The sequence below is a fragment of the Halolactibacillus miurensis genome (assembly GCF_900116255.1).
GTDB lineage: Bacteria > Bacillota > Bacilli > Bacillales > Amphibacillaceae > Halolactibacillus > Halolactibacillus miurensis.
On the sequence record NZ_FPAI01000003.1, the window covers coordinates 1 to 115343 of the forward strand.

The 115343-nt window shown below is 39.0% G+C and carries 91 protein-coding genes (1 of these 91 running past the window's edge); 14 read left to right on the top strand and 77 right to left on the bottom strand.

Annotation, left to right across the window (positions count from 1 at the left end; translation table 11 throughout):
- Positions 1-409 precede the first annotated feature (409 nt).
- The 11 genes from BM390_RS02860 to BM390_RS02910 form a co-directional block, all read right to left on the bottom strand.
- The gene (locus BM390_RS02860; protein WP_089852858.1) at positions 410-1435 is read right to left on the bottom strand and encodes an L-threonylcarbamoyladenylate synthase; all 1026 of its coding nucleotides are present in this window, start codon (positions 1433-1435) and stop codon (positions 410-412) included.
- A gap of 206 nt (positions 1436-1641) precedes the next feature.
- Positions 1642-2373 (bottom strand): stage II sporulation protein R, encoded by a 732-nt coding sequence (spoIIR, locus tag BM390_RS02865; RefSeq protein ID WP_089852859.1) that lies wholly within the window; start codon positions 2371-2373, stop codon positions 1642-1644.
- A gap of 68 nt (positions 2374-2441) precedes the next feature.
- Positions 2442-3299 carry a peptide chain release factor N(5)-glutamine methyltransferase gene (prmC, locus tag BM390_RS02870; protein ID WP_089852860.1) on the bottom strand — a complete coding sequence of 286 codons (858 nt, stop codon included), beginning with the start codon at positions 3297-3299 and terminating at the stop codon, positions 2442-2444.
- 1 nt (position 3300) lies between these two features.
- Entirely contained in the window at positions 3301-4371 is a 1071-nt protein-coding gene (gene prfA / locus BM390_RS02875) for a peptide chain release factor 1 (RefSeq protein WP_062320345.1), read from the bottom strand.
- A 227-nt stretch (positions 4372-4598) separates the two neighbouring features.
- Positions 4599-6017, bottom strand: a complete 1419-nt coding sequence (dcuC, locus tag BM390_RS02880; protein ID WP_089852861.1) for a C4-dicarboxylate transporter DcuC — start codon at positions 6015-6017, stop codon at positions 4599-4601.
- 27 nt (positions 6018-6044) lie between these two features.
- Positions 6045-6965 carry a ribonucleoside hydrolase RihC gene (gene rihC, locus BM390_RS02885; protein WP_089852862.1) on the bottom strand — a complete coding sequence of 307 codons (921 nt, stop codon included), beginning with the start codon at positions 6963-6965 and terminating at the stop codon, positions 6045-6047.
- Positions 6966-7006: 41 nt separating this feature from the next.
- Entirely contained in the window at positions 7007-7432 is a 426-nt protein-coding gene (locus BM390_RS02890; protein WP_089852863.1) for a GNAT family N-acetyltransferase, read from the bottom strand.
- The gene (gene rbsK / locus BM390_RS02895) at positions 7422-8300 is read right to left on the bottom strand and encodes a ribokinase (protein ID WP_082394410.1); all 879 of its coding nucleotides are present in this window, start codon (positions 8298-8300) and stop codon (positions 7422-7424) included. Before rbsK ends, BM390_RS02890 begins: the two co-directional genes overlap by 11 nt.
- Before the next feature lie 17 nt (positions 8301-8317).
- Positions 8318-9286, bottom strand: a complete 969-nt coding sequence (locus tag BM390_RS02900; protein WP_177220607.1) for a LacI family DNA-binding transcriptional regulator — start codon at positions 9284-9286, stop codon at positions 8318-8320.
- 389 nt (positions 9287-9675) lie between these two features.
- Complete coding sequence (locus BM390_RS02905) at positions 9676-10056, bottom strand: RidA family protein (RefSeq protein WP_089852865.1); 381 nt, start codon at positions 10054-10056, stop codon at positions 9676-9678.
- A 103-nt stretch (positions 10057-10159) separates the two neighbouring features.
- Entirely contained in the window at positions 10160-10756 is a 597-nt protein-coding gene (locus tag BM390_RS02910) for an ankyrin repeat domain-containing protein (protein ID WP_246806778.1), read from the bottom strand.
- A gap of 445 nt (positions 10757-11201) precedes the next feature.
- On the opposite strand from BM390_RS02910, the gene BM390_RS02915 reads away from it, so the two are divergent.
- A complete protein-coding gene (locus tag BM390_RS02915; RefSeq protein WP_089852867.1) occupies positions 11202-12305 on the top strand; it encodes a Fic family protein in 1104 nt (367 codons plus the stop codon).
- A 134-nt stretch (positions 12306-12439) separates the two neighbouring features.
- On the opposite strand, the gene BM390_RS02920 is transcribed toward BM390_RS02915, so the two are convergent.
- The 19 genes from BM390_RS02920 to BM390_RS03010 all read right to left on the bottom strand — a co-directional run bounded on the left by BM390_RS02920 (position 12440) and on the right by BM390_RS03010 (position 33383).
- Positions 12440-13060, bottom strand: coding sequence for a thymidine kinase (locus BM390_RS02920; RefSeq protein ID WP_062320328.1), 621 nt, complete (start codon positions 13058-13060; stop codon positions 12440-12442).
- Between the two features lie 221 nt (positions 13061-13281).
- Positions 13282-13527, bottom strand: a complete 246-nt coding sequence (locus tag BM390_RS02925) for a type B 50S ribosomal protein L31 (protein WP_062320327.1) — start codon at positions 13525-13527, stop codon at positions 13282-13284.
- A gap of 149 nt (positions 13528-13676) precedes the next feature.
- A complete protein-coding gene (rho, locus tag BM390_RS02930; RefSeq protein WP_089852868.1) occupies positions 13677-14954 on the bottom strand; it encodes a transcription termination factor Rho in 1278 nt (425 codons plus the stop codon).
- A gap of 374 nt (positions 14955-15328) precedes the next feature.
- Positions 15329-16615, bottom strand: a complete 1287-nt coding sequence (gene murA, locus BM390_RS02935; protein ID WP_062320325.1) for a UDP-N-acetylglucosamine 1-carboxyvinyltransferase — start codon at positions 16613-16615, stop codon at positions 15329-15331.
- Positions 16616-16940: 325 nt separating this feature from the next.
- Positions 16941-17930, bottom strand: coding sequence for a choloylglycine hydrolase (gene bsh / locus BM390_RS02940; RefSeq protein ID WP_062320323.1), 990 nt, complete (start codon positions 17928-17930; stop codon positions 16941-16943).
- 50 nt (positions 17931-17980) lie between these two features.
- Positions 17981-18349, bottom strand: a complete 369-nt coding sequence (locus BM390_RS02945) for a hypothetical protein (RefSeq protein WP_062320321.1) — start codon at positions 18347-18349, stop codon at positions 17981-17983.
- 212 nt (positions 18350-18561) lie between these two features.
- Positions 18562-19416 carry a class II fructose-bisphosphate aldolase gene (locus BM390_RS02950; protein WP_062320319.1) on the bottom strand — a complete coding sequence of 285 codons (855 nt, stop codon included), beginning with the start codon at positions 19414-19416 and terminating at the stop codon, positions 18562-18564.
- Positions 19417-19659: 243 nt separating this feature from the next.
- On the bottom strand, positions 19660-20025 hold the full coding sequence (locus tag BM390_RS02955) for a response regulator (RefSeq protein WP_062320316.1): 366 nt from the start codon (positions 20023-20025) through the stop codon (positions 19660-19662).
- Positions 20026-20264: 239 nt separating this feature from the next.
- Positions 20265-21875: a CTP synthase gene (pyrG, locus tag BM390_RS02960; RefSeq protein ID WP_089852869.1), complete on the bottom strand. Its 1611-nt coding sequence runs from the start codon at positions 21873-21875 to the stop codon at positions 20265-20267.
- Between the two features lie 242 nt (positions 21876-22117).
- Positions 22118-22879, bottom strand: coding sequence for a sulfite exporter TauE/SafE family protein (locus BM390_RS02965; protein WP_089852870.1), 762 nt, complete (start codon positions 22877-22879; stop codon positions 22118-22120).
- Positions 22880-22900: 21 nt separating this feature from the next.
- Positions 22901-24037 carry an anaerobic sulfatase maturase gene (locus BM390_RS02970; RefSeq protein ID WP_089852871.1) on the bottom strand — a complete coding sequence of 379 codons (1137 nt, stop codon included), beginning with the start codon at positions 24035-24037 and terminating at the stop codon, positions 22901-22903.
- Between the two features lie 45 nt (positions 24038-24082).
- Entirely contained in the window at positions 24083-25858 is a 1776-nt protein-coding gene (locus tag BM390_RS02975; RefSeq protein WP_089852872.1) for a sulfatase, read from the bottom strand.
- 438 nt (positions 25859-26296) lie between these two features.
- A complete protein-coding gene (locus BM390_RS02980) occupies positions 26297-27646 on the bottom strand; it encodes a PTS transporter subunit EIIC (RefSeq protein WP_089852873.1) in 1350 nt (449 codons plus the stop codon).
- Between the two features lie 225 nt (positions 27647-27871).
- Complete coding sequence (locus BM390_RS02985; RefSeq protein ID WP_177220608.1) at positions 27872-28642, bottom strand: MurR/RpiR family transcriptional regulator; 771 nt, start codon at positions 28640-28642, stop codon at positions 27872-27874.
- Between the two features lie 17 nt (positions 28643-28659).
- The gene (locus tag BM390_RS02990; protein ID WP_089852875.1) at positions 28660-29577 is read right to left on the bottom strand and encodes a formylglycine-generating enzyme family protein; all 918 of its coding nucleotides are present in this window, start codon (positions 29575-29577) and stop codon (positions 28660-28662) included.
- Positions 29578-29753: 176 nt separating this feature from the next.
- Positions 29754-30317: a DNA-directed RNA polymerase subunit delta gene (gene rpoE / locus BM390_RS02995; protein WP_246806776.1), complete on the bottom strand. Its 564-nt coding sequence runs from the start codon at positions 30315-30317 to the stop codon at positions 29754-29756.
- 148 nt (positions 30318-30465) lie between these two features.
- On the bottom strand, positions 30466-31053 hold the full coding sequence (locus tag BM390_RS03000; RefSeq protein ID WP_089852876.1) for a P-loop nucleotide/nucleoside kinase family protein: 588 nt from the start codon (positions 31051-31053) through the stop codon (positions 30466-30468).
- 222 nt (positions 31054-31275) lie between these two features.
- Positions 31276-32946 (bottom strand): arginine--tRNA ligase, encoded by a 1671-nt coding sequence (argS, locus tag BM390_RS03005; protein WP_089852877.1) that lies wholly within the window; start codon positions 32944-32946, stop codon positions 31276-31278.
- The gene (locus BM390_RS03010) at positions 32943-33383 is read right to left on the bottom strand and encodes a YwiB family protein (RefSeq protein ID WP_177220609.1); all 441 of its coding nucleotides are present in this window, start codon (positions 33381-33383) and stop codon (positions 32943-32945) included. The genes argS and BM390_RS03010 overlap by 4 nt, the downstream gene beginning before the upstream one ends.
- A gap of 354 nt (positions 33384-33737) precedes the next feature.
- Here BM390_RS03010 and BM390_RS15355 point away from each other — a divergent pair, with 354 nt between their 5' ends.
- Positions 33738-35444: an IS200/IS605 family accessory protein TnpB-related protein gene (locus tag BM390_RS15355; protein ID WP_177220610.1), complete on the top strand. Its 1707-nt coding sequence runs from the start codon at positions 33738-33740 to the stop codon at positions 35442-35444.
- Between the two features lie 387 nt (positions 35445-35831).
- Here the strand turns inward: BM390_RS15355 and BM390_RS03020 are convergent, their stop codons facing one another.
- The 6 genes from BM390_RS03020 to BM390_RS15360 form a co-directional block, all read right to left on the bottom strand.
- Positions 35832-36143, bottom strand: a complete 312-nt coding sequence (locus BM390_RS03020; RefSeq protein ID WP_089852879.1) for a type II toxin-antitoxin system RelB/DinJ family antitoxin — start codon at positions 36141-36143, stop codon at positions 35832-35834.
- A 192-nt stretch (positions 36144-36335) separates the two neighbouring features.
- Positions 36336-37490 carry a BglG family transcription antiterminator gene (locus BM390_RS03025; protein WP_177220611.1) on the bottom strand — a complete coding sequence of 385 codons (1155 nt, stop codon included), beginning with the start codon at positions 37488-37490 and terminating at the stop codon, positions 36336-36338.
- Positions 37491-37878: 388 nt separating this feature from the next.
- On the bottom strand, positions 37879-38751 hold the full coding sequence (speB, locus tag BM390_RS03030; RefSeq protein ID WP_062322904.1) for an agmatinase: 873 nt from the start codon (positions 38749-38751) through the stop codon (positions 37879-37881).
- Positions 38752-38765: 14 nt separating this feature from the next.
- Positions 38766-39587: a spermidine synthase gene (gene speE / locus BM390_RS03035; protein ID WP_062322906.1), complete on the bottom strand. Its 822-nt coding sequence runs from the start codon at positions 39585-39587 to the stop codon at positions 38766-38768.
- A gap of 171 nt (positions 39588-39758) precedes the next feature.
- The gene (locus BM390_RS03040) at positions 39759-41696 is read right to left on the bottom strand and encodes a DUF7305 domain-containing protein (RefSeq protein WP_369676212.1); all 1938 of its coding nucleotides are present in this window, start codon (positions 41694-41696) and stop codon (positions 39759-39761) included.
- Positions 41697-41942: 246 nt separating this feature from the next.
- The gene (locus BM390_RS15360; protein ID WP_177220612.1) at positions 41943-42098 is read right to left on the bottom strand and encodes a hypothetical protein; all 156 of its coding nucleotides are present in this window, start codon (positions 42096-42098) and stop codon (positions 41943-41945) included.
- Positions 42099-42303: 205 nt separating this feature from the next.
- On the opposite strand from BM390_RS15360, the gene thmT reads away from it, so the two are divergent.
- Positions 42304-42492, top strand: coding sequence for a 2-hydroxymuconate tautomerase (gene thmT, locus BM390_RS03045; protein WP_089852882.1), 189 nt, complete (start codon positions 42304-42306; stop codon positions 42490-42492).
- 73 nt (positions 42493-42565) lie between these two features.
- Here the strand turns inward: thmT and BM390_RS03050 are convergent, their stop codons facing one another.
- From BM390_RS03050 to BM390_RS03070, 5 genes are all read right to left on the bottom strand, one after another.
- Positions 42566-43999 (bottom strand): PTS mannitol transporter subunit IIBC, encoded by a 1434-nt coding sequence (locus BM390_RS03050; protein WP_218161145.1) that lies wholly within the window; start codon positions 43997-43999, stop codon positions 42566-42568.
- Positions 44000-44075: 76 nt separating this feature from the next.
- The gene (locus BM390_RS03055) at positions 44076-44519 is read right to left on the bottom strand and encodes a PTS sugar transporter subunit IIA (protein ID WP_177220613.1); all 444 of its coding nucleotides are present in this window, start codon (positions 44517-44519) and stop codon (positions 44076-44078) included.
- 40 nt (positions 44520-44559) lie between these two features.
- Positions 44560-45717, bottom strand: a complete 1158-nt coding sequence (locus tag BM390_RS03060) for a mannitol-1-phosphate 5-dehydrogenase (RefSeq protein WP_089852884.1) — start codon at positions 45715-45717, stop codon at positions 44560-44562.
- 42 nt (positions 45718-45759) lie between these two features.
- The gene (gene hxlB / locus BM390_RS03065) at positions 45760-46317 is read right to left on the bottom strand and encodes a 6-phospho-3-hexuloisomerase (RefSeq protein ID WP_089852885.1); all 558 of its coding nucleotides are present in this window, start codon (positions 46315-46317) and stop codon (positions 45760-45762) included.
- Complete coding sequence (locus BM390_RS03070) at positions 46318-47025, bottom strand: ribulose-phosphate 3-epimerase (protein WP_089852886.1); 708 nt, start codon at positions 47023-47025, stop codon at positions 46318-46320.
- 165 nt (positions 47026-47190) lie between these two features.
- Between BM390_RS03070 and BM390_RS03075 the strand changes: the two genes are divergently transcribed.
- Positions 47191-47940, top strand: coding sequence for a DeoR/GlpR family DNA-binding transcription regulator (locus tag BM390_RS03075; protein WP_089852887.1), 750 nt, complete (start codon positions 47191-47193; stop codon positions 47938-47940).
- A gap of 176 nt (positions 47941-48116) precedes the next feature.
- Here BM390_RS03075 and BM390_RS03080 read toward each other — a convergent pair whose 3' ends face one another.
- From BM390_RS03080 to BM390_RS03130, 11 genes are all read right to left on the bottom strand, one after another.
- The gene (locus tag BM390_RS03080) at positions 48117-50048 is read right to left on the bottom strand and encodes a fructose-1,6-bisphosphatase (protein ID WP_089852888.1); all 1932 of its coding nucleotides are present in this window, start codon (positions 50046-50048) and stop codon (positions 48117-48119) included.
- Positions 50049-50339: 291 nt separating this feature from the next.
- Entirely contained in the window at positions 50340-52616 is a 2277-nt protein-coding gene (locus BM390_RS03085; protein WP_089852889.1) for a glycoside hydrolase family 2 protein, read from the bottom strand.
- A 49-nt stretch (positions 52617-52665) separates the two neighbouring features.
- The gene (locus tag BM390_RS03090; RefSeq protein WP_089852890.1) at positions 52666-54036 is read right to left on the bottom strand and encodes a methyl-accepting chemotaxis protein; all 1371 of its coding nucleotides are present in this window, start codon (positions 54034-54036) and stop codon (positions 52666-52668) included.
- 24 nt (positions 54037-54060) lie between these two features.
- Positions 54061-54909, bottom strand: a complete 849-nt coding sequence (locus BM390_RS03095; protein WP_062322913.1) for an HAD family hydrolase — start codon at positions 54907-54909, stop codon at positions 54061-54063.
- A gap of 83 nt (positions 54910-54992) precedes the next feature.
- Positions 54993-55844, bottom strand: a complete 852-nt coding sequence (locus BM390_RS03100) for an SDR family oxidoreductase (RefSeq protein ID WP_369813869.1) — start codon at positions 55842-55844, stop codon at positions 54993-54995.
- Between the two features lie 282 nt (positions 55845-56126).
- Entirely contained in the window at positions 56127-57176 is a 1050-nt protein-coding gene (gene uxuA, locus BM390_RS03105) for a mannonate dehydratase (protein WP_089852891.1), read from the bottom strand.
- Between the two features lie 47 nt (positions 57177-57223).
- Positions 57224-58624: a glucuronate isomerase gene (uxaC, locus tag BM390_RS03110; RefSeq protein WP_062322916.1), complete on the bottom strand. Its 1401-nt coding sequence runs from the start codon at positions 58622-58624 to the stop codon at positions 57224-57226.
- Positions 58625-58685: 61 nt separating this feature from the next.
- Positions 58686-59327, bottom strand: coding sequence for a bifunctional 2-keto-4-hydroxyglutarate aldolase/2-keto-3-deoxy-6-phosphogluconate aldolase (locus BM390_RS03115; RefSeq protein WP_062322918.1), 642 nt, complete (start codon positions 59325-59327; stop codon positions 58686-58688).
- Positions 59328-59514: 187 nt separating this feature from the next.
- Complete coding sequence (locus tag BM390_RS03120; protein ID WP_089852892.1) at positions 59515-61236, bottom strand: glycoside hydrolase family 3 protein; 1722 nt, start codon at positions 61234-61236, stop codon at positions 59515-59517.
- An 82-nt stretch (positions 61237-61318) separates the two neighbouring features.
- On the bottom strand, positions 61319-62845 hold the full coding sequence (locus tag BM390_RS03125) for an MFS transporter (protein WP_089852893.1): 1527 nt from the start codon (positions 62843-62845) through the stop codon (positions 61319-61321).
- A gap of 347 nt (positions 62846-63192) precedes the next feature.
- Positions 63193-64704, bottom strand: a complete 1512-nt coding sequence (locus tag BM390_RS03130; protein WP_197274810.1) for an MFS transporter — start codon at positions 64702-64704, stop codon at positions 63193-63195.
- A 312-nt stretch (positions 64705-65016) separates the two neighbouring features.
- On the opposite strand from BM390_RS03130, the gene BM390_RS03135 reads away from it, so the two are divergent.
- Positions 65017-65733: a GntR family transcriptional regulator gene (locus tag BM390_RS03135; protein ID WP_089852894.1), complete on the top strand. Its 717-nt coding sequence runs from the start codon at positions 65017-65019 to the stop codon at positions 65731-65733.
- 89 nt (positions 65734-65822) lie between these two features.
- Here the strand turns inward: BM390_RS03135 and BM390_RS03140 are convergent, their stop codons facing one another.
- A complete protein-coding gene (locus tag BM390_RS03140; RefSeq protein WP_062322925.1) occupies positions 65823-67142 on the bottom strand; it encodes an HD domain-containing protein in 1320 nt (439 codons plus the stop codon).
- A gap of 232 nt (positions 67143-67374) precedes the next feature.
- On the opposite strand from BM390_RS03140, the gene BM390_RS03145 reads away from it, so the two are divergent.
- A complete protein-coding gene (locus BM390_RS03145) occupies positions 67375-68202 on the top strand; it encodes a lipoate--protein ligase family protein (RefSeq protein WP_062322928.1) in 828 nt (275 codons plus the stop codon).
- 92 nt (positions 68203-68294) lie between these two features.
- Here BM390_RS03145 and pta read toward each other — a convergent pair whose 3' ends face one another.
- On the bottom strand, positions 68295-69266 hold the full coding sequence (pta, locus tag BM390_RS03150; protein ID WP_089852895.1) for a phosphate acetyltransferase: 972 nt from the start codon (positions 69264-69266) through the stop codon (positions 68295-68297).
- 257 nt (positions 69267-69523) lie between these two features.
- Between pta and BM390_RS03155 the strand changes: the two genes are divergently transcribed.
- On the top strand, positions 69524-69943 hold the full coding sequence (locus BM390_RS03155; protein WP_062322930.1) for a cell wall hydrolase: 420 nt from the start codon (positions 69524-69526) through the stop codon (positions 69941-69943).
- A gap of 25 nt (positions 69944-69968) precedes the next feature.
- A complete protein-coding gene (gene gerQ / locus BM390_RS03160) occupies positions 69969-70466 on the top strand; it encodes a spore coat protein GerQ (RefSeq protein WP_177220614.1) in 498 nt (165 codons plus the stop codon).
- Positions 70467-70597: 131 nt separating this feature from the next.
- Here gerQ and BM390_RS03165 read toward each other — a convergent pair whose 3' ends face one another.
- On the bottom strand, positions 70598-70927 hold the full coding sequence (locus tag BM390_RS03165; RefSeq protein ID WP_062322932.1) for a DUF5327 family protein: 330 nt from the start codon (positions 70925-70927) through the stop codon (positions 70598-70600).
- Between the two features lie 265 nt (positions 70928-71192).
- Between BM390_RS03165 and BM390_RS03170 the strand changes: the two genes are divergently transcribed.
- The 3 genes from BM390_RS03170 (at position 71193) to tnpC (ending at position 73388) form a co-directional block, all read left to right on the top strand.
- Positions 71193-71381: a hypothetical protein gene (locus BM390_RS03170; protein ID WP_089852896.1), complete on the top strand. Its 189-nt coding sequence runs from the start codon at positions 71193-71195 to the stop codon at positions 71379-71381.
- Positions 71378-71734, top strand: a complete 357-nt coding sequence (gene tnpB, locus BM390_RS03175; RefSeq protein WP_089852897.1) for an IS66 family insertion sequence element accessory protein TnpB — start codon at positions 71378-71380, stop codon at positions 71732-71734. Before BM390_RS03170 ends, tnpB begins: the two co-directional genes overlap by 4 nt.
- A gap of 109 nt (positions 71735-71843) precedes the next feature.
- Positions 71844-73388: an IS66 family transposase gene (gene tnpC, locus BM390_RS03180; protein WP_062320692.1), complete on the top strand. Its 1545-nt coding sequence runs from the start codon at positions 71844-71846 to the stop codon at positions 73386-73388.
- 97 nt (positions 73389-73485) lie between these two features.
- Here tnpC and BM390_RS03185 read toward each other — a convergent pair whose 3' ends face one another.
- The 17 genes from BM390_RS03185 to BM390_RS03265 form a co-directional block, all read right to left on the bottom strand.
- Positions 73486-74499 carry an acyltransferase family protein gene (locus BM390_RS03185; protein ID WP_177220615.1) on the bottom strand — a complete coding sequence of 338 codons (1014 nt, stop codon included), beginning with the start codon at positions 74497-74499 and terminating at the stop codon, positions 73486-73488.
- 186 nt (positions 74500-74685) lie between these two features.
- Positions 74686-76026: a glucoamylase family protein gene (locus BM390_RS03190; protein ID WP_089852898.1), complete on the bottom strand. Its 1341-nt coding sequence runs from the start codon at positions 76024-76026 to the stop codon at positions 74686-74688.
- A gap of 17 nt (positions 76027-76043) precedes the next feature.
- Entirely contained in the window at positions 76044-76805 is a 762-nt protein-coding gene (locus BM390_RS03195) for an endonuclease/exonuclease/phosphatase family protein (protein ID WP_089852899.1), read from the bottom strand.
- 74 nt (positions 76806-76879) lie between these two features.
- Positions 76880-80206, bottom strand: coding sequence for a GH36-type glycosyl hydrolase domain-containing protein (locus BM390_RS03200; protein ID WP_062320682.1), 3327 nt, complete (start codon positions 80204-80206; stop codon positions 76880-76882).
- A gap of 1 nt (position 80207) precedes the next feature.
- The gene (locus BM390_RS03205; RefSeq protein WP_089852900.1) at positions 80208-82379 is read right to left on the bottom strand and encodes a glycoside hydrolase family 3 N-terminal domain-containing protein; all 2172 of its coding nucleotides are present in this window, start codon (positions 82377-82379) and stop codon (positions 80208-80210) included.
- Positions 82380-82457: 78 nt separating this feature from the next.
- Positions 82458-84863: a beta-galactosidase gene (locus tag BM390_RS03210; protein WP_089852901.1), complete on the bottom strand. Its 2406-nt coding sequence runs from the start codon at positions 84861-84863 to the stop codon at positions 82458-82460.
- The gene (locus tag BM390_RS03215) at positions 84860-86086 is read right to left on the bottom strand and encodes a glucoamylase family protein (protein WP_089852902.1); all 1227 of its coding nucleotides are present in this window, start codon (positions 86084-86086) and stop codon (positions 84860-84862) included. Before BM390_RS03215 ends, BM390_RS03210 begins: the two co-directional genes overlap by 4 nt.
- 18 nt (positions 86087-86104) lie before the next feature.
- Entirely contained in the window at positions 86105-87070 is a 966-nt protein-coding gene (locus BM390_RS03220) for a carbohydrate ABC transporter permease (protein WP_246806736.1), read from the bottom strand.
- Positions 87071-87082: 12 nt separating this feature from the next.
- On the bottom strand, positions 87083-87946 hold the full coding sequence (locus BM390_RS03225) for a carbohydrate ABC transporter permease (RefSeq protein ID WP_089852903.1): 864 nt from the start codon (positions 87944-87946) through the stop codon (positions 87083-87085).
- Positions 87947-90208, bottom strand: a complete 2262-nt coding sequence (locus tag BM390_RS03230) for a DUF5696 domain-containing protein (RefSeq protein ID WP_089852904.1) — start codon at positions 90206-90208, stop codon at positions 87947-87949.
- On the bottom strand, positions 90201-92222 hold the full coding sequence (locus BM390_RS03235) for a YIP1 family protein (protein WP_089852905.1): 2022 nt from the start codon (positions 92220-92222) through the stop codon (positions 90201-90203). The genes BM390_RS03230 and BM390_RS03235 overlap by 8 nt, the downstream gene beginning before the upstream one ends.
- Before the next feature lie 12 nt (positions 92223-92234).
- Entirely contained in the window at positions 92235-93113 is an 879-nt protein-coding gene (locus tag BM390_RS03240) for a carbohydrate ABC transporter permease (protein WP_062320668.1), read from the bottom strand.
- Between the two features lie 22 nt (positions 93114-93135).
- The gene (locus tag BM390_RS03245) at positions 93136-94026 is read right to left on the bottom strand and encodes a carbohydrate ABC transporter permease (protein WP_062320665.1); all 891 of its coding nucleotides are present in this window, start codon (positions 94024-94026) and stop codon (positions 93136-93138) included.
- On the bottom strand, positions 94023-96911 hold the full coding sequence (locus BM390_RS03250; protein ID WP_246806735.1) for an extracellular solute-binding protein: 2889 nt from the start codon (positions 96909-96911) through the stop codon (positions 94023-94025). The genes BM390_RS03245 and BM390_RS03250 overlap by 4 nt, the downstream gene beginning before the upstream one ends.
- Before the next feature lie 66 nt (positions 96912-96977).
- Positions 96978-98378, bottom strand: coding sequence for an ABC transporter substrate-binding protein (locus tag BM390_RS03255; RefSeq protein WP_089852907.1), 1401 nt, complete (start codon positions 98376-98378; stop codon positions 96978-96980).
- 31 nt (positions 98379-98409) lie between these two features.
- Entirely contained in the window at positions 98410-100758 is a 2349-nt protein-coding gene (locus BM390_RS03260; protein WP_089852908.1) for a beta-galactosidase, read from the bottom strand.
- Between the two features lie 11 nt (positions 100759-100769).
- Positions 100770-101738 carry a LacI family DNA-binding transcriptional regulator gene (locus BM390_RS03265; protein ID WP_177220617.1) on the bottom strand — a complete coding sequence of 323 codons (969 nt, stop codon included), beginning with the start codon at positions 101736-101738 and terminating at the stop codon, positions 100770-100772.
- Between the two features lie 299 nt (positions 101739-102037).
- Here BM390_RS03265 and BM390_RS03270 point away from each other — a divergent pair, with 299 nt between their 5' ends.
- From BM390_RS03270 to recQ, 3 genes are all read left to right on the top strand, one after another.
- Positions 102038-105067 carry an efflux RND transporter permease subunit gene (locus tag BM390_RS03270; RefSeq protein ID WP_089852910.1) on the top strand — a complete coding sequence of 1010 codons (3030 nt, stop codon included), beginning with the start codon at positions 102038-102040 and terminating at the stop codon, positions 105065-105067.
- 226 nt (positions 105068-105293) lie between these two features.
- A complete protein-coding gene (locus BM390_RS03275; RefSeq protein ID WP_062320640.1) occupies positions 105294-106376 on the top strand; it encodes an AI-2E family transporter in 1083 nt (360 codons plus the stop codon).
- Between the two features lie 591 nt (positions 106377-106967).
- Positions 106968-109046: a DNA helicase RecQ gene (gene recQ, locus BM390_RS03280; protein WP_089852911.1), complete on the top strand. Its 2079-nt coding sequence runs from the start codon at positions 106968-106970 to the stop codon at positions 109044-109046.
- Positions 109047-109108: 62 nt separating this feature from the next.
- Here recQ and BM390_RS03285 read toward each other — a convergent pair whose 3' ends face one another.
- The 5 genes in view from BM390_RS03285 to BM390_RS03305 are tightly spaced (at most 20 nt apart) and all read right to left on the bottom strand, a layout consistent with a single transcriptional unit that may run on beyond the window.
- Positions 109109-110512 (bottom strand): glycosyltransferase family 2 protein, encoded by a 1404-nt coding sequence (locus tag BM390_RS03285; protein ID WP_089852912.1) that lies wholly within the window; start codon positions 110510-110512, stop codon positions 109109-109111.
- 3 nt (positions 110513-110515) lie between these two features.
- Positions 110516-111577: a HEAT repeat domain-containing protein gene (locus tag BM390_RS03290; RefSeq protein ID WP_062320633.1), complete on the bottom strand. Its 1062-nt coding sequence runs from the start codon at positions 111575-111577 to the stop codon at positions 110516-110518.
- Complete coding sequence (locus BM390_RS03295; RefSeq protein WP_062320631.1) at positions 111574-113628, bottom strand: hypothetical protein; 2055 nt, start codon at positions 113626-113628, stop codon at positions 111574-111576. Before BM390_RS03295 ends, BM390_RS03290 begins: the two co-directional genes overlap by 4 nt.
- A gap of 20 nt (positions 113629-113648) precedes the next feature.
- A complete protein-coding gene (locus BM390_RS03300; protein ID WP_062320629.1) occupies positions 113649-115088 on the bottom strand; it encodes a CotH kinase family protein in 1440 nt (479 codons plus the stop codon).
- 3 nt (positions 115089-115091) lie between these two features.
- A protein-coding gene (locus tag BM390_RS03305) for a DUF4956 domain-containing protein (protein ID WP_062320627.1) crosses the window boundary here: on the bottom strand, positions 115092-115343 show its end. It continues 426 nt past the right edge of the window; only the last 252 of its 678 coding nucleotides appear in the window; its start codon lies off the right edge, out of view; it ends in the stop codon at positions 115092-115094.

Sequence of the window (115343 nt, forward strand, 5' to 3'; positions counted from 1 at the left end):
TAACAATTTTATGATAAACTTGTCTTGCACTTATACCCCTCATTTCTCTATTTTTTTCGTCGATTATAGTTTAACAAATGAGGGTGTATAAGTGTATTTTTTTGATATAAGCTAAGGGCATGTCAGATCAAGGGGTACCACCACATTTAGTATAGAGCCCTAATTCCCAGCATCTACTTTAGCTTGAGGGATGACTTAGGTGATAGCTTGAGGGCAGCTTGGTTAACATCATGGTTGGTGTCTTGATTGGTATATGCTCATCCTTTATATAGTTTTGTATTAACGTTTCTTAGAGGGCATTCTCAAAGAACAGAAAGAAAAAACACTTCTTAAAGGAACGGCATTTACCGCTTCCTATTAAGAAGTGTTTCTTTCACGCTAGTGATTACGAACGGTTTATATTCATTTTCTATTTCGACTTGTCTTCAATATCAATATACGTGGCTGCTTTTCTCATTCGATTCATCACCGCTTGACCGACGCCATCTTCATTAAATGTTTCCGCTAAGATGACATCAACATCAGTCTTTTTAAAAGAACGGAGCGCATGGTAGAGTTGATTGGCGACGGTCGCAATATCTTCTCTCGTACCGACCGTCATCACCGTATCGGCTTGAGATTGCCTTGCGAGTTCTTCACTGACCAATAAACCAACCTTTTTTCCTTCTGATTGATACTGGTTGATTTGCGTTCTAAAATAATCATCATCCCCGTCAATCAGAATCATCGGCACTTCCGGTTCATAGTGCGTATATTTCATCCCAGGTGACTTTGGCTTGTCTTTTGTTTCAAGTACGGTCGCATCTTCGACTGGTGCCTGTAGTACGTGTTCAATGTCTTGTTTCGTGATTCCACCGGGCCTTAGGATCACCGCATGCTGACCGGTACAATCAACAACGGTTGATTCGACACCAACACCCGTTGGCCCACCGTCTAGAATGGCCGTAATTTTGTCTTTTAGATCTTGATACACATGCACGGCACTCGTTGGTGATGGTTTACCTGAAAGATTAGCACTTGGTGCGGCGATCGGTAAATCACACGCTTTAATAAGCTCACGCGCCGCTAAGTGATCCGGTATTCTTAAGCCCACCGTATCTAGACCAGCCGTGACATTTTTCGCGATTTTTCCATTGCTTTTTAAAATAACCGTGAGTGGTCCAGGCATAAACGCCTCAATTAATTGTTTCGCTATCGGCGTAATCTCCGTCACATAACGTGACATCTGTTCAACATCACTTAAATGGACAATCAACGGATTATCACTTGGTCGGCCTTTTGCCTTGAATATTTTTCCGATTGCTACTTCATTGGTTGCATCAGCCCCTAGACCATAAACGGTTTCGGTTGGAAAAGCAACAACCTCTCCTTGCTTTAGCCACTCACTCACTTTTTGTATATTCTCATCATTCCATAGTAAAAATGATGTTGTCATATTGACACCTCACTTTAAAAAATTCACAACTTCCCCACAGGTTATCCACAGAATGTGGACAACGGTTATATTTATGTTTCACAAGCTATTTGAAATCTTATCCACTTATCCACAAGTGGGTGTTTTCATTTCTTCTTTTGATTATACACAGACTTATCCACGAATTCTAGTGTAAATGTGGGTAAACTAGCCGGTTATCCACATCGTTATCCACTGAACGTGTGGATAAGCTTACTGATTTGTTCCACTAACCAAAACTTTGCTTCAGGCTTTGTTTCACTTTCATCTTCCTCAGATGAAGCTTCATTTATCTCGTCTTCTGTTTCTCTGTTGTCAGAAGGTCTTTCTATTTGATCATCTTTAGGTTCGGTATGACTCTGGTCTAGTGTCACATCGCCATTAAAATCCACAAAACAAAGAGAAGGGAATAAGACACACCACCAGTTTTTACCTTCACCGTCACCAATGGTCACGAGCACGGCTTCATATTCCCCTTGTGGATAAACACGGGTATCATACACCTTTGTTGGAAAAACAATGTTCTTCCCATAAGTCACCGTTGCCGCATGGGGATAAGCCGCTTCATTTAAAGAGGCGCCAACGACTTGTTCAATCTCTGGTAAGGCTTTTGTGACGGCGTCTCTTGCTTCCTCAATTGACGTGATGTCTGTCATCATACCAGCGACGTAACGGGAGACGTCATCTCTCACTTGGCGCTTCATGTCTTGGTCGACAGTGTCATCACTATGGGCTAAAATTCTTAGTCGAATCGCTTCTTCTGGAATATCGACATCATAACCTAAGGCCTGTTGTTTTTCAGGCATCATCAGCTGTATGAGGATAAGCCCCAAAGCTACCGACATGATAACAAGATCGACAACTCTTTTTCGTTTGAAGTAGCGACGATATTTAACATGACTGACGTGTTTTCGTTTCATCACAAATCGTTCCTTTCATACTGACGGACAGTTTCTATTAGTCGCAGTATGACCAAGGAAAGATGGATTTAAACATCTTGATACATAAAGACCATCCGGTCTCTACCAAACATATCTTGTTTTGTTTCCACTGTTGCGTCTGGAAAAGCACGCTTGATAAGCGCAGTGACCGCTTCTTTTTGATTGTGGCCAATCTCAAACGCCATCAGACCGTGAGGTCTTAATACGTGTGTGGCCCCGGCGATAATTGTGCGGTAACTGTATAACCCATCTTCTTCACTAAAAAGCGCCAAATGTGGATCAAAATTTTTCACCGTATCACTGAGTGAATCCAAATCACTGTAGGGAATATACGGGGGATTAGAGACAATCACATCGACATGTTGATCTGTTTCAATAAAGTGAGACAAAAAGTCACTGGACTGCATCGTCACTAGAGCGCCTAATGTGTTCGCATTGTCTTTTGCGACACGAAGTGCTGCGTCAGATATATCCACTGCATACACGTTGAGGTGTGGTTGTTCTAACTTTAACGTAATCGCTAAGACACCCGTACCCGTCCCGACATCAACAACATCCGTTAAATGCGGGCGTTTATTTAAATCTTTTAGTAAATAATACATCAACTCTTCTGTCTCTTGACGCGGAATGAGCGTATCCTTTGTCACTTTAAATGTCCGGTCGTAAAACTGTTCTTCCCCAGTTAAATGTTGTAGGGGGATGCCTGTTGTTGCGTGACGGGTCACCATCTGTTTAAACGTGTCATACACATCCGGTCGTATCTGTTCTTGTAGCTGCATTAAAAAGTCTAATCGCGACAGTCCGAGCACATGAATCAGTAATAACTCCGCCACTTTTTCTTCTCGGTTATGCTGTTTCAAAAAAAGAGAAGCCCAGTTGAGGGCTTCTTGAATAGTCGGTCTCATCTTACTCACCTAGCTGGTCCATCTTACTTGTCTGTTCTTCCATAATGAGCGCATCCACAAACTCATCCAGCTTACCTTGAAGAATTTGATCAAGTTTTTGGATCGTCAGACCAATGCGGTGATCGGTCACACGGTTTTGTGGGAAGTTATACGTTCTAATCCGTTCGGAACGGTCCCCTGTTCCTACCGCTGATTTACGATTCGAGTCAAACTCCGCCTGTGCTTCTTGTTGGAACTTATCATACACACGGGCACGTAAAATCTTCATCGCTTTTTCTTTATTCTTAATTTGTGATTTTTCATCTTGCATCGACACAACAATCCCGGTTGGTTCGTGCGTTAAACGAACCGCTGACATCGTTGTATTAACACTTTGTCCCCCTGGTCCACTTGAGGTGAACGTGTCCACACGAATATCCTTATCGTGAATATCGACTTCGACTTCTTCTGCTTCTGGGAGTGCGACAACAGTGGCGGTTGACGTATGAATCCGGCCACCAGATTCGGTCTCAGGTACACGTTGTACCCGGTGAGCCCCGTTTTCAAACTTTAGTTTTGAATACGCCCCGCGACCGTTAATCATCATAATGACTTCTTTATAGCCACCGACACCAGTGACGCTACTTTCCATCACATCGACTTTCCAGCCTTGTGCTTCGGCAAAGCGGGTATACATTCTAAATAGGTCACCCGCAAATAAGGCCGCTTCATCACCACCCGCTGCCCCGCGGATTTCCATAATAACGTTTTTATCATCGTTCGGATCTTTTGGCAACATCAAAACTTTTAACTTTTCTTCATACTCAGGAATTTGTGGTGATAGTTCGTCAATTTCCATCTGCACCATCTCACGCATATCCGGGTCTTTTTCCCCGTCTAACATCTCTTTTGCACCCGCTAATTGTTCACTTACATCACGGTATTCACGGTAAGTGGCGACAATATCAGAAAGATCGGATTGTTCCTTTGAATACTCACGTAGTTTGTTTGTGTCTGAGATCACATCCGGATCACTTAATAATTCATTTAACTTTTCATAACGTGCTTCTAATGCTTGTAATTTATCTAACACGGTGATTCACCTCATTTATATTTATGTCCGTTATTTAGCCTACCCTTTATTATATAACAGGATCTTCTCTCAGTCAAAAGGTGTTGTGCTTTCGTTTCCGTCTGTTGAAGATATTGCATCACTTTTTTGAACACTCCTTTTTGTGATTGCCTCCGTCTATCCTTCACAAACAGAAAATGACTTTAAGTGACAATCAATCACTTAAAGTCATTTTAACTAGCCTCTTTTTATAAGAAGAAGAGCATGGATAGGATAAACATGAACACGACACCACTTAACATTGGCACAGCTGTTCTTTTAACAATCGCCAGTGGCGTGACTTTTAATGAGCCTGAAATAATCATAATGACCGCCGCAACAGGAGAAACCGCACGTAATAAGTTTCCGGCTAGTCCCATAGGAACAGTAATCGCAATCGGATTAATACCCGCCGCGTCAGCCAGTGGCACCATCAGTGGGACCATCGCATAAAACAGCGCCACACCACTGCCACTAATAATAACAATAAGGGCCGTTAAAGCGACAAGTATCAGTGGTAAGATAAAGCCTTGACTTGAGGCATCTGCACCAAGCATCGCCGTTTGTAGGGCATCAATCAGACCAATGGATTGTAACCCGCGAACAAAGACAGAAGCCGCGACAAGTAAAGCCACAATCGGCATCGCCCCACCCATACCTTTAAAGAATGTTTCCGTACTGTCTAGGACGGGCTTCATTTTACGTACGCGTACCATTTCGCAAAGAATCGCCACAATTAATGACAGAATCGTCGCAATCTCAACACTCAGCGCGACTTGAATTCCCGCTAACACATCGAGCATAAAGACCGTGATCAGTAAAATAATCGGTAAGACTGGAAGCAAGCCGTAAACGGTTTTATACAGTTTGCCACCTTCAATCGCTTCAACTTCTTTAATCTCGACATCCTCTGTCTGGTTTAATTGACGACCGTCTTTCTTATCAGAATGTTTTTGCCAGAAGTAATGCACAACCGCAATCAGAATCAACGTTGGAATAGAGACAATCGCATGATATTTTAATACATATTCTGTAACTGTTAAGCCACTAAAGTTTGCGTACGTCGCGAGTTCATTCGCAACCGCCACATTATCGCCACCTAACGGTGTCGGAATAATCGTCGCCGCTGTCGCGATTAATGCCCCAATCGTTAAGATTGGCATTTTCGCTGCACGTAAAATCGGGTACAATGTCGCAAGTAAAATAATGGCTAAGTTAGACGCACTCGGAATAACGAGTGATAATAAGTTACCAATCAGGAACACAATCGGGACTAAAATGTAAACGTTATTAATTTTCTTTAACGGCTTCGTTAGGACACTGACTGTCACGTCATTGGCTTTAATGTGTGACATGTAAGCCGCATAACCACCTAACATTAAAATAATAAAGCCTGCACGTGTAAGCGTTGATTTAAATGAATCAACGACAGCTAAAATGGGATCAATCCATTTAAAGCCTGTGCCTTCTTCAATACCTACAATATCGTTACCTAAAAGCATCGCAATCATCATCAGTAAAATCCCCATAAAGAACAAGGTAATCTTAATATCCATCTTCTTCGCTAGCATATAAATAACTAAAGCAACGGAAAGAATTGCCGAAAGGTACATAATGATATCTGTCATAATAAACACTCCATTCTATTTGTTAGATTATATACACGTTTTAATTGAATCAACAAACCATTGTCTAAAAGCTTCACCATCAATATCGGTACAAACAGTCGCATTCGGTTCTTTTCCGAGGTAACCTTTCAAATCAACGACCGTACATCCTTCAGTTAACGCGCCTTTTGTTTCCACATCTACAAAAGTATCGACGGTGGTAAATAACTCAGGCTTTAATAGGTAAGCAATCGCACAGCTATCGTACATTTTTAATCCCGTCTGCATACTCCCCCCGCGGTAATATTTAAACAGGTGATAAATCATTGTGCCGGTTTTATTTAAATCTTTAATCTTTTCACTATCTTCAGGTAAAACAAGCGCTTTCATTCCAACATCAAGACCCGCCATGACAATCGGTAATCCACTCATAAAGACGATCTTCGCCGCATCTGGGTCGAAATAAATATTAAATTCTGCCATCACACCTTTGTTTCCTCGTGTGACTGACCCACCCATTAAGACGATGTCTTTAATATTCTGTTTGACTTCTGGATAGACTTTTAACAGTAAAGCAATATTTGTGAGTGGTCCAATTGGTACAAGAGTGACTGGTTCGTCGCTTGCGAGAATCACGCGTCTCATTGCGGTAATCGCATGCTCATCAAGGAGTGAACGTTTTGATGGGGGATCAAATTCAAATCCTTCCATACCGCTTAGTCCGTGGACCGAGCTTGCGTCACTCATTTCTTTTAATAACGGCTCCTCTGCTCCCATTGCGACAGGGATATCTTTCTCAACGTAATCAAGAATCTTTAATAAATTATCTGTCACATTATCTAATCCGACATTCCCAGCAACCGTTGTCAAAAGCTTCACATCTAATTTTTCACTAAATAAAGCAATCGCAAGGGCAACCGCATCATCAATCCCTGGGTCTGTGTCAATAATAATTGGTCGTTTTGTCATTATAATTCCTCCTAGTTTTTTTGTTATTTATGTTAAACACATCATTTGTGTAAAAACTTCACCATACCGGCACCTAAGCCGTCATTCGGTCTTTGGATAAAGCCTAAGTGTTCATAAAATCCCTCTGTACCTGGTGTCGCCATCAAGGCGATATATGCCCCGTCACAACCGACCATGTCAATATAGCCGTCAATCTCGTTCATAATCATCTTACCGAGTGATTGACGTTGATAGTCTGGGTCGATCACGACATCTTTAATAAAGAAAACAATCCGGCCATCTCCTACGACGCGGCCAATCGCCACGGGCTTATCTCCATCAAAAATGACGATGGAAAATAACGTATGCCGCAAGGCTATGACCACATCTTCATAAGCATACGGCTTGAAAGCGACTTTATTTCTTAGCTCAATATATATGTCAGGTGTCAGTGTATGCGTTGTCACACGAAAGCAGTCAGTTAACATAGCTTTCGTCTACCATTGCTTGTAATTCTGTTAAATGAGGCATCGCGCTTTGAGCCCCTAACTTCGTTGTCGCCATACTAGCCGCATACACCGCCATTTTTAAGGCTTCTTTCAGTGGAACATCTTGAGCTAAGAAGTGTGCCAACGCACCATTGAACGTATCACCCGCACCGGTCGTATCAACGACGTGTATTTTTGGCGGCAAAATCGCGACTTCCTCACCTTCATCGTAAAAAGTAACCCCTTTATCACCACGGGTGGTAATAATTTTTTGGCGTTTCTCATCATCTAACGTTGTTTCTTTCAACATGAGTGCCAGTTCATGTTCATTTGGTGTGAAGTACGTCACCATCGGCCACCAATGATTCGGAATCGTTCGGTACGGTGCTGGATTTAAAATGACCGGAACACCTGCTTCATAGGCAATTTCGAGTGCCCGTTCGACTGTATCGTTTTTCACTTCTAACTGGATCAGTACGAGCGTACTCTGTTTAATAATGTCTTGGTGACGGTCAATATCAGCGGGTGTTAAACTATAGTTTGCCCCAGGTGTGACGATAATCGCATTATCCTCTTCTGCGATAGTGATTGAGGCGGTTCCTGTGTGATGTGTAACCCGTTCCACATTGTTCGTAGAGACGGCTTGTTTCTCTAAGTAAGCTAAGTACTCATCACCAAACGTATCTTGTCCTACCGCGCCAATCAAGTTGACTTTGCTGCTTAATTTAGCCGCTGCCACCGCTTGATTAGCACCTTTACCTCCATAGGCTTGACTAAAGCTTTCTCCAATAATCGTTTCGCCTAACTTAGGATAGCGATCCGCCATCGTAATAAAATCAATATTTAAACTTCCTACTACTGTAATCACGTGTAAATCCCTTCCCTTCACTTGGTTGATTGTCTATTTTTATATGTGGCTTGAAATTGATAGTGTTTTTGCTGTTCTTTTTTCTGAATCAAATCTAACACGAGTTGGGTTGCAGCTTGTGCGAGTGATTGAATCGGTTGAGCCATTGTCGACAGTTCCGGTGTAATCACTGTGCCCCAGTCAATACCATCAAACCCGATGACAGCGATATCATCTGGTACGCTTAGACCGAGTGACTGAATGACTTTAATCGCCCCAATCCCCATCACATCATTCCCAGCGAAAATGCCATCAATGTCTGGATACTGTTCTAATAAAAGCGCTGTTTGTTCCATCGCGGTTGTTAAATCATACTCCCCTTCAACAATACGCGGGGTTTTATTTTGTTCTTTCATCACATCAAGATAACCTCTTAATCGGTGCTTGGATGTATAACTGTCATGCGGACCAACGATATGGCCAATGGACTGACACCCTGAATCAATTAAATGCTGCACCGCTTCTTTGGCTCCTTGATAATTATTAACGGTCACCGATGGAATGTCTTCATCAAGAAATTGATCGAGTGCGACAATCGGAAGCGTTACTTTTTTTACGTCTTCTTTCGTTAAATGATTCGATACAAGCAATAAGCCATCAATGTACTTCGCTTCTAGCAAGTAAATTAATCGTAATTCTTTATCGACATCATTGTTGCTGTTAAATAGTAATAAATCATAACCCGCTTCTGTTAATTCTTTTTCAATCCATTTCACTAATTGCGGAAAGTATGGATTCGCAATGTCAGGTATAATGAGGGCGATCGTATTAGAAGCTTTTTTAAACAAGCTACGCGCTACCGCATTAGGTGTATAATTCAATTGCTTTATCGCCTTTTCAACTTTTTCACGTGTATCTAGATGGACATACCCTTGATTATTCAGTACACGAGAGACAGTGGCGACTGACACTCCTGCAAGTTTTGCGACTTCTTTGATTGTGGCCAACAACAACGCCTCCCTCATGTGTAATCGGTTACTCATTGATCAAAAAAATAGGTGTAATCGGTTACAGGTATTATATTAAACGATGTGTTTTTGATTGTCAACAACTTTTAAAAATTTTTATCTTTTCCCTTCTTCCCACTCTATCATGTATCATCTGTCAATGACCCTACGCGCTTTAAACGTAATGAACAACAAAGACGAAGATCATTTATTATTCCATCATTTAGCATGATCACTTTTGCCTTTGTCGTGACAATTCTGATTGAATGCATCCAAAAGCGAATCGGTATGTAGGCTATTCGCGACGCTATTGTTAGTTGATACAGTAAAAAGTTAGCCTCTCCCCTTAGACATGCGTCTGTCCCAAGAGAGGGGCTAGCCTTCACTATTTACGGTCGTTTAACGACACATTCGATCTCAACGTCAGCGCCTAGTGGTAATTCATACACCGCCACACACGTCCTTGCTGGGAAAGGTGTATGAAAATACGTTTGATAAACATTATTCATATCATTGAAGTGTGTCATCCCCGTTAGATAGACATTAACTTTAATGACATCATCAAAACTAACACCCGCTTCTTCCATAACGTCTTCTAAGTGCGCAAAACATCTCTTCGTTTGAGTGGTGATATCACATGTTTCCCCGTTATAATCTTTTGCATTGTAGGCTGTTTGACCAGAGAAAAACACGTAGTCCCCCGCATCCACTGCATGTGAATAAGGTCCTGATGACGTGATTGTTTTTCCCGTATACGTTTTTCTTGTCACTGAAAACACCTCCTTAGATTTCATTATTAACCTTTTCAATTTAGCCTTTAGCTAAGCGACAGGCACTTATCCTCTTAATTCCTCATGGTAATCTCTCATAATATTATTCTTTTAGCATGGCTAGTAATTCTTGATAACCCAGTTCTTTCGCATAGTCCGCGGCTGTTTTATCTTCATGATCTCTTAAGGTGCGATCGGCGTTATAGCTTAATAGTACTTTAACGATGTCCTGATACAGCTTAGAGCCGTCTCTTAAAGCGACCGCTTCAATTAGAGCCGTGTAACCGAAATTATTTTGATGATCAATATCAACTGCGCCATCCGCTAAGAGTAAACGCACGTTAGCTAAATGTCCTTTTTCAGCTGCTGGGATAAGCGTATTCCCACCATAGCGATTGTAAACGTGTTGATCAGGTTGGCTATTTTCGATGATGAATGCTAAAATCTCAGTCTTGCCTTGTGCTGCGGCGTATAAATAAGCACTGTCTTTGATGTGGTCTTGTTGATTAACATCGGCACCCGCTAAGATTAATTGTTTTGCGATGTCTATTTGGTTGTGATGTGTGGCAATCAGTAACGCGCTCTCTCCGCGCTCATTTTGTGCATGGATGTCATAGTCCTTACTTGCAAGTATCTCTTTCACCTTGTCTAAATCATTTTCTTGAACGGCTTGAATTAACTGTTGTGGTTGTTTGGTCATGTTATGTCGATGTCCTTTCTTCTTTAACATTTTTTCTATCACCGTCTGTACTGTCTACTGTCAGTGTCCTGTTTCAACCATACATGCCGGATGATTTATTCATCTGATTATTCTAGTGTAAAACACATGGATAATATTTGCTAGAAAAAAGCTTTAGCGGAAGAACGTCTTTTTCGATCATCGTGATTGCGTTTATGGTTGTGGTCGTTAAAGTCATTATTTCATACGCAAAAACAGCATCCTTTCGCCACTTTTAAATCACTTCTAAAAAACTTCAGCGCCCACACACTATTTGTTCAGGTATATTGTCTGTTGAAGGTTTCAGACATTAGAGTCAGCATATAATTATTAACGATATTTTATAAGGTATATATATCGTTAATGTTTACTTTTTCTTTATTTAGGTTATAATATTAATACATTATAACCTAAACGAGGTGTTAAAATGAAAAAGCCATATGCGTTACCCCTTCTTCCCATCACATTTGATGCAGAATCTGAACTTAGTTTTTATAAGAAAGTCGTTGAAGCTTCATCGATGTTAGAAAAGCTAAAACAAAAAATGCGCGATTCATTAGTCAGTGAATCATTTCTGCAACTGATCACACTAAAGGAGTCTGTTCAATCTACAAGAATCGAAGGAACACAAGTCACTTTCAGTGAGATGCTTGAAGATGAGATCGATCAAAAAGAAGATTGGGAAAAGATAGAAGTAAGAAATTATCAAAAAGCATTAACCATCGGAATAGAAACGATTCAGGCAGGCTACCCCTTATCAGAGCGTTTAATTCGTGACATGCATAACACCTTAATGAATGACGGTCGTGGTTCTACAAGTGCTAGAGGGGAATATCGGACGGTCCAGAACTTTATCGGACCTACAAATGAAATAAAAGACGCCTCATACGTTCCGCCTGAACCACAATTAATGAGTGAATATATGGCTAATTTAGAACGATACATTAATGGTCATCCATACATGGATGAAGACAAAGACAATCTTCATCCTTTAATTAAAGCAGCTATCATTCATGCGCAATTTGAATCTATTCATCCCTTTTTAGACGGGAATGGCCGATTAGGTAGAATCCTCATCGTTCTTTATATGCTTCATTCAAACATCATTGATTCGCCATCTTTTTTCCTAAGTGAAGAACTTGAAAAAGAAAAATTCAAATATTATAGTATGCTAAACAGGATTCGCGCTATAAATAAACATGAGCCGGATTGGCATAATTGGATCACTTTTTTTCTTGAAGCTACTATTCGAATGGCTAACCGACAAATTAACAAACTTGAACAAGCAGAACGATTATTTGAAGAAGGATTAAACAAGATACAGCAACCCTCTACAGAAAAAGTCTGGGATGCTCTATTTAAATATCCGATCGCAACTGTTCATCAAATAGAAAATGAGACACAATTAGCACCAGTAACCATCCGAAAAAGTCTCAATCAACTCATTGAATTATCCTTCATTTATGGAGATGACAAAAAAAGAAATAGACGATTCTTTCATTATGACCTTATTCGCATTATCAACGACTAAAAAATACCACCATCACGTCACGATATAAAAAACACCGCTACATGAAGGGTTCGACCTTCTTGATTTAGCGGTGTTTTTATAATGTTTTTTTAAATGACTAAGTTCAGTTAGACAGCACGCGTTGAGAACACATCTTACTTTGTTTTTGTTTCTTCCCGAATGATTTTATGTTCAACGGGTTTGTTTGGCACGACGTGACAATGGCGACAACGTGGTTCATATGATTCACTCGCACCGACTAAAATAATCGGGTCATCATATGACGCAGGCGCATCGTTAATTAGGCGTTGGGTTCGTGAGGCAGGTGACCCACACTGCGGACAGATCGCATTTAGTTTCGTCACCATTTCACTCATCGCCATGAGTTCTGGCATGACGCCAAACGGCTCCCCACGGAAATCCGTATCAAGACCTGCGACAATGACGCGGTGACCCAGATTGGCCAGTTGGTCGACAATCGATACAATCGCCTCATCAAAGAATTGAATTTCATCAATCCCAATCACATCAATATCATCCGTAATATGATCTAAAATATCAGTTGCTTTCTCAACAGGACGGGCAAGAATAGAGTTACCATTATGGGAAACGACAGACTCCTCATGGTAGCGATTATCAATCGCGGGTTTAAACACACGCACCGTTAAATTACCATACGTTGCCCGTTTAATCCGGCGGATGAGTTCCTCTGATTTCCCTGAGAACATGCTGCCACAAATAAGTTCTACCCAACCACTTTGTTTCATAATATACATACCGGTTGCCTCCTAAAGTCGTGTTGATTATCTTTGTATCTCTTGATCTTCATTAATTATGTTAGTCTTTATTATTGGTTGTATGGTCTCATTCTAATGAAAATGAGACTTAACAACAAAATAAAAACAGGCAAAAGTGATCTGCCTGTTTATACGTTACCTTTAAGTTAAGAGAAGCCATCCAAAAAGGATGGCTCTTCTTTAGCGTACACGACGCTTGATTAGTTAAGGTTATATTTTTTCTTGAAGCGATCCACACGGCCACCAGCTTTGTCAGCTTTTTGCTTGCCTGTGTAGAATGGGTGAGAATCTGAACTAATCTCAACACGGATTAATGGGTAAGTGTTACCATCTTCCCACTCAATAGTCTCTTCTGAGTACTTTGTTGATCCTGTTAAGAACTTGTAGTCAGAGCTTGTATCAAGAAATACAACTTTACGGTATTCTGGGTGAATGCCTTTTCTCATGTCTCTTACACTCCTTCTGCCCTGAATCCTTAGAAACAGAGTTAAATTTTCGCTCGCTTACAACACCAACGTGCTCCAAACGGCATTTTTTCATACGTTAAGATTATAACAGCCTCATCGAGGCAATGCAATATAAACAACAAAAAAGTTTAGTTTTTGTTTTTACGTTTTAGTTCTTCAAAGATGCTTTGATACAGTTCTTCATTATTTTTCGTCTGTTTAAAGCGACGAATAAACCGTTCAACGAAATCAGGTGAATCTTGAATCGCTTTTCTGATCATCCACATCGCTTCTAACTGGTCTTCTTTCAGCAATAATTCTTCTTTACGTGTGCTTGAGCGCGCCAAGTCAATCGCAGGGAAAATTCGGCGCTGCGCCAAGTTACGATCAAGATGAAGTTCCATATTGCCCGTTCCTTTAAATTCTTCATAGATCACATCATCCATACGTGAACCTGTCTCAACAAGCGCTGTCGCAAGAATCGTTAAGCTACCGCCGTCTTCAATATTTCGCGCCGCCCCAAAGAATCGCTTCGGACGGTGAAAAGCAGCTGGGTCAATCCCACCTGAGAGCGTTCGTCCACTAGGAGGAATCACTAAGTTATACGCCCGGGCAAGACGGGTAATACTATCCATTAAGATGACCACATCTTTTTTATGTTCCACGAGACGCATCGCACGTTCTAAGACAAGTTCTGATACTTTAATATGATTTTCTGGTACTTCATCAAACGTCGACGCCACAACATCCACACCAGCGGCAACGGAACGTTCAATATCTGTTACTTCTTCTGGGCGTTCATCAATCAGTAAGACGATCAGTTTCACGTCAGGGTGATTGGACGAGATACTATTGGCAATCTCTTTTAGTAAGACGGTTTTACCTGCTTTAGGTGGGGCCACGATGAGACCACGTTGGCCGAAACCAACCGGTGTCGCCACGTCCATAATTCGGGTAGATAATTGTTCCGGTTCAAGTTCTAAATGCATGAGGCGATCTGGATAGAGTGGCGTTAAAGCTGGGAAGTGTACCCGTTCTTTCGCCATCTCCGGGTCCTCACCGTTGACGGCATCGACATGAAGGAGACCATAGTATCGTTCATTTTCTTTTGGTGGACGGACTTTACCAGAGACTTTATCGCCATTACGTAAATCAAAGCGACGGATTTGGGAGGCGGAAATATAAATATCTTCTGCGCTTGGGGAATAGTTAATTGGACGTAAGAAGCCAAACCCTTCCGATGGAATAATTTCTAACACACCGTCCATAAATAAAAAGCCGCTTTTTTCTGCTTGGGCTTTTAAAATCGCAAAGATTAATTCGCGTTTCGTTAATTTTGCATAGTAAGACACTTTAAACTCGCGCGCATGCGCATACAAATCTTTCAGTGTCATGGTTTCTAATGCTGAAATCGTTACTTCAGACACATTGATCATCACCTATTCTACTTATTTTTTACATGTATGGAATCACACATGAACTTTGATTGGTCATCTTACCTCTCATATACGTTCATTATCGCTAACGTCACACTGACAAAACGTCCTACTATGCCACTTCCGTTCAATAACAAGACTGTATGTATGCGTCACCTATTGATGACACTATATGGGATATTCATCTTAACGACGGTTGAATGAATGTCAAAACTGGAAGAGTAATGATTTAAGAGGTTGTTTTTCTGTTGATACATAGCGAAGCTATCTCTTTTTGTCTATATTGTAGAGAATCATCAGACGTTTGTAAAGAGTCAATAAGTAAAACGCCCTAAGGACGGACGTCTTACTTATGAAACTTTTTATTAATTTTCTTGATAGGTGTACATTTCTTCTTTAGACATTTTCTCGCGCCAGATTTTTGCGCCTAACGATTCGAGCTTTTCAATCAGGTTCTCATAGCCACGATCAATATGTTCTAAGCCAGTAATCTCTGTCACGCCGTCGGCAATTAACCCAGCCACGACAAGTGCGGCACCTGCGCGTAAATCTGTCGCCCGTACCTTCGCGCCCTGTAAGACAACGGGACCTTGAACAATCGCTGACGCGCCTTCTACTTTGATTTTAGCATTCATTCGGCGCAATTCATCAATATGCTTAAATCGGGCAGAATAGATGGTATCCGTGACAATTGCCGTTCCTTCTGCTTTAGTGAGTAAGGCTGTAAAAGGTTGTTGCAAGTCTGTCGGGAAGCCTGGGTGAACGAGTGTTTTAATATCGACCGCCGACAGTTTTTGTTTCGGTCTGATAATAAGTGATTCTTCATCTTCGGTAATATCAATACCCATTTCACGTAATTTCGCAATAAGAGGCTCTAAGTGCTGTGGAATAACGTTATCGATATACACTTCTTCTCCTTGAGCAGCAGCCATAATCGTATACGTGCCTGCTTCAATGCGGTCCGGGATAATGGTATGGACACAACCAGAGAGTTGGTCAACACCTTCAATCCGAATCACATCGGTACCGGCCCCTTTAATTTTAGCCCCCATACTCGTTAATAATGTCGCAACATCAATAATTTCCGGTTCTTTTGCGGCATTTTCAATCACGGTTTTACCTTTTGCGCGCACAGCCGCAAGCATAATATTGATCGTTGCTCCTACACTAACAACGTCTAAATAAATTCGCGCACCTTTCAGCTCATCGGCACGTAAATAAATCGCTCCTTGTTCATTCGTCACTTCAGCACCAAGGGCTTCAAAGCCTTTAATATGTTGGTCAATCGGACGCGGACCTAAATGACAGCCACCAGGTAGACCAACAACGGCTTTTTTGAACCGACCGAGCATCGCACCCATAAAATAGTAAGACGCACGCAATGTTTTTACTTTTCCATTCGGTAACGGCATAGAAATCATGTTACTTGGATCAATCGTGACGGCATGGTCTTTCTTTGTTACCACACCGCCAATATCTTCAAGTAAGGCGCTTAATGTATCGACATCTGAAATATTCGGTAATCCTTCGATTGTGACTTCAGAATCCGCAAGAATCGTTGCTGGAAGGAGTGCAACTGCACTATTTTTTGCCCCACCGATATGCACGCGACCTTTTAGTTTCTTCCCACCTTCAACAAATAATTTTTCCATCTGTATATTCCCCTTTAAGTTCAATTATCTAGTTGTTTATTGTCTCATTATTTATTAGTTTTTACGGTTATGTTTTTTTCATACGACACAGAAAAATCCATGACATTTCCATTATACAAATAAACAGGGGAAGTTGCTAGTAAATATGGCTTTTCTCATGACTTTTTAATATTTTGTTTAAGCAAGGTACTTATTTTTTTTAAAAAAACTATGACTGATCTTCCTCATTGAACACTCTCTTAATCTAGCTACTTTTTGTCAAACCAATATAAACAGCACCCATTTAAAAAAGTGTGGGTGCTGTTTAGGCTGAATGAAAGGGTCATCAATCAGATTGTTCGCGCTTGTTCACATAGTGAATGTGTTGTTGCTGGATCAAGTCATAATGAATGAGCTGATCTTGGTCTAGGTCTTCTTGATCGAGGCTGACGGCCGAAATTTGGCTATTATTATACGTTTTGTAATAATACATGCCTGTATCAAGTGCCATAACGGTACTATATGTCGTTAAATCTAATCGGTCATTCGGAAGAATGACTGTCCCTTTGACCATTTTAATACGGTCTAACATATGAAACAGCTGGGTGACGGCTTTTGATTCCTCTTGTTCTTGTTTCGCATGCGCTTTTAAAAAAGCGGCTTGAACAAAACGCGAGGTCGGTGAGGAGTCACCAGGTAAGCCGATTGATCCCGCACCTTGACCAAACGGTGTAAGTGCGAGCGCATCATCAAAAGTGTTCACTGGTTGTTTTGGACTAAGATGGAGATAGTGGTTCAGGTTTGTCATATGAAAATCAAATGTCGGTTGATTCGTTAAGACACCTAAGGTGTCTTCATATATCTCTAACCCACGCGTGGTGGATTCAATCACCACAGATTCATGTTCATCACTTAAGATGAAATGCAACGGTTGAACAGGCAATCCTTCTTTAAAGGGCGTCGAAATGAACTGAATCGACTGAAGATAAGTCTTTGCTTCACGTACAGATGTTGATCTCCCTAAAATATACGGAATGATTTCATATGGTGTGATATTAATGTGATTGTCATCTACTTCGCCAAATACTTGCGACGGAAAGTTAAGTCCCGCCATCGCCAGACCATATTCATTCATCGCCTCACTAAACAGCGGCGTTCCATCGACAATACTCGCCATACCAATCAAAGCATGGTGTGTTGTTACACGTGGTTCATAATGAAAATCAAGTGGAAACTGTCTTGGTACAACGACAATGGTTTCCCCGAAATGATAATCCAAATCCATATTACGGCCAAAGTAGGTGCCGTGACTTTTCCATGTGATAACTGTACACATAAGCTCGCCTCATTTCTATTGATTAAGTATTGCATGCACACCTTAACGACTTAGAAGGCGTCGTAGAGTTTATCAAACAGACCTTTTAAAAAATCACCTAACTCATCATCATCTAAGACATGGGTCGTCTGATAAACACCCTCTGTGTTGACTTGGCAATGAATCGCATCGTCTTTGAATACGAGGAGATAATACTCCGTCATTGTGGCTGTTGGATCTTCCTCTATTGTTTCTTTAAAGATGTATCTTAATACAATCGATGACATCGCCATCTGTTTCGTCCGTTCTATGACGGCTTCTGTTAACTTTTGCGCATCGACCGGATCGTCTAAGCGCACGAGGATGTCCCGTTTGATTTGTTCGAAAAACGGTTGGTGTTGATTTATACCAGTGATTTCTACCTCAAAACAATCTAACATGTCCATGCTCCTCCCCTACCAATGACGTTTACTTCGGTAACCGTCTGGTCATTATTTAAGTTAAGTCTACTATATCATCAGCTTCATGACTAGCCAGACACTATGAGAGGTCTCTTTAATTTTTGATAACGATACGTGGGTGATGCTGACTCATTTTTAGATGCAAAAAAGCACTCACCCTAAAAGGATAAGTGCTTTTGATATACAAACTATTATGCTTTGTTTGAAGAACCGAATTCACGCATTTTACCAATAACAGTTTCTTTGATTGCATCGCGAGATGGTCCTAAGTATTTACGAGGGTCGATCATATCAGGGTTAGCCGCTAATACTTCACGTACCTTTTTCGTTTGTTGGATTTGGTTTTCAGTGTTGACGTTAATCTTAGAAGTTCCGTAAGAAATCGCTTTTTGGATATCTTTAGTTGGGATACCAGTACCACCATGAAGAACTAAAGGAACACCCGCAAGTGCGTTAATTTCTTCCATTTCTTTGAACCCTAAGTTAGGCTCACCTTTGTAAGGACCGTGTACTGAACCAAGTGCTGGAGCTAAAGTATCGATACCTGTACGCTCAACCATTTCTTTACACTCTTTAGGATCAGCATAGATGATATCACCTACAACGTCATCTTCTTGTCCACCAACAGTTCCAAGCTCAGCTTCAACTGATACGCCGTGGAAGTGTGCTAATTCAACAACTTTTGATGTTGTCGCGATGTTTTCATCAAATGGATCGTGAGAAGCATCAATCATAACTGATGTGAAACCAGCATGGATCGCTTTCGCACATTGTTCAAAGCTTGAACCGTGGTCTAAGTGAATCGCAACTGGTACTGTTGTACCTTGTGCTTCCATTACTGCTTTAACCATAGCGACTACGACACCGTAACCACCCATGTATTTCCCTGCGCCTTCAGATACACCTAAGATGACTGGAGATTTTTCATCTTCAGCTGCTTGAAGGATCGCTTGGATATACTCAAGATTGTTGATGTTGAATTGTCCTACTGCGTACCCGTCTCGGTTTGCGTCTTGCAACATTTTTGTCATTGATACTAATGGCATGAATTGTTCCTCCTTAAAATAGTTAAGAAATAAATGTAGTATAAAGCATATCTAACACAAATTAAACATGCTTGTATAGCCAGTCAATTACAACGTTTGATTGGTTACACTATAAGCATACCAATTTAAGCCCAAAGGTGCAAGACAAAGCTTGCCGTTGTAAGCGTTTACTCTTTAAAATTTCATCAAATTGACGATAAATTCATACCATTTCCCGAACATTTTTTTGTTTCTTACGTTATTTTATCCACTGAACACCACGTCGCCTGTGAGCGCTTCTTTAACGACCGCTTCCATGTCTTTAATACTAAACGGTTTTTCAATGAAATAAACCTGTTCACTCTCACTTAACTTACTTTTCACTTCATCAATCAACCCGCTCATCACGACAATCGGTCGTTGACTTTTTTCTCTTATCGCCTTAACAATATCCACACCTGTCATATCAGACAGTAAATAATCGGTAATGATGACATCCACCTCTTCATACACACAAAGCGCTTCCTTTCCCGTCTCTTTAAGGATGACGTCATACCCTAAATGTTGAAATAACATCTTCAACATCCCTCTAATTCCAGCCTGATCATCGACGACTAACAACCTCTTCATACATCATTCTCACCTTTCCGTTTAGCTAATTTTTAAACAAGCAAGTACTTTCTATACATGTATGTCTTCTCTTTCTTTAATATTCGTTTCCAATTTCAATTTCCCTGCTTATTTTCTCATTTTTTTCAAAAAACATTAAAATTATTCACATTTTCTCTCGGAAAATACAAAAAAGCTGATGATCGTCTGTATCATCAGCTTTTCGTGTCATGATTCACACTGTCACGTGTGAAGGTGTCTTACTCGTGTGTTTGTTTAAAACGAATCGCATGATCAATAAAACCTTTAAATAAGGGATGAGCATGCGTCGGCCGTGATTTAAATTCCGGATGAAACTGTGAGGCGACAAACCATGGATGATCTTTTAGTTCAATTGTTTCGACTAGACGTCCATCTGGACTTGTACCAGAAAAGATGAAGCCTGCGTTTTCCATCTCACTTCTATACGTATTATTGAACTCATAACGGTGACGGTGACGCTCATAAATTAAATCTTCCCCGTAAGCTTGTCTGACTTTTGTCGCTGACTGTAACTGACAAGGGTAAAGTCCTAACCTAAGTGTTCCACCGAGGTCTTCCACATCTTTTTGTTCTGGTAAAAGATCAATCATTGGATGGGTCGTTGTTGGGTTAATCTCTGCCGAGTGAGCATCTGAATAACCTAACACATGACGAGCATATTCAACCGTCGCCAGCTGCATGCCGAGACAAATCCCGAGAAACGGAATTTGTTGCTGGCGCGCGTAGCGAATGGCTTCAATTTTCCCTTCAATTCCCCGGTCACCAAAACCACCTGGGACAAGAATGCCATCCGCTGTTTTTAGCATCTGGGCGACCGTGTCTGTCGTGACCGTATCGGCATTAATCCAGTCAATCTCGATATCGACATCATTCGGATAACCGGCATGTTTTAATGCTTCCACAACCGATAAGTACGCATCTGGTAACTCTACATATTTACCGACTAAAGCAATACGTACCGTTCCGGTTAAATTAGCCACACGCTCCGCTAATTCAATCCATTCGGTCATATTCGGTTCTTCTGTCGATAGTTTAAAGTGCTCACACGTGATTTTATCTAATCCTTGGTCTTTTAACATGAGTGGGATATGGTACAACGTTTTAGCATCCCGTGACTCTATCACATTCTTGACGTTAATATCACAAAAGAGCGCAATTTTTTCTTTCATATCTTCGGTTACTTCTCGTTCTGAGCGAAGGACAATCACATCTGGTTGAATCCCTAATGACCGCAGTTCTTTTACTGAGTGTTGTGTCGGCTTTGTTTTTAATTCCCCAGCTGCTTTAATATACGGTACAAGCGTCGTGTGAATATATAACACATCGTCTTTTCCGACATCCGACTTTATTTGACGAATCGCTTCTAGAAATGGCAGTGATTCAATATCACCGACAGTCCCGCCGATTTCCGTAATAACAATATCGGCCCCCGTTTGTTTACCTGTTCTAAATACTTGGTCTTTTATTTCATTCGTAATATGAGGGATGACTTGGACTGTCCCACCTAAATAATCACCCCGACGTTCTTTTCTAATCACACTAGAGTAAACCCTTCCGGTAGTAATATTCGATAGCTTAGATAAATTAATATCAATAAAACGTTCATAGTGACCTAAGTCTAAATCTGTTTCTGCCCCGTCATCAGTGACAAATACTTCACCGTGTTGATAAGGACTCATCGTACCCGGGTCAACGTTTATGTATGGATCAAACTTTTGAATCGTTACGCTAAGCCCCCGATTTTTAAGCAAGCGGCCAAGTGATGCTGCGACGATCCCTTTCCCAATTGATGATACAACGCCACCTGTTACAAAAATATACTTTGTCATTGTTTTTCCCTCCATCTATTTACTATGTCTATTTAAAGAGGCAATGAAACAAAAAAATCGCCTCCCAAACAGCGGGAGACGAAAAAAATAGATCTTGATTGAGCCCAAGTAAAATTCTACGGTGAAACACGCATGAAATCAAGGTTTCTGTTATACTTATTTTGGCTTAAAACAATCGCAAAATGCGCTTAAGATATTTTTCTTCGAAATGAGCTTTAATTGAGCTATGAAATACACCTTCCTCATAAAATATTATTAATATTTATGAGAGCAATCAAAATAATGGTAACATTAAACATATAACGTATCCGTTGATTGGACACAAGAGGCGATAATTTTGCTCCTATCCAACCTCCTAAAATGCCACCAAAAACCATAATAATCAGAATGTCATACGTTTCAATAATAAATTGACCACTTGCAAGAAGAGAAATCACGGAAGCCATCTGTGCAAATAATATGATTAATACAGAGTGTGCACTCGCTTCCCTAGGAGACATAAAAAACAATAAATGAAGGATCACCACATTTAACGGTCCACCACCGATACCTAAAAAAGCAGACAATGCCCCTAGTAATAACCCTATTGTAAAGATCAATAACTTGCTTATTGGCCCCTGTCTATTAATCGACGGCGAAAAATTATACATAAAGAAGATGATACCCATCACGACCACTAACATAAGTGATTGCATCTCTCCTAAATTCGGGAATAAATGTATCAGATACCTAAAAGATAGTTGTCCCATCACTCCCCCTATTATAGAACCTGAAGCAATCAATACTGTTAATTGACGATTAAACCTATAACCCGCTGTTTTTAACTTAAACATAGAAACAACGGCCATTGATAAAACGGTGACCGATGATAAGATACTAATGGTTGCTAGATCAAAATCACCTAGTAAATCTAAAATAGGCTTTATAATCACCCCGCCACCAAGACCTGCAAGTGACCCTAGAAGTGTCGCGACTAATGCGACTAAAAAATATATAACAGCCATAATAAACCCCTTAACTTTTTTTCAAATGCTTGGTTGGTAATCCCCTTTACGTAACTGTTCTGCTAAAAATTCTAGTCTTTCATGACTATGTCGGAAAATTTGCTTATACCCTTCACAGAAATAATCTGTTGTTTGTAAATGTTGACTTCCTCTATTTCGAGGACAACCACCATGGCAGTATGTTAGAAAGTCGCAGCTCTGACACTGATCTGGTAAATTCTTTTTCATTGTCGAAAATTGTGCCCACGTCGGATGATTTATTATATCTTCTAAGCGATCTTCAGATATATGACCTAATTTATAATCCGGATGAATGTAAAAATCACATGGATACGCCTCGCCATTTTGCTCAAGTACTAGCATTTTAGGACAATGTTGATTCAGTTGACAAAACTCTTGCTTTTGATTCATATGGGCAGCAAGTGTATTTTCAAAAAAGCGAATCGAGACCTCAGGTTGACCAGCATTATACCATTCATCAAAGATATCACTCATAAACTTACCATACTCCATATCACTTATATGGTAGCGTGGTAAGTTATCAGGGTGTTGTGACATGAAGTCCATACAGGGAAGAAATTGAACATGCGTGAAATTTTGTTCCTTAATAAAGGCGTACATGTCCTTTGGTGAAGTGATATTCGTTTCATGTAAAACAGTTAAAATATTAAAAGGCACCTCACTTGCCTTTAATTCTTCAATACCACGCATGACGGCATCGAAACTACCTTGACCATTAGCAGTGACACGACGTTTATCATGCAAATGCTTAGGGCCATCTAAACTTACCCCAACTAGAAAATTATGCTGTTTAAAAAACTCAGCCCACCGTTTCGTTATGAGTGTGCCATTTGTTTGAATCATATTTTGAACCACTTGACGTTCTCTTTTATATTTTTGTTGAAGTTTTACAACCGTCTCAAAAAAATCTAGTCCAGCTAATAGAGGTTCACCTCCTTGCCAGACAAATGGCGCGTACATTTGATTGACATCAAAATATTCTTGAATGAATCTTTCAAGCATGGTTAAATCCATTGTTCTTATGTTTCCTGGTTTCCCCTGACAGCGACTATAGTAACAATAATCACATGATAGATTACAAGCTTCTGATACTGTTTTTATCATCACCCCAGCCAGTTTATTCTTTAGTAGTGGCATAGGCTCCCCTCCTTCTTATTTAGCTATCAACGATCATTCGCTCATTTAATCAACACGCATAACGACTTCTAGTTGATATAATAGAAAAGCTTGTTTTTTCACTTCAATATGCTGTTTAATCCAAGAGGATATATCCTCTTTAGTTACTGGCTCATTCGCTTTTTGTGACAAGTCTTCTCTAAACTGTTCGCGAGTTTTTTGATTTTCTAGACTACGATAAACGGATAAATAAGCCTCTTTTAGTTGCTGGTTTAATAGTGTTATCCCATCTAATTCAATATGTTCAACCTTTATATTACGTTGTTGCTCTTGTCTAACATCCTCAACAGAATGAAGTTGATCTAACCCATAGTAGCGATACAATGATTCGGGTGCTTCATTGTCCATCATTAATTGCTTCATTTTTTGAATCATTGACCATTCTATCATCGCATTTAAGATAGGTTGTTCTTGTTTAGGGTCGGATTGATAATGAAATAGTTTATGACCAAAACGCTGAAACTCTTTCCCAATAGGTGATTTCATGGGTACTTTTAGCACATTGACACCTTTAGTGAATGTAAAGGCATCTGTTAGACTCATGTCATCTAATTCACTAGCCATAAAGCGCCGGTTAATTCGCGTTGGCATAAGCGTATATTCATTTAGTTGATGCTCTTGACCTGGTACAGGTGCCCGCATATAGACGTATTCAGCATCCGTTATATTCAATATGCCACCAAAGACACCAAATAGACCCGCCTCATGAATGTCTTCACCATCTTCTATTATTTTTCTTAAAGGTTTTCCTTTCATATTTTCTGGTAGCTCGATGTCAAAGAAATCAAGAATGGTAGCCGGAATATCAATCGTTTGAGCAAGCTGATTAACTTCTTCACCACTTTTTTCTAACTGCGGGTACCAAATAAAGAATGGCAGATGCGCCACTTCATTATAAATCGGCATAATATTTTTTCCCCACCACTCATGTTCACCTAACAAAAGACCATGATCGGTATTCACAATTAACATGGTGTCTTCCCACATATGATGTTCATCCATAAAATCAATAACTTTACCGAGATACGCATCACACATTATCATCAGTGCTTGATAAAACTTCTTAACAAGCGCACTTTTTTCGGCTGAAAAATCATCATGACTATAAATGAGCCAACCATCAAAATCGTCTTGGGTTAAGCCGTACATGTTCAAGTATTTTTCCGGTACAAAAAAAGGTTCATGTGGATCAAATGATTCAATTTGAAGAAACCATTGATCTTCTGTCACATTGTTTTCTAAAAAATCAAAGCCAGCTTCAAATGTTCTCGCCATCGTATGCTCTTTTTCAGTTGGCATATAAGATCGATTAACAAAGTCTTGGTTGACGCTTGTGACTTTGCGTTGTTTTCCCTCCTCATCCATCTTATGATAGGCATCGATATGATAATTTTTTGTTACTCTTGCTTTCCAACTATCGCCTTCTTGTCCTCTAATCAATTCATACGTTGAATATCTTGGGTGATATGTTGCCCCTCCATCACGCCAATAATGCTTATGATCCGTAACTAGGTGTGTATAAATACCATTTTGACGCAGAATCTCCGGAGTAGAATCATCAAAGGGTTCAATAGGGCCCCATCCTCTGTGCAGGAAATTATATCGCCCTGTATGAAGATCTCGGCGCGCCGGCATGCAAGGCAAACTTCCCGCGAAAAAGTTATTAAATTGAACGGTCTTTTCTGCTAGTCGATCAAAGTTCGGTGTGTGAACGTCACTTTTTTCATAAGCATTTAAATAATTTCGCTTCAAAGTATCAAACATTATATTTATTACGCGCATATTCATTATCCTTTCTTAAATTAATAAAGCCTCTTGTCTCACTTTTTTTATAGATAAAGTGTGTCTTTGATATGAACCGATCAAGTCGTTCCTATAACATGGTCAACAACCCCTGTCGGTAAGGCATATGACCATATTGTCCAAAAGAAGATCACTTTTTGCAGTCATCTTCTTTTGGTTATATCAAGTCCTTATAAACCATTTATCTTGTGTGATCAAACAAGAATAATCACCTTCCCAATCCATCCGTTTTAGTTATTACTCTTTAATCCGCCGGTTTAAAAGATTTCTTTACATTAATGTATCTTCTTTCCTCTGCATCAATACTTCTACAAACGCATACTTGGTTATCTGGCTATTCTAGCCGTTTAATTAACGATAACTATGTCCAAATCCTTATCTATCTTAAGGAAAAATCAAATGATTTTTTATTGTATCCTAGTGATATTTTTTTGCTTTACCTACACCATAAGTTAAAATAAACGCGGCGATTAAACCGACGGCATAGCTTAACAAATAATTTATATAAGCGCCATTAGCAATTAACGGTAAAGCTGACATACCCGCAGCACCAATGGCTGATGCTTGAACATCAAGTAAACGAATCATCATACCACCAAAACCAGCACCAATAGATGCCGTAATAAATCCAAAGCCAGAGGGGATAACAACACCATACATCGTCGGCTCACCAACAGCTAAGAAGGTTGTTGGTATCGCACCTTTTGCAATCTCTTTAACCTTAGGATCTTTTGATAAGAGTAAAATAGCTAACCCCGCACCAACTAATCCAGCATTACTCATTACTTGAACTGTGAATATTGGTGTTGTCCCTGTTGTGTTAAGTAATTCCATATGAATCGGCGCTAATCCATGGTGAAGACCTGTAGCGATTAAACTTGGAAATACAGCGGATAAGACAAAGCCACCTAAAATACCACTAACGTCTAAGATCCACATAATTCCATCAATTAACAAATCGGATAGAAAACCTGCTATAGGCATAATCGCTATTAAATAAAGGCCACCTGTAATTAAAATAGTGAATGTCGGGGTGAGTACCACATCTAAAATATCAGGAATAACTTTTCTTAGAAGCTTTTGAATTTTTGCTAATAAAAAGACCCCGAATATAACACCAAATAGACCACCCTGTCCACTTTGAAGGCCTAAAACACTTAATTCTCCCGCAATCGTTATCGCACCAAGAATTCCACCTAGAATCATATCCGTTTTAAATACTCTTGCTGCCGTAATACCAATATAAATAGCTAAGAATGCAAATGTAGCGTTTCCTACAATACTTAAAAACGTACTAAGTTCTAGAATGTTCCATCCATCAAGTGCCACTTGCTGTGCCGATAACACTCCTGTTGCTTGAATACCATCATTGATAACTTTCGCATCAGCCATTCCTTTAATAATGTTATTCACACCCATTGATACACCTGAAGCAATAATGGCAGGTAAGGCTGGTACGAAAATATTAGACAGCGTTTTCAAAAAAACTTGTTTTTCGGTTGGATTATCTGTATCCACACTAATATTTAATATATTTTCAAGTTCTGCCCGAATCTTTTCACTTTTACCTGGTCCAACAATAATCTGTGTCGATTCAGCTTGGTTGATTCCTTGAACGCCTGTCAAATTCTTGATTTCTTCTAAATTGACTTTAGATAAATCTTTATAATTAATCCGAACACGCGTCATACAATTAGTGACATGATTAAAGTTATCTGATCCACCCGAAAGGTTTATGATCTCTTTTGCAATTAATTTATAATCCATCTTTCTTTCTCCTTTTAAAATCGATTAAGTCGCGCAACTTATTCTGAGTATATATTGAATAGCGGACATTTCCTAGCTCATACTTCAGTTTCGGGAAGCGGTTTCATCCGTTGGGAACAATCTATATAAATGCAATGAATGCAAAAAAAAGCCAATCTTCGTTCTATACTTTAACTTTAAAGCGAAGATGGCTATTATTACTGTGAAACTAATTATGATCCTATTTTATTTTTCATTTACCTTATAATCCGAATAATAAAAAATCAAAAGTTCAATGATACAATAGAATGAGCTAGATGAGAAAATATTAGTTACACCTGTTCGGCGATCATCTTCTGAATAAACATGAATATTATAGTGCGCATGTGTTGCTAACCAATTTGACTTACTAGCAGTAATACCTAGAATCTTTACTTCTTTAATTAGGGGGATAGATAGGGAATCTTTAATTACGGGATTATTTCCTGAACTAGAAAAAATGATAAACATATCCTCATCTGTCATTTGTTCTACAACTAATTGATGGAGACTTGAATTGATATCAAGAGGAATAACTTGCAAATTCTTTCCAACCCCTAAAAATACACGCTGTAGTTCCGCTGCCATATTTTGATGTAACACCCCTGTACCAGCGATATACACGTTCCGGCTTTGATCAATCCTTCTAACAACTTCTTTAAGGTATTCGATTTCAATGCCATCAATTGTTTTTTCTATTTGACTCTTTATGATATCTCCATAATCCTGTTCATTTTCCCGGTTTATTTGATTTAAAATTTCCCATCGAATATAATTCTTAAATTCTGTATAACCAGAAAAACCTATTTTTTGTGAAAACCTTAAAATAGACGACTTGGAACTTAAACATCTTTCTGCCAAATCTGTGATGCTTAGCTGAGGAATACTATCTTTATGATTTAAAATGTATCTTGCTAATAATTCATCTCCTTCACTAAACAATCGATAGTTTTCATTAATCATCTGCTCTAACTTCATCGTTAATCCACCCTCACTTAACTTAAGTCTGCTACGCATCTAAAACCAATATTACTTGCTGAACTATCCGGCGTATTAGCGGTTCTAGCTGCTACTCGATACCGGTTACAATAAGAATGATGACAAAGAAATGATCCACCTCGTGTGACGTATCCTCTCTCTATTTTGTTTGATAAGGCGTCAAAACGATCACGACACCACTCCCATACATTCCCTGACATATTATACAAACCATAGCCGTTTGGAGGGAATGATTTAGCAGGGGCAGTTCCTAGATAGCCATCAGCTAAACTATTTTTTTTCGGGAATTCCCCTTGCCAAATATTACAATAATGTTCCCCGTTAGGTGTCAATTCATTTCCCCAAGGATATTTATTCTGTTCTAATCCACCTCGAGCTGCGTATTCCCATTCTTTTTCTGTGGGAAGTCTTTTCCCCGCCCATGCAGCGTAAGCCACGGCATCATTCCAAGACACATGGACAACCGGATGATCTAATCGATTAGTGATCGTACTATCAGGGCCTTCAGGTTGGAACCATGTCGCTTTTTTAACAGCTAGCCACCAAGGCAGACCCGGTACTTCGGTCATTGTACAACTATCAAATTTAGTAATTAGCTGATTAAAAACAAAGGACCAACCAAATTGCTCAGATTCTGTAACATAACCTGTATCGTCTACAAATTCTTTAAAATCCTGATTTGTGACGACTGTTTTATCAATTAAAAAAGACTCTACTTTGACAAGTCGCTTAGGACCTTCATTATCCTCTTTAAAACCATCAGCATCGTCAGTCCCCATGATAAATTCTCCACCTTTAATTTCTATCATTTTATCAAGATTTTTCGGACTCTTTGTTTGTAAGGGAGTTGATTGATGTGATTTGAGATTATTCAAACGATGGTTTTGTTTTTTAGGATGGCAACAATTGGACATAACTCTTCCCCCTGATTCTTATAAACAATTTCTATAATAATATCACGAAAAGCGATACTTTTATAATATTCTGTGATTTTTTAGTGATTGAATGGCTACTAAATAGCTAAATGGCCACATGAAAAAAAGGATAGCAATACGTTTTTAAAACGCATCACTATCCAACTTAACAATACTTACTTCTCTTCTTCCTCATCGTCGTCATCTTCTGTCTCATCATCATCGTCTTCGTCTTCGTCTTCATCATAATCTTCTTCATCGTCATCGTCGTCAAAGAGATCATCATCGTCGAGTTCATCAAGTTCAAGGTCGTCGTCATCCTCATCTTCATCATCACTTTTGGCGATAAAGTCGATCGGGATTTCGGTTAAATCTTCTTCCTCTTCTTCTACTGGATGATCAATCGATGGTTCAACTTCTTTTTTCTTCGCTTTTTTCTTTTTCTTTTTCTTTTTCGGTTCTTCCGTAATTTCTTCATCGATTTGATCAACTGGGTACCATACTTTTAATCCCCAGATGCCTTGACCTAAATAAAGAAAACGACCATCTAAGTTTAAATCTGTGTAGAACTGGGCAAAAGCTTCATCACGTTCTGCACTGTCTAATTGTTTTAATTCAGTAATTTCTTCAAAGATATCACGATAGTTCATCGCTTTTTTCTCTTGTTTTAACAAAGCAACAGCCATTTCAATCATTGAATATTTCTCTAGTTGTTCACGGTTGATATTTAGTTCACTCACCGTCGTACACTCCCTTTATATCAATTATTAATCAATCTTTGCGTTAGCCTAAAATATGTGTGTTGTTTTACCACCAGTACATTATAGGGGTAGTATTAGTAAAAAGCAACCGTTCTAGTTCATTGATTAATGAAAAAAGGGCATTTTTTTATTGGCGAATAAAATCAACGACAGCTTTCACCTTTTTATCAGTTAAATCACCAGAATTATCGAAGATGAGGATATCGTCATCACTAATATTCCAGTTGATTTCCGGAACAAAATTTACACGATTCTCATAGCTCGTCCAGTTGTCTAACTTCCACGAGTCTCTTTCTGTCCCGCGTCCTTGGATCCGAGATTTTTGCTGGTCGATATCGTCAAGCGTCACAACAACGACTTTCACATCGACGTCAGCTTTCGTTTTTCCTGCCTGACTCAATAAGTCTTCCATCCACTGATTACTCTTAAGCTCTGAAGTAAATGGTGAGATCATAAAGACGTTTTGGCCAACACGGATATTTTCAATACAAATATCTTTTGTCGCATCGTATTCTAAATCTCGCAAGTTTTCTTTATAGTACCCTGAGTCTCTATCATCTGGGTCTAATCCTTCCTTTTCTAAAAACGCTTCGACGAAGCGTCCGCCTACCGTATCACGATCGAGAAAGGCCGCAGGAATATGCTTGACCGCTTTTTCCGCGACCGTTGTTTTACCTGTTCCTGCCACTCCAACAAAAAACACTACTTTCTGCATCCTTCTTACCTCACTTCTTCATTTATTGTCTTCTATGTTAACGCATACAGTCTGAAAATGCATCATTTTTATTTCAGAAAACAGGAAAAATTAACACCTGTTGCCGTTTTCTCTAAAGATAGTTACCCTGTCATAACTGATAGCCAAACAAAAAAGCATGTGTTTGATATGAGAATTTTCATACGCACACATGCTTCTTTTATTTAACTATACACGACCGTTTTACATTTGTTCTGGAGCGTTAACGCCGATGATCGCTAAAGCGTTCTTAATGGTGATGCGAACTGCATCCATTAAAGCAAGACGTGCTTCAGTTTTTTGTTTGTTTGAATCATCTAAGACTTTTTCTTGATTGTAGTAACTGTGTAACAGCTGTGCTAAATCAAATACATAACTTGTCATGCGGTGTGGTGTACGGTTAGCCGCTGCTTCAGCGATGACTTCTTCGAAGTCACCTAAGTGTTTCAGTAAGTCGATGCCTTTTTCAGATTGAATTTCTGCTTCAACGTTTGAGGCGTCAATACTGAATCCTTTTTCTGTCGCTTGTTTAAGTAACGTACAAATACGCGCATGTGCATATTGAACATAATAAACAGGGTTTTCATTGGATTCCGATTTCGCAAGATCCATATCAAAATCTAAGTGGGCATCACTTGAACGCATAACGAAGAAATAACGTACCGCATCAATACCGACCTCTTCCATCAATTCGCGTAACGTTACCGCTTTACCCGTTCGCTTACTCATCTTAACTTTTTCACCGTTTTCAAATAAGTTGACCATTTGAATGATCTCGACTTCGAGCGTATCTGGTGTATAACCAAGCGCTTGAATCGCCGCTTTCATTCTTGGAATATAACCGTGGTGGTCGGCACCCCAAATGTTAATTAATTTATTAAAACCACGATCAAGTTTGTTTTTATGATAACTAATATCCGGTGTTAAATACGTATAGCTACCGTCGTTTTTAATTAAGACCCGGTCTTTATCGTCGCCAAAGTCGGTTGTTCTAAACCACGTGGCTCCATCTTCTTCGTACGTATGACCTTTTTCTTTTAATAACGCGAGTGCTGGTTTAATCTTCTCGTCTGTATATAGCGATGTTTCACTAAACCAGTGATCAAAGTGAACGCGAAAGTCCGCTAAATCTTGTTCTAGCTTTTTCAGTTCAAACTTCAAACCATAGTCTCTAAAGAAAGCGAGACGTTCCTCACGGTCCATATTCACAAACTTATCACCGTAAGCGTCTTTCAGCTCATCACCAATCGTTAAAATATCTTTGCCGTGATAGCCGTCTTCTGGCATAGGGAAGTCTTCACCTAATGCTTGCATGTAACGCGCTTCAACTGAAAGCGCTAAGTTATTGATTTGGTTACCGGCATCGTTAATGTAGTATTCACGCTCAACATCATAACCAGCCCAGTCAAGTAAGTGACAAAGCGAGTCGCCGACACTTGCCCCACGCGCATGACCTAAGTGTAGGTCACCGGTTGGGTTCGCTGAGACAAACTCCACTTGAATTTTCTCACCTTGTCCACTGTTAGAGCGGCCGTAGTTTTCTTTTTGGTCTAACACTTCTGTGATGACTTGTGTTAAATAACGGTTATCCATAAAGAAGTTAATAAAACCAGGACCAGCAATGTCAATCTTCGTGACATACGCTTTTTCTTTATTTAAATGTTCCACAATCGCTTCTGCGATTTGACGTGGCGCTTTTTTAGCGACCCGCGCTAACTGCATCGCGACGTTTGTCGCATAATCCCCATGATCTTTTTCTTTCGGTTTCTCTAGTACCACATCAGGAATCTGATCCTCTGTCGCAAGACCTGATTGGATGACGGCTTGTTTAATTTCTTCTTTTAACGTCTGTTTGACCTGTTGGCTAATACTCATGCGTCTGATTCTCCTTTTATTTGTAAGTTTAATGTATGTGTCCGTTCGCCTTCTCCGTCGATGACGGTGCGATAACGCATCGTTAATGATAGAGCGGCGTCACTTTCTTTATAGCTGTATTCAATCGTGTCGGTATACGTCTCTATCCGAAACCGCATCAATGGATGTTGATAATGGCTTTCTGTTTTTTTACTTTCAATAAATTGTTGCGACATCTGAATCGCACCGGTGCGTTTTAATGTCACTTTATCATCACTGAGCATCATCACCGTATCGATTGATTCATCTTGATCGTTTATTTCTGTGAACGTAATCATCCGCTTCATTCCAAGACCCATCACTTCACCCATTACCCGTACTGATTCCTTTTGGGTATGACCGTCTTCAGTAATCGTTGTATCAAGTGTCACATGAACCTGTTGTTTTGCCGTTGTCATAAAAGTCATCCTTCATAAATAATCAATAACCCTAAGTATAAAAAGAGTTGGCGATAAACTCAAGTAAAAATTGAAACTTTCCGGTTTTTCATCCATTTAGTCGTGTTTATTTGTAATGAAAATAAAAAAAGCTCAGTGTATTGAAATTGAAATTTAAAATCAACACGTGAGCTCTTTTAGAACAATCATATTTATCGCTTTAGGGCGAGAAGACACCTTCCTCAAGTGCGTTAGCGCTAGGTGGGTGATGAATCGCTTCTTTTTGAATATTTTTGAAGTGACAAACACATATTCTGCATGGTATAATTAAAGCATTAACAATGATCATCACAAAACAAAGAGAGGGTGGGCATCATGGGTATGAAGGCCATTTTTTCAAATCGCTTATATAAGCATACGATCGACCCTGATTTTGTTATGTCCATGGATCACACCCTCCGGGTGTTTAATCAAGCCAAACATTTTCGGTATCAAGCAGAGGTCCGTGAGCTTAGGGGCTCGAAAGCGAAAAGTTCCGTCTCCATCCATCAACGGTTAAAGCAACGTTACGGATTAAATGATTATTATGCGAACAGCGCTGTTCAAGAAGGACGGGCGCTTCTATCCGCGCAAAGAGAATTGAAGAACATGTACATGCGTAATAAAAAAGAACAAATCAATGCCGTTAAAAGAAAAATAAAAGCGACGAAGGCGCGCTTGACGACCCTTCAAAAGATAAAAGGCTCTTTTGTCAAAGGAACACCGATGTTCAATAAAACGTCACGTGAACAACAAAAAGGGGCCTTTTTTGTTGTGACATATAAGCATTCCACACGCTTATTTTACTGCGCTTATGATTTTGAACATCAATACCTTGATGTTCAAATCAAACACCTAAAGTCTCGCTTGGGCCAGTTGAACTTTAAGAAAGATCGATATGAAAAACAATTGATTCAATTGACAAACAAAGTGACGGGTGTGTGTTTCGGGAGTAAGAGACTCGCACGCGGCCGGTTAACACAAAAGTCTTATCACGCTCATCCTGAGCGTTGGCAGAAAGATTGGGCAGCGGCGCGTTACGGTAAGATGACCATTTCTGGGCGCAAAGATGCCAAATCAGGTAACTTTGTCTTTCATTATCACCCAGAGATGCATGCCCTTACCTTCAAGACAATTGATCAATGTGTGATTAATCTCTCTAACGTTGTTTTTCCTTATGGCCAAGATCATGTCAATCGTGCCATTCAGACACAAATGAACCTGAAAGATAAGAAGAAGTACGGGAAGCCGATTGGATGGTCGCTTGAGGACCATGGTGCCTACTATATCGTTAAATGCTTAATCGATGTGCCGGCTACACCCTATCTGAACACCTCAACGTCAACCGGCATGATTGGTATTGATTTGAATCTGAATCATATCGCTGTCGCCAATGTCAACGCCATAGGTCAATGTGTGGATGCCTTTACTCTCCCGTTTAACTTAGAGGGTAAAACGAGTGGACAGACAACGAAAATAATAGAAGCAGAGGTCATGGCCCTCGTTGACTATGCCGTTAAACATCATAAACCACTCGCCATCGAAAGATTGGATACAACGCGGTCCAAAGTGTCGCGTCCTTATGAACATAGGAACGCCAATCGGAAAATGAGTCAGTTTGCTTATCAAAAGATGATCCTAGCGATCAAGTCAAGAGCCGAAAAAATGGGGGTGGCTGTCTACGTTGTTAATCCCGCTTATACCAGTCAAATTGGCAAGATAAAATATATGAAGCGACTCGGTGTGTCCATTCACATGGTAGCCGCTTATGTCATTGCCCGACGGGCAATGGGCTTTAAAGAAAAACTCCCACCGATGTTGTATTCACTTGTTCCAGAGCAGAAACAAGATCTACACCATTGGGCGCAATGGGCGTATATGACGCGTACCCTGTCTTTTGTTAGAACCCATGCGTTCTATCAGACAGAACGATTCGACCAAAGCAAGTTGTGTTCCTGGAACACACTATTTCCCCAACATGCTTTAACAGATGTTGAGAAAATAGGTTTGCGGCGGTTGGAGAGTAGAAAAACCTATGCTTAGTTGAATGAGCATGGGTCGCCTTTAGGGTGTCCTTATGGAATCTCCTTCCTCAAACATTCGTGAGAATGTTAGGTGGGGGTAGTTCAATATAGTTGAGCACCAATATCTCTCTCACCATACATGATTCTAATAATCGTAACTTCAGAATCTTTTTGACATATAACAAAAAACACAAGATAGCGATCAATCGGTAATACATGAACATCTTGACCTTTCCGATTTTTCCCATTTCATAGTTTACACCTATATGGAAAATGACTTAAGGTATTAATGACCTTGACAATATTATTCCCTTGATTGATCGAAATTGGTTTAGAAAAAATATTATTTGCTAAATAACGATACAGATCAACTAAATCTTGTTCAGCCGTCTCTGTATAAACAATCCTATATATCACGTCCATATTCCTTCGCCATTCTTTCAGCCACTTTGCTCGCTGAATTTACTCGGCCTTCTTTTAAGTCTAACAACCCTTTTTCTAACTCTCTTTGGAGGTCATCTGTTGATAATGTTCCATACTCTAATAGTTTATTTTCTGGGAGTTTAACATCGAATGGCAGACCCTTGTGTAACACAACTTGTCGCAAAAACATATGAATAGCCTGAGACATTGGTATGCCAAGTTCATTTAAGATACCTTCTGCTTCTGCTTTAATTTCCGGTTCAATCCTTGTATAAACACTCGTTGATTTACTCATTTCCCCACCCTCTTTTTCAAGATTCTGTATTTTATAACTTACTTTTAGTATATCACAACATTTTCATACAGAAAGACAAAAGCCATACAAAAGCTATCAAATATTAAGTATTTTAAATGACTTTAAAAAGCCAATTCAAGTATTAGACACTTGAATTGGCTTATCCTATCGTTCATTTAACTGAGACTCTAACTACCCACCAAAATGAATCACAATGTAAGCAATCTCATCATCCGAAATCGGATGATTCACACACTCCCTAAAGGGGTCAAGCGCACGGTTGACGATTCGAAAGAGTTCTTCGTTTTCCGCTTTAATGACCTCTGTTAAATCATTCCGGAATGGCCAGTCAAAGGTGACCCGGTAATACGCTGGTACTAAATGTGTATAAAGGGAGGTCACTAACGTGTCTTTTTCTTGAAAGGATACGAGTGATAAAGCCTCCATCGTATCAACAACACGCTTGGTTACCTCATACAACTCACCGTGTTGACGTGTCACATCCTCACCTTCAATAATGCTTAACAGCAAACTACTGAGCACGTAAACTTCAGAATTATTAATGTCTAACAGCCACTTATGAAGGACGTCGTAAGAGTACTGGTAGACGAGCATCTCTTTTGATATAAGTGCCTTATATGGTTTTAAGTTAACTTTAATTGGTTTATGTCTGATACGGATCAATTCAATTAAATAGGCAATTTCATTTATCCGACTTTCCACAATCGAGATATGCTTTTGTTTCGCTTCTGTTTTCATTAATTGAACGACAGCTTTCATATCGAGCGTTTCATCCCAATAGCTAGCGACATACTCCAGTATCCATGTACCATTTGTTTGACCAAGCATCTTTGAGATAAGATCAAAGGCCATCTTTCGCGTGTTTAACTCTGTTCCTTCGATGTGATAGCCATCTTTACGGGTATAAGAAAAACTTAAATCAAACACGTGACAGTATTCCCGTACTTTCTTAATGTCCGTTAACACGGTATTTTTACTCACTTGCAATAATTCTTGATAATGAAAATTAGATAATTCCGTCTTTCTCATAAAAGCAATTAAGTAAATCACTTGTTGGCGTTCTTCTTCAGTAAAAACAATTTGTAAGTTCTTATATAGTTGGCTCACAAATTTTGTTTCTTCTTGTAGACGAGTCGGTACAATGTACGTATCTCCCACAAGTTCAATCAGCGGGAAGTTATGATGGCGCAAATAGTTATTCAGTTGATGTATTTGTCTTTCAACTTCACTCCTTTCGATTTCAATGACATGAGATAGGCCGGTTAATGTGAACTTTGGCATCTCAATTAACTTTCCAAATAGAATGAGTAAATGGTTATCAATCATATCCTTCCTCCTTGATTTCATCATATCATGTAAGCGCTTCAACTTCGATGGTTATTGAGCCCAATCACCTTGACACTTTAAGCATTCTATTGGGCTGAAGTTGCTTCTTTTTGCTTTTCCATGCCTTGTCATGCATGAAAAAGCCCTTAAAAAAAGACCCATGAACAAAGGAAAACTAAAACATCTAACCGATACCTTTTTCATTAGCCTAACGACCGTTATATTATTTTTAAATTGACTTCCTACTGTACTCATACCCGATTGATTTAAAAGTAAGCAAAAAAAAAGTATCACCGCCATTATTTTTTTCAAATAATAATGGTAGTGATACTTTTTATAATGTGTTTTTCGCGCAAAACTCTCACGTTTTGTTCATATTTGCATACACTCACTTTGTAAACCCAAGTAACATTTCTCTCACAAACTTACTCGCCGCAATCGCGGTTTGGTCGCTATTGTCATAAGGAGGTGAGACTTCAACTAAATCACAACCAACGATATTGACCTCGCTCCCCGCAATCGCATGAATCGCTGCGAGTAATTCGTTAGACGTAATCCCACCGACTTCTTGTGTTCCTGTACCTGGGGCACTGGCTGGGTCAAGTACGTCAATATCAATCGTCACGTAAACATTTTTCCCTTGTAATGTTGGTAAGACGTTTTTTAATGGTTCTAATACGTGATACTTATAGAGATGCATCCCACTCGTTTCAGCATAAAGAAATTCTTCTTTCATGCCTGAACGGATACCAAAGGAATAGACGTTTTCTGGACCGATGAGTTCACATATCTTTTTCACTGGCGTGGAGTGCGAATACGCTTCACCTTCATAGTGATCGCGTAGATCCGTATGCGCATCAATATGAATCAAGGTTAAATCTTTGGTCTTTTCATAAATAGCTTCAACGACTGGCAGGGTCACTAAATGTTCACCACCAAGACCAAACGGCATTTTGCCGGCATCCATTAAGGTGGACACATACTCCTTAATCATCTTCACGCTTTTTTCAGGGTTACCGAATGGTAACGGGATGTCCCCGGCATCAAAGACATTGATCTCTGTTAGTTCTCGGTCTAAGTAAGGACTGTACTCTTCTAAGCCAATCGAGACTTCACGAATACGGTTTGGACCAAAACGCGACCCTGGTCTAAAACTCACCGTCCAATCCATTGGCATGCCGTATAAGACAACATCCGCATTATCATAATCGTTTTGACTGGCAATAAACACTTTACCAGAATACGCTTCATCAAATCGCATCGGGTTCACCTCTATTATTTCGTTAAATCTTCAACGAACTTTGGTAGAACAAAGCTTGCCCCGTGAAGATCTTTCGTATAATACTTTGTGTCAATCTCAGCTGTACGCTGGCTTTCTAATGGATTATATTTTTTACTACCTAAAGTGAACGCCCATAGTCCACTTGGATACGTTGGGATATTAGCGGTATAGAGTTTCGTGATAGGGAAGATTTCTTTTACGTCACGATGAACAGATTGAATCAGATCCGCTTTAAACCATGGGTTATCCGACTGCGCGACAAAAATACCGTCTTCTTTTAATGCTTTACTAATACCGGCATAAAAGCCTTTCGTAAATAAATTAACTGCTGGACCGACAGGTTCGGTTGAATCAACTAAGATGACGTCATACATATTCTCACTCTCTGCGATATGCATAAAGCCGTCGCCTACTTTAACTTCCACGCGCGGATCGTCTAACATACCCGCAATTGACGGAAGAAATTTCTTTGAGGATTCAATCACATCGCCATCAATTTCAGCAAGTACTGCTTTTTCTACTGATGGGTGTTTCAATACTTCACGAATAACACCACCGTCACCGCCACCAACAACTAAGACATGTTTTGGATTTGGGTGAGTGAAAAGCGGCACATGGCTGATCATTTCATGATAGACAAACTCATCACGTTCTGAGGTCATGACCATCCCGTCAAGCAGCAACATGTTGCCCCACTCTTCTGTTTCGACCATATCTAACTTTTGAAAATCGGTTTGTTTTGTTTCTAATGTTTGTTTTACTTTCATTGTAATACCAAATGCATCGGTTTGTTTTTCTGTAAACCATAAACTCATGTGTATCGACTCCTTTTGTCATTAAAAGCATCTTTGCTTTTCTATTATTTATTGTTTCTTGTTGTATTCTTACTTCTATTTAGTCGTTCACTTTTAGGGTATCATAAATACAGGGAAACAAGATAATTTTAGAGTTTTTTTCGGAAAAAGCAAGTGTTTTTTCAGAGAATTTTATTGTTCACTTACCGGAACCGTATTAATCATCTCTACCGGTAGCATTTCACCGCTTGCATCACTACCACCAGTGACATAATCTGTACCTGCCGACCGCTTTGGTGGGGCATAATACAGTTGTGGACCATAATCTCTAATATTTATTTTTCCCTCTTTCACCGCAAAAGTCCCTACTAATGTTGAAGAATTTCCAACAGTAAAATCATTATTCACAATAATCGAGCCTATGAAATTCGAACTTTCCGGAAGAGTAAAGTTGCCATGTGTTTCAAAATAAATGTCGCCTGCATAACTTTTCACTTCGTCTAAATGATGACTAATAAAGTTTCTGTCAATCATGACATCTCGATTGCCTTTCTTCACATGAAACTCTAGATCGGTTTTTATATCAACATTCTCGGCAACATACACATTGATTGGTCCATTTGTTATATCAAATTTCACACCAGTATGTGGAACAGATGATAAACTTTCAAAATAGTAATCACCACTTTTAAGTATCACTTCTCCACTCCCATTGATTTTTACCTCTCCATAAGCCCCTGGTTCTAAAGTGACGGTTTGATTGATATTCTCTTTTTTTGATCCATATTCAAATTCAGATAAAGCTATCTTATTCTCCATTGGCGTATAACCTTTATAATCAGGTAGCGTTGGGAATATTGGTTCTTCGACTTCACTTTCAACATAACGACTCCCCAAAATAATACCATCACCAATAATTTGTTGCCCAGCGTAGGCATTTCCTTCAATTTTATTATCTGTACCCAATCTTATATCGTTACCAGCATGTACATCTTGTCTAAAAATATATCGATTATACGCAACTGTATATACATTTTGACCTGAAAACACATGACCATTTACAGTAATATCACTCGGCTCACTATCACTTTCCCCTACGTTCTCTTGGGCATGGATTTCACCAAGAATGCTATTATTACCACTCCAAATTAACGATCCTCCTGAGAAAACATGCTGAGTATTCGTACCATAACCGAGTTTAACATTCCCTATTGAATGAATATCTCCTTTTACTTCGTTACCTCCCGATAAATCGACTAATCCTTTTGAAAATATATTACTAGCCTCTGTGCCAGAGCTGAGCTGAACATCCCCACTTGCATGAATATCTCCATCCACTGCATTGTTACTAGCAGATAAATTCACATTGCCTCCTAAAGCAATTAAATCTCCTGCAATTTTAGAACTACTACTGATTGCTATTCCTTTTTCAGAAATAATCGATCCTCGAAAATCTGTATTAGAGGCTCGAATATTGACATCCTTGGCATATAAATCCCCTTCGTAGTAACCTCCACCTGTTAAATCAACAGTATGATTTGATTCACTATAAAGTAAATAGTCCATCACTCCGCGGTTACCACTTGTTGCTACTTTTATACGATGAGCCAAATCAAAGCTAGAAGATACCGTTCGATCAGCAGACCCTTGCTGCCCGGTAGATTCTAATGTATAGCGGACCGAACGCTGACTGTAGTTTCCTACTGTTTGATTTACTGCCGTTTCTTTGGTTACATCAATGACCGCAATAGGTTCCTCACCAGCATTTTCTTCAAATATGTCCAGTTCTCCTTGTATATTCTCATCTATAAATGCTTCTAGTTGATTAAAAAAGTCATCGTGCGATAAATTCATTGCACCTAGCTCTTTTGCCTGTTTCTCTAAGATGGCAATCGATTGATTGATACCACCTTCAGCAATGTAAAACGTACTTTCATGCTGCGCTGTCGCTTTGGTTAATTTCACATTGGCTACGCCTATGGTCATGAGGGCGGTTCCTAACATAGCTAACACTAAAAACGTCAGCAAAGTGAAAACTAAGGCAATACCTTCTTCATTGTTCTTGAAGTATTTCATCACATTTACAGCCTCCTCAAATAATAAATCTAACCTTCCATTATCTGTATCCATATTACCACAATTTATGATATGAGGATGACTATATTTTAAATAAATGAGCAAGGTTGATACTATCAATATTACAATACCCAAAAACCCTCAGTTAAGTGACTGAGGGAGAGATAATCATACTATATCTCGATACGCTTATTTTAAATTTTATTGAGGTGATCCAGCACTTTTAATTACTATTAAAACAATTCAGAATAAAAAATACTATCTCTAAGCTGTTATTCGAACTTTTCTGTTCTAATAACTTCACACATCACTATAATCTCTACTCAACAATTCCTTTCTCAGAGCATCAATAGTATCCTCAATTGGACCAACCTTGTTATCCGAAACATCCGCTTCTGCTTCTGCAAGTTTTTTTAATAGCTCTAACTCTGCATAATGGTTTATACTTGACACCACTCTATCACCTCTTCTAAAAAAATAGCCATGTATATGTTATATCAAGATTCGCCTATATCGTCACGTATTATCCCTATATTTAGACTGAGTTTTTCCCATTTACCACGATGTTTTGTGGAGATACTTTTTGTATAATCACACGACGTACGGTAAAATGAATCATAACGCTAGAAAATGATAAACGATGACGAAATGAGGTGAAACCATGCCCTATGTAACTGTTAAAATGTTAGAAGGACGGACTGATGAACAAAAGAAAGCGCTCGTTGAAAAAGTAACCGATGCGGTTGTTGAAACAACTGGCGCAAGTCGTGAGAAAGTCGTTGTCTTTTTAGAAGACATGAAAAAGTCAGAGTATGCCGTTGGTGGAACAAGACTGAGTGACCAAGACTAAGAAAAAGACCTTAAGCCATATCAAAGGCATTAAGGTCTTTTTACTTGTGAGTGAAAGAGATAACTGTGCTCGGTTAACCTTTAAGTCGGTTGAGTAAATCTTCTAACTTTGGATCACCAATATAATTCTCAATAGTGATAATGTCATGGTCTTTAAATGACAGTCTCGCACGATCTAATAAGTTTTGGTGAACAACAATGATATCTGAATCTTTTGGTGCATCTTCGATGCGGTAATGTTTCACTTCGATTCCCTCAAGGCCGGCACCCTTTAATTTCTTTCTGAACGTTGTCGCACCTAGTGCACTACTTCCGGCACCAGCATCACAGACAAAGGAAATCTTAGACACACCTTGAGTGTTTACTGTCTGAGCATCTGTTGATGCTTGATAAAGGTTTTTACCTTCAGACTTCATTGTTTGTGACTTTTCCATTGATGTCGTTAGCGCGTCACTGTCGTCATCTTTGTTTTTATCAAGTTTTAAGATGATGGACGTGACGATAAAGGATACAACAGTTGCGACAAGAACACCTAGGATAATACCGATAAAGTTGCCACGTGGTGTTAAGGCAAGATAAGCAAAGATGGAACCTGGACTTGGACCAGCCACTAGACCCGCATCAAAGAGTTGGAATGTCGCAATCCCTGACATAGCACCGGCGATCATACCAATAATCGTAAGCGGTTTCATCAACACGTAAGGGAAGTATAGTTCGTGAATCCCACCGAAGAAGTGAATAATAATCGCCCCTGGTGCGGTCCGTCTTGCGGTTTTATTACCAAAGAACGTGTAAGCAAGGAGTAAGCCTAAACCTGGTCCAGGGTTAGATGCGACTGTGAAGTAGATGGATTTTCCTACTTCTAAGGTTTCTTGTAAACCAAGTGGGTAATAAATTCCTTGGTCAATCACGTTATTTAAGAAAAGTACCTTAGCTGGTTCATTAATCAAAGATAAGAGCGGTAAGAATCCTGTTGCGACAAGTGCCTCAATCGCCACAGTCACAGCTTCGTTGGCTGCTGAAATCACTGGGCCGATAAAGAGATAAGATAGTAAGAGTAAGAAGAAACCTAAAATACCAATTGAGAAGTTATTAACAACCATCTCAAATCCTGCACGGATCTTATCTTCAATTAATTTATCGAAGCTTTTGATAATCCAACCACCAAGTGGTCCGATAATCATTGCCCCTAAAAACATCGGGATATCTGAACCGATAATTAAACCAATCGCCCCGATTGATCCCATCACAGCCCCACGCTGTCCACCGACCATGCGTCCACCTGTATAAGCAAGTAACAATGGTAGTAAGTACGTAATCGTTGGACCAACCATTTCCGCTAAGTGCGCATTTGGCCACCAACCAGTTTCAATCACGAGAGCGGTTAAAATCCCCCAGGCGATAAACGCCCCAATGTTCGGTAGTACCATGTTCGTTAAAAAGCCACCCATCGCTTGAATTTTTGCTCTTATTGATGGCTTTTGAGTTGACATTGATTGATTTGACATAATAATTCCACCCTTTCAAAAATGAAGTTAAAACGACGTTTAATGTAAGTCTTACGTTGTGCTTTACTTAACCGACTTACTCTTCTTCAACATTTGCGATAATTGCTTCGATTTCTTCTACACTACCTGCTTCTTCTAGTGCAGTGCGCAAATCATCATCACCTAGAACACCGGCTAAATCTGAGATTAAATCTAAATGTCCTGAGCTACTTGTTGCTCCTAAGACTAAGACAAGACTGACTGGTTTATCTTCTGGATACATGACGGGCTGATCGAGTTTGAGTAAACTCATACCGTCTTGTTTCACGCCACCTTTATTTTGTGCATGTGGCATCGCAAAGTTTGGCACGATCACAATATACGAACCAAATTCATGGACGTTACTGATCATATCACTGACATAGCTGTCGTCAATTGAGCCATCATCTAATAGTGGCTTAGCAGCTAACTTGATCGATGCTTCCCACGCTTCAACCTCCGGTTTGTGTTGGATACGTCCTTGTAAATAATCTTTCAACATTGATAAATCCCTCCTGAAAAATAGTCTCTCTGTTTTAACATCATTTCTGTATGGGCTTCCATTCATTATAAGCGAGGAGAATTCGTGAGACAATATCTTCATTGTGAATCATTGAATACTGTTCAATCGCTTTTTTTACACCGTGTTCACCCATGTATTTTTGAAGTGCCTTAGCTTCATCATCACCTGAATAATCAAATAGATAGGCTGCTGCGACGACTTTAATGAAATGATTAACCGGTTTGTCCAAGTCTGAAAGAGCGGTCAATGGTTTCACTAGGCGCTCGTCTGGTCCGACTTTTCGAATCGGACTGCGACCAACCCGCGTTACCTCATCAGAAATGTTGTTGTTCATAAATCGCGCCAATACTTTATCAATGTAAGTCATTTGCGTTTCTTTTTCGACACCGTGCACTTCGACAAAATATGCAGCCGCTTCGCGCATCAACCCTCTAATAAAAGATAAAATATCAGGAATCTGTAAAGCTTGTTGAATCGTTGATGCACCATTAAGGTAACCAACATAAGCGGTTGCGGCATGTGCCATATTGACTAAGTATAACTTTCTTTCAATATACGGTGTTAAGTCATCGACATAAGTCGCCCCTGTGAGTGCGGGTAACGTATGATTAATCATCTCACCTCGATGAATCACCCACTCATAAAAAGGTTCAACTAACGCGATCATTCCCTCGTCTGCTTCTTTTGATAAAGCTAAGCGATCAATCGCAGTATTCACAAAACTAACTTGTCCCTGTAACTCCTCCATCGCTTGATCGCCGACATGACGAGACAGAAGCGTCTTTAACGTTGACGAGGCATTAACCGCATTTTCATTTGCTAATACATCAAGCGGTTGATCATTTTCTTTCACACGTTCTATGAGACCTTCACTTAAAATAGGGACAATGTATTTAAGATTATCCACGCCGACAGACGTCGTAATGATATTCGCTTCTTTTATTGCCCTTATTACCTCCTCTTTATCTTGACCGCTATTCAGCGCTGTAACACCGGACACGGTCAAAGTTGTCTGATGATCATCCAGTAGCTCAATTTTATACGTGCCTGTTTGATTTAATTGATCAATCATGGCTTGGTTGACATCAACGAAACAAACATCATAACCTGATTGATTCAGTAAATAACCAATAAACCCTCTCCCAATATTACCAGCCCCAAAATGTAGCGCTTTCATTTTTATCCCCCTTTATATCTCGTCCCCTTTTGAACTTAGCTGTTACTCTAAGTTCGCATGATATTGCCATAGATTGTGTAAATCCATACCGTCTTGTTGTACTATCATGAGCGCAATCGTATCACCTAAGAGTAGTAAACTTTGTTCAAATAAACTCGTCATCGGTTGAACCGACGTAATTTCATTTGGTAAGGCGAATTTTGTACTAACTGGAATGCGAACAAAGACGTCTGAATACGCTTTCATTGAACAGTCTGGATTCGCACCGATATGCGCCACTCTTGCGTTAAATGATTTGGCCTTTTTCGCAATGATCAGCGGAAAAGCTGATTCCCCGCTACCAGAACCAACAATCAGTAAATCTTTATCCGTAATCGCAGGTTCAGTAATTTGTCCAACCACAAAGGTGTTGATCCCTAAATGGGCCAAACGCTTCGCAATCCCTTCTAAAGCAAGTAGTACCCGTCCAACACCAACAAAAAACACTTTGTCCGCTTGTTTAATTTCTTTAATGAGTTGGTCCACATTATCTGCTTCAATACCTGATAAAGCTTCAGCCAATTCTTTCGTAATGACCGCTTGCGCTTCTTGATACTTCATTTACGATTCCTCCCGTTGTTTTAATCCTGCCGCTATTTTTTCTTCCATTGTTGCTTTATTTTCAGCTAACGTATAGCCCTTCACAAATAAGCTTGTGCTACCAGCTACGAGAAAATCTGCGCCTGCGGCGACTAAATCAGTAATCGTCTCAAGTGACACGCGCCCATCCACTTCGATCCGTGTATCTAAACCTAACCGATCAATCATCTCGCGTAAGTCTGTTACTTTTTTATTCGCATAACGGACTTGTTTTTCATTTTTATCTGTCGCAAATCCTGGGTTAATCAACATGAGTAGTACGGTGTCCACTTGTGGCAACACATACTCGAGTACCGATAGCGGCGTCGCTGGGTTTAAAGCCACCCCGACTTTTACATTATTTTTTTTCATTAAGTTAATGTAACGATCAATATGAATACTTGTTTCTAAATGGAACGTTATCTGTTCAACACCAATGTTAATCATTTCTTGAATAAAGAATTCATTATCATTAGCCATAATGTGCACATCAAAGGCTAAATCAGTTAATTCACGTAAGCGCTTAATCGTATCGATACCCAGTGGCATACTCGGACTAAAACTTCCATCAATCACATCAATGTGTAATGTATCGAGTCCTGCTGCTTCAATCTCACGAATACCTGCTTCTAAGTTCGCTAAATCCGCACACATAATGGATGGCGCGATTGTAATTGCATGTTTTTGCATTTAATTGCCTCCCTTTGCTGTATTTACTTAGATTATAGCGCATGTTTTTGCGTGTGTAAAGTATTAAACAGAAAAAACATGCAAATATTTGCGTTTTTTTAATTGTTTATCTTGTTTCCTGTATATGTTAGAATGGTCTTAACAACTATATAGAAGGTGAAAATCATGTTAAAACAAGAACGTCAGGACTTCATTTTAGAAATACTCGATAACGAAGAACGCGTCATTGCTAGCGACTTAAGCCAAAGGCTCGACGTCTCAGAAGATACGATCCGCAGAGACTTAAAAGAACTCGATAGTCTCGGACTTATTAAACGGGTGCATAGTGGCGCATTGCGGCTTGGTCCACCAGTACAAGACTTCACCAAACGTCAAGACGTCAATAAAGATATAAAAATTGAACTTGCTAAAAAAGCGGTAGAATTCATTAAAGATGATATGGTGTTAGTCATCGATAGCGGAACAAGTAATTTAGCGTTTGTTAATCAACTGCCACTCAATTTAAAAGCGACTGTCATCACCAATAGCCCACCCATCGCCATGGCCTTAGGCAGTCATGATGATGTTGAAGTCATTATGTTAGGCGGTACGATGTTTAAAGAATCCATGGTTAACCTAGGCGTAGAAACAATTGAAGCTTTAAACACCATCCGCGCGGATATGTATATTATGGGGGTACACAAAATCGATTGTAGCATTGGCATTAGCGTTCCAAGTATCGGAGAGGCTTCGGTTAAACGAAAAATGATTGAAGTGTCAAATGATGTCTTAAGTATGGTGACATCGGATAAACTCAATACGTTTGCGAGTCATATAATCGCCCCGGCGAATGTGTTAACGTATATGATTACCAATAGCAAGAAAAACGACGTCCTTGCGATGTATGAAAGTCAACAAGTCACTGTTATCAATTAAATCGGCAGACATCGGCAAGTTCAAGTGACAATTTTCAAACAGGCATAAACAGGCATAGGTGTCACGGCATAGAAAAAGACACACCACATAAACTTATGGTGTGCCTTTTTCTGTTTTTATCATCTTTTTCATCTATTCGGATTCTATTAACTCTTAGCCATTATGCGGAACACAAATCACCTGACATATTTACCATCTAAAAGCTTCTTTAAGTACTCAATCTCTTGGATCAATTTCTCTCCAATGTTGGTCTCGCGCACCTTTTTCCGGCGCAATTCTTTGTCGACAAGACGCTTTTTTGATAACACATCGGTGCCATTTTTAATGACGTCTTGTTTTGAATGGAAGTAATGATGGGCAACGAGTTCAATGCCGTATGAATTATAGACAAGGGTATAACCGGCAATCCCCGTCGTCTTTTGGTAAGCCTTAGAAAAGCCACCGTCAATCACAATCATTTTCCCATTCGCTTTAATCGGGTTCTCTCCTTCAATTTCTTTCACCGGGGTATGGCCATTAATGATGTGCCCCGTCTCTGGGTCAAGCCCAAAGGCTTCTAAGATATTCCTCACCACTTGTTCATCTTCTCTTAAGTAGTAATAGGCATTTTTGCGCTCTTTATGGGTGGCTTTATCTTCGATAAAGTAACGCTCAAACGTCGTCATTTCCTTTTTACCAAAGAGCGATGAATGTTCACCCGTCCACATATACCAAACCATATCAGTGGCAAGGTCATCGGTGATGCGCTTATTCTGATAACTGACACGCAGGAACGATTCAAATTGGTCAAGCAATGCTTTGCCACTATACGTCTTTCCTTCAATCTCAAATGAAGCAAACGTGCCATCATCATTAAGCGGAATACAACCGTGAATCAATAAGTTTCCATTATAACGTAAATAGAAGTTGCCTTTTTTCATTAAGAAGTCCATATGACGGGTAAGCTTTTCTGAATGTTGCACATTAAAAAGGAGTTGATTAATGACCCGCTCTTCTTCCTCTAATAACGCACTCGGGTCTTCCGGGTCCACTGTCTGGAAGCATGGATTTTTAAGTGAGTAAATCTGCCCGTCTAACTCGATGGTTTCCCTCTCATAATCAATAAACTCTAGCACCTGGCGGTGTTCAAGATGAAAGGATGGCCGGCGTTTAATGATGGGCAACTCTAACTTGAACTGAATCATCGTAATTGCTTGGTGCATCTTCGTAATGTCTAAAATCTCATCCTCTGTCAGTTCTTCCCCCGGCTGCAGTTTCGGCCGAAAGGCTGGATGATCGTCATAATAATGATTCGCCAACATCTGTAAGGGACGTAAGTTAATCCCGTACCGGTCTTCAATAATATCTAAATTATTATATCTCGCACAAATACGAATAATGTTGGCGAGATTCACCTTAGACCCACTATAGGCACCTAGCCATAACACATCATGGTTGCCCCACTGAACATCAACCGAATGGTGCTCAATTAAGGTTTCCATAATCTTATCAGGTTTTGGTCCTCGGTCATAAATGTCCCCAACAACGTGGAGATGATCAACGACAAGCTGTTGAATGGTGTAACATAAACCAACAATCAATTTATCGGCTTGATTAAGTGAAATAATCTGTTGGATAATCTTCCGGTAATACTCCTTTTTATTCTCTAGTAAATCAACCTTATACAACAGTTCTTCGATAATATAGATAAAGGCTTTCGGTAAAGCTTTTCTCAGTTTCGACCGTGTATATTTACTTGATGTATAAGAGGTAAGACTAATTAACTTCTTAATCACATCTTCATACCATTGATACAATTCGTGTTGGTCATCAAATTGTTGTTTCATCATCTTTAGCTTTTGTTCCGGATAGTAGACAAATGCCGCTAAATCATTCATCGCTTCTTTCGGTAACTGGTCTTTAAATAACTCCTCAATCTTATCCTTCACCTTACCTGACCCGTTTCTTAATACGTGACTAAACGCTTGAAATTCCCCGTGTAAATCACTGACAAAGTGCTCGGTCCCTTTAGGTAAGTTTAAAATCGCTTCTAAATTGATAATTTCAGTCGCGACTTTTTCTTCGGTGTCATACTTTTCTGCGAGTAATTCTAAATACTTCCGTTCCATTGTTTTCCCCCTTTATACAACCGTCTGTAAGTCTTGCCTCCTCTTTTATTTGACATGTTTCGCTAAATATTACTTTCTATTTTACCGGCTACTCACGCTTATGGCTAGTTGATTTATGTGTTTTTTCTGAAAACTCGAGGTAAACGTTGAAATACTCCTTAACCAGAGATTACTTTTACTGCGAGCTGATTAAAAAAAGACCACCTTACATAGGTAAGATGGTAAATAGGCGGGAAAACGTCAGCCATAACATATCCCTAAGTGCTTGAAGCTTATTAAAGTGTTACTTACTTATTTCTTAACTTTCGTTAAGGCTTGATTCAACTTATTTAATACACGCGGACTAAGCGTGTCTGAATCCATACTCGCGAGTGTGTCGACTTTCATCGTCGACATCATTTCATACATCGGCGCTTTCGTCACGTCTCCTAATTGCTTAAAGAGAATCTCACGTGTCCGTTCGTTTTCCACCAACGCTTCAAATGTGTCACGCGTGGAGAAAACGTCATCTGTAATCATGACGTCTTCTAGTGGTCTCTCATCTATTTGATCATCTGGCATATCAAACCAGTTAGCGACAAGGCCACCCTCATCTTTGACCGGTGCCTTATAGCGCGGGTCAAACGTGGCTACTTTATCAAAATAGCCGGTATCGGTTTTGCCTCTATTCGAAACGACCATCACTTTATTTTCCCCATCACGTAAGGCGACATCAGAAAAGACGACCGTTTTATCTTCTTGCTGTTGGGTCGCATGTTTTTCGCCATTGACATAAAGGGTGATGCTGTCTTCATTTGTGTACACTTTAAACTGTGTCACTTCCCCTTCACGGTTCACGTAGCGTTTACCCGTTAAATGCACGACAGCGTCTTCTCGCCAGTAAGCTTGATAGAGATAAAAGGCATCTTTTTTGATTTTACGATCATACGTGATCAGCCCTTTGTTGTTGCGTCCCTTTACGCCACCTTCATCACGAATGTTGGCGCCAAAGTCAAACATATTCCAGACAAAGGTTGACCAAAGAAACGGTCGTTCATGGAAGATTTTATACACCTTCTCATGATAAAGCGCATGGTAATCTTCAGTGTAATCTTTTACTTTTGGATCAAGGTTATGGCAACGAATAATACCCTCAGCCCCGTATTCACTGATACCAATTGGCACATCAGGGTTCTCTTCGTGGAATTGATCTAAGAACGGTGCGAATTCTTCTGCCTCACCGACATACCAGCCGTAATACTTATTGTAGCCAATCAGGTCGGTTTCCTGGTTGTACGCATCATCATTTTCGACAAACATAACATTCGCCATTGTGGTCAAACGGGTTGGGTCTTCTTGTTTCGTTAAAACGTTTAGATCATGAACCAAATCTCTGACCGCTTGTTTATCACCACCAATTTGAATTTCATTTTGAATTCCCCAGAAACAGATCGACGGATGATGTAGATTTTGACGAATCAGTTCAACCATTTGTGATTTCGCATTTTTTCCGGTCACATCTGTTTTTGACATCCGTGATATGAACGGTGTTTCGGCCCAAGTAATAATCCCGTATTGATCACATAAATCATAGAAATATTGATCATGCTGATAGTGTGCTAAGCGAATCGTATTCGCCCCGACTTCACGAATGAGGGCCATATCTTCGTCGTGTTCTGCCTCAGTAATCGCCCAGCCCATATCCTTTCGGTCTTGGTGACGCGATACGCCGCGCAGTGGATAAGGTTCGCCGTTTAAGAAGAAGCCCTTCTCTGGGTCAACGTGATAATATCTTAAGCCAAGTGGTAACACGACTTCATCAACCGTGTCATTAAACGTCTCAACTCTCACACTGATTGAATAAAGATGAGGGTCTTTCACTCCATGCCAAAGCATGGGATCGTCGATGGTGAGCTTGATCGTCTCAGTGGTGACGCCTGAAGTTAACGTCACTTCTTTACCGCGACGGTACACAGACTGCCCAGCTTGATCAGTCACGTCGATCCATAACCTCGCTTCACTTGTCTCCTCTGATTCATTCACTAGGCGCATATCAATTCGAACAGTCGCCGATTCATCTGTGACATCTTCCTGAAATAGATAGACACCACTTGATCCATGATCGAGTAAATCAAAGTGTAACGCATCCGCTACCACCAGGTTGACATCACGGTAAACCCCTCCATAAAATGTGAAATCAGCCATGAGTGGGTAAATCTCTTCCCGGTGACGGTTATCGACTTCAAAAATAAGTGTATTCTCTTCAGTAAAGCTCACAACATCGGTCACATCAAAGCGGAATGTTGAATATCCCCCTTCATGTTTGCCAACATTCATCCCATTAACAAACACTTCGGTAACACTATTTGCCCCTTCGCATTCAATATAAATGCGGCGACCTTGATCTTGTTCAGCTAACATGAATGTCTTTTGATAGCGACTTTTTGCCCGGTAAAAATCAAACCCATTTGCCCCATCGATCGCATTCCACGTATGCGGTAAGCCAACTGTTATCGGATGAAACGTTTGTTTGTCATTGATCCCTTTTTCAAAGGTCCACGCTTCATTAAGGTTGATTCGTTTAGCCATAGCAACCATCCTTTCTTTTTTTAAAATTCTTAACAATACCGCTCTTTCATTATCTCAAAATGTCATTCATTTTTTCATTAAATCGTTCAACAACGGCTTCTAATTCAGCCAGTAACGGCGTCACTTGCTCATAACTTTTCGTTTGATTCCATTTTAGAATAATGTCTTCCGCCAGTTCATGAAGTTGGTCATGATCGCCTTTAATTAATGTTACTTCTTGATGATTTGGATCTGTTTGGGCTAATTTTTCAAGGTGTCGCCCTAAATTACATACTTTACCCGTCGATACATCTTCAACCGAGAGTTCCACAAACCCATGAATCGCATTTCTCACTTGCCAATACAGACGTAAATGATCGGTACGGGCCACTTCTCTTAAGCTATCTCGGTCAAGCGCTTTGTAGTAAGGTAAAGCTCTTTGTTTAATCGCATAATTTTTCTCACTAATATGATAGATACCTTGTCCTGTTTCTCTTGAGAGTGTATAGAGTTGATTTGATTCATGCGCCACATGGTCGATTTTCGCTGAAATCTCTTGTGTCGTCGCCGCTTGTTGTTCGATACTGGCCGACATGTTTTCAACGTAATCATTAAGACCATCCATATCATTCACAATCAAATCAATCGTCATATTTGATTCGGTTAACCTTACTTTATTCGTTTCAAACGTACTAACCGCTTCGGTCATCGCTTCGCTAGATGCTGTAATTTCACTTGAAAGTTCTTGAATGATGTCATCAATTTGGTCAAGTGAAGCTTTCGTGTGTGCGGCTAACTTTGTAATCTCACTCGCAACGACACTAAAACCTTTCCCGTGTTCACCGGCACGCGCTGCTTCAATCGAAGCGTTGAGCGCTAAGAGATTCGTTTGATCCGCAACACCATCAATAATGGCCGTCACTTTCTCAATCGCTTCGGCCTTTTGCTTCACATCCGACAGCCGTGATTCAACTTGTCTCACCGATTGATAGGCCCCGTCAATGCCCTGGGCAGCTTGTTCGAGTTCACCTTTAGCATTTGCCGCTTTCTCAGTCGTTGACTGAGCTTTTTCAGCTGATTGCTGACTTAAGTTAGCGACATCTTCAATCGCATCGCGCATTTCACTTGTCGACGCTTGAATGTCAGCACTGCTTCTTTTCTGCGTATCAATGAGCTCCAGCAAATGGTGCACCGAATCAAGTGACGTGATTTGATTCATTAACGCTAAATTTTCAGTGAACATCGTCCGTAATTGACTGTTTTTCAGTTCCAACAAGTTATTAATCTCTGACGTGATTGGATGATCAAAAGATAGGTAGGCATCCTGATCACGATGATTAACCCCATCATACTGGGCATTAACTTGATAAACACGCGAGAGTTCTTCTTCTAGACCTTGTAAAGGATTGTCTAGTTGTTTCGATTGTTTTCTTTTAAACATGTTTGTCACCTTTATCGTTTTGACTTAGTCGTTTGATTCAAGGGCTGCGTGGAACTCAGCAATGAGCATCTCTTGATAACTCGCGTCAAAAGCACCGGCGAGTAAACGTGGGAACGCTTCTTGTTTAAGACGGTTCCAACTCATTTCTTCTTGACCGACGATAATCGGATAGAAATGGACCCCATTTTTCTTAGCTGCATCTAAATCTCCCGGTGCATCTCCAACCATCACGACTTGGTTTTCACGGTAGTTAAATCCCAGTAAATCATGAATACACTTTGCTTTTGAGCCTGCTTCTTGACCGAGGAGGACATCGACATACTCACCTAAACCGTGACGGGTCCACTCTTCTAGGACGGCCGTTGTGTTAGCACTTGAGACAATCGCCACATCGGCCTCTTGACTGATCGCTTTTAATCCTTCTTTTACACCATCAAACGGTTTGTCAACATCAGACAAGTTACCGATCGCTTCATTGACTTTTTCGCTCCACAGTAAACCTAACTTCAATTCTTCTTCGCCAGATGCTTCATAGGCTTGTTTCAAGGCACGGTTTGATAATTCTGGTGTTTCTTCGGTCCATTTCTTTAACGCTTTAAACGGCGCGACGTCCATACCGCGTTCATAGGCGACATCAAAAGATAACACTAAGCCTTTAAAGCGGTTGATGCCGCGTGTCATTGAATACAGATTTAATTCATTCCACAAACGGAGGAATGCATCTTCAATTTTCTCTAAGCCAAACACCTCAATAATTTTCGGTCCGAAACATTCGATGTGTTTGACATCCATCGTATCCATGGCACAGCCGTCAGAATCAACGCAGACGAGTACGTTGTGCTTTTTGTGAAAATCAACTAAATTTGTGTTCATGTTGGTTACCCCTTTGTTTTAAAACAGGGTTATCACCAGTGATAACCCTGTCGTTATTTATTTTTACTTACTGTTTTTTTCTCTTACACACCTGAGTATGCGTGGAAGCCACCATCAATTGGTAACACAACGCCTGAGACGAAACTTGAATATTTGGCATCTGCTAAGAAAAGAACAGCACCTACTAATTCTTCAGGATCACCGAAACGTTCCATTGGTGTCGCGTTAATGATTTTTTGTGAACGCGCGGTATATGAACCGTCTTCGTTTAAAAGTAATTTCTCGTTTTGTTTTGTAACTAAGAAGCCTGGTGCGATTGCGTTGACACGGACACCAGCTTTAGACATATAAGTCGCTAACCATTCAGTAAAGTTACTGACTGCCGCTTTACCACCTGAGTAGGCTGGAATTTTTGTCAGTGGTGTGAACGCGTTCATCGATGATACGTTAATAATCGTCGCACCTTTACGCTCCGCCATGTCTTTTCCGAACACTTGTGATGGTAATAATGTTCCTAAGTAGTTTAGGTCCATAACAAAACCAATGCCTTTTGGATCTAAATCAAAGAATGTTTTAAGGTCTGGATTGGCTTTCGTTTTTTCAACATCATAGAACTCATCATCTGATGTCCCTTTAGGGTTGTTCCCACCGGCACCGTTTAGAAGAATATCAACGCCGCCGTAAACCTCATCAACTTTTGCTTTAGCCGCTTTAAGTGACTCAACGTCAAGGACGTTTGCTGCTACACCAATCGCTTTACCACCGTCTGAAACGATTTCTTCAGCAATCTTGTTCGCTGCTTCTTCTTGTAAATCCATAACGACAACATTTGCGCCTGCTTCAGCTAAGGCTTTACAGAAATAGCTACCGAGGACACCGCCACCGCCTGTCACTGCTGCGACTTTACCGGATAAATCAAATTTGTGTTCTTTCATCTTCATTTCCTCCCTTAGTGATCTTTGTTTTATCTGTTTCGTTCATGTTCATTGTTGCTAATCATTTATCTTACTTGTGAGTAAGAATGAATCAATTTATAGACAGCATGGCCGTAAGCAATGCTTTCCTAAGACCTAAATAATTGCCTTTTACATTTATACTAATTTTTTCAAGGAAAGTGGTATGCGTAAAACAGCCAAAATAGGTATGTTTTAGTTTTTAGGTTGTTCACTCGGGTGTCTTAGTTTTGCATCCCTTACGTTCATGCGTGTACACATGATTTAGTACTGTCGACGCTTGTTTTCAGCTTCCCATAAACCATTTAGATAAGTCGCACCAAGCGCGCGGTCATATAAGCCGTAACCTGGTTTACCTGTTTCACCCCAAATCATCCGACCGTGGTCCGGACGAATTGGGCCGGTGTAATCAAAGTCTTTCATGGCACGAATCACTTCGTACATATCAATTGAACCTGTTTCAGAGAGGTGTGGCGATTCTTGGAATGAACGTGTGCCTGATAATTTTACATTACGCGCATGGACAAAGTTCACGCGGTTCTTTTTACCGAAGTAACGTAACATCTCTGGGAAGTCATTTTCAGGTACCGCACCGAGTGATCCACTACACATCGTCAAACCATTGTTTGGTGAATCATACAGGTTAATGAAACGCTCTAAGTTCTCTTTATTTGTGATGATTCGTGGTAACCCAAAGATATCAAATGGTGGGTCATCTGGATGAATCGCCATCTTTATGCCACTGGCTTCTGCGACGGGCATGATTTCTTTAATGAAGTAACCAAGGTTTTCCCAAAGTTTTTCATGATCGACTTGTTTATAGTGATCAAACAATGTTTGTAGTTCTTCTTTTTCGTAGCTTGAATCCCAACCTGGCAGTGATAACTCACCCGTTAGTGGATCCATCTTTTCAACAACCTCTTCTTCGAAAATGAGCGCGGTTGAACCATCCTCTAATTCATAATCAAGTGATGAACGGGTCCAGTCAAAGACTGGCATGAAGTTGTAACAAACAACGGGAATGCCTGCTTCACCTAAGTTCTTCAGTGTTGTTTTATAGTTTTCAATATACTGATCACGTGTCGGTAAACCGATTTTAATATCTTCATGTACCGGTACACTTTCAATCACGGATAATTCTAAGCCATGCTTTTCGATTTCTGATTTTAACGCTTTGATTTTATCAAGCGGCCATACTTCACCAACTGGAATGTCGTAGATTGCTGTCACAATCCCTTTCATCCCTGGAATTTGGCGAATCTTTTCTAAAGTAACTGGATCTTCTTTACCGTACCAACGAAATGTCATTTCCATTATTATTTACCCCTTTGTTTTATAAGTTAAGTGTGTCTTTTTACAATTTATAAATTAAAATACCGCTTCGCATTGTAATAACAAATATTTTCAATCAATGGTTGAACAAGTGTATCGTCATTTGGTACTTCTCCATCTTCTATCCATTCCCCAACGAGGTTACAGAGTATGCGGCGGAAGTACTCATGGCGACTATAGGAGATAAAGCTTCGTGAATCCGTCAACATCCCAACAAAGTGCATTAACAGTCCTGCTTCACTCAGTGACTTCAATTGTCGATCCATGCCGTATTTTGTGTCGTTGAACCACCAACCTGAGCCGAATTGAATTTTTCCTTTAATACCGGCTTCGGTTTGGAAGTTTTGCATCGTCGTCCCAACAATATCGTTATACGTTGGGTTTAAGTTATAGAGAATCGTTTTTGGTAAATGCCCCGTCACTTCACAACTGTTAAGTAAGCCGTTTAATTTTGCGGCGACGTTTGCTTGGTCATTGATTGAGTCAAAGCCACTATCTGGACCGAGTTGTTCAAACATCTTTTTGTTGTTGTTGCGAATCGCACCGAAGTGGATTTGCATCACCCACCCCCGCTTCGTGTAGTCTTTGGCGAGCACATTGATGACGGCTGTTTTAAATTGTTCTTCTTCAGTTAACGTCACTGCTTCACCTGATAACGCTTTAGTAAAGACGGCGCTGACTTCTTCTGGTGTATACTCGGCGTATGGTACTTCACCAAGACCATGATCAGCTAAGCGACCACCTGCCTCATGGAAGTATGCCACCCGTTCAAGTAACGCTTCGGTGAAGGCATCGTAACTGTTAATCTCTTTCCCTGTCACCTCAGCAAGGAGTGAGACAAACGGAAGGAAGGTAGGTTTATTAATTTCTACCCCTTTATCCGGACGGAAGGTTGGCAGCACCTTGACGTCGAACCCTTCTGTTTGTAGCTGTTTATGAAACCTAAGATCATCAGTTGGATCATCCGTCGTGTTAATGAGGACAACGTTTGAGCGTTTGATTAAGTTCTGCGCACTGTAGTCGGGTTGACTCAGTAGGGCATTGGCTTGTTCCCAAATCGCTTCGGCGGTGTCAGGCCCCAATAAGTCTTCTATTCCAAAATATTTCTTAAGTTCTAAATGTGTCCAGTGGTATAGCGGGTTACCGAGCGTTTGCGGTACAACCTCTGCCCATTTTAAAAACTTTTCTTTATCCGTTGCCGCACCGGTAATATAATACTCATCGATGCCACTGGCACGTAAGGCGCGCCACTTATAGTGGTCACCTGCTAGCCAAAGTTCGGTAATATTTTTAAATTGTTTATCTTCTGCAATCTCCGCTGGAGGTAAGTGGCAGTGATAATCGATAATCGGTAAATCTTTCGCAAACTCGTGATATAAACGTTTTGCAGTGTCATTCTTTAACATAAAGTCGTCATGGATAAACGCCATCGGTCTCACCCTTTCTACTTAGCTCGATCTATTCTTACTTGCTTGTAGTGTATTTAATTTGTTACCTTACTTCATTTAAACGCGCGACAAATTGACTAGCAACTTCAGCCACACTGTCATAGTTTCCGCCTGAGACATCTTTCGTGAGCGCACTCCCGATGCCAACCGCATAAGCTCCTTTTCCGACCCATTCGTGTAAGTTATCAATCGAAACACCACCTGATGGCATCATCTCTGCGTGTGGGATTGGCCCTTTCACGTCTTTAATGAAGCCAGGTCCAAGCAATGATCCAGGGAAGAGCTTCACAACGTCGACACCTGATTCTAGCGCACTCATCACTTCGGTAATTGAACCACAACCTGGTAAATAAGGAATGCTGTAGCGATTACATACCGTCGCGATATCTTTATTGAAATGTGGGCTTACCACATACTTCGCACCGTGTAAAATCGCAATCCGCGCTGTCTCACCATCAAGGACCGTTCCGGCACCGACGATCATATCTTCAACACCAAGAGCACTTAAGGCTTCAATCGCACGTTCAGCACCTGGTGTTGAAAAAGTAATTTCAAGTGACTTAATCCCGCCTTCATAGACTTTCTTACCGATCGCGATGGCGTCATCTGCGGACTTGCCACGAACGACAGCAACAAGATACGCATCATGCATTTGTTTCAATGTTTCATGTTTTGTTAAGACCATTTGTTTGACCTCTCTTCACTGGAATTTATTGAGTTTCGTTATGTTTATTAATCATACTTGTATACTAGCATACACGAAAAACGTTTTCAATAGGTTTGCTTCACTCTTTTCTTAAAAAACTAAAGATTTTATGCATTTAGCAGATTTTAAAAATCCCCCAGCACTTACCTCTTTATTTACTGGCCTGTTATAGCTTCGCTTGCCATTTATTTGCCCAGACATTATTGTTAGGCTGACCTTTAAAGGTTGATTTCCCTTCTAACTTATCAATCAGTTGTGTGATATTCTCTTCATTTTCATGGTACGCATTAATGAAGGTTTTCACCATCGTCGCATCATGTAAGTGGGTCGTAAAATTAAGCGAAGCAAAGACGGTTGGTACTTCATAGACATACCAAGGGACTTCATTTGACATCGCTGTCTTCCACTGGATGCGGTAGTTGTTTTGCGCACCGTAGCCAATCACGTTCGCAATTACGAGCGCCAAATCGACTTCCTCGCGATATTTAAGCGTTTCACCTTTCACACGTGTGGTACCGTCATTGATGGTCACTTCATAGCCACGTTTTTCTAATTCCACTTTCACAACGTCACCAGCGTTAGTGCCGGTTGACTGGAGCCCGCCTTTTTCACCTTCTAATAAATAGAGACGAACACGTTTATGAGTTGCTGGACTAATTGGTAAGTTCCCTTGCGTATCTTTGACGAGCGTAATTCCTTTATCTGCTGCATCTTTACGCATTTTGAGGTGTTCTTCTGAACCGACAACCGCGAGCGCTTCTTTACCTTTTAACAATGTGCCCTCTTGTTGTTTCACATGTAAGTTGAGTTTTGCTTTTAAGCCTAATATCCGGCGCAGGGCGTCTGTCATACGGTCTTCAGTAATCACACCTTTTTGATAACCTTGTAACATAAAGTTAAAATCTTCTTCTAAGTTATTGAAGAATAAAAACATATCACAACCAGCTTGAATCGCACGTGGTACGTAGTCTTCACGGCGCATAGCCGCTGTCATACCGAGCATATGTGACGCATCCGTAATAACCATCCCGTTGAAGTCTAACTTTTCCTTCAATAACTCTTGCGTGAGTTCTTCTGCGAGTGTGGCTGGTAAAATATCTTCATCTTTTAAGTCTGGGTTAAGTGCTTTTTGATAGGCCGGTAAGGCAATATGTCCGGCCATAATCATTTCAACGCCCTCATTAATATGGTGGCGATAAACCCGGCCAAATGAATCTTCCCATTCATCAACGGATAATTCATTAACGCCTAAGACAAGGTGTTGATCACGTTCTTCTGTCCCGTCACCAGGCCAGTGTTTAATACATTGGATAATCTCTGACTGCGTTAAGCCTTTTAAGTACGCATCCGTATATTTAATCACGTCACTTGCGTTCGTGCCGTAGGCACGGGTATTCACAATCGTATTACGCCAGTTTTTTAAAATATCGACACATGGATCAAAGTTAACATTCACACCAAGTGCAGTTGCTTCTCGTCCTGAGACGTATCCAGCATTATAAGCAACGGACGTGTCAAGCGCAGCTTCCGCTTGTGCTCCTGAGGCGATATAAGTCCCATCTTTACACGCCCCGTTACCACCGGCATCACAGTTTGCCGCAACGAGTAAGGGGATTTTCGAATGACTTTGAAGTTCATTGAGTAAGTCTTGCACCGTTTCGGACTCTGCCCCCATATAACGTGCGCCGCCAATATGATACTTTTCTAAAATTTCTTTGTTAGTAAGGTCATTCCCACTGAATTTATCTTCACCAAAGAAGAACAGGTTGGTAAATAACTGTCCAACTTTCTCACGATCAGACATACCCTTAATCGTTTCTTCTACCCATTTGATTTGACTATCATCTAATTGATACGGTTTTTTTGTTAAATCAACATATTTACCCAAACGAATCGACTCCTTTATTTTCATCTTTTCTATTTGTTTTACCTGTTATTTCTACTACATCTATTAATCACATGTCTACTTATTACATAGCGACATCTTCTGATGCTGTTTTCGCATCCGCCCGCTCTTTACGGCGACGCATTTTTAGATCTTCTTGAATGTCTGCCATCTTCTCTTTTGTGAGAGGATAAAACTTCATCGCCGTTAATGCCACAATCCAAGCAAAAACGAGTACGCCAACGAATAGAAACATCCCTGCCCAGAATAGGCCGGGTGTATATGTTGTGTTCACATCTGGGAACACTTCACTAAACCCAACGTAAGCGAGTGTTAAACCAATCACTGTTTGCGCAAGAGACGACACCATTTTGTCAACGAATGAGAAGATGGTTCCCATGACCCCAGGTGCGTAGCGACCGGTTTTATGGGTTTCATAGTCCGTGACATCAGGAATCATCGGAATGACAAGACCCCCAGAGAGCGTTCTCAGACCATTACCCACCACATAAAAGAGAATGAAACTAACCGTTAAGAAGTTCCAACTCCCTATGCGAATCGTCGTTGGATCACCAAGCCATAGCATGAGGAACATACCAAGGAAGGTGAGAATCGCGAGTTGAGTGACGACAATAAATCCTTTACGTGTGCCGACTTTACTCGCGTAACGCGTCCCGTAGACGGCTATTAAAATATTCGGTATGAGCATCACGCCAGCAAGCGTGCCGTAAAGACTAAAGTCCCCAATAATGACACCAAACAGAACCACCATGACGATGGAATTCATCGCAATTTGCATGCCTAATTTTTCCGTTGAAGCAGCTAAGATTAACATTTGTAACGGACGATTGCCTTTAATAATTGTGACCATATCTTTGATCGTGATCTTCACTGCTTTACCGGTTCCGAAGTTTTCACTCACGTCACTTGACCAAATACCAGCAATCGCCATGGCGCTTAAGATACCGGTTACAATAATCGCCGTTATCGTAAATTCAGCGAACAAAGCACTTGAATTTAAGCTGCCGTACTTTGGCGCTAAATAATTCGATAAATACATCGGTACGGCCGCAAACAGAATAGACGTTAAACTAATATCAAACGTTGAAAACAGTGGACGCTGACTTGGGTCGGTCGTAATAACGGATTGACCTGACTTTGTGACAGCCGTTTGGAACGTGTACCCCACAATGTACAACACATATAACACGATGAAGTACGGTAATTTAAACATTTCTGGCACTAAGTGATTAGTAAAGAATAATAGCGCGGTTGTTGTACTCATTAAGAGATAACCACCTAAAATGAACGGTCGAAATTTCCCGAACTTTCCGTTCGTCTTATCAATCCACAAACCAATTATCGGATCCGTAATCCCGTCAAATACGCGGCTACCCGAAATTACCGTTGATACAATGACTGTTCCAAGTCCAACAACACCCGAAGCATAATACGCTACGTTCATCATAAGGAACATGAAAATATTTGTCGCGGTGTTGTTTGTTGAAAAGAAAGCCATTTGCCATACTTTTGCCCGGCGATAGTCTCCCTCTTCCGTAGCCGTTTGTCTTTGTTCGGCCGCGCTGATGAGGCGTTTGTTTTGATCATCCATATTGTTGTCCTCCTTAAATTTCGGTTACAATATTTATCTCTTTTTATCTATACATAAGAAAACGCTTACTGTTTATACTTGTATACTAGCATGCAATAAATGATTACACAACCCCTTTTTCATTATTTTTTTAAAAAAACTTAACTGATAGTCCGTCTTTTTTCCGGTTGTTCCACCATACTTTTCACGCTTTCTATGAGCAAAAGCTGGTTTTAACTATATCCATGCACCCAATCAATAAGACTGTCAGGCAAGTAAATTCAACCACGTATCTTTGATAATAAGCAAAAAATGAAAGCATGATAACCGTCGTCATCATGCTTTCATGTATTATTATAGAGACTGTATCAGCTCTCTGATAAGTTTTCTTCACGGCGTCTTTGTAATTCCGTTTGAACTTCTTGCATTTTCTCTTTAGATAGCGGATAAAACTTCATGGCAACAAGTGAAATAATCCACGCAATCATTAACGTCCCAATGAAAAGGAAAGTCCCTACCCAGAAAAGACTGTCTGTATAAGGCGTGTCTACATCTGGGAAGACTTCTCGGAAACCAATCATCGCAAGTAAGACACCAATTAATGTTTGAGCAAGTGATGAAATCATCTTATCAACAAATGAGAAAATTGTTCCCATAACACCCGGTGCATAGCGACCCGTTAAATACGTTTCGTAATCGGTCACATCTGGAATCATCGGGATAACGAGCCCACCTGAAAGTGTTCTTACTCCTGTTCCAAAGACATAAGCAATTAAAAACGCAATCGTCATAAAGTTCCAATTGCCCATACGAATTGCTGTTGGCTCACCTAACCATAATAGTAAGAACATCGACGTAAACGCTATCATAGAAAGCCACGTTGAAACAATGTAACCTTTTTTCGTACCAAACTTAGAAGCAAAACCCGTACCGAAAAGAACGAGAATGATATTTGGAATCATCATAATCCCCGCTAGTGTTCCGTAAAGTGAGAAGTCACCAATAATAATACCGAAGATCACAACCATAACAATCGAGTTCGTTGCCACTTGTTGACCAAGTTTATCCGTTGACGCAGCAACAATCAGCATTTGTAAGGCACGATTTCCTTTAAGAATGGTTACCATATCTTTAAAGGTAATTTTAACAGCTTTACCGGTACCGAAGTTTTCACTGATATCACTTGACCAAATACCGATCACGGCAAGTAATGTCAACACACCTGAAATAGCAATAAATGTTAGAGAAAACTCATGGAATAATGCCTCTGTATTTGCCGTAAAGCCACCGTATTTTGGTACTAGATAACTTGATAAATAGATAGGCGCCGCAGCAAATAATATAGATGTTAACGTAATATCAAAAGTAGAGAATAATGGCCGTTGAGCAGGATCCGTTGTAATAACCGATTGCCCTGATTTTGTGACAGCTGTTTGGAATGTATAACCGATAATATAAATCATATAAAGTAATACAAAATAAATCAGACGCATACTTTCTGGTGCGTGTTGATTCGTAAAGAACATCAACAAAACAGCGACGGTCATCGTTAAGTATCCCATTAACATGAAAGGTCTAAACTTACCGAACTTTCCGTCTGTCTTATCAATCCACAAACCAATAATTGGGTCAGTAACTCCATCAAAAATACGCGAACCGGTAATAAGCGTTGAAACAACCACCGTCCCAAGACCAATCGGGCCTGTCGCAAAGTAAGCGACATTCATCATCAGAAACATAAAAATATTTGTTGCCGTATTATTAGCGGCAAAGAAGCCCATCTGCCAAATTTTCGCTCGGCGATACTTACCTTCTTGTTTTGCTATTTGTTTTGCTTTCCCCTCGGCGACAATGCGTTGCTGATCGTTATCCATCTTCATAGTGAACTCTCCTTTTTCTCGGTGTTTTTTTGAAAGCGTTTCCTTATGTACTAGTATACTAGCATCCTGAAGTCGTTTTGACTAGTCTTTTTTTAAATTTTTTTAAAAAAATACTTTACTTTTTACTTTTTTGTTCACAAATCCCCTTAACTGTCTATCATTTTTTAAAACTGACTTTTCTTTAATTGTATATAGAAACTAATGATAAGGGTTGATTAATTAGGGAAAACCACATAGAATACTAGTATTACGGTTGAAACCAATAAGCACCAATACAACGTATACTAGTTTATAGAAAAGAGGACGAGTAGGATGATGACGATATTAGAACGCCATTCAGGCGAAAATAACCGTGACTTTGCTTACCGCACGGTCAAACAGGCGATTATGACATTAGAATTAGAACCTGGACAACCAATCAGTGAAATCGAGATTGCTGAACAGTTAGGCATCTCCCGCACACCGATTCGTGAAGTCATTGCTAAATTAAAAGAAGAATATTTAGTTGAAGTCACACCACAAGTAGGCACGTACGTGTCAAAGATTCAGCCGCAACTCGTTGAAGAAGCAGTCTTTACTCGAGCGACATTAGAGCGGGAATTACTAAAGCTTGCTTGCGAGGATTTTCCTGAAGATATTTTAACTGAGTTAAAGATTAGTCTCATGCGCCAAGAACAATTGTTTAAACAACAAGGAACCGAACAACAATTCCATGAACTTGATAAAGAGTTCCACTTTTTAATCTTTAAAGGAGTTAAAAAAGAACACGTTTGGGGCGCCATTACTCGTCTTAGCACGCACTATAATCGGATTCGTTTACTGTCTGAGATTGAATTTAGTTTTGAGAACGCACTCAAACAACATAAGCGCATTGTTGAAATCATCGACACCAAAGCTCTTAGTTTAGTCAACCCAATGATTGATGAACACATTTTAGCACCAACGAAAAAGTGGCACAAACTGTACCAAGAAGATAGTGAATTTAGTCATTACTTTGATAACGCTTATAAATCTCCAGGATATAAATAGGTCACATCACTTTAGATAGTATATAAAACAGCACCAAGTGAAGCTTTCTCACTTGGTGCTGTTTTTTTCTTATGATCAGACAACAGAAGTTAAATGATATTTTTGCCTGTGCGTCCTGTCATTTTTAGTAGCGAGATAATCTGATTTTTTGCTTCAGAATCAGGTAAGCGCTCAATCATATCTCTAGGATAAAACAGTTTATGATCCGAACGCGTCTTACCCGAGATGGCATCAACAATCGTTGACAAACGTGAGAGCTCAATAAGTTCGTCATCCGGTGTCAACAGATAAATCGGGACGCGTTCATTCGATTCTCCTGGCCGATAAAAATCATAGGGTAAATCAGATGTCGAGTCTTCAACTAAGTAATACGTTGGATCGAGTCCAACGGACTCGAAGGCACCATAGAGCATTTGCCAATCTTTCGCATCAAAATCGATGTGATGAGAAACGAATTTAAACAACCGTCGGTTCACAAACCGGTCACATAAATCGCTTAAGATAAAATCCGTTTCTTCCATCCATTGCTGAAAATAGAACATGACAATCGTTTCGTCTAATTGAACATAGTCCGTAAGAGTGACATCTCCTTTAAAAAATGATAAGAAATGATCTGGTGTTTGTTTAAAGTGATACCCGCTTTGGTACAGCTCTTTCACCCGATGGAGTATACGTGATAAAATCACTTCTGCCGAACGACTTACTGGGTGAAAATACACTTGCCAGTGCATTTGATAGCGACTTAAAATATAGTCTTCGACCGCATGCATTCCGGTTTGTTTAATAACGACTTGTTCTTTTTTCGGTCGCATGACTCTCAGCAAGCGTTCTAAGTCAAACTGACCGTAACTAACCCCTGTGAAATAAGCATCCCGAAGCAGATAGTCCATTCTATCCGCATCAATCTGGCTTGAAATTAAACTGACGACTAATTGGTCCTCATGGCTTTTGTTTATGACCGCAGCGACTTCCTCCGGGAAAGTATCGGCTACCTTACGTAAAATCGCATTTACTTCGGTATCACCTAAAATAATCGCTTTGGTATAGTTTTCATGATCTAAATCAAACACTTTTTCAAATGAATGCGAAAAAGGCCCGTGTCCTAAATCGTGAAGCAAACTTGCGGCGAGCGCCAGCAGGCGTTGGTCTTCACTCCAAGCGTCTCTTCCGGTAAAATTTTCAGTAATTCGGCGAACAAGTTCATAAACGCCAAGCGAATGATTAAACCGCGAATGTTCGGCTCCGTGGAAGGTTAAGTAACTCGTCCCAAGTTGTTTAATCCGGCGCAGGCGCTGAAATTCTTTCGTTCCGATCAAGTCCCAAATGACTTTATATCTGACATGGATATAACGATGCACCGGGTCTTTGAACACTTTTTCTTCCGTGAGTTGTTCACAGCGATAACTCATCTTTATTGCCTCCCTTACTATACGTATGTGTTGAGCGATGAATCATTAAGGATGTCCGTCTAGTTATACTATACACGTTTTTAACGTTATCTGTTTCATTCTGTTGAAAACGAATGGGATATATTCCTTCATTATAGCATATCCAAACCTTTTCACGCGAAAACAAAGCGAACGAGTCGCTTATTTTGTTATTTTTTCGTATAATGAAACAGATGAATTTAGAGGTGATTAAATGAAACATTGGACAACGATTATTCCATCAGAAACCGTGCGGTTTCTTGATGACACACAAAAAAATATCAAACCTTATCAATCTTTCGCGATTGATGATACGCTGATCGAAACGATTGATCACTCACAACCCGTCATTAGGTTATGGCGTCATCATCCGTATGTTATTTTAGGTATTGCGGATACGAAGCTTCCTTATCTAACGGATGGGGTAGCCTTTTTAAACAAACATGGCTACAATGTCGTCGTTAGAAACTCCGGTGGCTTAGCTGTTGTTGCCGATGACGGCGTGCTAAGTCTTTCACTTATCTTACCTGAAGCCAAGACAACGTCGATTAATGAAGGTTATGAAAAAATGGTCGCTTTTGTCAGGGAATTACTTAAACCGTGGACTGATAACATTGACGCCTTCGAAGTCGTTGGGTCGTATTGTCCCGGTGACTATGACTTAAGTATTGGCGGCAAAAAATTCGCCGGCATTTCACAGCGCCGAGTTAAAAACGGACTCAGTGTACAAATCTATTTAGCCTTAACAGCTGACAACCAACAACGAGCCAAACTGATTCAACAGTTTTACAAGCTAGCCAAACAAGGCGAAGATACACGTTTCACGTATCCTGAAGTTGACCCAGATACGATGGAATCACTCACAACTCTTGTTGGACAAACACTCGATACTAATCAGTTAGTCACACGGATCAAAACGGTACTGAGCGAACATTTTTCCATCAAGGAAGAGCCATTAACAGAAGAAGAACAAATGATTTTCGCTAAGCGCGAACAACAAATGATTGACCGCAACAAAAAAGCACTGGGACCGTTATTTTAGTCCCAGTGCTTTTTGTGTGTGTTATTTTTTCTATCTTTCAAGAGAAATTCATCAAATGGGAAGTAAAGTAGCCAACTTTACCCCAAGTATTTTTATAAAGCTTGAGCGGCCGTAATAATCGCCAGCTTATACACGTCATCTGCGTTACAGCCACGTGATAAGTCATTTACCGGTGCATTTAACCCTTGCAAGATTGGACCAACGGCATCGTAGTTACCGAGACGCTGAGCAATCTTGTAACCAATATTTCCTGCCTCTAAGCTAGGGAAGACAAACACGTTAGCATCACCTTGGATTTCTGAATCCGGTGCTTTTTTCTGAGCAACACTTGGTACAAACGCTGCATCAAATTGGAATTCCCCGTCTAAGACAAGGTTCGGTGCTAAGTCTTTTGCGATTTTTACAGCTTCTGATACTTTGTCTGTTTCTTCTGATTTTGCTGAGCCTTTTGTTGAAAAACTTAACATGGCCACACGTGGGTCAATATCAAAGAGTTCAGCTGTTTCAGCTGAAGCAATCGCAATTTCAGCTAAATCTTGACTATTAGGCGCAATGTTGATGGCACAATCGGCGAAGACATACTTTTCTTCTTCACGTACCATGACAAATACACCCGATGTTTTTTTAATACCTGGTTTTGTTTTAATGATTTGTAGTGCGGGACGTACCGTATCTGCTGTTGAGTGAGCCGCTCCACTAACTAGACCGTCTGCTTTACCCATATAAACGAGCATCGTACCGAAGTAATTTTCGTCTTTTAACATCTCACGTGCTTGTTCAACTGTGGCTTTACCTTTACGACGTTCTACAAAGCTGTCGACCATTGCATCAAAGTCGGCATAATCTTCAGGATTAACGACTTCTACATTGTTTAATGTTGAGTTTAAATCCGCCGCTTGCTGTTCTAGTTCTTCGCGTTTACCTACTAATACAGGTGTGATAATTCCTTCCGCTGCTAATTTACTTGCTGCTTCTAGAATTCGATCATCAGAACCCTCAGGAAAGACGATTTTCTTAGCACTGCCTGCCAATTGATCTTGTAATGTATCAAATAAGTTGCTCATGTGTATTCCCTCCAACTCGTATTCTGTTATATATAATACGCCTTTTTTGTTACATTTTAAAGTGTTTCGGCTTATTTCTTAAAATTCTTTTTATTTACGTAAAATAATGTTCACAATTTCACTCGATCTTACTCAAAAAAGCAATCAGTTTAAACATGACATAGGATTTCTATAGCCTTTTTTTAATAAGACAGACATCTTTTATTCCTCCTCGCATATAGATAAATAATGACACATGACTAAAGTGAGGTGAACAAATGGCTGTTGTCAATCATACAGAAGAAGATGTGAATTTACTGGCTCGTTTAATGCGTGCCGAAGCAGAGGGGGACGGTAAATTAGGCATGTTGATGGTAGGTAATACAGGGGTTAATCGTGTCATTAGTGACTGTTTAGACTTTAGGCAACTACGCTCGATTCGCGATATGGTCTATCAATCGCCTGGTGGATTTGAAGCCACTCAAAAAGGCTACTTTTATCAACGCGCGAGAGAACAAGATAAAGATCTCGCTAGACGCGTGATTAAAGGCGAACGCTTCCATCCTGCTGACAGGTCACTCTGGTTTTTTATGCCTGAAGGTGATTGTCCTGCTCAGTGGTATGGTCAGTGGAATACCGGAAGGTATAAGTCACATTGTTTCTTTGCGCCACTCGCAAGTGTTTGTCCGCGTGTTTAATTAAATTAAAAGGAGTGTTTTATGTATGTCTGAAGAAATGCGTCAACAAATGCCTAGCCCATTTATGCCCGGAATGAAACAACCGATGCCGTTTCAACCAGCTCCGTGGCAAGATCCTCAAATGCCTAGTGGTCAGTGGCAAGGTGGCGGGTGGCAATCTCAGCCGCAACCACAATCTTGGTCTCAACCACAACCTTGGCCATGGCCACAACCAACACCACCGCAACCATCTTGGCCGACGTTCCCTCAGTGGCCTCAACCTGATGGGCAATTAAGAATTGAAGAATCTTATATAGAAAACATTTTAAGATTAAACCGCGGGAAAGTGGCAACTGTCTATATGACATTTGAAAATAACGACCGTTGGAATGCGAAAGTATTTAAAGGTGTTATTGAAGCCGCAGGACGTGATCATATCATTTTAAGTGATGTTGAAACGGACATGCGCTACTTATTATTAACGATTTACCTTGATTACATTACCTTTGACGAAGAGATCAATTACGAGTATCCTATTCGTTAATCTGTGACAATAAAAAGAACCCACCAATATTTTAGTCTACGATCGGACTATTTCCGACTCGACCAGACGTATTGGTGGGTTTATTTCTATATTGTGACGGCCTCAACTTTTATCAACGCTTCACGCTTTAATTAAAAGTCTAGTAACGAACCGCTACCTTGTTCAAACTGATCCTCTTCATCTGACTGAACAGCTGGCGAGGTATTCGGTTGATACATATCTCCCATCATCTTCTGTAATTCTAATGCCTCCGCTTGTGATTTCGTGACATTTGGTGTCTGATTCATTGATGGTTGTGGTGGGTTATTTGCTTGATCATTTCCACTGTCGCCATCATTGGCTAGTTCAGCCAGTGTTTGAATGGAGTAGAGATAGGCTTCTTTTTTCTTTTGGTTTGTTTCATTTAACGCTAATTGCGCTTGATGCATGATTTTACGAATCACATCATCTGTATTAATCATCGATTTCACCCTTATATACTTTTTTATTTTATCACCTTTGTTTTATTTTAACATAGGTATAAGGTAAGCAACAGTAAATAGACGAGCGATCACCATCGCCACTATCATCCTTTTTTAACAATAAGTAACACACGCTTAAGCGGTTAAGAAATGAGGATATTTGAATACATATTAAATAAAAAAGCTACCCTCTTCGTTCACACTGGATTAAAGGTAAGCGCCAATTGAACGGGTATATACCCCATATTGAATGGAGGATTATTTTATGTCCGATAAACAGGATATTGTGCCAGTCTCTTTAAAGAATGAATCGCAGTATCAAATGCACAACCAAAAAACACAAACGAAATCAACCGTTGCTTTTCAAGTAACGAAAGAATCAACAACTTACCGTGTATATAATGGTATTGATAAATACATTCTGTATACCCTGCTAAAGGGGTTGAGTGAATGATCGTTGATTACACAAAAGTTGATCATATTTATCTTGTCTGCGGTAAAACTGACATGCGTAAATCAATTGATGGCCTTGCGGCCATTATACAAGGTCAGTTTAATCTAAATGTATTTGATAACTGTATCTTTCTTTTCTGTGGAGGTAGTCGCAATAAATACAAAGCGCTATTCTGGGATGGTGATGGATTTATGTTATTGTATAAACGCATTGAAAAAGGTAAAATTCAGTGGCCGCGATCGAACCGTGAGGTTCGTGATATTAGTCAACGCGAGTTGAGATGGTTACTAGAAGGTTTACAGATAGACCAACCAAAAGCAATACAAAACGTTGCGCCAGCGGCGTTTTATTAGAGTAAAATAAGGATGAATTTTTATCCTTATTTTACTCTTTTTTCTTTATTGTTTATCTTACTTATGATATAATATTAGAGTGAATAAATATTGAAAAGAGGTGATCAAAATGACAAAACTAGAGGAAGAGTTAACGGGTAAAGTTGATAAACTTCTGATGGAGAATGAGTCACTAAAAGCACAAGTAAATTTATTACTGGACAAAATATATGGTCGTTCAAGAGAAAAAGGATCTTATGTAGATGAGAACCAGCTCGCTTTATTTAATGATGAAGATTTAAACATCTTTAACGAACCTGAAATAGCCAGCGATCCTGATTGTGACGAACCAGAGATGGTTGAGGTTATCAAAAAGAAAAAGAATAGAAAATCCAAACATGATAATATCAACAAAACCGTCCCTATCAAAGAAGTGGAATGTCTTCTCGAAGATGAAGCGTGTCAATGTGAATGGTGTAACAGTGAGCTTCGCCCTATCGGACGAGAGGAAGTGAGACGAGAAATAGAATACATACCAGCGACACTTCAAGTGAAGGTATATATTCGTCACGCCTATGAATGTCCAACGTGTAAAGCGGACGGGGCAGATGTCATTGTCAAAGCAAAGACGCCTCAACCTGTTATCCCGAAAAGTGTTGCCTCCCCTAGCGCTGTCGCTTGGTTACTTCACCAAAAATATGAACAGTATATGCCATTCAATCGCCAAAAATCGGAATGGCAACGTGCCGGTATTGAATTAAGTCGAACGACCATGGCAAATTGGGCCATTAAGGTTTCAAAGGATTATTTAGCGCCTTTATATGCGTCGCTTCGTGAGGAGCTACTTAAAAATCATATCTTATTCGCTGATGAAACAACGGTACAGGTATTGAGAGAAAAAGATCGAAAGCCAACATCTAAATCTTATATGTGGCTCTATCGAACAGGAGATCACATCGATCGTGAGATTGTGTTATATGATTATCAACCCACTCGCGGATCGATACATCCTAAAACTTTCTTGACCGACTTTAAAGGCTTTCTTCATAGCGATGGGTATGATGCCTATAACGACCTTCCTAACGTCACTCGTGTTGGGTGCCTCGCACACGTTCGACGGAAATTTCATGAAGCCATCCCGAAGGGAGACGCTCCAGTTACAGCATCTAAGGCAGAAGAAGGTCGTAACTATTGTGATAAGCTATTTAAATTAGAGAAAAACTGGCGCAGTCTTTCCACCGAAGAAAGGTTTAAAAAAAGGCAAACAGAGTTACGCCCTGTCTTGGAAGCATTTTTCACGTGGGTAGAAGGGGCGCATGTGCTGCCATCCTCTTTATTAGGTAAAGCTATAACGTACGCTAAAAATCAGAAAGAATATCTAATGAATGTTCTATTAGATGGGGACTTACAGTTATCTAACAATTTAGCAGAACGTAGCATACGCCCTCTCGTTATGGGAAGGAAAGCCTGGTATTTTTCAACGAGCACCGACGGTGCTCTATCAAGCGCGATCACCTATAGCATCATACAGACAGCTAAATCTAATGGCCTTGATGCCTTCAAATGCCTGACCTATCTATTTGAACAAATGCCTAATACGGAAAACTTTATGGATGAATCAGTTATTAAAACTTTCTATCCATGGAATCCCGATGTTCAGGCAAAATGTAAATAGCCTTTACTACACTTAACATTGTAGCAAAGGCTATTTGTCGTGCCGACCTACCTGATGGATTGGCGCTTACGATTAAAGAGGTTAGCTTTTTTTGGGGTTAAGTTCGCTCGTTGGATTGATGATAATATGAACCAAGTAACTGTCGCCACTCTCGTTGTTTCACTGTCTTAAGCTCAATCAAAGGTTTAAAAAAAGCTGTCACAACTGGACTGGATAATAAGAGGACGAGACTACCACTTATAACAATCGCCCCTAGAAGCGTCACTAGTCCTTCGATTTGAAAGAGCTCTAAACGCCGCATCGTTTGGATGAATAACCCGTGCAGTAAATAGACATACAATGTTTTTTGACCCATTTTTGAATACGTTACCGCTTGTTTGGGCACAACCGTAAAGAACAGAAAACCTAAAATGATGGCGCCCAAATAAATAAATCCGCGAGAAACAATACCCAACACCGGTACGCCCATTGCCTCGTATGAGGCCGAACCAAACAAAAGCTTCACAGGATAGTCAAGAAATAGATGGAGACCAACGATACTAATGATCAGTATACCTGCAAGTTTCGTATGGGTTCTATCAAGTAAGTGAAAAAGCCATTGTTTGTTGACATGGTACCCAAGTAAGAAAAACGGGAAAAAGACAAAAGTACGTGACAAGCTATACACATGTCCAATCGCATCGATGTAACCGACACCTAACCCGATGCCAAAGGCAAGTAGTAACCCTAACGTCTTTGGTAACCGTTTAAACACAGCGAGTAAAAGATGCCAGCTGAAAAGACTCAACAAAAACCACAGTGACCAGTTAGGCTCCATCATCGTTTTGGCAGACTGGCCTTCAAAATAATTCATGACATTATAAAGCAGTTGAAACAGGACATAGGGCATAATTATTTTTTTCATTAAGTTTTTAAAGTAGACGAGATCCCATTTCCCTTTCGCAAAAAAGCCACTCACAAATATCATTGCGGGCATATGAAAAAGATAAATCGTTTGATACAGCGTCATCAAAGGTTTTGAGTCAGCTGTCGATGGTTGAATCACGTGTCCGAAGACGACGAGAAAGATCAGTAACACTCTTGCATTATCAAAAAAGTCCTCACGTTTCATTGGTTTCACCCTTAATTCAAAAGTTAATATAATTATTAATTCATACAGGACATTTATTAACTGTACTTTAACATCATATATATTATAATACCTGTTCAGAAATCATTAAATAACCTTAAAAGAATTGTTAGTGAAATGTGACATCATTGTCGTAATCCGATATGTTTTGATCACTTCTTCGTCATATTAGTTACCTATTTGTAATAAAAAATCCTCTTCTAATAAAGGTTCTGCATTTTTTCCATATGGGTGTGAATGGAAATATACCCTTATAATATCATTATATAAATAATTACCCAACGCTAATATGATCATCCCTTGGTCCAATGCTAAATAAGAGTGGGTTACTTCCTCAGTCAATAAATTGATTGAGTCATATAAACCGTAATCTCCATACATGTCCTTTTCCTTCATTATTTTAAAACTGTTCTTTACCGACTCATCATCGTAATCTATTGCTAGTATCGCAGCATGTGCTGTCATAGTTGCTTGGTCATCATAACCGCTCATTCCTAGCTCTTCTACACCAAATTCACTGTAACCATCAGGTATAGCTGCTGGCGAGAACCCAAACAAAGGATAACCTTTTTGTTCTGAAAAATTTTGTTGCAATTTTACATGTTGATAGTTATTCGCTCCTAATCCTTTTTCCGCTAACTTCTTTTCATTTATATAAAGTCCTGGCATAAGAGCTTCAAACATACTTCCGCCCCAACTAGGTACAAAGCGTTCTTCTCCCAATTCATAGTATCCTTGAAACATTTGTGTGTTTTCTTTTTCAACGAATTTACCTTTAGGCACCTGTCGCTGCCAATCAAACTCCTCCGGGGCAGTTCGATCCAATTTCCACCAGTGATCAGAAGGCACATCTCCTTTTCCGATAGCCACATAACTAGCCATTCGTGTTTCAGAATATAGCGTACCGTAATGATGATTTGTATACTGATTTTGTTCAACATCAAAACCACCATATAGTCTATCTATGTTGTTATCATATAAATAGCTATAATCCATTTGATTAATTAAATCATTTGCATGCGATTCGAGGTTATAAAAATATTCAGCCGAGACCATTAAAGCTGCAGTTAACCAACCATTATCTACTGAAGATATAAACTTTCCCCAGTCGGTCATTTGTTCCTTTGAGTCAACAACGTACCAATTATAAAACAGTCCGTTCCATCGATCGAGTGAGTCTAGGGTATTTAACACTAATGCTGTTTTTTCTTCAGCTTCTTTATAATTTATTAATTCGGCTTCTGCAGCAATAACCAAACTCGATAAATACATTGCTATATTTGTAGGAGATGTTTGATTATATGTTTTAACATCATTCTCTTCAATATCTATACGATCTCTAGTTAAGCCTGTCTCTCTATTCGTATGATCATCAAAATAGCGATAAGTATCTTCTAATAGAATATGCATTGCTTCATCCTTATTATAAAACTGATATCTCATCATCATAATAATGACAACGAACAGCACGAATAGGGCTGATATTAAATATTTAATTTTCTTACTCATTAAGAATATACCACCTTTCATTTGTTTATTACAAATGTTGCTTTGACTGGATAATGATCACTCATAGCAGCCTCCTTGCTTACGTTATGACAAATTTGATGTGCTTTTAAATCGACTAATGATACGCGGTAAAATAAATGATCAATAGCATCACCAAATATTTCTCCTGTATAGTTATGAAATGTTGTTAATGAATGACTATCACCATGATAAATTGAGATATACCCATTTTCATTCATTTTGTTCTTTAACTGTGTATTAAGTTTCATATTAAAATTACCACCAACAATGACAGGTATATTATTCGGTATAAGTTTTGTTATTTCTTTTAGTAAAATATTTAATTGTTTATTTCTAACCTCTTTATCTTCGTGTTCGAGATGCGTATTAAACACGGCAAAAGATTGCGGCTGACTCTTCGATTCGAATATAGCCCACGTACATATTCGCGGAAGTACGTATTCATTAATACGACTTTCTTTTTTATCCGTTGTATCGGATAACCAAAAGGTACCTTCATCGATTAGTGACAAACACTTTTTTTGATAATAAATCATACAGGATTCATCATCAATCGCACGTGGTTCAGCCACTTTACAGATTTCATCAAGGTAATCCATCAAATCATTATGCATCACCTCAGTACCTTCTTGAGTTAAACAAATATCCCACTCGCTATTAAACAAAAACTCACCAATGATTACTTTACGTTTTTGCCAAGCTGCTACGCCTGTCTGCCCATAGTTTACGTGAAGATTAAAAGTTATAACATTAACCATTAAAGTACTCCTTTCCATCCATGACTAGCTAAGATTAACACGGTAAATAAAAAAGGAGCTAAGCTCCTTTTCTACTATCTCTGAATAAAGATATCGACAACATTATCTTCTTTCATCAACAACTGTAATAATTCCTTTTTATCGACTATCAATCCACCAGATCGGTATGGACTTTGTTCTTTTTGAACGGATACAGTTCGACCGTTCACAATTAAACCGGACTTATCCGCATTTAAGTGATATTTAAAAATAATAGGGGTTCTATATATATTAAATTGAAACTCTAAACCATCTAAGTGATCTGGTAAGATAGGGTCAATAACTAATCTATCCTGCATTGGGCGAATACCTAATGCATGAGAGATAAGTTGATTCAAGTATATACCAGGTCCGCTTGAATAAATTCTCCATCCACCTTTTACAGCACGTTTCCCATTTCTTAACTCATGAAAGTTCGCTTGTGCTTCATAGCGATCATTAAACTTACCATCTGATGAACTAAAGTAAGCATTACTTTGTCGTAATTCGGCGTTAGGTACAACCGTTTGAATCCCAATTGGATTAATCTTTTCTAGACTTGACCATACTTCATTCTCTTTACCTAATTTCGCCATTGCTTCTGCATAACGAATGTGTGCATGAACGTATTGTAAGCCGATTTCACGACCGAAATTAGCTGCTGTTTCTGCACGTTGGAAATGAGTGTTCACTCCTCCCTGGTAATTAGCTGGACGATTCATTAACCTTACACCATCTGGGCAAGCTAAGTGTTCTTGAATTAATTGATAATTTCTATCTGCTACTGACTTTGGCACTAGTTCACTTATGATACTTCGTTGCATTGGTAATAAGCGATAGTGAATCCCAGTTGTCTGATCATCGGGATGTAACATAGGTACCGGATTGTTCGGATCTTCAAGATATAAAAATCCTGGAATCACATCTGTACTAAGCATATATTGCTCAAAATCATTTTTGATTTTATTAGCCAAATCACTAAATTCTATGGCCTTCTCTTCATTAAAGCTTGAAAATACTCTTTCTAGTTTCGTCATTGCTTGATAAGTTAGTGCAACCGTCCAACTCGACACCATATATTGCTTTAACTGTTGATTAGCTGGTTGCAATGTGTCATCCCAATCACCATCTCCATATGAAGATAATCCTGTGCCATGTAAGAAATGTGCTCTGATATATTGAATTTCTTTTTCTAAATGATTCATAACTGAGTAGGATTCCTTAGTAAAGTTATGAGTCCCTCTTACCGTATACGGCACCTTCTCATCTAAAATAGAATAATCACCCGTCTTTTCCAAGTAATCACCAATAACCTTAAGTGGCCAAACAATAATATCACCATGGCTTTCTCCTGATTTAATATGATGATACCGGTCAAACATAAACCACTGTGGCCAATTACCATCATCTTCAAATTGATGCTTGAATATATTTAAAATGATTTCTTTTGTTGTATTATAATTTTCAGTCGCAAGGAAATACTCTATTGGCCCTTGGCATACATCACGCGTTCCCCATGCAGCTCCACTATATTGTTCTAACCCATGCGGCACAGAGAAGTGTACAAGCATATTATGTGTGTACCAATAGGCGAGGGCATTAACTTTCTCTATATGATCTAGACGTTCTCCTTTTAGCGTTAAATCAAAGTCATTTAATAATTCTTTGTAATACTGTTTATATGTTGCTGTTTTCTCCTCGAACGTATCGTTTGATACTGATTCGAACGTGCCGTCTAACGTCCCTTGAATAGTAATGGTGAATGCATCTGTTGCTGTTGTTTTTAATACAACAAGTGAACTCTCATGTTCATAACTATTTTCTACAAAAAATCGTCCATCATATACGTCGTAATGAGCCCCTTCCACTTTAAGTTTGTAAGACAGCTGTGGATAAATTGTTGCGCTATCACTCGTTTGAGTAGCCTTAAAAATTAATTCTTTATCTGTTGTTTCCATAATGAATGATTGATCGTGTTCATTTGTGTTCATCGTTACTTGGTTTGTCACTAAATAACGATAATCTTTTCCTGATTCAGAACAAACTTCAAGTTTCACGCTTTTATCATTTAGCGAGGTATAAGCAGTGACAACAATGACATCTTCATTAATCTTATATGTCCAGCGAGTAAAATTTAAACCAATATGATAGCTGGACGGTACTGTCATTAAACGATAGCGTTCACCATCATTTAGATAGATTCGCTGACCCGATGCCTTCATAATATTTAGCGCATTTCGTTGATTCGAAATCCATTTATTAAAATTCGTATTACCTAATACCAATTGTGCATTGAATAAACCATACATAAATGTTGTAGATGTGATTGTTTCATCTGTTACATGGTCATTCCGATTACCCATTAATATGTGCCCGTGCGGACGCTCTACTAAACGTTCTTTTGCCTTTAACACTATATGTTCGTAATCTTCAGTAAAAAAGGCAAGAAGTTCCCCATCGTTTATTTCTTCTTCAATCCTTCTTGGATACAACTGATTAATTTCTTCCTTAGTTAAAGTATCGCCAATAATAACTTCACCTATCTGATTATTTACTTTTGGTGAACTATGGTAGAGTAATGGCGATGTGTTGATATTAAGTCGCTCATAAATAACTTGTACTTTATCATTTTGTAACGGATTAGTTACTGCGTCAGGATAGTCCCCTTTGATATGTCCATAAAAAACAAAGGAAAGTTTATCATTTGCGTTAGTTTTTTCTGTTTGTAAAGCTGTGTAAGCAAATTCATATTGATATACTTCATTTGGTAGATTCTTTGTTAAAGCGTGAGGAATATTCGTTTCTTTATAATCCAAACCAAAAAATTGAAAACCATCTGTCGCATATCCAACAATGTTATTTAATGATCCTTGCTCTAAATAAGGATTACCGGTTGATTGCCCTTGATTTTGACGAGAACAGACAACATACCCATTATCTTTTTCATAAACAGAATGATCAATATATTGTGAAACATAAGCTTCATTATTTCTAACTGCTCCTTGGTCTCCAATCCCCACATCTTGACCATACATGATATCAATCGTGCGACCGTCATTATCGACATTGACAGTATAAAACCATGTATCTTCTTCACCGATTTCTAAAGTAACTTGATAATTAAGTCCCGCTACTTTGCCTTTATAAATAGCGTTCATCTCAGTCAAGCTAAATTCTGCTCCTGCTTTCGCTCCTAAAAGCGGATAACTTTTTATCTTGTCATCATGAATACGAAGGTAAAGCTGATTTAAACTTCCGTCCAGAGGATTGCTAATCCATTGATTAATCATAATTGATTTGTATTGGGCTTTCTTAATATCACCGGTGGATAAAAACTCAAAAGATACGTCACCTTTTTTTAATAGTAATGATTGATGTGTCATATTAATTTTCCTCGCTTTCCATTTGATATTTAAATGAGGCTTCTAATGTATTAGCTGATGATGTTCCTACAAAGACCGAGAACTCTCCGTAATCTGAGGAATATCTTAAGTCACTATGTGTGTAACGAAGCATTTCTTCACTTATAGTAAAAGTAACAATTTTTGTTTCTCCAGGTGCTAAGCGAACTTTCTCAAATGACTTTAATTCTTTTAATGGCCTGACAACTTCACCTACATGATCTCTCAGATACAGTTGCACTATTTCGTCACCTAATCTTTTTCCAGTATTTTTAACAGAAATACTAACGTTAATTGTTTCGTTATCCGTTAATACAGGTTGTGATAAATTAAGATTGTCATATGCATACGTTGTATAGCTTAATCCATAGCCAAAAGGATAACGCGGCTTATTGGGTCCATCAATAAATTTAGACACATAGCGATTATGTGGATTATTATGATCATAAGGACGACCGGTATTATGATGATTATAATAGATGGGTATTTGACCAACAGAATCAGGAAAACTCATTGTTAATTTTGCTGATGGATTTTTATCTCCGACCAATATTCTACCAATCGCAGATCCGCCACATGAACCTGGAAACCAAGCTTCCACTACTGCTTTAGCAAAAGGAATAACTCGCGTTACATCTAATGGACGGCCATTGATTAGTACGACAACGATATCTTTATTAACTTCATGAATCTTCTTTAATAACTCTAACTGGACTTCTGGTAATTCTATCTTACTTCTTGATCCGCCTTCACCGCTCATGTCAGAACTTTCCCCTAAGGCTAAAATCACTTTATCAACTTTTTTGGCCACCTCAATAGAACCTAACATCTCCTCTTCCTTAATAGTATGAACCGATTGAATCGATTGAGTATGAAAAGGTTTTGAAAGGACTTTATTCATTCCCATTGCTATTGTTTCCACATCATCTCTATCACCAATCCACGACCACGGTCCAAGTAAATCTTGACTTTCAGCAAATGGACCAATAAGTCCTACATCATCGTCTTTTTGTATTGGAAGAACGCCATCGTTTTCTAGCAAAACAATTGATTCTTCTGCTGCTCGCCTTGCAACTAGACGGTGTTCTTCTGAAAATATAATGTCTTTTGCTTTATTTTCATCCAAGAAACGGTAAGGGTTTTCAAATAGCCTAAGCGTTTTCTTTAAGTTCAATATACGTCGAACGCTTTCATCAACTCGACTTTCCTCTATTATTCCTTCTTCAATTAACTCTTTTAGATAACTCACATAAGTGCTAGTCATCATCTCAATGTCCACCCCAGCCTCAATTGCTAAGGCTGCAGCATTTTTCTCATCTTCTGCAACACCATGAGGGATTAACTCTCGTATAGAACCCCAATCTGAAATTATTACACCATCAAATCCCCATTCGTCTCTTAAAAGATATCGCATTAAATCTTTATTAGCTGAGCACGGCTTACCATCAACCGTATTAAATGCCGTCATAACCATTTGAGCATTTTCATCTAGAGCAGCTTTATAACCTGGCAAATACACCTCTCGTAATTCCCTTTCTGACATATTGACAGTATTATAATCACGTCCTGCTTCAATAGCACCATAGGCGGCAAAATGTTTAACACAAGCAGCTATTGAGTATTTAGACGTTTGAATATTCTCTCCTTGAAATCCCCTGACAAACGCTTTAGCAAGTTCACTATTTAAATAAGGATCTTCTCCTGTTGATTCCATAACTCTTCCCCATCGAGGATCTCTAACTAAATCAACCATCGGTGCAAATGTAACATGTATACCTGAAACAGCCGCTTCCTTTGCTGCTATTTTAGCCGTTTCCTCAACTAGTCCTGGATCAAACGAACAACTTAAAGCTAAATTATGGGGGAAAATCGTTTTATAACCATGTATAATATCCGCCATAATAAGTAATGGAATTTTAAGACGATTGGTTTTTAAATGTGATGCTTGAATGTTTTTAATTTCAGAAGCACCTGAACCACCTAATACTGAGCCACTATTGTGTATTGTACGATTGCTAATGCCTAAATCACTCAATGGACCTGTAATTTCTCCTTCATGACTAGCTCCATCAAATAAAAAGGCAGCTAATTGCATTAACTGATCAATTTTTTCATCTAATGTCATTTGTTTGAGCAATACATCAATATCCATCATACCCCTCCTCGTTTTGAATCGTTTCAAATTTAATGGTTAGCTAACCCTCTAAGGTAATCCTTTAGAGGGTTAGCTATTTTATTCAAAGTACACCGTCAAAGTTTCAACTTCTTTATTGTTCTTTAACGTGAAAATATAATTATTATCTTCTTGTTTCTTATTAATTTCCGGACTCACACTTACTTTATTTGTTGTTGTCATTTTTATCTTTACATCTTTTGATTTAGTATCAAACGTGACATGCTTTGAGTCATAGCTGATTATTTCACATGTGCTATAATGAATACATGTAGCCTCATTTATGTTTATATCAATGGGTAACATAACACCTTCATAGCCTTCTAATGTTAACAATTCACCATCAAACAACATTCTTTCATGTTCTAACAAATGATACTTTTTTTCATACGCTTCAAGGTTCAATATATGAATAAATCGTTCATCTTTATCCCTAACCGACGTTGTGAATATACCATGATTTTGATAATCATGAGTAAGGCCTGGCTTAACTCCTAAATCTTCTAAAATATTACGGAAAAATTCGAGATCTGCTTTGTAAGGTGTCGTAAGAACGGTTACATGCCCTTTTTTAATTTGTGTTTTAAATCCAGCGTAATGATTGGTATCAGTAATTTTAATAAGAGGGAGCTGGCCATTAAGTGTAAACCCTTGAGCAAAATGCGTTCTTAACTCTTTCTGGTTTGCATCATCAACCCTTTGTACAGATAAATAAAAGTGCTGATTCGCTTCGTGATTTTTTTCAAAAGTGACACCTAATGCTTGAATGAGTTTACCACAAGGTCGACCTTCCATATCATACCTTGGTAACTCACCGTAAAAGAGTGCGCGACCTCCTTCAGCAATAAAAGCAACTAACTTATCTTGTATAACTTCACTCATGTACTTGGCACTAGGTACCACGAGTACCCCAGCATCTTTAACATCAATAGGTCTATTTTGTATGTCAATGCCGGTAAACCTATAACCTGAGAGGATTATGCTTCGCGCCAACAGCTCCCAACTTGCATGTGCTCTATTACTCGTTAAATTACCAACAAATGCTTTCTCAATATCTGAATCAGGGTAATGATATTCCGTCATATAATAATCAGGAATAAAAGCAAAATGTAAATCATCATGTTCTTCATTCATTACGGCCAATTTATCCTTTACCGCTAACATCCTTTTAATTGACGTAGCCATCCGATCGAAAGTATAATTTTTCTCACCTTCAGGTGAAATAGGTGCAGCAAAACCATGTCGTTCACCAGTCGTCGCAATACGATCATTCCCATCAGACATAGATCGTTGTAATTTACGGTTATAGCCACCAGTCATTAAATAATAATTTAATAGTCGATTACCTTGAGCAATACTCATCCTCGTTTTTAAATCTGCAGCAGAGGGATCATAGCGCCCTGTTAAAGTCTCTCCAAAATTGCCGTCACCGCAATTAAACTCCGCTGATGTGAGTGGTTGGTCGTCTAAATGAACAGCATCCATCATTCCATTAATTAGATATAAATCTTGGAAAGTTGTCATATCTAAGTTGCCAAAATAATGATCGGAGCCAGAAATATAGCCGGTTTCTTGAGTATAGCTCTCGTATAGTTGACTAATACCAATAGGATAAGTGAAACCTCGCCCTCCTCCTGTTCCATGAATATTGACCATAAACGGGACACCAGATACTCCACACGATTCAGCAAATTCTCTTAAGATACGGACATACTCACTAAATCGCTGGCGCATGTAATAACCTAAATCTTTATGTAAATCGAGAGGATTCACATGTTTTGGTGCTCTTATTTCTTGTTTAAATGTATCAAAAGATTCTTCAATAAAAGGATAGCGCTCGGTTAATATGTTTTTGTTATAGCTTTTAATCAAATATTGTTTAAATTGCTCTAACACGTGATCTGTCAAATCCGGATTATTGCTGACCCATGATAACATACCTATTTCATTGTCAAGCTGGATAGCGATAACATTACCACCGTGATCATGAAGTCTCGGAACAACAACTTTAAATACTGCTTCATACCAGCGCTTAACTTCTTTTAGAAAATCAGGAGCAAGATAGTCAAGAGTAACGGTTGTAGCTTGATTACCATACCATGTTACTGGTATAACTTCTGGGTACTTCTCGTAAAGCCAATACGGAATTCCATCATTTTTCATTTCAGCCATTATAAACGGACCAGGACGAACAAAGAAATACAAGTCATGGTCGTTAGCTAAGTCAATAAATGCCTCTAAATCATGTTCAGGGAATTGTCGACCTTCCAAATCAATATCCCTATAGAATTCTTCGTGTACAATCCAAGGAATATAACTGGAGACCGCATTACAACCACTCTCTTTTAATTGTTCTATTCGATTTTCCCACTGATCACGAGGTGTTCTAAAATAATGAATTTCTCCTACCATTAGAAGTTCTGGTTTGCCATCAATAATGATTTGTTTTTGTTTAATTTCAATCATGATTCAACCCTCACTTCCTTTTTTTTAAAACCTAATCTATCAATCGCCTTATTAATGAGTGGGTGTTGCATGTAATACTTCCATGTCGTACCGTGCAAGTAATTATCAATCATCAATAAAGAAATTCCTTTATCTATACCAATAACGATATCCGCATACCAAGTTGGATCAACATCTTCATTGTACGCATCAAAAAATCCATACTTACCAAATAAGTTGGGGTGCTGATGGTAATAGTAATGAACAGCTTCTTTTACAGCCTCAGGAGTGAATACTATTGAACCAATCGCACCACACGGCGGTACCGTTCCATCTAGTTGCATTTTTACTTCATCATAATACGGAGGTGTACCAGGTACAATATAGCCATTAGGTCCTTCACAGGCCGTTAAGCCCCAAGCATTTTTTCGATATGTTTTAAAATTATCTTTTCGATCTATTGAGAATGCCCGACTTGCTGTCGATGCAACAATAGAGTTTTCAAACCAATCTATACCATCCGGATCTAGATAAGACCTAAAATCAAACCACGCATGTGAAAACTGATGTGTAAATAAAGCGCCACCAGGACTATTATAAAAAGTATAGGTTTTATAAGTTAATAAACGCCTTTCAAATCCTTCGTAAATTATGGTCGGAACTGAATGTGTTGGGGAAGCAACTCCTAAAAAATATTGCATCATCTGTTCAGCGTACATATCCCAGCGACCAAACCCACCAGTTTCTTCATGATAGCCCATATAGTAGACGTTTCCCTCACGATTATAGTATTTTTCCCAATCCACTCTTTGATAGATTTTTTGAAAATAAACTTCAATGTCTCCACCAAAATAACTTGCTGCTGTCAAAGCGCCATTAAGAAAAATACTCGTATCAATTATAGATGCACAATCATGAAAGTGTTGATTCCTTTTACCTGTATTCATATTAACAAAATGATAAAAGAAACCATTTGCGTGCTCTACATTATGATAAAAGCTATGCAAGGTCCCTTTCACACGATCATAAGCCTCTTCATAACTTATCCAGCCCCGCTCTACACCAATAACAAACGCACTTAGACCAAAGCCTACTGAAGCAATACTTGCAACATCTTTGGCTATTTCACTCGTTTTATCTCGTATTAATCCATAACCAGAACTCTTTAAATCCGTATTTGCTTCTTCATAAAAGAATCGAAAGCTACGCCTCGCTTCTTCTTCCAATATTGCTCTTGCATCCATATATAAGCTCCTTTTTATTTACTCTCCTGTGATTCCTGAACGATCGACACCTTCTACGAACCAACGCTGGGTAATAAAGTAAACAACTAACAGAGGTAAAATACTCAGCATAGTTCCTGCCATGCTAATCCCTTCATTAATGTTTACATTAGAGCCTCCGAGGTTCTGAGCATTCATTTGTTCATATGAAACATTAAAGCGTTGTAATTCTAACGGTAGCGTTGTTAGCGTATTGCCAAAGAAAGTTGCCGCCATGGTTGTCTCATTCCAATACCAAACAAATGAAAACAGAAAGGAAATGATAAAGGCTGGGATTGCCATTGGAACAGCAATTCGAATAAAAATTTTATAATAACCAGCCCCATCTAAATACGCGGCTTCTTCCAACGATTTTGGTAACATTCTAAAGAATTGATAAAATATTAAAATGAAGATCGCACTATTCAATCCTTGTCCAAATGCTGCTGGTAGTAAGAATGATTGTATATTCCCAATGATACCTAAATCATTAAAAAACACATATCGAGGTATCATTAACACTTGGGGTGGAATAACAAACGTTGCTAGTACTAAACCGAATAAGGTACGTTTAAATGGTAAATCGAATCTAGCAAATCCATACCCGATTAAACTAGCGACTAACGTTTGAGCTAACGCTGGAAGTACCGTAACATACAGTGTTACACCTAATGTAGAAGAGAAATTTAAAACACGATAGGCTGTTTCATAGTTTTCAAGATAAAGCTGTGAAGGTAACCAAGTAATCAACGGGTTAAGTAAATCTTCTAAAGTCATGAAACTATATGACCCCATATGAATCATCGGGTAGAGATACACAAAACCAATGCCAACAAGCAAACTATAGATAAACAGATGTGTGATTATGCCTGTCTTTACATTTGACCCAAGGAGGAGATGTTTTATTCTTTGACGATAATTATGTTTCTTCGGCATTTTTTGACTAACAACTTCAATTCTTTTCAAATCTCTCACTCCCTAGCTATATTTTTTATTTGTTCTTAACGTTAGCAAACCAACAACGATAAGCAATACCAGTGCTATTACTCCAAAATAAATCCAAGATAATGCCGAAGCATATCCGAACCCTGTATTAATTTGAAACATATTACTTTGAATGTGATTTACAACAGGGTTAAGCGCAAAAATAGAATAGGTTACGACGGTATAAATAACATTGATGATAATGATTGGAGATAAACTTGGTAAAGTTACCTTCCAAAAACATTCCCAACTAGATGCCCCATCAATTTTTGCAGCCTCATATATTTGACGATCAATCTTTTGCAGCGCTGCTAAGAAAATCAATATTTGAACACCCGAAAACCATAAGATGAAAATTAGATTGTCCATCAAATAGATGATTGTTGAGTTAAAATAACTTTCGCTATTGTTTAAAATGACATTAAATATCGCATATTCCTCAATTGAGGGTATAGCGGTAACACCTTGGGCCATTAATTCCTCAATAACTGGCCCTGATGTAATAATAACCGGTAAAAAGAAGATTGTTCGAAATAGCCCTCTGAACTTAATGTTTTGATTTAACAGTAAACCAATAATGAGTGAGAACACTAAAATAATTGGTACTGAGATAAATAACTCTTCGAGATAAGTTAATAATTCTTGGGTAAATAAGGTGTCTACTGTAAAAGCATAACTGAAATTATCAAAGCCTACGTAATCAGTTACAATACCTTTAGGTGTAATTCGCACTTGTTGAAAACTCAGAAATATTGAATACCCTAAAGGGAAAGCAGTAAATACCGCAAATCCAAGAAGCCAAGGAAGAATAAACGAAGTACCGATTAATTGTTTTCCGGTTTTTAGTGATACTTTCATTTATTCTTCACCTCCTTCTATAACGATAAAATCTTTCGATGCTATATTTCTATTACCAACTGACATCTGAGAATCATTATAGTTCACGATAATAGCTGTGCCATTCGAGTATTCTACTTCAACTAATCCCGTTGCGTGTACTATTCTATTCATAATTGTTTCACCTTGGACTGGTTCTAACGCTTCAGCGATTAAGTGATAACTCATAACAATCTCATCTTTCCAGTCACTGAATTCAGAAGTATACAAATCTTTTGATCCAGAATTTATTAATAAGTTTGACGGTGCTTCCGTTAAATAATAAGATGGATAGGCACCGTATTCGATCATTCTTAAAAGGTCGTCTGTTCCGTTCGCATTAAAATTACTAAACGGAGCGTAGTAAGGGATATAACCTTTTAATACTGTTTGTAAAAATGGTACGGTGTCGGTAGTAAAAAAATACCCTGATGAATAAAGAGAAATATCTAGATAACGTTCTGTCGCCTTAAACAAATAATCGTTTGGCTTATATAACGCTGTCTTCATCCCTTGTTGTTCAATACTTATTAACATGTCTTGCCAGATTTTTTGATGGTCCAGTCTTGTAAAGTAATCATCATTAAAATCAGAGTATAGCGTCGATGCATGAGCAATCGCTAGATGTTTTATCCCTATCGCCTCATACTCTTCTAGGTCTGAATCTAACATTTCTTTACTTTTCTCAGGGGATAAATAAACATAACGATAATCTTCATCTGTTCCATTAATTGTTTCAGCATTAATTTTGCGAGCCACATCTTGTCGAGGTGAATATCCACCTGCGTTTCTATAAGCCTTTAAATAATCGGTATGAAAATACATGGGAATATCTTTATCATCTAAAAATGCTAAAGTTTCTTCAATTTCATCATCCGAGGCAACCTTGTCCTCTACTGGGAACTTTTCTGGCAAGGCCCCCGTTAAACCTTTATCAAACCATCCTTTATATATGGTAAAAATATCTGCGACACCTTCACTCTCGAGTTGTGTCACCATTGACTGGATTGAAGTAATGGGCGTCATTTCGAATACACTATCAAAAATCAGACCCGGTTTATGTTCACTTCCTAAAAACTCTAATCTCACATCAAATTTGTCTTCTTTTTCCTCAAAAATATTTTGATCGATGAGTTTATCTTGATAAACTTTTGCTAATCCGGTATAAGAAGCTTTTTCACCTTCAACAAATGATATACGTTCTGTTATATCGAATTGATTACGGTCTTCTTGAATCGTATTGTAGCCTTCCATACTTTGATTGGTTGGCTGGAAATAACTATACCGATAATTATACCTTGCTGTTATCCAGTTGAAATCTGTTGATACACCAGCTGGATAGACAAGAAGATTTGCGTATGAGGCACCTGATTCAATCACATTAAGAAAACCATGTTGACTTACTCCATGAACTATCCCATACAAAGGTAAAGATAAGTGATTTGTTTCATTAATTACTCCTGCCTCTTCTTGTTTTTGCCTTGAAAAACCTAAGTCCTCTCCATAAAAAGCAGCGCTGAAGTGATTGCTCACCCCTGAATACTCATCCTTGAATCGCATTAATGCCCCACTGCCATCAGGTATTACCGCATAACCCGGAATCGCATCATTTTCTACAGCACCTAAGAATGGATAAGCCATAAGCGTCACTAATTTATTCTCATTTTCACTTATTTTCTCATTAGGAATATGCACGATAACATCATCATTTTCCAATGTCACTTCAATCGCAAGTGATATATCTGATGCAGCAAAATCAACGACAGCTGCAAAACCATCATCAATAAGTGATAGTGTAACTTCTGATGATTCAGACAAGATACTTTCGGTGTCACTCCCACCATCTGCAGTTTGATAATCAATAGTCAAGGCTGATTGAGCTTGATTTGTCCAAGTCGTGTTAAGGTTATATTCCTTATCTGGTGAGAGACCTGACTCGAATACGTAGCCAGATTGTTTATTTTCAACTTTAATTCCTAAAGATTCTTTTTCTACATAAAGTGCTAATTGATCGTTTTCCGCAACTTTTTCATATCCATCGTAGTTAATTGATTGTTCAATTTTTTCAACTTCTGGTTCTTTATCAGTATATTGAATTGATTCATAGCGCAATGATTGGTTTGACATCACAGGTGAAGAATCAGTGATGATAGGTTTGTCTTCATCATTTGCTAATAATGTTAGTGATAATGCGAATAAAACAAATACACCTAAACTGATCATTACCTTTTTTGACTTAAACACGTAACATCACCTCCTGAATCATCGTATAAACAAAGTTGAACACTTGGTCAAATAAAACATATAACACAAAGAAAACTAACACAGCGATAAACATAGTAAAGAATGTAAGTAAAATGTTACCGATTGTTTTTGTTACCGTAAAATCATGAACTTCTTTGATCATGATAAACAACATAACTAGTGACCAACCTACCATAACTTGTAAAGCAAAATAATAGATAAACCCTTCGTTCAGCGTTAGAATATTTGATACTATCGTAATAGGTAGAAGTAATACAAGAACTGGAGATAATGCGTATACTGTTCCAGTAAATACTTGTTTGAATCGTCCTTCACCATCTGTAATCGTGCTTACCATATAGTTAGCAACAATAAATAAGCCGAATGGTAAAATTAATAAAGCTAAGTCTAATAATAGGTTCATGTCTTCTATTCGATTTGTATTAAAAATAAAGCCAGTAAATATAAACCAAATGAAGTATAAAATAACGAGTACCATAAATAATAGCGATGCTGATTGCACTGATACGCGTTTATTTTCTTTTAAGTAGTAATAACTATCAATAGGTGATTTTAAAAACTTTTTGAAATATAACAACTCATTGATCAAGCGATACTTTTTCAACCGATGATGAATACTTAAAGCTTGATTAATTTTCGTAGAACGTTTTCTTAACTTATTAAGAATAGTTTTAAGAACAAAAAGTAACGCAAGAATGAAAATAAACCATTGTAAATTTTGTTCCATCCATTGGTACCTTACTTCCCAAAAAGCATCTGAATAGCCTGCACGATTATTAGCTAATCGAAATTCTTCTAACGCTTCATCGTACTGTTGCTGTTTGTATAAAGCTTCTCCTTTTGCACTATGTGCAAGACCGAATGCAGAATTTAATCGGATGACCTCATCCCAATAGGCTTCACTTTCAATGTAAAAACCATCTCCATATAGCGATAAAGCTTGGTGTAACAAACCAGTAAAAGCCGTCGGTTCGTACATTTGTATGTTTCCTTTTTCTCGGTCACTAATAAATATGCGCCCAACTGAATCAACCTCTATGCTTGTTGGTTGCTGTAGAAGACCTAATCGATTACTACCGTCATCCTTACCACCGAAAGTAAATAGTAAATTCCCGAAACGATCATATTCGTAAATTAGACCATCATTATCCACTGTGTATATATTTCCAATCAATCCTACTGTTAAATCTTTTAAGTTCGATACAGTCGAAATATCCGCTGGTAACATATTGTCACCAGCGACATTTAATTTCCTGATAACTTCCCATGAAGACCCTGACGTAACTGTATGGATTAAACCTTGATTACCTATCGATACATTGTTTGGCGCTGATGGTACACGATTAAAGAGCGATTCACGCTGAGATTGAAAAGCAAGAAGTTCTTGGATAACGTTACCAATAGAAGGCCGAGTTGTTCCTACTCCATAAAACCCTAAAAAGTCTCCAGAGGCATTCAATTGGATAATACCGTTTGTTGTCCCTTCACTGACAATATAAAGATTACCACGTCGGTCCACAGCTAATTTTTGTGGTTTGAAAGGAGTTGAGCTGCCGAATAACGGTGTATCAGGCTTCTCAAATGTCATTAATTGTTCACCCGACTGATTATATTTCACAATTATTGCTTGCTCGTAATCAGCTATAAAAATATCTTCACGATGATCGACAAATACACCTTGAGGTGATCCTAAAGAATCACGACCGTATACTTGCTCGATTTCACCAGTTGGACTAAACTTTATAACTTCACCCGTACCTGAATCAGCAACATAGACATAATCATTTTTGTCAATGTAAACATCTTCCGGTGTTTCAAAGTTGTAGTTTTTTCCAAACAATCCAATCGGTGTGTAGGCTGATTGTGTTTCAATAACGTCACCGGTTGAAGTCAATGTTTCTGTTTTATAGGCAACAGACTCATGGGCAGCTATTTGGATTGGAAACTTCACTAAGAACATCATGATACATATGAGCAAAAAAGTTTTTTTCATTAGTTTCCCCTCCTATTTAATACCTGAGTGTGCCATTGTATTCATTACTTGACTTTGTAAGATAATGAAAATAATTAAATTTGGAATGAACATTAATAATGATGCAGCTGCTGCCATACCTTGTCCTGCTACACTATTTCCTGTTTGACTAGCTAGTGTTGACATAAAGAATGCAAAAGTCTTCAAGCTTTCATCATTGACAAACAATGTTGATGTTTCAACATTATTCCACACAGCTTGAAACGATAGTATGGCAATCGTTGCTATAGCCGGTTTGACTAAAGGTAAGATTATTTTCCAATAAATAATATAGTCTGATGCACCATCCATTCTGGCTGATTCTATTAATGAATCAGGTATCTGGTCAATAAATTGTTTTACTAAAAACAAACCAACAGGCATGGCTAACAATGGCAAGATATGTGCCCAAAAACTATCCAGTAAACCGATATTATCTATTAATAAATATCTAGGAATTGCTACAGCAATTGGAACGAACATTAATGCAACTGTATTGATTTCGAAAAGAAGCGCTTTTAATTTGAACTTCTTTTTCGATAGAGCGTAAGCTGCAGCTGTACTCATAACGATCGTTAGTGCAACGACAACAACTGTTACGATGATGCTATTAAACAAATATCTTGACATTGGTACACCTGTCGTATCAGACATATTAAATAGATCTACAAAGTTGGCAAGTGTCGGTTTCTCCACAAAAAAACGTGGAGGGTATGCAAAAAGTTCATCAATAGGCTTAAATGCATGTGAAAAAATATAAACAATAGGTAGCCCCATAAAGACCATCATTGGAATTAGAAATAAAAAGAATTTAATCTGACTGCGATCAAATCTATCTGGATTAATTTTCGATCCATGAAATGATGATGCCATTTCCCTTCCCCCTTTACATTATCTAATCGTTGTCACCAAATAAACGCCACGCTAGTTTAGAGAATAAATATATAAATAGTAGTAGCAACACTGATATAGCAGCGGCATATCCCATTTCATATCGAATAAATCCATAATCTTCTATATGATTCACCATTAACTGTCCGGCATTTTGTGGTGTAGGGTTAGCACCAGAAAGTTGAACCCCTATTGCTCCGGCTTGAAAGGTTGTTACAATTGCCATCACGGCACCAAATAACATTTGTGGGCGCATAGATGGAATCGTAATATATATAATTTCTTGGAAGCGGTTTTTAATGCCGTCAATATAACCTGCTTCATAAATCTCTGAATTTATATTCAACACTCCTGAAAGCATGGCCAAAAAACCAACACCCATACTCCCCCATAACGTTACAACAATCATGATTGTCATAAGGTAATTGGGAGACTGTAAGAATTGTAAAGGTTCATAAATAACACCTAGGTTAATTAGCAATGCATTCAAGTAACCCGTTTGATCACCACTGAAAATAATTCGCCATACAACTGCCATAGCTATACCCGCCGTCATAGACGGTGAATATAAAACTAAAGCAAAAACAATTCTTGGTAACCGGGGTATTTGTGCTAACATCCATGCAAGAATAAATGATAAAATGTATCCACCTGGCCCAACAACAAGAGCGAAAATTAATGTGTTAGGTAAAACATTTCTCATAAATACATTATCCTGCGTTAGTACATTTACATAATTCTCTAAACCATTGAAGCTTGGTGGTTCTATGGCATTAAAATAAGAAAACGATAGCCCAATTGCAATTGCCACAGGAATGATAATGAATAAAGAAAACATTAGCACATATGGCATTAAAAATACGAGTGTGCTATGGTGTTTTTTTAAAAATGTCATTCTTCTAACCACCCTTCAATAAGCTCTATTGTTGGAATTCGATATGATTTGACCTTTTCTCCATCTTCGATATATCCAAATTCCTCTAATTTCCGTCTGAGTTCTCGATTGATATTGACTATACTATCATCCACTGAAGATCGTGTTATTTCACCATCGAACACAACACTATTCCATACATTACTAATTTCTCTTTCAACCATGTAAGAGTATGGTGTTTTCGGAACTTCTAACAAGTAATCCCACTGCTCCAAAATAACTTCCTTATGTTCTTCTGGCCAAGGCAATTGTTTAAATGATTCCACATTAGCTGTATTCCACATATATTCTGGACCATATAGCGTTTGTAGTGTAGCTGCAAACTCTGTTTGAGTCTCAGTTGCTCCCCACCACTTCATTAATTCCCAAGCTTCCTGTTTCTTTCCACTACCTTCAAACATCATCATCGATTGACCTGATCCGGTAGCAAATCTTTCAACCGTTCCATCTTCTTGTTCGACTCCAGGGTGTGGAGCGATATCCCACCAACCTGATATTTCTGGAGCAGCGGCGGTGAGTTGAACATACGTACCAAACTCAGCTATACCAATAGGTAAAGTCGTATACCTAAAATGGTTATAAAAGTTTGGCACTTGAAGCGGCATACTATATATGGTATTTAAATCTGTCATAAGCTGAATACCTTTGAGAGATTCTTCACTATCAATTTGAGTGCCAAATCCATCTGGGTCATATAGATCTCCACCATGTTGATATATATAAGGTGCTGTTGTCTGGAAAGGCTTAAAACCTTGTGCCCCTGCAATAGGCGTGTAATAATTCATACCAAAACGCTGCAATTCGGGCAAAATATCGATGACATCATCCCATGTACTTGGTACAGGAATATCTAAAGATTCTAAAATGTCAATCCGATAATATTGTACATAGAAGTCTTGCGTCTCAGGTAAAGCATATACACCATCGTCAACAACAAGTGGTAAAAACGCCCCTGGAGAATAATTTTGACCGACTTCCTTAAAATCCTCAAATTGACGTAAGTCTACAGCAGCACCACGTACAGCGAGTTCATAAGGTAACCAGTTGCTAATTCCTAAGGCAATATCTGGTTGTGAGTCAGCAGCATTAGCCAAGATTAATTTTGCCTCATCAGGCATTAGTGAGTACTGAACTTTTATTCCTGTTTCGGGCGTAAAATACTGATCAGTCATTTGCTGCAGTAACTCTAAATATTGTCGTGGGCGATTGACCCATACCTCTAGTGTTTCGTCATCTACTTCTGATACTGAATAATCATTATTAGTAAAAGAATTAAAAAAACGTTTCACGTTATCTGACAATTTCGTAAACCAACCAGCCATAGCATTTGGTAAATCATTGTCTTCACCATGTAAATATAATTGATCTAACAGTAGTGGCTGATCTTGCAAATCAATCATAATTGTTCCTAGCATCTGTGTAGCTGAGCTAGTTCCTTCTGATAACTCGTGGATACGGTTAGGAATTTCATTTGGTTCATCTGCAAGTGATCGCAAACGGTCCGCAGCGATCCTAAGAGAGACAACCGTAGTTGTTTCATTTTCATTATTTAAAGCTAATAAGTAATCTAATTCATTCTCAAGGGCTTTTGCCCATTCTATTAGCGTATCTTCAATCTCAGGAATGTACTCGACAATATCCCAATCGCGATTCGGGTCTTGGTTATTTCCCGTTAGTTGTCTGATTGATAAAGTCAAATCTTCGATTTCTTTCATCATTTGGTCTATTGTTCTTACTACTGGTGCATACGGCGAGACATCAACTGTCATATTAACTTCGTTATTACCTTTTTCTAAATATATATAGAAAGGTTCTTCTTTACCGAAGGTTTCAATATACCATTCATCGTTTAATTCAAAAGGATAATGCTTCACTTCATCAAAAGGAACATCTCCATTTACAGATAATGTTCTAAAAACCGTATCTCCTGAAGGGTTAGATTGCATCACTTTAGCACTCAAATTATATAAACCACTTTTAGGAACATCAATATTCCATGTTACTTCTTGGCCTGGTTTAGACCATGACTCTCCACCAAACGTATTTAAGTAACCTACACCTGTTTCGTATGGTGTTACGGATGGACTGTTTGTACTGATTGGCCTAATATAAGAACTATTTTTATATGCTGGTAATTCTGCCTCTAAAATAATCGTATCATCAATTTTTTCTTCTTCCCTGTATTGTTCAAGATAATCAACATAACTAATGGCTTCTTTTTTAGATGATATAGTAATATCACCTAATAACAACTTTCCTCTTAAAGAGTTAATTTCAATAGTATTCTTTCCTTCTTCAAGTAAGAATTCCAAAGGTTCATCTTCATAATAGTTTGCATCTAAAGCATAAGTGTTGTACCACTTTTCAATAGCACTTTGTTGAGGAACGACCTGATTATCACGACGGTCTAATACAACTTCATCGCTCTGACTTTCCCAATCTACAGGAAAAACAATACGGCGACTTTCTCGATATTGATATTCACCATTGACCATAATTGCACCTTCAATAGAAACAAGCGGGTCACTTAATGGATAGTAATCAACATTCAATTGGTATAATCCTTTTTTTGGTGCATTCACTTCGATAACCGCTGATTGACTATCGCTCCATTCTAAAACATCACTATGATAACCTTCACTATTTCTTTGACTTAATAAATTCTCGTTGTTTTCTTCAACAATAAAAGCAGAGGGGGACACGCGTTGTTCAAATGAGTCAACGCGTGTAATGCTTTCTGATTGCCACTCATCACTTATAACGTGATAACCAGACTCAATAACGTCCTCTTGTAAACCTAAATCTATTTCCTCATTCGCTTTTACTGTTGTCGGAACTAACAGCAAGCCAATTACAGACCACTTTATGATTGACTTTATCATGCTTTTTCCCCCTTTGCTCCATTACATTATTTATTGAATCGATGCTTGACCTTCTTCGTATTGTTGATTCGCAAGCTCATTCATTTGGCTTACATAATCTTGGATGTTCAAGTTTCCTCGGATAGCGGCATCAACAAGACCTGCCATATTTGCATTAGGATTGTCTCCCACTTCAACACCTGTTGGTGCATCCCATCTCGCTAAGTTATAACCTGGCACTGTTTTAACTGGCTCTACAACAGCTTCATCAATATTTTCATAAGCTTGACGTAAGCCTGGTGCATCAAATCTCTCGAAATATACATCCAATACTTCTTGGTCAGCTGTTACAGGCATACTTGCAATATTTAAATTCTCACTTGAATCAGCAATTTCGATTTGTTTAAGGAAACCTTCTGAACTGAATGACATCCACTTAGCTAACTCATACGCTGCTTCTGGATGCTGTGTTGCACTTGAAATACCATAGTAATCATGTGTCATAACAACACGTTCTCCTGGAATTCCGATAAAGTCCCATTCAAAATCTGATTGACTATCAAGGTGACCGGTAATCCATGTTCCATCCCACTTAATCCCAACCTGACCATTTAACCAAACTTCTTCAGGGTTTTCACCATTAAAGTTAGCTTGTTGGTCTTCTGATAACGTTTCATAAGCATAACCATTTGTTAGCATATCTTGCGCCAAATTAACCCCACTAATAAATTCATTGCTATCTAGTTGGAATGATCCATCAAGATAAGTGAACCAACCCATATCTTGATTTGCCGCAATTGGATACCAATCAGGAATAGTAAAAGGATGATTCAAACCAACTCGACCATCATTTACATCTGTTACGTCACGCACCGCCTTAACAAATTCATCAGTGGAAACTCCCATTGCTGGAGCATCTAAATTCTGCTCATTAAATAAATCTTTATTTACAAAGTAACCAAGTAAGTGTTGGCCAGCAGGTAGAGCATAAATGCCTTCACCATAAGTTACAGCATCAACAACCGCTTCAGGCACTTGAGAAAATTCTTCATCAGCAGTTGCAATATCAGAAATGTCATAAAGCCAATCATTCGCTAAACCTGTAGGGATTTGAGCTAACATGAATACATCTGGCATAACACCGCCACTTGCGGCTGCAGCTAATGAACCATTCCAATCTGATGAATCAATAGATTCATCGATTGTGACATTAATATCTTCATGCTGTTCATTAAATGCGTCAACCATTAAACGGTTAAGATTTTCATCGCCTTCAGCGCCAAATCCCCAACTTGCAATCGTTAGTTCTACAACTTCTTCCGATTCGTTACTATCTTCATTTGATGTATCTTCATTTGAGTCATTTCCTGCATCCTCTGACTCATCACTCCCACATGCCGCTAAACCAAAAATAAATACAACTGATAACAACAACGTTAACCATTTTTTCATTACTCTTACACTCCCTTTTTTATTATATATATCACTCACTTTTGTGAGGTGAACACTGTTGGAGGATTATCTTTGATGTATCATTAAATGTTTCTGCTAATGTGACGAAATATTGACCATTTTTCTTTTGAATATTTACACCATGTTGTTCAACAATTTCTCCATAGCTAAGTTCAATTACCATAAATTCTTCAACGAGCTTTCTATCAGCTGTTAGAACTTTTTGTCCTTTTTCAACATTATTACTTATAATTTCAACTGTTGATGAGATAATTTTTATTTGATTGTCTAATGTGATGTTTATTGGCAACATTAACCCTTTTAATGCTGGTACCTTAATATTACCTTGTTGATAAACAACCACATCATCTACTATAATTTCAGGATATTTATCATAATGATCAAAGTTATGCAAATGAATGAAATATGCATCCTTATCAATCACTCGTAACGCACTATCAACATCATCAGTGACTTCAAGACGAGGTTGAACCCCCATTAAAACTGCGACTTTTCTAAATACATCTTTTTTATAATTAAAGTTGAGCTGCATATGCGCTCCAAGAATCAGCATTTTACCTTTTCCGTAGTTTTGACTTAACCCACAGGCATATCCTTGATCCGTTTTACAGAAGACATCCGATTTAGAACTGTAGTGCTCCACTTTATCACATTCAATTGATTGAATATCATCTAATTCAACAAAGCTCTTAGTCTCTTTAACTTTACGAATGATAAAAGCTTGTTTCAAAACAGTGCAAGGTTGTCCGATTAAATCCTCTTCTGGTATTTGTGGATATAGAAATAGCTGACCGCCTCTTTCAACATAATTAAGTAGTTTTTCCTGGACACTTTTCGCCATTCTTTTTAGTGAAAACATCCACAGTATAGGAATTTGATTCGGGTCGAGCCTCTCTTCTCTTTGAACATTAATAGCATTAAAATTTATATTATTATACTTTAATCCTTTAACCATACCCTTGTAAAGATACTGGTCCGATTGCTTTTGAAACGATTCAAAAATACTTAACTTTTTATTACCCTTATAGTTGATTCCGTAGTAGTCCGGATAAAAACCAATGGTTAAATCGTGGTATGGCTTTGTTTGTAACAGTTCTTCTTGAAACGTTTCAATCGTATGCCCAATTTTACTAATTGTTTCATATTGTGATCTAGTTTCACCATTTAATTTAACAGGAGCTTGCCATTCGTGTCTTTCACCTAACAAACCGTATTCTTTACTATTTATTCCTGATTGAAACATATAATAATTAACGGCATTCATACCATTCGAAATACAAAGTTTTGTCGTTAAATCAAATGTCGTTGGTTGTAATCTTGGAACATCTTTCGCTTTTCCACCTTGGAACTCTGCTGAGAATAGCGGCTGGTGTTTAGCTTGGATAGATGACGTAAATGCATTTGCTAACACGATATCGGTATAGTTATCATAGTGTATATTCCCAATATAATAATCTCCTGCAAGCATTGTATTCTCTAACTCAGAGACTTTGAGTAATTGAGATAGTCCTATAGGATACATCGTCCCACTACCCAATACATCAATTTCATGAAATCCGTGTATATTCACTACAAAAGGTACATTTATGCCATCCTCTATTGCCATTCGTTGTAATGTTAAAAGATAGTTGTAAAAATAATGTCGCATAAACTTTTGATACGCCAATTCTATTTCACTATTCTCCATTACTGTTGATATATCCTCATATTTATTGCCCAATGTAGAAGATATCAAATTATTATAAGCCTTTGAAGTTAAACAATCTTTAGCAAAGGTTTTGAAAAAATTCCATACAACTGAACTAAAATCACCCTTTTCGGTAACCCAATGAAACATTCCTACCTCATTATCTAGCTGATAGGCAATAACAGGTGCACCTTCTAAGAAATCAGAGATTACACGATTTACTTGTTTATACCATAACCGTACTTTTTCTAAATAAAGGGGGTGATTATAGCTAACAACGCGCGTTTCATGATGTAGACCAGAAATATCTCTGGCTATAATCTCTGGATAACTATCTAATAACCAAGTGGGTATACCATGATCCACTAACTCTGCCATATTATATGGACCAGGTCTAACTAGACAATACATATTAGCCTCTTTAATTAATGTTAAAAAGGTAATTAAATCTCTCTCACTTTTGGTTTCACCATTGAAATCATAAGCTCTTTCTTTGTATTCATGAAAACTCCACGGTATGTATGTACTAATCATATTCATACCCGCTTCTTTCGCTTTCATGATACTTTGTCTCCACTGATCTTTTGGCACTCTAAAATAATGAATTTCAGCGCCAAAAGGATATATTTTCTCATTATTTATGAGTAAAGATTGATCTTTAAAAGTAATCATGTTTCACCTCCTTATGTTGAATCTCGTTCAATAAACTCCATTGGTGGTTTCATTAAATGCTTTGTATCAGAACCTGTTAGAATATCAAGCATTGCCTCAGCTACACTCTCTCCCCATTGTTTTTTATGGACGCGAACTGTCGTTATACTCGGTTGGAAATATTGTGCAATAATGATGTCATCAAAACCAACTACTGCTATGTCCGCAGGAACTGATAACCCTTTTTCTTCAATTGCTCTAATTGCACCCATTGCCATTTCATCATTTGCCGCGACAAACGCTGTCGGATAGTGATGACTGTTGTTTAAAAAAGCTCTCATTGTGTCATAACCACTGTCTTCCGTGAAGTCAGCACGTAGAATCTTGTTTAGTCCAGTTGTTAAATTATGGTTCTTAATATATGTTTTGAAAGCGTTTAGACGAGCTTCTCCATCATAAGAATCGGTTGATCCTGCTATAAAACCAATTTCTTTATGCCCCTTGTCTTCTAAATGTTTTAACGCTTGGTTGATGCCTTTTTCATTTGGAAGTAAAGCCGTATAAATATGCGGGTGCTCAATGTCTCTATCCAATACGATTAGAGGCATTTTCTCGCTAGCAACAGTTTTTAAAAGTTCTGATTCAATATGGTAATTCAAAATAATTGCGCCATCTACCAATCTTTCTGTCAACATTCGATGGCGTTCGTTAGAAGCACAGACAACTAATTCATAGCCATGACTTACCACAACATCTTGAATACCTTCTAATAACTGATTAAAAAACGGACCAGTAAAACCACTAATGAAAAGACCTATCATTTCATTTTTGCTTCTTTTTAAATTTTTAGCGTTACCGTTTGGGTGGTATCCTAATTCATTAGCTGCTTGAAGTACTTTTTTTCTAGTTGATTCTTTTATTAATTTGTTACCGTTTAGAGCATAAGAAGCCGTTGACACTCCAACATTGGCTAATTTTGCAACATCTTTTAAAGTTGTCAACATTATTCTCTCCTCTAGATTATTTTTGAAACGATTCAATTCCCTCTAAAAATAATTGAAACGATTCAACAAATATATTATATATTAAATTGTTAACGTTTTCAACATCTTTTTTTTATTTTTAAGTCTTATTACTTTCAAATTATGCTTATTAGTTATACAATACTTATACAAAGCGAATGTGATAACGATTCGTTACATAACTATTATCATGTTGCTTTCGTCTGCTGAGTATAAGCGCTGCAAGTATCGCGCCACAACATCAGTCATATACTAAACAACGAGAAAGGATGACTTTTATGCAAACATTACTGAAATATCGGAAGATCCTTTGGATCCTCATTCTCTTACTCGTGTCTGTCGGTATCTTTACCTACATTCAATTACCGAAGCGCGATATTCCAGAGATTAATCAACCGCTTGCTTCTATCCAAGTGATTTACCCAGGTGCTGCACCTGAATCAATGGAAAAAGCCATTACGACACCACTTGAGGAGGAGTTACTCACGATTGATGGCATTGACGAGATTCAATCAGCCTCACTGAACGGCTTCGTCAATCTGACCCTAGTCTTATTAGATGACGTTGATACGAATCAGCTGTATCAAAACATTAACCAAAGCGTCAGTGCAGTAAGAACGAGCTTTCCTGATGATGTGAGGGCTGTCAACATTAACACAGATTTGATTCAGTCAAATGTGGAAACCTTCCACATTGCGGCTGATAACTACGATACCTTACTGAATAATCGCGAAGCGATTCATCAGTTTGCGGATAACTTAACCGCAATCCCAGGGGTAAAATCCACAGACATCCGCGGATTACCTGGTGAAACATTGTCAGTTCAAATGGAACCAGACGCGTTAGCACGCTATCAATTACAACCAAATCAAGTCATTGAAACCATCTCGCGAACGATCGCACCTATACCACTTGGCACCGATCAAGGTGATGATACCATCCGAACATTGACTTTGTCTTCTTATCAAGATTTAGATGATTTTAAAGCCACTCTTATCACCAATACAAACGGAGAAAATGTGACACTTGAAGATGTTGCTTCGATTGAGGTGATAACCGATGCGCCGTCGAGTTTAATTCACGAAGACGGACAGTCTGTCGTATCAGTCACCGTCCAAGCTGATGATGGTATTAATATTCTTAATTTAGACACACCATTAAAAGAAGCGCAAGCTGAAGCTGATACATTATTCAGCGACGATGTCACCATCAGCTCTTACTTTAGTCAATCAACGATTATTGATGAGGTTTACTCAAGTTTACTAGAATCTCTCATCATTTCATTTATCGCTGTCCTTGTGATTATGGTCCTTGGGTTACCTATAACCTCTGCCATTTTAGTTGCTCTAGCGATTCCTTTATCGATTATTATCGGTCTTATTCCACTGCCTTATAGCGGGGTTGATTTAAACCAAATTTCGGTGATTGGGATGATTGTGGCGATTGGGATCTTAGTCGATGATGCGATTGTCGTCAATGATAATATTGAACGCCGCTTCTTACTTGGTGATTCACCACTTGAAGGCGTTATTAACGGTGTGAAAGAGGTACGCGTCTCAATTATCACCTCGACGTTACTCATCGTCTTTAGTTTTATCCCGTTAACGTTCTTATCAGGTAGTAACGGCGACTTTATTCGCGGCTTGCCACTGGCACTTGTGTTTACCGTACTAGCTTCTACACTGTTAGCACTCAGCTTTATGCCAGCCTTCCGCTACCAAGAACAAAAACTACGGACAAAGAAAAAACAGAGACGGTCCGGTTTACTGAACCCCGTCTTTCAAAAACTCAGCAATGTCTATGCGGATCACATCGTACCGTTTAGTTTAAGACGTCCACTCATTACGATTATCAGCGGTCTCGTTATTATGGTTGGTTTCTTAAGTCTTATTTTACTTGTCCCAATCGAGTTTTTCCCGGCGGCAGAGCGTGAGGAAGTCACAATAACGGCAACGCTCCCAGCGGGTACACCGATTGAAGAAACACAAGAGACCTTGATCGCGATCGAAGATTACTTTAAACAAACAGACGTTGTAAAAGAAACAGCGAGTTACGCCGGCGAAGGCTTACCAGGTATTTTCGGCGCGTCGATTCCAAATAGCGGTAGCAACACCGGACATGTCGTTGTCCGAATTGATCAAGATAAAACAAAAGTATTAGACTTTATTACTACGTATGAAGGAGATGTGAGAGACCAGTTCCCTGAGGTGACGATGCAACTTGAAACGATTGTTTCAGGTCCTCCTGCTTCTGCTGACGTGAGCTTAACATTAAAAGGTGAAGACTTATCCGAACTCCTTAACATATCAGAAGACATCAATGAAAAGTTAAAGGCATCAGATGACGTTTCTTTTGTCTCATCAAACTCACAGACAAAACCCTTTACTGAAGTCACGATTGATGAAGAGGCAATGTTCGCTTATGGTTTCACCGAAACACAGGTCACAGGTTTAATGCAATTGGCCTCCATTGGGGCACCACTTGGTACGTTTGACGATGGTAACACTCGACTTCCGATTAACTTGAGCTATAACGATAATGACCCGAACGGTCTAGCGTTAGACAACTTAGAACTGGCGAGTTTCTCTAGTGACAGTCCTATGCCAATGATTGTCTCACTCGATCAATTCGTTGAAAAAACAACGATCGAACAAGTGAATGCGATTAATCATTTAAACGGGGACCGATTCATTTCATTTGATATTTTCACGACCGAAGATGGCGATATTTCATCGATCATAGAAGACGTGAGAAGCGACTTACCTGCAGGCTTTAGTTTATCTGAATCAGGTGAACAAGATACTCAAACCGAATTCTTCTTAGAGGTCGGTAAGTTATTCTTAGTCGTTTTATTCTTAATCTATACGACACTGGCGATTCAGTTTAATTCACTCACCACACCGATTCTCATTAGTTTTACGATTCTCTTAGCCCTTAGTGGTGCGGTTGTGGGTCTATTTATCTCAGGTGAACCACTCAGTTTCTTAGGTGTCTTAGGGATTGTGGCATTAAGTGGGGTTATCGTGCGTAATGCGATTCTCTTAATTGAGTTTATTGAACAAAACCGCGACAACTATAACTCACTGACCGATGCCTTTATTGAAGCCGGTCGCTTACGTTTAAAACCAATCTTACTCACGACGCTCACATCAATGGCAGCATTAATCCCCATCATTATTACGGGAGATGTTCTATTTAAACCATTAGCTGTAGCGATTGTGTACGGTATTTTCTTTGCGACACTATTAACCCTTTTCTTAATTCCACCGCTTTACTTAGCGTTATTGAAATTAAGAAAAGAAGCGTAAAACAATCCATGATCTAACCATTGAACTACCCCCACCTAACATTCTCACGAATGTTTGAGGAAGGTGTCTTCTCACCCTAAAACGATCAAATTTATTCCAAACGAACAGCCTCTCGCTTATGCGTAGAGGCTGTTCGTTTTATTAAGGATATCTTTACCACGTGGCACATCTCCTATGGTATGATAAGGACACATACATATTGTTTAAACAAATGGAGGAATCTTTCATGACTACACAAAAACCGTTTCGCATTTTAGTCTATCTCATCTTAATCTTTTCCCTTGTGTACTTAGTACACTTAACTGACTTTATTTTTGTTCCTATTGGTCTATTACTCGCCTCTATCGCCGTACCGATTGTCGGAGCTGGCTTATTCTTCTATATTACGAACCCGCTCGTTGATTTGTTAGAACGCTATAAAGTAAAGCGTATATTTGGCGTGTTGATCGTTTTTGCTGCGATTGGACTCGTCATCTATCTCATTAGTCTGTTTCTCATTCCACCACTCCAAGAACAAACCGCGCGACTCGTTGAGAATGTTCCAGCGATTGCGAAGTGGGTTGAAGATTTATGGGAGCTTTGGCAAAACCGTCAAGAATACTTACCCGTTGCCTTTGAAGACTCGATTCAAAATGTGATCGATAACTTAGATACGTATGCTGAACAAGTGCTAACCAACCTCTTTAGTATGATCAGTTCTGTGTTTAGCTTTTTATTCTCATTTATTATGATTCCATTCTTCCTCTTCTTTATGTTGAAAGACGGTAAGAAATTGACACCCTTTATCACGCAGTTCTTTAGTGAACAGAAAGCTAAAAGTATTGAGACGCTATTAAAAAACATTAACCAAACGTTAACATCATTTATCCAAGGACAAGTACTTGTCAGTATTTTTGTTGCGGTTATTCTTCTCATTGGTTACAGCATTGTCGGCTTAAATTATGCGCTTGTTTTAGCAATCTTTGGCTTATTTATGAATTTGATTCCGTTTATTGGCCCGTGGATTTCCGCTATTCCTGCCGTCATCATTGGGTTCTTCCAAGACCCGATGATTGGTGTGTGGACCGGCGTGATTATGCTTGTCGCACAACAAATCGAAGGTAATTTAATTTCCCCTAATATCATGGGAAAAGCATTAAATCTCCATCCTTTAACGGTCATTACGGTTATTTTAGCGGCGGGTGCGATGTTTGGCTTTATCGGTTTACTGTTTGCCGTCCCAAGTTATGCGGTCGCCAAAACGATTCTCACGCATTTGTACCGCGTTTATACGAACTCACGGCCAGTGGGACAGAAGAATATATTTTAAATCGTTAAAATTGATTAATCGATTAATCAATGTCATTTTTAAAGAGACGCTATCCGACGGCTCAATGAAACACCATTTTTAAAGACAGGCAGACATTCTCTGAATCTGTAGCGGTAAGTCATATGAATACGTGTCGATATTTAACGGGATACCCCAAGTCTTTAATAGTCTTGAACGCATCGAAAAAGAAAGTTGTAACACTTCAAATGAATAGACCAGACGGAAAATAGCACCTAATGATTTTTGGTATCTTTGCTTAAAATATTATTTATCAAGCCGTATAATCTGTTGTAGCAATTTTTAAATCAGCACAAAATACTCACGACACGTGCACTAATAGTGTACTTAGACAAAAGTTAAAGCTCAACATGGTAAAAAATCAAGAAAAGACGAGCGGCTAAATATATATTTAATTAAATGACACGGCTTTTCGTGTCATTTTTTGTTTCTCTATTCCTTTTTTTCTGTTTGATTTGTTCTGTGTATGTTTTTTCTATTATGTCATTTTGAGCACTTACGAAGAAGCTCTCTCAAACAAGCAAAATTATGTTAGTATAGACTTCTTAGAACTTTAAAAAGGAACGGTGAACGATGGCAACTTTTACAGAAAGTTTAGATATATTAAAACGTTACTTCGGTTACGATCAATTCAGACCAGGACAAGCGGAACTCATTAAGCGTAGTCTACAAAAAGAAAATAGTCTTGGCATTATGCCAACCGGTGGGGGAAAGTCACTGTGTTATCAGATTCCTGGCATGCTTGATACGGGGACTGCCCTGATTATTTCTCCACTCATTTCACTTATGAAAGACCAAGTCGATAGCCTTGAAACGATTGGGGTTAAAGCAACCTATATCAACAGTACCCTCACGAAAGATGACTACATTGAGCGGATGAATAATATGCGCCGCGGGGTCTATGACTTTATTTATATTGCCCCTGAACGATTTGATCATGACGGCTTTTTTAGTGCGGCCAGTCAGTTAAACATTAGTTTCATTGCCTTTGATGAAGCGCACTGTATTTCGCAGTGGGGACATGATTTTAGACCGAGTTATCGGTCAATTGTTGAACGCATCAAACAACTGCCGAAGGTACCGTATGTGATGGCCCTCACCGCCACCGCTACACCTGAAGTCATTCGCGATATTCAATTGTTGTTACATATTACAGATGAGAATACGATTAATACTGGGTTTAAACGCGATAACTTACATTTCCACTTGTTAAAGGGGCAAGACAAGCAAACCTTTATTAAAGATTATGTCACTAATCACGCTAATGACTCTGGGATTATTTACTGTCCAACGCGTAAGACGGTTGAACTTGTGCACGGCATGCTCTTAAAAAAAGGCGTGAAAGTCGCGTATTATCATGCGGGCCTTAGTGAAACAAAGCGGGTAAAAGAACAAAATAAATTTATTGCCGATGAAGCGATGGTCATGGTGGCGACCAATGCCTTTGGAATGGGAATCGATAAATCGAACGTGAGGTTCGTCATTCATCATTCGATGCCGATGAACATCGAATCGTATTACCAAGAAGCCGGACGCGCGGGTCGAGACGGGGAACCGAGTGATTGTGTTCTGTTGTTTTCACCACAAGATATTCAGTTGCAGAAATTCTTAATTGAACAGTCGAACTTAGATGATGATAAAAAACAACAAGAGTACAAAAAACTCCAAAGTATGACAAGTTATTGTTATACCGATCAATGTCTTGTCCGTTATATGTTACAGTACTTTAAAGACACACACGCCTATGATGACTGCGAGATGTGTACCAATTGCACATCAGGCACCGAAAAAATCGACCGTACCGTCGATGCTCAAAAAGTGCTGTCTTGTGTGATGCGGATGAATCAACGGTTTGGTGCGACCCTTACCGCCAAGGTGTTAAAAGGTTCCAAAGACCAAAAGATAAAACAATTTAATTTTGAGACATTATCCACCTATAGCTTGATGAAACATCTAACCGAAAAACAGATCACGCAGTTTATTCACTTACTCGTCGCTGAAGGCTACCTCGAAACGGGAGATCAGCGCTTTCCAGTCCTGTCTTTAACGCAAAAAGGCGTGGATGTATTAAAAAACAAAGAAAAAGTATGGCTGCGTGAAGCGGTGATGAAAGAAGCTGAGGTTAAGGACTATAATGCTTCTCTATTTGAAACATTCCGTAACATTAGAAAAGCGATCAGTGAAGAAGAAAATGTCCCACCTTACGTCATTTTCTCTGATGCAACTTTACGTGATATGGCCAGACACTTACCCGAGACGAAACAAGCAATGCTACAAATTAAAGGGGTCGGTGAACGGAAATTTGACCAATACGGTGACCTTTTCTTAGCGGCGATTATGAAAGACACGAGCGATTTAAAAAGTCATGAACTGACGTTACACTACTATAAACAAGACATCGTCCCAGAGAAAATTGCGAAGATGCGGAACATTAAACTTGAAACGGTTTACGACCATCTTCTGACAGCTTATGAAGACGGTGAAGCAATTGATTTTAATGGCCTATTAGACGAAGAAGTAGAAGCGCATATTTTGGAAGCCTATGAAGAAGTAGGTGAAGCCAGGCTTAAGGCGATTAAAGATATGGTGTATGACGAGGTAGAGTACTGGATGATTAAACTCACACTCGCAAAAGTTGGTGTATTGGATTAAAATAACAAACCACCGGATGTCAACAGTCATCACTTTGACATCCGGTGGTTTTCTTTTTTAGCTTATACATTTGTTTGCTTTACGCGCTTAATCGAACCCCAACTCTTACCTTTTTTATTATAGCCGATGAACGATGTCACCCGAACAAATGATAGTAAATAACGATAAAAAGCATTCTCAAAAGTAACCATCACAAGAGCTTTTATAATATCAAGCACATGTAATTTCACCCCTTGAGTAAAGACACGTTGAAAGAAAGCCGTTAATGATAAAATGATCCCAAAACCTGTATAAATCAAGAACAATTCAAGCATATACGGCACATTAAGTAGACCGAAAAAGTAGGCAATAGCAATCGTAACAATACCGAATACTTCTATAAAAGGCGCTAATAACTCAAACACCCAGTGATACATATAAGACACAAAGCCCACCGGCTTTTTGATAAACCGGGTAAACATTTCTGGGTAGGAGATGAGCGACTGGAATAAGCCTAAATACCAGCGGCGTCTTTGTCTCATAATATCTTTTACCGACCCAGGTGCCTGAGACCAACAAATAGCTTCAGGGTGATACTTCACTTTATATGGCCGATTATTATTCAACATAAACGTATGCAGTCGCATCACAAGCTCCATATCTTCCCCAATCGTATCGGTCCGGTAACCCCCTGTTGATAAGACAACATCTTTTCTAAATAAGCCGAAGGCCCCTGAGATAATTAAATTACCACTAAATTGATCGAGTAAGATCCGGGAGGCTAAGAAAGAACGGTCATATTCGACAACTTGCATGCCGATGATCGGTTGCCAAGGCATATGATAATCCAACACTTCCCCATCGGTCATCTTCACACATTGGGCAATTCTAACCATCCCACCTACCGCAATGACACTTTCATCAGCAAGAACGGGCTGAATAATCTTTTCAAGCGCATTCTTTTGAAGCAATGAATCGGCATCAAGGGTCACGAAATATGGGTAGCGACTAGCATTAATGCCAACATTTAAAGCGTCGCCTTTTCCACCGTTTTCTTTACGAATCAACATAATTTTTATGCCATTAATTTTTGCTTCATACACCGCATCAATCGCTTTTGTTCGTAATTTCCGCTGAATCGGTCGATCGGTCTGGTGGAATCGAAACGCCCGCAAGAGTTCATCGGTCGTTTCGTCCGCCGATCCATCATCCACAATAATGATCTCATACAGTTTATAGTCTAAATTGAGTAAACTCTTCACACTATCAACAATGGTAATTTCTTCGTTATACGCTGGCATAATCACCGAAACGGGTAAATAATAATCATGTTTTAATTCATTATTAAGCCGCATCATACGGTCTTTATCATAGAGACGAATGGCGCCAAACAAGACCGAGAGAAATAAATACGTTGTATACAACACCATATAGCCGATAAAGAATATCGCCACGCCGTTCATGAATTGTTGAACGATGAGATTCATACGTTACCCTCCTTCCGTTTCAAGATAATACCTGAGCATCGCACGAGCATATCGGTCATGTCCTGTCAATATATCCATTAAGTCATCAATCGTGACGTCTGTCTTAAGCAGTGACCGACTAGCGTTACGTCTGACAAACCAATTGGGATCTGACACTGCCGTTTTCAACGCTTGAATCACATCATCGCAACCATACTCAGCTAACACATCCGCTGCGACAATACGCTTTTCATCTTGCGGTGCTTTTATCGCCGCTAAGAGATGCGCTTTCACCTGTTCTGTGGGATACTTTTTAAAATAACGGTACAATTTCAATTCAACTTCTAACGGGACTTTCTTCTCTTTAAGCCAGTCGGCAAATTTTTGTTGATAGTCACTTGTTTCATAGGTGATAAAACCAATCACCCCTAATAGAATAGATTCACTAAAGCTGTGACGTTTATTAAACAGTTGTTCCATCAATAGCTGTTTGTCATAAGGATAGCGCATTAAGCCATCTTGAATCAGCTTTTGATGGTGGTCGATATGCTGGCGGGACAATGTTTCATACGCTTTCGTAATCCACTCTGGATTGTTTTGTTGATACAAAGCTTTTAAGACATTTTCTCTTAAATAGACGTTTGGTTCATCTAAATAATGAAACAGGGTGCGGTAGATGACCTCATCTTGCCATACCCCGCCGGCATGACTCGCCACAAAATAACTAAAGTAAGCTTTCTCCATATCATCACGCTTCTCATAATAGGTGGCCAGCTGCTTGATGACTGGTTCAACTGCGCGCTTATAGTCTGTAACTTCTTCATGGTCTTGAAAACTAAATAACGCATCATGATACGCCGTTAAATGGTTCACATGTTTCAACTTATCAATCAAATACGTTCGGTGCTTCTCGGCTAGGGGGCGATGTTCGTGAATGATGTTTAATTGTTTTTCAATTATTTGCTTAAACAACACGACGCGTTTTTTAAAGGTACGCCGGCGATAATATTGATACATAATATAACCCACGGTAAACAGCATAATTAATAAACAAATAAAGAAATAAATATAGGTGACAACAATCATTCATCTTCACCTCCCCAGTAGCTTTTTACTCGTTCGTAACTCGGCTTGACGACCTCTTCAACAGCAACATCACCCGATAAAGGATCCAGCGGTACCCAAACAGAATCGGTTGTAACACCGTTACTTGTCATCATACTTAAATGAAAACCATCAATAGGCACCGGTTCAACACCATAGTGCGTGTAATAATCATCGTGTACGGTTGGTTTAAGTGGATCGTACATATTTAAGAGACCGTATGGAATTCTTAGTTCAACTTGATCTTCCCCTAAATAAATATCTGTCTCGGCACCTTCCCCATTTAAGACGAGTGGATACACATCCTTAAAGGTGTACGGATACGTATACGATGTCGCATTTTCTTCAGTGATTTTCGGATTTCTTTCCGCGACTTTAAACCGTTCAAATCCTAGAGGTGCTTTCGGTAGCTCGACGTAAGGGTTGACACCATTCACTCTTTCTAAAAACTGTTGCCGTGATGCTTGATAATTTTCAATAACGCGCATCACCCCTCCTTGTCCTGGGAGAATACCTAAGAAAAATTCAATCGGCTCAGTTAATGTTGCGTCTATTTGGTTAATGCTTGTTGTTCCTAGTCCCGGATGTAAATCAAAACCAAAGTAGAGCGGGGCATTTAACTGAATGGCGTCAGAGTTAACTAGGATATAAAGATAGCCATGGTCTCTGGTTACTTTTATCGTGTTATTATTTGTCTCGCTTACCATCTCTACATCTTCCCAATCTATTTCGTCACCATCCATCGTCATTAAGACGTCTTCACGGTAAGGGCGGTAGCCAATGAGACCGTAATGTTGATTGGGCGTTAAGACATCTGAGAACTCATGAATGCTTTGAAGGTCATACATAAAGGCCGTTGTTAGATTTCTTCGGTCCCACACATCTTGGAAGGATCGAATAATCGTACCATTAAATCCACTCTCTTGAAACATGGTTAGTCCCTCGATTAATTGATCACCTTGATTATAGTCTTGGTTAATATACGTCTCACTCGGGTAACCAAAGCTACTCATAATAACCGGCATATCATGGGCATCATTTAACTCACGTAAATAATCATGGATGGTCACTCTACTTGAATCTGTTTCAATAAACTGTAGCGCTTCTTCTGGCCATTCTTCATAGCTATAGCTTGCGAATAAGCCTGAAAGATGTTCATCTGTAGATAAAAGATGATCCATCGTAAAGTGATTAATTTTACCGATTTGTTGTTTAATATGTGACGGGTATTCAAATGGATCCATTACAAAGGTGCTGTTTACAGCAATGGGTCGCTGCGTTCGATACTTATTTGATTCATAACGCAACATGTCATCAACGAGTGCAGCCATGAGCTTTTCAAAAGATGTTGCTTCAGGCACCGTTTGGATATAATCACCATTAAAACGGGTGTCATCTTCGTTTAAAGTATGATCTAAATAACTAATCATATCTTGATTCCACTCATCACCAATCAAGTAACCAATCACATAAGGTGACACATCAAAACGATAGAAACCACTTCCTCTTTGATCATTGGTGAATATAAGATTTCTCCCGTGAATGATATCAATCACATCTCGCGCATCTTCCTTCAATAAGGAATAAAACCGCATCCTTTCACTGTTTTCATCTCCATTTACTTCATCGTAAGAGACACGGATTCCTTGAATTAAATAAAGCGGATTATCACGGGCTTCGTTGTAATCGTATAGCGCATTATAGAAGGTCGCATTCATCACGGTCGATACACGAATCGTATTCGCACCCATATCGTTAATCATGTCAAACCAATCTTGCCACTTCTCTTCTTCAATAGGAAAATCTGTCCCACGATGCGGTCCATAGCTACTATCTAACTCCACTCCTTTTATTTCAAAGGCCTTATCCCCCTCTTTATCTCGCGCAAAGAATTGTTGATCTGCCGTATAAAAAGGGGTGGTGATCTCACCTTCTGATAGAAAGGCGACGTAGATGCCTTCAACGAAGTATAAGTAAAGACCAATAAAGATCAGCACGGACACACCGATCGCTATCATTAAAAATCGCTTCATTTATAGTCCCCCTTTCTTCGTTATTTGATAGAATGAAAGTTATGTCTGGATGGGTGACTGTATTGATTTAACACATGGATATGTTCATCCAGCCACTTACTACGGGCAAATAAATAATCTTCCATCTGAGAAAGTGCCGATTCATATGATGTTGGATTACGCTCAATCGGCTGTAAAAAGTCATCCGTATTATACTGACTTAAATCAAAATATAATCCCCAGCGGGCATTATTACGTGTGACAGCTTCTCCAAGATAGTCAACACTATCATCAATCAAACGCTTTAATCGGTCATCACTCAGTTTAGACGCTCTTAACACATGGTAACGATCAATCAACCCTTCCACAAAGCGTTCCTCAATCAACAGTTGCTCAAAAAGAGGCGCTTCGACTAAAGAAAAACCTGTTTCATCAAAGGTGACTTCTTGGTAGTTATTTAAGCTGTTATTGAAATCCCATACAACAGGTGTCAACTTCCCTCGTAAATTCCGGTAAAAATAGGTGGAATAGTAACCAGCATCAACATTACGAAAGAGTTCATTGATAATAAAGTAATCGTAAAAAGCCGTATCATCCACCCAGTTTTTGTAGTCATTTTTTTCTGTTGCATATGGAATTTGATACAACTGCTTTGTCAGTTTTGAATAATCTTCATTAACGAATTTGAAGCGTTCTTCTGAATATTGTTGATCGGTTGGATACGTGAGTTCTGTCGCCGACGGGTAAACACGGTAAGTGTCGACTAAAAAATCATTGAGTGGAAATTCTAACTTTTCTGCACGATCAATCTCTACAATATAACTGGTCATCGGACTATTTGGTTCAGGTGTTGGGATATCAACGCGCCCTTCACCTTTTGATACCGTTTCCATCATAAGATAAACCCCTTCATAAGACCCGTCAATAAATAACTCAATAAATCTGACGTCTGGGGCATAGGGCATCAGTTCTCCAGATAGATTCATGGCGAGATAGTTTCTCAGCAGCGTTCGGTCAAGCGCTGGTCCATGTAGTGCCCAGTTATTATCCGCCTCCATTCCAAACACTTGAAGTGCCCGTTCGTTGCTGTTATCATCGACAAATGACAGCGCATAAGATTTCTTTTCAAACAGTCGCGAAGAGTTCCCGCGCACACGAAGCAGGGCTTGTGACGTTGTTGGTTTTTCATCGAATAAGGTGACATCGACTGTAATCTCTGATAAACCATCTTCTGATAACTGAATATGTCGTGCAGGTGTAAGAATGACAGCGCCCGGGATACGCTGATTATTTGTTGTGACCGATACGACCGGTAAATGCGTTGTAAACTGGGTGTTATCTAACGGTACACGACGTTCTTCTTTTGGTTGTTCATGTTGATACACCCGGTTGTAATACTGTTCCGATTGAATGAATGAAACACCTATAGCTAAACTAATGATCATCACCGGTACGAGTAAATAGATGATACGCGCTTTCATGAGTTATCCACTAATTTCATCCGACTGCGCCACAACATTAACATATTCAATCCCCCCTAATTTATAAAGGAGCTCTGTAATGGTTTTGTCTTTTTTACTTTCTAATTTATATTCTTTTTGAGACAATTCATAAATCCATTCAATCGATTTTTCGGTAGTATTTTTCACTCGAAGCACCGCTTTTTTATTAAATTGCTTAAAGATCGTTCCTTCCACTTGCATTTCAGCTTGTCGCTCCGCTTTTACAATAATCAA

Bases quoted from the DNA above. Each gene is read 5' to 3' on its own strand.
- BM390_RS02860 (WP_089852858.1), bottom strand. From the start codon at position 1,435: ATGACAACATCATTTTTACTATGGAATGATGAGAATATACAAAAAGTG.
- spoIIR (WP_089852859.1), bottom strand. From the start codon at position 2,373: ATGAAACGAAAACACGTCAGTCATGTTAAATATCGTCGCTACTTCAAA.
- prmC (WP_089852860.1), bottom strand. From the start codon at position 3,299: ATGAGACCGACTATTCAAGAAGCCCTCAACTGGGCTTCTCTTTTTTTG.
- dcuC (WP_089852861.1), bottom strand. From the start codon at position 6,017: ATGACAGATATCATTATGTACCTTTCGGCAATTCTTTCCGTTGCTTTA.
- rihC (WP_089852862.1), bottom strand. From the start codon at position 6,965: ATGACAAAACGACCAATTATTATTGACACAGACCCAGGGATTGATGAT.
- BM390_RS02890 (WP_089852863.1), bottom strand. From the start codon at position 7,432: ATGTTAACTGACTGCTTTCGTGTGACAACGCATACACTGACACCTGAC.
- BM390_RS02910 (WP_246806778.1), bottom strand. From the start codon at position 10,756: ATGACCAAACAACCACAACAGTTAATTCAAGCCGTTCAAGAAAATGAT.
- BM390_RS02915 (WP_089852867.1), top strand. From the start codon at position 11,202: ATGAAAAAGCCATATGCGTTACCCCTTCTTCCCATCACATTTGATGCA.
- BM390_RS02920 (WP_062320328.1), bottom strand. From the start codon at position 13,060: ATGTATATTATGAAACAAAGTGGTTGGGTAGAACTTATTTGTGGCAGC.
- BM390_RS02925 (WP_062320327.1), bottom strand. From the start codon at position 13,527: ATGAGAAAAGGCATTCACCCAGAATACCGTAAAGTTGTATTTCTTGAT.
- murA (WP_062320325.1), bottom strand. From the start codon at position 16,615: ATGGAAAAATTATTTGTTGAAGGTGGGAAGAAACTAAAAGGTCGCGTG.
- bsh (WP_062320323.1), bottom strand. From the start codon at position 17,930: ATGTGTACAGTTATCACATGGAAAAGTCACGGCACCTACTTTGGCCGT.
- BM390_RS02945 (WP_062320321.1), bottom strand. From the start codon at position 18,349: ATGTTAGATTGTTTTGAGGTAGAAATCACTGGTATAAATCAACACCAA.
- BM390_RS02950 (WP_062320319.1), bottom strand. From the start codon at position 19,416: ATGCCATTAGTATCAATGACAAAAATGTTGCAAGACGCAAACCGAGAC.
- BM390_RS02955 (WP_062320316.1), bottom strand. From the start codon at position 20,025: ATGAAGAGGTTGTTAGTCGTCGATGATCAGGCTGGAATTAGAGGGATG.
- pyrG (WP_089852869.1), bottom strand. From the start codon at position 21,875: ATGACAAAGTATATTTTTGTAACAGGTGGCGTTGTATCATCAATTGGG.
- BM390_RS02965 (WP_089852870.1), bottom strand. From the start codon at position 22,879: ATGGCTGTTATATATTTTTTAGTCGCATTAGTCGCGACACTTCTAGGG.
- BM390_RS02970 (WP_089852871.1), bottom strand. From the start codon at position 24,037: ATGCCACTACTAAAGAATAAACTGGCTGGGGTGATGATAAAAACAGTA.
- BM390_RS02975 (WP_089852872.1), bottom strand. From the start codon at position 25,858: ATGCGCGTAATAAATATAATGTTTGATACTTTGAAGCGAAATTATTTA.
- BM390_RS02980 (WP_089852873.1), bottom strand. From the start codon at position 27,646: ATGGATTATAAATTAATTGCAAAAGAGATCATAAACCTTTCGGGTGGA.
- BM390_RS02985 (WP_177220608.1), bottom strand. From the start codon at position 28,642: ATGAAGTTAGAGCAGATGATTAATGAAAACTATCGATTGTTTAGTGAA.
- BM390_RS02990 (WP_089852875.1), bottom strand. From the start codon at position 29,577: ATGTCCAATTGTTGCCATCCTAAAAAACAAAACCATCGTTTGAATAAT.
- BM390_RS03000 (WP_089852876.1), bottom strand. From the start codon at position 31,053: ATGCAGAAAGTAGTGTTTTTTGTTGGAGTGGCAGGAACAGGTAAAACA.
- argS (WP_089852877.1), bottom strand. From the start codon at position 32,946: ATGAGTATTAGCCAACAGGTCAAACAGACGTTAAAAGAAGAAATTAAA.
- BM390_RS03010 (WP_177220609.1), bottom strand. From the start codon at position 33,383: ATGACAACGGCAAAACAACAGGTTCATGTGACACTTGATACAACGATT.
- BM390_RS15355 (WP_177220610.1), top strand. From the start codon at position 33,738: ATGGGTATGAAGGCCATTTTTTCAAATCGCTTATATAAGCATACGATC.
- BM390_RS03020 (WP_089852879.1), bottom strand. From the start codon at position 36,143: ATGAGTAAATCAACGAGTGTTTATACAAGGATTGAACCGGAAATTAAA.
- BM390_RS03025 (WP_177220611.1), bottom strand. From the start codon at position 37,490: ATGATTGATAACCATTTACTCATTCTATTTGGAAAGTTAATTGAGATG.
- speB (WP_062322904.1), bottom strand. From the start codon at position 38,751: ATGCGATTTGATGAAGCGTATTCTGGTAAAGTGTTTATTGCCAGTCAA.
- speE (WP_062322906.1), bottom strand. From the start codon at position 39,587: ATGAGTTTATGGTTTACAGAAAAACAAACCGATGCATTTGGTATTACA.
- BM390_RS03040 (WP_369676212.1), bottom strand. From the start codon at position 41,696: ATGGATACAGATAATGGAAGGTTAGATTTATTATTTGAGGAGGCTGTA.
- thmT (WP_089852882.1), top strand. From the start codon at position 42,304: ATGCCCTATGTAACTGTTAAAATGTTAGAAGGACGGACTGATGAACAA.
- BM390_RS03050 (WP_218161145.1), bottom strand. From the start codon at position 43,999: ATGTCAAATCAATCAATGTCAACTCAAAAGCCATCAATAAGAGCAAAA.
- BM390_RS03055 (WP_177220613.1), bottom strand. From the start codon at position 44,519: ATGTTGAAAGATTATTTACAAGGACGTATCCAACACAAACCGGAGGTT.
- BM390_RS03060 (WP_089852884.1), bottom strand. From the start codon at position 45,717: ATGAAAGCGCTACATTTTGGGGCTGGTAATATTGGGAGAGGGTTTATT.
- hxlB (WP_089852885.1), bottom strand. From the start codon at position 46,317: ATGAAGTATCAAGAAGCGCAAGCGGTCATTACGAAAGAATTGGCTGAA.
- BM390_RS03070 (WP_089852886.1), bottom strand. From the start codon at position 47,025: ATGCAAAAACATGCAATTACAATCGCGCCATCCATTATGTGTGCGGAT.
- BM390_RS03075 (WP_089852887.1), top strand. From the start codon at position 47,191: ATGTTAAAACAAGAACGTCAGGACTTCATTTTAGAAATACTCGATAAC.
- BM390_RS03080 (WP_089852888.1), bottom strand. From the start codon at position 50,048: ATGGAACGGAAGTATTTAGAATTACTCGCAGAAAAGTATGACACCGAA.
- BM390_RS03085 (WP_089852889.1), bottom strand. From the start codon at position 52,616: ATGGCTAAACGAATCAACCTTAATGAAGCGTGGACCTTTGAAAAAGGG.
- BM390_RS03090 (WP_089852890.1), bottom strand. From the start codon at position 54,036: ATGTTTAAAAGAAAACAATCGAAACAACTAGACAATCCTTTACAAGGT.
- BM390_RS03095 (WP_062322913.1), bottom strand. From the start codon at position 54,909: ATGAACACAAATTTAGTTGATTTTCACAAAAAGCACAACGTACTCGTC.
- BM390_RS03100 (WP_369813869.1), bottom strand. From the start codon at position 55,844: ATGAAAGAACACAAATTTGATTTATCCGGTAAAGTCGCAGCAGTGACA.
- uxuA (WP_089852891.1), bottom strand. From the start codon at position 57,176: ATGGAAATGACATTTCGTTGGTACGGTAAAGAAGATCCAGTTACTTTA.
- uxaC (WP_062322916.1), bottom strand. From the start codon at position 58,624: ATGGCGTTTATCCATGACGACTTTATGTTAAAGAATGACACTGCAAAA.
- BM390_RS03115 (WP_062322918.1), bottom strand. From the start codon at position 59,327: ATGGTCTTAACAAAACATGAAACATTGAAACAAATGCATGATGCGTAT.
- BM390_RS03125 (WP_089852893.1), bottom strand. From the start codon at position 62,845: ATGGATGATCAAAACAAACGCCTCATCAGCGCGGCCGAACAAAGACAA.
- BM390_RS03130 (WP_197274810.1), bottom strand. From the start codon at position 64,704: ATGAAGATGGATAACGATCAGCAACGCATTGTCGCCGAGGGGAAAGCA.
- BM390_RS03135 (WP_089852894.1), top strand. From the start codon at position 65,017: ATGATGACGATATTAGAACGCCATTCAGGCGAAAATAACCGTGACTTT.
- BM390_RS03140 (WP_062322925.1), bottom strand. From the start codon at position 67,142: ATGAGTTATCGCTGTGAACAACTCACGGAAGAAAAAGTGTTCAAAGAC.
- BM390_RS03145 (WP_062322928.1), top strand. From the start codon at position 67,375: ATGAAACATTGGACAACGATTATTCCATCAGAAACCGTGCGGTTTCTT.
- pta (WP_089852895.1), bottom strand. From the start codon at position 69,266: ATGAGCAACTTATTTGATACATTACAAGATCAATTGGCAGGCAGTGCT.
- BM390_RS03155 (WP_062322930.1), top strand. From the start codon at position 69,524: ATGGCTGTTGTCAATCATACAGAAGAAGATGTGAATTTACTGGCTCGT.
- gerQ (WP_177220614.1), top strand. From the start codon at position 69,969: ATGTCTGAAGAAATGCGTCAACAAATGCCTAGCCCATTTATGCCCGGA.
- BM390_RS03165 (WP_062322932.1), bottom strand. From the start codon at position 70,927: ATGATTAATACAGATGATGTGATTCGTAAAATCATGCATCAAGCGCAA.
- BM390_RS03170 (WP_089852896.1), top strand. From the start codon at position 71,193: ATGTCCGATAAACAGGATATTGTGCCAGTCTCTTTAAAGAATGAATCG.
- tnpB (WP_089852897.1), top strand. From the start codon at position 71,378: ATGATCGTTGATTACACAAAAGTTGATCATATTTATCTTGTCTGCGGT.
- tnpC (WP_062320692.1), top strand. From the start codon at position 71,844: ATGACAAAACTAGAGGAAGAGTTAACGGGTAAAGTTGATAAACTTCTG.
- BM390_RS03185 (WP_177220615.1), bottom strand. From the start codon at position 74,499: ATGAAACGTGAGGACTTTTTTGATAATGCAAGAGTGTTACTGATCTTT.
- BM390_RS03190 (WP_089852898.1), bottom strand. From the start codon at position 76,026: ATGAGTAAGAAAATTAAATATTTAATATCAGCCCTATTCGTGCTGTTC.
- BM390_RS03195 (WP_089852899.1), bottom strand. From the start codon at position 76,805: ATGGTTAATGTTATAACTTTTAATCTTCACGTAAACTATGGGCAGACA.
- BM390_RS03200 (WP_062320682.1), bottom strand. From the start codon at position 80,206: ATGACACATCAATCATTACTATTAAAAAAAGGTGACGTATCTTTTGAG.
- BM390_RS03205 (WP_089852900.1), bottom strand. From the start codon at position 82,379: ATGATGGATATTGATGTATTGCTCAAACAAATGACATTAGATGAAAAA.
- BM390_RS03210 (WP_089852901.1), bottom strand. From the start codon at position 84,863: ATGATTGAAATTAAACAAAAACAAATCATTATTGATGGCAAACCAGAA.
- BM390_RS03215 (WP_089852902.1), bottom strand. From the start codon at position 86,086: ATGGATGCAAGAGCAATATTGGAAGAAGAAGCGAGGCGTAGCTTTCGA.
- BM390_RS03225 (WP_089852903.1), bottom strand. From the start codon at position 87,946: ATGAAAGTATCACTAAAAACCGGAAAACAATTAATCGGTACTTCGTTT.
- BM390_RS03235 (WP_089852905.1), bottom strand. From the start codon at position 92,222: ATGAAAAAAACTTTTTTGCTCATATGTATCATGATGTTCTTAGTGAAG.
- BM390_RS03240 (WP_062320668.1), bottom strand. From the start codon at position 93,113: ATGGCATCATCATTTCATGGATCGAAAATTAATCCAGATAGATTTGAT.
- BM390_RS03245 (WP_062320665.1), bottom strand. From the start codon at position 94,026: ATGACATTTTTAAAAAAACACCATAGCACACTCGTATTTTTAATGCCA.
- BM390_RS03255 (WP_089852907.1), bottom strand. From the start codon at position 98,378: ATGAAAAAATGGTTAACGTTGTTGTTATCAGTTGTATTTATTTTTGGT.
- BM390_RS03260 (WP_089852908.1), bottom strand. From the start codon at position 100,758: ATGATTACTTTTAAAGATCAATCTTTACTCATAAATAATGAGAAAATA.
- BM390_RS03270 (WP_089852910.1), top strand. From the start codon at position 102,038: ATGCAAACATTACTGAAATATCGGAAGATCCTTTGGATCCTCATTCTC.
- BM390_RS03275 (WP_062320640.1), top strand. From the start codon at position 105,294: ATGACTACACAAAAACCGTTTCGCATTTTAGTCTATCTCATCTTAATC.
- recQ (WP_089852911.1), top strand. From the start codon at position 106,968: ATGGCAACTTTTACAGAAAGTTTAGATATATTAAAACGTTACTTCGGT.
- BM390_RS03285 (WP_089852912.1), bottom strand. From the start codon at position 110,512: ATGAATCTCATCGTTCAACAATTCATGAACGGCGTGGCGATATTCTTT.
- BM390_RS03290 (WP_062320633.1), bottom strand. From the start codon at position 111,577: ATGATTGTTGTCACCTATATTTATTTCTTTATTTGTTTATTAATTATG.
- BM390_RS03295 (WP_062320631.1), bottom strand. From the start codon at position 113,628: ATGAAGCGATTTTTAATGATAGCGATCGGTGTGTCCGTGCTGATCTTT.
- BM390_RS03300 (WP_062320629.1), bottom strand. From the start codon at position 115,088: ATGAAAGCGCGTATCATCTATTTACTCGTACCGGTGATGATCATTAGT.